This window comes from Gimesia sp. (assembly GCF_048260065.1).
Lineage (GTDB): Bacteria > Planctomycetota > Planctomycetia > Planctomycetales > Planctomycetaceae > Gimesia.
Genome location: NZ_JBLXHC010000004.1, coordinates 57,672 through 173,014, shown reverse-complemented (window position 1 = coordinate 173,014; position 115,343 = coordinate 57,672). Strand labels below are relative to the sequence as shown.

The following is a 115,343-nucleotide window of genomic DNA, read 5'->3' as shown; positions in this document are numbered from 1 at the left end:
AGTTCCTGAATTTTGAGATCATCACTGGGACTGCGACCGGCTGTATCGATCAGCACCAGATCCAGCCCGACCATCTCATCAAGTGCCTGCTGCATTTCTTTAGGCGTGCTGACGACCTTCATAGGCAGATCGATAATTTCCGCATAGGTCCGCAACTGCTCGACGGCGGCAATCCGATATGTGTCGACGGTCACCAGGCCCATTTTAATATTATCACGCAGGCGAAAATTGGCAGCCAGCTTGGCAATGGTTGTTGTTTTGCCCACTCCGGTCGGCCCTACCAGTGCAACCACTTTCCTTTGTCCGGGAACAGGACGAATTGGCGGGGAACAGTCTAATTGAGATTCAATCAATGCGGCGAGGAGGGACTTACTGGCAGCGGAATCTTTCAGCTGTTCGGGACTCGCATGCTCTTTCAGCCGGGCAATCAGATCGTGGGCAATGCTTTCGTCCACTTCCGCATCGATCAGATCAGTATAGATATGAAACAGTTCTGAAGGCACTTCAGTCGATCGATGAGAACGGGTCCGTCGATCCAGAGACTCCAGCATCTCCTGAATCGCATTCAGTTTCTCGGCAAACTCTTCTGTCGGATCAAACTGTTTCTGGGTTGTTTTTACTTCACGAGGTGCCGCTTCTTCGAAACGTTGACGGAACCGCGGTTGCTCCGGCGGTTGGGAATACGTTGATTCGCGACGGGGTACTGTTTCACGTCGAACGGGGGTTCTTTCCTGCTGTCCTGCCATTGATTGCGAGGCTGGTTGTCGGTGACGATTGTCTGGCTGCAGATTGGAAGCCCGGTGTCTTAAAACGGAGCTGGCACTGGAAGCACGATTCGTTTTCTGTAATGCGGCCGGCGTTTGTGTTTCGATTCCCAGTCCCGCTGTGATCTCATAGGCTTCCTGAGTTCTCGACCAGGGCAACAGGCTTTTACGCCCCGGAATCTGTCGCGTCTGCAGGATGACGGCTTCACTACCCATCTCCTCCCGCACCAGCGTCAGGGCTTCCTGCATCGAGGCTGCTTTAAATGTTCGAACATCTGACATGATTGATGTTTCCTCTATTGTATTCCGTTGAGATCGTTTTGATTTGTGTTTATTGAATGTTTACCAGGAAAACCGTTTATGCTGCTCCCGCCGCAACTTCTTTTTTCAAACGACCGGCTGAGATCTGTCCGATCGCTTCGACATCGGTATCACGGGTGATTTCATTGAGACTCAGTACAATTAACCGGGGAATCATCGGAGACGTAATCTGCTTCAAGCCGGCTCTGATCTGAGGATTACATAATACGATGGGATGCCCGCCTGCTTCGACCAGAGGTTCGATCTGATCTGCAATCGCCTGTGTGATGATTTCTCCCGTCTGGGGAGCCAGCTTGATAACCAGACCATGTTCGTTGTAATCAATGCCTGACATCAGTACGTCTTCCAGTTCCGGGTCAAGTGTGACCACTCTTAAGAGTCGTTTGCTGTCCCGATACTGTTGGCAGATGGCACGTGCCAGACCGTTACGAACATATTCCGTCAGAAGCATGGGTTCCTTGGTTCGGTCTGCATAATCGCCCAGAGACTGCAGAATGGTTTCCAGATCGCGAATCGGCACCCGTTCGCGAAGCAGATTCGAAAGGACATGCTGTACCTGTGAGATCTTCAATACATCAGGGATCAGGTCTTCAACGACTTTGGGAGAAGACTCTTTCAGATTTTCAATCAGGGCATGCACCTGTTCCCGTGTCAGCAGTTCGCTACTGTGCTCGCGAACCACTTCGGTCAGGTGTGTGATCACGACAGCCGAAGGTTCGACCACGTTAAAGCCCATCAGTTCCGCACGTTCTTTCTGTCCCAGTTCAATCCACTTGGCGGGACGACCGAATGCGGGTTCTACAGTATCAATGCCCGGGATATCGCCATTGGTTGCTCCCGTGTCGATGGCCAGCAATCCATCAGGATAGATCGCGCCCCAGGCGACGGCCACATCGCGGATTTTAATCTGGTAATCGCGTTGACCGAGCCGGATGTTATCGCGAATACGTACCTTGGGAAGAATAATTCCCAGTTCCTGAGCAATCTTGTGTCTGATGCGAGTCACCCGGTCGAGCAGATCACCGCCTGTCGCGGGATCAGCCAGTCTCAACAGGCCGACTCCCAGTTCCAGTTCCAGAGGATCGACAAACAGGTGGTCTTCCGGTTTGGGCTCAGGCTGGCTTTGTGTCTGCTGTTGTGTTTCCGCTTTTTGTTTCTTGACCTCGGCAGCCTGCATTCCTTTTCGTCGCATCATACCAGTGGTGGCACAACCAACGGCTAACGCCAGCATCGGACCAGCAGGCAGACCTGTGAATGCCAGAGCGAATAAAAAGGTGGATGCCAGAAACAGTGCTTCAGGATGACCGGAGAACTGCTTGACCACGTCGCCAGGCAGGTTACTGTCGACTGAAGTTCGCGTGACAATCAGACCGGCTGCCAGTGAAATCAGGAAGCCGGGAACCTGTGTGACCAGACCATCGCCGATCGTTAGTGTGGTAAATACGGTCGCAGCCTTGGAGAGCTCCATGCCGTGATCGACCATTCCGACATACAGTCCCCCGACGACATTGATCAGGGTGATAATGATACTGGCAATCGAGTCGCCGCGGACAAACTTACTGGCACCGTCCATGGAACCATAGAAGTCGGCCTGCTCTGTAATTTCACTGCGACGTGCTTTGGCTTCATCGGAACTGATTAAACCGGCATTCAGATCGGCGTCGATCGCCATCTGCTTACCGGGCATACTGTCTAATGCAAAACGGGCGGCGACTTCACTGATACGAGTCGCACCTTTTGTGATTACCATAAACTGAATTGTGACCAGGATCACAAAGATGATCAGTCCCACGACCAGCTGACCGCCGGCAACGAACTGACCGAAAGCTTCAATCACGCCCCCGGCAGCAGCCGTCCCATCGGCGGCACCACGCGTTAAAATCAAACGGGTGGAGGCCACGTTCAGCACCAGTCGTGCCAGGGTTGTACCGAGCAGAATCGCGGGAAATACGCTGAATTCCAGCGGACGTTTGACATAAATCGTTGTCATCAAAATCACTACGGAAACAGTGATATTGCAGGACAACAGAAAGTCCATCACGAACGGAGGCAATGGCGCAATGATTACCAGGACTGAACTCACTATGACTAGTGGGAAAATCAGCCCGGTGTTGCGCAAAATCGATCCGGATAGACCGGTATTGGACTCCGGTGGCATCCATGCCTCCGTGATTACAGGGTAAATGGGAATTAAGACTTAGAAGTGACAGAAAGGTAGTGAAGAGATATGTTAAGATTTAGAGATGTGTGAGAGAGAGGCGAGTGATAATGGAATCTGCAAAATCTGTCCAGAGGATTTCTTAATATTTCGCTCAAGTTTTTTTCAGCTTGAGCCGAACCCCTGATTTCAGGCCAGCATTTTCTTCACCAGATGCGCTTCTTCGACCCCCGTTAAGCGGAAATCGAGACCCTGGTAAAAATAGGAAAGTTCATGATGATCGATCCCCAGCAGATGCAGGACTGTCGCATGAAAATCACGGACATGAATAGTATCGTTTACTGAGTAATATCCCAGCTCGTCAGTTTCTCCTATTGTGACACCGGGTTTGGAGCCACCGCCGGCGACCCACATGGTGAATGCATCAATATGATGATCGCGTCCGATGAGATCCCGAGGTTCTCCCTGAGGGGTCCGACCAAATTCGCCTCCCCAGATCACCAGAGTATCCTCTAACAGACCACGCTGTTTCAGATCTTTCACCAGAGCCGCCGAGGCACGATCTGTCTCCAGGCAGCGGGCATCTAAAGATTCTTCCAGGTCTGTCCCTTTATTCCCATGATGATCCCAGTCCGTATGATAGAGTTGGACAAAACGGCACCCTTTTTCAATTAATCTGCGTGCCAGTAAGCAGTTACGCGCGTAAGAAGGAGTTGCCGGGTCGACGCCGTATAAATCCAGGGTTTCCTTTGTTTCACCGGAAAGATCCATTAACTCTGGTGCACTCGACTGCATCCGATAGGCCATTTCGTACGCGGAGATGCGTGTTGAAATTTCGGGATCCCGCGTTTTCTCTAACCGCAGTGAGTTCAACTGATTGACCGTCTCAATAAACTCCGACTGCCGTTTCGCATCAATTCCCGACGGATTAGACAGATTGAGAATCGGATCAGCACCGTTTAAAAATGGGACCCCCTGGTATGTCGTTGGCAGAAAGCCACTGCCCCACAAGGGAGCACCACCGCGCGGACCACGGGGACCGGACTGCAGTACCACAAAGCCAGGCAGGTTCTGCGATTCACTGCCAATCCCATAGGTCACCCAGGCTCCCATACTGGGGCGTCCAAACTGCTGGGTTCCGGTATTCATAAACAGTTTGGCGGGACCATGATTGAATACATCCGTTTTCATACTCTTCAGAATCGTGATGTCATCCACGATACTCGCCAGATGCGGCACCACATCGGACAACTCCGTTCCCGATTCGCCATGTTTTCTGAATTTGCGTCGTGTGCCCAGCAGCTTCGCATCTTTTTTCAGAAAGGCAAACTGTTTGCCTTCGACATACGATTCCGGAATCACCTGTCCTTCCAGTTCCTGCAGTTTCGGCTTAAAGTCGAACATTTCCAGCTGACTGGGTCCCCCCGCCATGAACATGTAAATGACATTTTTGGCTTTGGGAGGATGGTGAGTTTTACCGAGAGCAGAAGTCGCTGCCTGGGCCTGCTGTTCTGACTGCATCAGAGTTGCCAGACCAATGGCCCCTGCTCCCACGGCGCAGTTTTCAAAAAAATGGCGTCGTGTCAGATCCTGTAATCCCAAATCGTTGAAATTCATTTCTCTCTCCCCGAATGTCACTTTCAATATAGAGACGCAACATTCATCGCGAAGAAGTTATTATTCCCGCGTGATAAATTCATCCAGATTCATCAACACACGTGCGACAGCAGTCCAACTGGCAGCTTCCGCGACTTCGATTTCTTTCGGCACATCACTGGATGCAACCTGCTTTGCCTGGTGAGGTGATTTTTTAAACCACGTTCTCTGTTCATTCAGGTAACGGGTCAATACTTCCAGTTCGTGATCGGAAGGGGTCCGGGACAGACAGATTTGAAATGCCTGTCGCAATCGCCCCTCGTCATAATCAGGGCCTTCCTGCAGAATCCGTAGTGCGAATCCCTGAATGAGCTCAAATAGAGACTCGTCGTTCGCGAGCGTTAATGCCTGTAACGGTGTATTGGAACGAACACGGCGGGTACACGTTGTATTACTGTTGGGTGCATCGAAGGTCGGCAGCATCGGATAAGGGCTCGAACGCCAGAAATAGGTATACATGCCTCGGCGAAAGCGATCAGCGCCTTTTTCTTCTGGCCAGCTTTTCTTGTTCTGGGTCAGAACATAAATCCCCTCCGGTTGAGGAGGATACACACTCGGGCCACCGATCTTTCGTGTCAGTAAACCGCTGCTGGCCAGGAACAGATCTCGAATGGACTCCGCTTCCATGCGAAAACGGTTCTGCCTAGAAAGCAGCAGATTGCGGGGATCCTGCTCCTGGTAATCCGGCCTGAAGTCAGAAGCCTGTCGATAGGTCGCAGAAGTCACAATCAGCTTGTGCAACTGTTTAACATCCCAGTCGAGACGCATGAACTCGGATGACAGCCAGTCTAGCAGTTGGGGATGAGTCGGCAGGGTCCCTTGAGTCCCGAAATCATTTTCCGTCTCTACAATACCTCTGCCGAAAAATCGTTGCCAGTAGCGGTTAACCGTTACGCGCGCGGTCAAAGGCTGTTCCGGGCTGGTGAGCCAGCGGGCGAAATCCAGGCGGGTTGGCGCTTTCACTTCATCTGGAAAGGGAGGTAACACAGCGGGTACATCCGGGCTGACCCGCGCACCTGGTGCCAGAAAATTCCCTCGCAGCAGGATAAAGGTCTCACGCGGCTTAGGCAGCTCTTTCATAACCATCGTTGTGACAATGGCTTTTGTCAGACTGGTCTGCTCTGATTTCAACTTCGTCAGTCGTTGATTGAATTCAGACCATTGAGTATCTGACTTATGAAACGCCTGAGTGATCGTTGTCTTCTGTTTTTCATCCCATTTTTCTTCTGGCAGCTTCAAAATGGCAAGCACGGCAGGATCGAGATTGAACAATCCAGGATCGACGACTGTCGCAGACAGTCGAAAACGCCCGACATTGTATTTCGCATTGCGTGTCTGTGATAATGTCACCCGCAATTTCATCGGTTCGGAATGCTGCAAAGGTGTTTTCAATGAAAACAGAACCCTGCGATTCACGTTCATATTCCCCTTAGAGACATTGATGGCCCATCCGGTTTTCAGATCTCCGTCGATCAGGTATTGCGCCGGAAATTTATTCTGCGAATGGTCTGCGGTGGCCTGAACCAGTTTCACAGGTTCATAATCCGTCCATTTATCTCCCACTTTTTTTGCTGCTTCGACGATCACTTCGTCCAGCACAAAGTTACCGTTGCCTGCCCAGCCAGGTCCCTTTTTGGGCAGACTGTCATGGGTGAGAACTTCCAGCCTCAGCCCCTTCGTCCCCGGTGGAATATTTTCTGCTTCCACATGATAGACATCATTGTCGGGAATCTCTCCGCCGACCAGTAAAGACTGATCGTCCAGGATGGTAATCGTCGCTCCATTTTCCGAAGAAACGTTTTGTGCCTTGAGAACAGTCCACTGTTTTTCGGCATCTTTCATGTTCTGCTGCAGGGAAGTTTTCCACGTTTGTAACGCGGGAGCGAGCATCTTTTCCTGCTCAGTCAATTGCTTCGTAACAGCTGCAATCTGCTGTTTGAGTTCGTCCTGCCTGGTTTTCTGTTTGTCCGTGGGCAACGCAAGCGTGGGTGGCGCGCTGTTAATATCGGCCGTACTGTTGAAGATGGCATACAGCTGATAAAAATCGCGCTGTGTCAGTGGATCGTACTTATGCTTGTGACACTGTGCACAACCAACGGTCAGCCCCAGAAAAGCAGCTCCCGTTGTATTCACCCGGTCGACTACTGCTTCCACGCGGAACTGCTCGGGGTTCGTTCCCCCTTCCTGGTTAATCAGCGTGTTACGATGAAAGCCGGTCGCGATTAACTGCTCGGTCGTTGGCTGCGCCAGCAGATCTCCGGCTAACTGTTCCGTAACAAACTGATCGAAGGGCATGTTATCGTTGATCGCTTTGATGACCCAGTCCCGGTATTTCCAGATGGAACGCGGACCATCAATTGTAAATCCATTCGAATCTGCATAACGGGCAACATCAAGCCAGTGTCGGGCCCAGCGTTCTCCATAGTGTGGAGAGGCCAGCAGGCGATCGACGAGTCGTTCATAAGCGTCTGGCTCAGTATCTGCCAGAAATTCTTCAACCTGCTCCACCGTGGGAGGCAGACCTGTTAAATCCAGACTTAACCTGCGGATCAGTGTCTGCCGATCTGCTTCTGCTGCAGGAGTCAGCTTGCTCTGAGTCAATCGTTTGAGAATGAAGGCATCAATCGGATTTCGAATCCAGGCCTGATTGGAGACATCAGGAACGACGGGACGCTGGATGGGTTGAAAGGCCCAGTGCTCCGATGAGACTGCGGTCTGCTTCAAGACAGATTCGGATTCAGGGATGTGGCCCCCCTGCTCGATCCATGCTCCAATCAGTTTGATCTCTTCAGGTTTCAATGGTGGCAGATCATGAGGCATCCGGGGGATTTTGGCTTGTCCCAACAGACTCTGATACAGCGGGCTCTCGTCTTTTTTACCGGGGACAACAGCAGCGCCCCGGTCACCCCCTTTGAGAATGCTCGCCCCATAGTCGAGACGCAACCCCGATTCTTCGGCATCTACTGAATGACAGTCATAACAATGCTGTTTCAAGAGAGGTCGAATCTGCCGTTCGAAATCAATCTCGACGTTCTTGTCCGCTGCAAATCCGATCTGCACCATGGCCGAGGTGCACAATACAGCGGCTGTCACTTGTCTTAACAAATTCCGCATGGAAAAACCCGAAGAATGAAGGTAAACCGCGTTGCTGTGATACGGGATCAAATTCGTTCCCACTCAGGAATACGAAACAGAATGCGGGATCGCTGGAGAAGCAGGCAGGTCGTTCATATAATGAGCCTGTTGAAGAGTAGCATTGCAACTTCTTCGTAACGAACTTTCGATTCAGTTCGTTCGGAAGACTTGGCACTGAACCCGTTTTCAGACTCTCATTCAGATTAACAGCAGCAGGAGCGGATTGCAAGTTTTTGTTGAATGTATAGCTGTTTACACTCAGCGAATTTCCCATTTCCGCAGAATCCGCTACAGATTCACTCACCTTCGATTCGCAGCGATGTCAGTTTGACATGCTGCCGATTGGTCAGAAAGCAGAGAAAACATTCTTTTCCCGACTGCAAAGCAGGTTGGGCACACGTGAGCACACGTCGCCTGCCAATACTGAGTACAAAACGGTTCCCGGTTCCCACCAGCCGTACAGGCACAGCCTCCGGTTCTGGACGGGATAAATCTAATTTGATCCGCTTCAGTTCCTGGCTCGTATTCTTTGCTGTTTCCGTAACACTGACAGCATCGTTCTGGAAATGAATCACACTGGAAACGAGAACCTGATCGGGATGATCAGGATGCCTGGTCAGCAGTTGTAGTTCGAAGTCAGGAAATTTCTTCTCGACCTGCACCCGAAAACTGACACTGATTTTCTGGTAAGGCCTGATAAAAGTCGCTACCGAAAGCTGATCTGCCGCCGACTCCATGCCGTCCTCTGTGAACTGCCAGCCCCGACTTTTCCAGAACAGTTTATAAAAAGGATTTTGCCAGCTGGTTGATTCCAGCTCTCCCTCTTTTACGGTATCCAGATCGGGCAATAAAGGTTTTCGACTGGCAGTTTGCGTCAGAACGAGATCCGAAGAGGATGCAGACGTAACATGATCGGTCTGTAAATCGATGTCATCTGGCTCAACCACGGAAGGGGACGAATTATTTACGACAGCGGGTAGTGCATGCACGTGAGCAGCACTAGAAACTGACGGCTCCTGCTGATGGCTTTGAATCCAATAAACCAGAAATGCCGAGACCAGGATAATACAGACAAACAGCATCGCACCGGACTGAATGCGTATTCGTTTTGGTTTAATTTCTGATTCCTCAGATATCATCGAATCTATCCATCATTTCCTGTCATTGCATACCCTGGCATCTGGCATAACTTTTTAAATTGTTCCCCCAATGCCTGTTCCAGGTAAAATGTATTGATGCCATACTGATCCTTTAATGAACGAAACTGGTGTACCAGTTCACGCAGTTCCCTCCCGGGGAGTTGACGCTGTCGTTTCACCGCTCGAATCAGCAGGTTCTTTGGAGTATGTTCCGTCTCAATAAACTCGATCACTTGAGTGCGATAACCACAAATCTCCAGTACCAGCGCCCGCAGAGCATCTGTCACCAGAGACGCAATTTTCTCTTTCAGAATTCCATGTTTCAGTAATCCTGCCTGGGACAGGCTGCTGATCTGCTGGAAGAGTTCATGCTGGCAACAGGGAACAGCCATAATGACATCCGTATCAGAAGAGACAGCTGCCGCGATCGCCGCATCGGTGGCAGTATCACAGGCATGCAGTGAAATGGAAAGATCATATTTATTCGCACCAGACTGAAAGCGGGAGATGTCTCCTGTTTCGAACGTCAGGCCCTGGCATTGCAGATCTTTGGCAATCTGCTGGCAGTGGGCTACAACAGACTGTTTTAAGTCGAGTCCTGTGATGTTCACTCTGCGCTTCAGAATTTTGGTAAATAAGTAATGAGTCGCGAAAGTCAGGTAACTCTTACCGCAACCAAAATCGACGATATTAAGTTCTCCACTCCCTGGAAGTGATGGCACAATATCGTTAATGAATTCCATGTACCGATTGATCTGTCGAAATTTATGGTATTGCGCTGCCTTCACCTTCCCCGCACCTGACATCACACCGATGGCTTCCAGAAAAGCGCAGGGAACCCCTTCTGGAATCAGATATTGTTTCGAACGGTTGTGTGTTTCCGCTTCCTTTTGCTGTGCTTTCGTCGGGGCATGTTTTTTCATGGATACATGGCCCTGTTTGGTTTTGCGAAAATGATAGTCTGCCTGCTGCGTAAAAAGATAGCCCTCACGAAAATGTTCCGTCCAGAGTTCTTTGATACGCGGTATGCTTTCTTCCCACAGCAGATTCTCGTGTACTTCCTGCCTGCCTCGCAGGAGAGCAAACTGATAATGTGATTTCCCTTTGATAATAAGCGGTCTCAAGGTCACTTTTTTGAAAGCGGAAACCTGCTTATCACTCGGTTTACATAACAGCAGTTGAATGCATTCTCCACTTTGAAGCGACTGTAAAACGATATCAGGCAATGTGAGTTCAGAATGTGATGGATCTGGATTCATCAATTGAAATCTGGTCCTGTGTTTTAGTTTGCATTATCCGTTTCAGATAGATCGACTGCGACACACCAGTCAGTACAGGGATTGCAATGATCTGGAAGCCTGTTACCAGCAGATAACTCAGGTAACTCATGTGATAGGGTAGAATAGTCAGATACTTACCAAACAATAACTGCAACGTAAGTATCGCTACAATAAATGCTGAAGCAGGCAATCGCAATAGAAACTGTCTGTTTCCACCAGATGACAGATTAAGACAAAACAGTCCGCATGCCGCCAGAAAGCCAAGTGTCACGGTCTGCTGCCAGCCCAGGTAGACCCCAGCCAGAATCAACAGCCACGAAGTTCGTTGCGGAAACAGACTGGCCGACTGTTGCCTGAAAAAGCCTGGCCAGCAGAAGAGCACGCCCGTAATGGCTCCATATAACAGCCCCCAGACAAGCGTTTTAAGCGTCTCTACTGTAATCCCGACATGCAGTGTCCCGTAATAATAAAGTTCGTTAAGAAGTGCTTCCGTATTGGAAACTTCAGCTCGAGTCGAAATCAAAGCCGGGACCGGATGTAATTCGGGGATCAATACACCTGCCGTGATTCCGATGGCAAAGCACCAGATTAACAGCCTTCGGGGAATCAGCTGACCATCAAACTGGATATAGGCGGATGCCAGCAGGACGATAAACAGATAACTGTAATAAACGTCCAAAGCGATCAGATCCCAGGTCCGACCTTCCAGAATCTGATAACTGCCCCAAAAACGGTTCGGAGTCCGGTAGGGTAGAAACTGTCCTCCGGAATGAACCAGCAGAATATATAAGAAGAGAAAGAATAAACCAGTCAGAGCCTCAACGATTGGATACCGAACCGAAATGGGGGCTTGACAGGTTCGACATTTTCCTCGCAGCAGCAGCCAGCCCAGAATCGGAAGATTGTCTCGCGTCTGGATCGGTGTTTGACAGACAGGGCAACGGGACTTGGGCTTCGAAATGTTTAACCCCAGTGGCATCCGATAAATGACCACATTCAAAAAACTGCCGATCACAGAGCCCATCACAAAACACCACAGGGCAGTAAAAACCTCCAGAACCCACAATTGCGAACTTGAGGAAATCTCTAACATCAGTTGCATGGTTCAGGGTCTATCAAAAGTGCCATTTGTTGCATAACTAAGTCTTACCGCCAGCTGTACGTATCACACCGTTTTTTATCAATAGATTCAAGTTCTGAAATCGATCGATGCGGACAGTATCGACTTTACTCAAAAAGAATTCTATTCGGGATTTTGCAGAATTCCCTTACTTCAATCCGTGCGAAGTCTCCGGAATCGGAGAATAAGCATTTCAACTCAAAACATCATAATTGGATCCGAAATAAAAATACATACACCAGTTTACGTAACTGGTACTTGAAATTTAACAAAGTCGGTGGAGATTACTCTTTCTCCAAAACCCCGGTCAACAGATTGAATTACAACTACCGATAATCCATGTATCTCCAGATACAAATATAAACGAACCATGACTCCTTCGGATACGAACTAACTCTCTCAAATTGAATCTATTGTCCGAAATCCGAATGAGCTCGCCGACAACAAATCCTGAGTCATTTACCGACCTCAGGTTTAAAACGGCAGTTGAAAGTGACAAGTTTCAGCAACGCTGTTAACAGAAGTTGTCCCCTTACATCAAACCAAGATATTACCCAGAAGTTGCAGGATATTTCCCAGGCTCACGGAAGTTACCTGCCCTGTTTCGAATACAAATTGTAGATTTGGAAAGCACACAGCAATGAATTCAAGGATGACACCCCACCTTTGGATTAAATGTTCGACTTTAATTGTATTCACCACGATAATTCAGATTGCCTGTAATCTTCAGGGTGCCTCGGGACCTAAGTTGCTGGTCCCCGATTTGAAATCTCAATCTACAGGAATCAGACAGGTCACGACGACTCCTGAAGACATGGAAGCTCCGCTGGTTGCCCGTAAGCCTGATTTCAGTATTGAGGCCAAAAAACCGGAAATTCTGGCCGATGATTCCACCAAAAGCAAAGCGGACGCTGTCCCGGAACCCAAACCGTTTCCTGGTATTGCCAGTAAGTCTTCCCCAGAGATGAAAAAACCAGCAGTCCCCAAAGCGCCACCGGTTCCTGAAATTGTGGACCCGCTGGACAAACTGGTTGATGAAGCAATTGAAGTCTCGCACCGCAGAATGCTTTCCACCAACGTACACACTCCCTGGCAGATTGCCCATGGAATTCTCGCGTTACGCTGGGAATATACGCTTTACCAGAACAATAAACGCATTCGTGCCATTGACTGGGTTTCGACCGGTCCCAGTTTCCGTGGACGCCCCTGGTTCATTACCACCCCTCATGGCGGTAAAGGACATCCATTTACAGAGCCTTATGCCTTTGAAGGTCATCCGAATCAGTTCCTGGCGTTCTACGCCATGGCGGGAATTCCAATCGACCATGAATTCAAAGCAGGGGAAAAAACGATTACGATCGCCGACATGATCAGCAATGCCAAGGCGGAAGTAAATACAAACGAAGAGATCACCTGGACGCTCTGGGCATTTTCCCGCTATCTCCCCTGGGATACGGAATGGGTGAGTGATCGTCAGGAAGAGTGGAGTATGGAAAAGCTGGTGCGGGTGCAGATGCAGTCTGAACCGACCAAATCGGCCTGCGGGGGAACCCATGGCCTGTTCGCAACCGCCAGTGCCGTTAACTGCTACCTCAAAGATCAGAAACAACTCAGGGGAACCTGGCTGGAAGCCAGTATGCGGGTTCGCCAGTACGCCGAATACGCCCGTTCGATGCAGAACCGTGATGGTTCGTTTTCATCAAAATACTTTGAAGGTCCAGAGTACGCCAGTGACGTCAACAAACGCGTCTCAACAACCGGACACACTCTGGAATTCATTATGGAGGCATTGCCTCAGAACCGGCTGGATGAGCAGTGGGTCCGCAGTGCTGTGTACCGTATCGCAACGGACCTGATTGAATATAAAAGTCAGCCTCTGGAACCAGGTGGAATGTACCACGCCATTGACTCACTGGTCATTTATCGTGAACGGACTCGACCTGAGTACGCTAAATACCTGGAAGAACTGGCTAAGTACAAAGACTTTGAAAAACCAGAGCCTTCTGACCAGATCATTGGATACTCTAAGCAATTTCTGCAGCAGCAAAACGCGGCTCAGTACAATCAACAGCCACAATACCGACAGAACACCAGTTCAAATGATGATCCATCACGTCAGGCTCGTCGTCGCGGTCTGTTCTCCCGATACCGATAAGCTCTGCTCACGCGGCGAGTTTATTCAGCACGCTCAGACTGGGGACCCTCTGGAATCTCTTTGATGTTCCGAATCGAGGGGACCCAGGTTCGCTGATCATCGGCCGCTTCCCGGATCGATTCGAGAGTTGGTGGCTGATTGGTACCGTATTCGGTACGGCTCGATTTTTTTCGAGGACGCGGTTTGTACTCGTAAGGATCTGCTTCTTCCTTCTTCCACCAGTGCCACAACCGGAGTTTCTCCTGCTGTGACTCCGGGGGCTTTTCGCGCAACAGCCAGAGCGTTAACAGCAATACGGTGATGATACCGATGGCGACCATCATAGGTCTTCCCGGTGGTTCGCCGCTGGTTACCACCACGAAGATACAGGCAAATAATCCGCCGGTCAGCGTGAATACCGTTGCCAGCCAGGCCGCTGCCTGATCTCCTGAACCATGAGGGGATCGACCTGCAGTCATAAATTAAATCTCCGCTGTGCTCCCAAAATGCGACAGGATCTTCCACGTCTGACGTCTCGTGTACGTCAGCAGTTACTTTCATTTTAACAGATCGTAAGAAAGATCCCAATCATTTTTTGAAGCCGCTCCGAAATTGAGATTAAGATAATGCCCGCAGGAAGATGTCCAGATACAGAACAAAGATCATCAGCCCCAGCACGAAGATCATCCCGACATAAGTCGCAGCCGTCAGAACTTTTTCATTAGGTCGCTTGCGGGTGATGCCTTCCCAGCAGAGGAACACCATGTGACCACCGTCCAGAACAGGAATGGGCAGGAAGTTCAACACAGCCAGGTTCACACTCAGAAAGCCCAGAAACAGCAGCAGTTGTGCATATCCATCATGGGCCACTTCATAAGCGACTTTGGCAATAGTCACTGGTCCACTCAACTCCATAGGAGAGACACGACCGGTAATCAGACTTCGCAGAGTCAGATAGATGTCTTTGGCAGAGTTTGTTGTGTACTGCACTCCCATTCCCAGTGCCTGCCCCATGCTGTCAGCCTTCTGGATTTCACGCAGTGACTGTAAGCGGATACCACGAACAGGCAACGACCATTGCTCACCTGGTTTCTGCTTGGGGTTTACCCAGGGATTGATCTTCTTCTCGACGATTTTACCATCCTGACTGAAAGTCAATTCGACGGGCCAGCCCGGACGAACCTGCATCTCCCAGAATGCATTCGCCCAGTTCTTGTTTTTATCATCGAATTCATAAGTGACTTCCGGGATGGGTCCCCAATCGGCCGCGGTTTGATTTTCCGGATAGAGAATTTTGATTTTCTTAATCAAAGCATTCGGTTTAATCCCTGCTTGCGCTGCCGGACTCTCTTCTTCCACTTTGAGGACCGTAGGAATCAGATGAAAGGCAATCCCCAGTGACTCTACTGCCAGTGGTGTATTGGAAAAGACAGGGTGTTCCAGCCAGGCAGGATTGTCGAGAGGAACGACATTCAGGCTGACCTCTGTCGGCTGTGCACCATCCTGCTTGCGATTCACGACGATGGGAATGGTCTCGCCGGCGCGACCCGAGAAATAATTGGGAAGTCGCAGCGGATTCAATGCCTTACCCACATCCTGGCCGTCGATATGCGTAATCTTATCGCCGACTTTCAATCCTGCTCGATCGGCAGGAGAACCTTTCTGAATCGATTCGATCGGACCAATTTCCATCCACAATCCCAGGGTTCGAAACGGATTGTTCTTCACCTCGATTTCGACAATCTCGGTGTCGGGGGTCCCTTCACGGACGACGCCGGTCTTTACTGTCTCACTGCTTTTTGCTGCGTAAGTCCGCTGTAGTTCTGCATAATTTTCAATCTTTTGTCCGTCGATGGTTTTAATCGTATCACCGGGTAAAAAGCGGGGCTCTGCGTCGGCGGCCGCGGTCCCTTTACTGGTGATACGCTCATTCGGATCCTGGTAGACGGGAATCTGCAGACTCTGTGCCGGCAGCAGTCCAATTTGTGGCCGGGTCCCTGTCTGATCGGGCGTCACTTTGACTTCGAACTTTTCGCCATTCAGATGCGTTCCTTCCATCATGATATCGCCATCACTGAAAGCGGAACTGCGAATAATATCCATAAAGGAGGTAGTCTCGTTGCCATTGATCTTATGAATGACATCGCCTGGTTGAATACCCGATTCCCACGCCGGCATTCCCGGAACGGCAGTACCAACGATACAGGGCGTCGATGCCACTCCCAGCCGAAATGCAAATGCGAAAAACAGCATGCCGGTAATGATATTCATGATCACACCTGCAGAGATAATTCCCATTCGCTGATAAACGGGTTTAGCCGAATAAGAACGGGGATCGAGGGCAATCTCTTCGCTGCTCAACTGGCTCGGATCAACATCGTCCTGCCCCAGCATTTTTACGTAACCGCCGAACGGAATGATCGACAGCGCATATTCAGTTTCACCATATTTGAAACTGTAGATGATCGGACCGAAGCCGATACTGAAACGCTCGACTTTGACATCACACCACTTGGCGACCGCGAAGTGCCCCAACTCATGGAAAAAAATCACCAGCCCCAGCCCGAGAGCGACCATGGCAATATTGGCGATTTTTCCTGTCAGTGTTCCTAACAATAAACTGGTCAGCACTACTTCCACTGTTTAATCTCCTTGCGAGCCCAGTCATCCAGCAGAAACAGTTCTTCCAGACTTGGATTGGGATCGAATTGATGTGATTCTAATATTTGTTGACAGGAGGTCGCGATATCGCAGAAACGCAATTCACCCGACAAAAATCGTTCTACAGCAGCTTCATTGGCTGCGTTTAATACCGCACCGCACGTCCCCCCCTGCTCTGCGACTTCGTATCCAAGACGCAATGCGGGGAACGCTTCCAGATCAGGTGGTTCAAAGGTTAGCTCAAATGACCGACTCCAGTCCATCGGAGTATTCTGGCCTGTTTTCCTATCAGGATACGTAAGTGCGTACTGAATGGGAAGCCTCATATCAGGTGGTGAAAGCTGGGCGATCACTGAACCGTCCACAAATTCCACCATGGAATGTACGATGGACTGGGGATGTACGACAACAGAGATCTGATCGGAAGTCAGGTTGAACAACCATTTTGCTTCAATAATCTCTAACGCCTTATTCATCATCGTCGCGGAATCGATTGTGATTTTCGGCCCCATCTCCCAGGTTGGGTGCGCCAACGCTTTTTCAGGCGTCACGTCTTTCAGTTCAGCCGGGCTGCAACCACGAAAAGGTCCGCCGCTGGCTGTCAGAATCACCCGTTTAACATCCTGAGCTCTGCCCGCCTGCAACGCTTGAAAGATTGCATTATGTTCACTGTCCACCGGAAGCAGAGTCGCCTGGTTTCGTTCAGCCAGGTCCATTATTAATGGTCCGGCGACGACTAAGGTCTCTTTATTGGCGATTCCCACTGTCTTTCCAGCTTCAACCGCCGCCCAGGCCCCTTTCAGGCCCGCTGCACCGACAATCCCACAGATGACGACATCGACTTCTTCCGAGGACGCCACCCGTTCGATCTGATCTTCACCAAACAAAACTTCTGTGTCCGCAGCAAAATCACCTGTGGAAACGGAAGATGCCTGTTGCGTGTTGCTCAATACAGCCCAGCGGGGGTGAAACTGCTGTGACTGTTCCGCCAGCTGCTTCCAGCTGTTATGTGCGGTAATCGCAGTCAATTCCATTTCCTGTGGATGGGCGGCGATTACATCGAGAGTACTGGTACCAATCGAACCCGTAGACCCGAGAACGGCTATTCGCTTCATTCGACCCTGTTTTTTCATCCTCAGTCGGTATAATTGACTGTTTTATTGTTTCTTGAGGAGAGCGGAAAAAAGACATTCCCTGGTACTGTTTTTTTGTCCTAACCACCAACGAATCCGCATTTTAGGCGTAATAATTAAACATGGCAAGGGGCATTCACGTCGTAAAAGACCCTTTTCAACGGAGTTTCAACTAAGATCCCGCATTTCTCCGAAAACGTTTGATTGACCCCTCTGCTGAAACGACATACATTACCTTAAAGACAAGATGCATTCTGTGTTAAGATCCCTTCTTCTCTGAAATGATCTCTCACTGAGGGCTTAACCAACTGACCTTATGTTCCGTGCGATTCAATGACCGGAATTCTGCCATTCGCACGCTTGTGAAAAGATAAAGCTCCATGTCAAACCCGGATCCGAACCGAAAAGACCGTCCCGCCCCACCTGAGCGCACACCGAAAGGGGATGGCAAACGTCCCGAACCCAAAGGCCCCAAAAGTAATGCCCTCTGGTATCTCGTCGTCGGCGGATTGATTCTGGTCATCACACTCTCCATCGTTTCGAACAATAAGCGGGGAGAGAAGCTCAAGTTTGGTGATTTCGTCAAAGGTCTGGATGATGGTAAATACAATAAAACCAACGTCCACGAGTTGAAGTTTGGAACGGATTACATCGTCTTCCAGGATCAGCCCAAACAGGAAGGGTCTGAAAAAGGAACGCTGGCTGACACCACTAAAAATTACTACATCCCGGTCTGGGGTATTGCTTCCGAGAAACGCGCGCAACTGCAGTCCAAACTGGAAAGCAAAGATATCGTCGTCGATTCCGAAAGCCGCCCTTCCGAATGGGAATCACTGATTGCCGTTCTGTTCTTTCCCATCGTGCTGTTAATTTTTGTGATCTACCTCTTCCGTCGGATGGGAGGGGCCGGTTCGCCGATGTCATTCGGACGCAGCCGCGGACGCATGTATGCACAGGATGACATCGAAGTCACGTTCAATGATGTCGCCGGCATCGATGAAGCCGTCGAAGAACTCCGCGAAGTGGTTGAGTTCCTGAGAACGCCGGCAAAGTATCAGGCCCTCGGTGGTCGTATTCCTAAGGGTGTCCTCCTGGTAGGTCCTCCTGGTACCGGGAAAACGATGCTCGCCAAAGCGGTCGCCGGCGAAGCGGGAGTTCCCTTTTACGGACTTTCCGGTTCTGATTTTGTTGAAATGTTTGTCGGCGTCGGGGCGGCTCGCGTGCGGGACATGTTCCAGCAGGCAGCACAACGCTCACCGGCAATCATTTTTATCGATGAGCTTGATGCTCTCGGCAAAACTCGAGGCAGCGGCATGCCCGGCGGTCACGATGAACGGGAACAGACCCTCAACGCCCTGCTGGTTGAAATGGATGGATTTGGCTCCGATCAGAGTGTGATCGTCATGGGTGCCACCAACCGCCCGGAAACACTCGATCCTGCCCTGATGCGTCCTGGTCGATTCGACAGACACGTACTCGTTGACCGTCCGGATGTACGCGGACGGGAAGCGATTCTCAAAGTCCACAGTGCCAAGATCAAGATGGATGATTCCGTCAATCTGCAGCACATCGCGAAAATCACTCCCGGTTTCGTCGGTGCCGACCTGGCCAATCTGATTAACGAAGCCGCTTTGCTCGCTGCACGAAACAATAAAGATGCAGTCACGATGCGCGAATGTGAAGAAGGTGTCGAACGCGTCGTCGCCGGACTGGAAAAATCGACGCGTCTGATCCATGAAGACGAAAAGAATCGCGTCGCCTATCACGAATGTGGTCATGCTCTGGTAGCCTGCTCACTCCCCAACGTCGACCCGGTTCATAAAATTTCGATTGTTCCCCGCGGACTGGGAGCACTCGGCTATACATTGCAGCGCCCCGAAGAAGAGAAACAGCTGGTCACTCAAAGCGAGCTGGAAAACCGCATCTGTGTCCTGCTGGGGGGCATTGCTGCAGAAGAAATCATTTATCAGGAAACTTCAACCGGCGCCCAGAATGACCTGCAGCGTGCGACCGATCTGGCCCGTCGCATGGTCACTGAGTTCGGCATGAGCCCCAAACTGGGCCGCGTGCATTACAGCGAAACCAGACGGTCTCCGTTCCTTGGCGATTCTCAAGCTGGTGTCGAAAGTATCCACAGTGAAAATACGTTACGGGAAATCGACCTGGAGATTCGGCGTATCATTGATCAATGTTCGAAAATTGCCTACGAAGTGCTCGATGAGCGGCGTGAGTTGCTGGAGCACATGACACGGGATCTTCTGGAAGTTGAAGTCATGGATATGGATCAACTCCAGGCCATCCTGAAAGAACATCAGCGCGGCCCGCAGATCAAACCGGGAACTTTTAAAGGAAGTACTTCGGAAGGGAAAACCGGAGAGCAGGTTCAGGAAGATAATTCTTCCGAGAACGATCAGGCAGCCGACGGTACCGGAGCATGAGCACACTCAAAAGCATCTGCGTCTTTTGTGGTTCTAAATCGGGAAATGATGCGCAGTATCAGCAATCCGCTATTGAACTCGGACGGCTGATGGCTGAGCGGAAGATCTCTCTGGTTTATGGTGGCGGTAGTGTGGGACTGATGGGAATTATCGCCGACGCCGTACTGGATGCCGGCGGTGAAGTCATCGGTGTCATACCGCAACAACTGGCTGTAAAAGAGCTGATCCACCCCCGCGTTGAGCAGATGCATATCGTGGATAATATGCATACGCGCAAGGCTATGATGTCGGAATTGTGTGATGCATTTATTGCCATGCCTGGTGGCTTTGGAACTCTGGAAGAACTTTTTGAAGTCGTCTCATGGGTTCAACTTGGCATCTACCGCAAACCGGTTGGGTTGCTCAATACGTCCGGTTTTTATGATCCACTGCTGAATTTAATCGATCACTGTATCGAAACCGAATTTGTCAAACCCAAATACCGCGATCTGATCATTGCCGATGAAACACCGGCCACCCTGGTCGACCATTTGACTCATCACCAGTTGCCCGTCATCGAAAAGATTCTGGACCTCAAAGAGACGTGATACACAGAGATCAGCCGACGGCAAATCACTTTGCCTGACCTAAGGCAATCGCAGTCGCCGTGGCAAATTCGCGACTGTGAGAGATCGTAATCAGAATCTCACTGATGCCCATCTCCCCTGCGTGCCGCTCGACTCCTCCCGAAATGACGATCGTCGGTTTGCCGCTCTGCAGATTGACAACTTCGATCTCTTTCCAGCCAATTCCTTTTATAAAGCCGGTCCCCAGTGTCTTCATGACGGCTTCTTTAGCTGCCCAGCGCCCCGCATAATGCTGTTCTTTATTCTTTTTCGAGCCACAATAGGCGTTTTCGTTTTCCGTGAAGACCCGATTCAGGAATGTATCTCCATGACGTTCGATCATCTGACCAATCCGCGAGATTTCAACAATGTCTGTTCCCAATCCTACGATCACTGATATTTACCTTGCTTCTGGTCACTTGTATAATAATTAAAAATCAGATCTTTTCCTGAATTCTGAAACAGATTCACCTCAGTCAGGGTAACTACCTATCGAGTTGGCCAATGAAACTGGATCGAAACAGACACTCAACGGGTCTGTGAAGATTGGACGAAATAACGCCAATTCACGCTACCATCAATGCCCGTCAGGGGTTAGATGCTAACCACAGTTTTCGAAACTCAAGTTGCGCCCATCATTAAATATGAGTTGAGAGGGGAGTTCAAGGTCGAATGCGATGCTTCTATTATCTAATCACAGGAATGCTGGCCGGCTGTCTGTTCACAGCCACAGCATCAGCCGAAACCAAAGATTCCCTGCTCGGCAAAGAGGTTAAGAACTTCACGCTGCAGGATTTTCGTGGAAAACCGGTTCAACTGGACGATCAACGGGAACAGAAACTGGTAGTCATCGCGTTCCTGGGAACCGAATGTCCTCTGGCGAAGCTCTACGGCGGGCGACTGCAGAAACTGGCGGACGAATTTAACAGCCAGGGAGTCGCCTTTTATGCCATCATGTCCAATCAGCAGGATTCTCTGACTGAAATCGCCGCTTATGCCCGGAAACATGAAATCAATTTTCCCGTGCTGAAAGATGCGGGCAACCATGTCGCTGACCAGATCGGTGCCCAGCGCACTCCGGAAATTTTCATCCTCGATCAGAACCGCAAGATCTGCTATCACGGACGCGTCGATGATCAGTATGGCGTAGGCTATCTTCGTGATGAACCCCAGAGAGAAGATCTGAAAGTGGCTCTCACGGAATTACTCGCCAGTAAACCAGTCAGTCAGCCCTCAACAAAACCGGTGGGTTGTTTTATCGGTCGCATCCGGGAACCCAATACCGACAGTAAGGTCACCTACTCCAACCAGATCGCCCGTCTGTTTCAGAAACATTGTGTGGAATGCCATCGCGAAGGAGAAATCGCTCCCTTTGCACTCAACGAATATGAAGAAGTAGCCGGCTGGGCAGAAACCATCGCAGAGGTCGTCCGCGATCAGCGGATGCCTCCCTGGCATGCGGATCCCAAACATGGAAAATTCGCCAATGATCGCAGCCTGACGAAAGAGGAAAAAGAGCTGATCTTTACCTGGGTCGAAAACGGAGCCCCCCAGGGCAACCCCAAGGATCTTCCGAAACCACAGACATACGTCACCGGCTGGAAGTTACCCCAGAAACCGGATGCCGTCTTCTACATGGATGACAAACCTTTTACTGTCCCCGCGCAAGCCGGGAAACGTGGCGTCAAATATCAGTACTTCACAGTGGACCCCGGTTTCACGGAAGATAAATGGCTGAAAGGGGCTGAAGCACTGCCGGGCAACCGTGCTGTCGTTCATCATATTCTGGTCTTTGCACGTCCACCGCAGGGAAAACGAGTCCGTGTGTTCGGCGAAGGAGATCAATTCCTGGTCGGTTATGTTCCAGGCTCACGCGAAGTCATGCTCCCCGAAGGCATGGCAAAAAAAGTTCCCGCCGGTTCCAAGCTGGTATTCCAGATGCATTACACTCCCATCGGCACCGAACAGCAGGATCGCAGCAAAGTCGGTCTGGTATTTACAGATGAATCCAAGGTAACCCATCAGGTCGTCACAGCTCAGGTTATCAATCAAGACTTTGTTCGCCGTCGCTTCTCGATTGCCGCCAATGATGATAATTTCAAAATTGAAGCCACCTCTCCTCCCAGCGATCGCGATGCTTTAATCCTGAGCTTTATGCCTCACATGCATCTGCGGGGAAAAGCATTTCGCTATGAACTGCGGAAAACCCCCGATCAACCGGGAGAAGTTCTGATTGATATTCCCGCGTTCGATTTCAACTGGCAGACCGCTTATGGTGTGGAAAAACCGATCCCCATTCAGACTGGCGAATACATTCACTGTGTCGCACATTACAACAATTCCGACAGCAATTTATCGAATCCGGATCCAACGAAAGACGTTTCCTGGGGCGATCAGACCTGGAATGAAATGATGATTGGCTATTTCAATGTGGCCATTCCCAAGGAGACCGCTGAGGCCGAAAACCAGTTCAAAACAATCGCGTTTAAACTGGTACGACGACGCGATAAAAACTCGAATGGCAAGCTGGAACGCGATGAAGTCCCACTGCACGAACTCCCTCTGTTCTTCAAAGCGGATCAGGACAAAGATTCGATTGTCACTGTTGATGAACTCGCTGCCATGATCGAGAAAACGCGGGGAAAGAAAACGGAATAACCCGTATTTTATGAGTCACAAAGTTGATAAAAGGGATGTTGTCCTATTTCGGAATCGAACTGGACAACATCCCTATTTTTTCGTCGACTGCTTTTTCTTTTTCCCCTGCCCCTGCTTTTTCTTGTTCTGATTTCCACTCCGCTTCGGATCATGGGGGGCGTCGAGTGCATTTTTACTGGGGAACGACTTTGCCAGTCGCTGCTTGACTTCCGCATACTGAGGATCGTCAGCCAGGTTTTTCCATTCCATGGGGTCCGTTTTGTGATCATAGAGTTCTTCACTGCCATCCTGATAACGAATCAGTCGATACTGATTATCTCGTAACGCGTGATTCAGGCGACCATGGGTCGTCAATGCCGGTCGCTCCCAGATGATCTCTGGATCCTTCAACAGGGGAACCATGCTGACTCCATCCAGGTATCCGCCAATCGGTAAATTACACAAGTCGCAGAGCGTCGGATAGATATTCATAAAGTCGACTGCCTGATCACAGCGTAATTCAGGCTGCGTCACCCCGGGAACGACCATCATTAAAGGAGCCCGTGTTGCCTCTTCCCAGAGCGAGAACTTTCGCCAGTGATGTTTCTCCCCCAGATGCCAGCCATGATCTCCCCATAACACCACAATCGTATTCTTCGCATACGGACTGGCATCAAGGGCATCCAGCACTCGACCGACCTGGACATCCGCGAAAGCGATGCTGGCTAGATACGCCTGCACGGAATATCGCCAGTTATCCGTTTTCAGAATTTTAGCGTGATCACCGGTTGGTTTTGCCATCCGAATTCCCGTAGCGGGGATGTCATCCAGATCGTCATCCGGTACTTTGGGGAGCTGGATTTTATCCAGGGGATACATGTCATAATATTTGCGAGGCACCTGCCAGGGCATATGCGGACGATAAATGCCGCAGGCCAGGAAGAACGGTTTGTCATGTTTTTTTCCCAGATAATCGATGGCATAATTCGCCATCTTGTAATCGCTCATCTCCCGGTCATCGACATCCAGCACACCCCAGATAATTGTTCCGGCGCGGCTGTGCGGATCATTCAAGACTGCGGGAACCGGTTTGGGATCTCCGGTCTGCTTGAGATAATCGTCCCACGAACCGAGATCGTTATAACCGCCATGAAAGATTTTGCCAGAACCGATCGCTTCATAGCCGTTGTTGCGAAAATGCTGAGGCAACGTAACGACATCGGGCATCACGGGACGCCAGGGTTGAGAGTTGAGATACACGCCTGAACTCGAAGGTCGAATTCCCGTCATCAATGCAGCCCGTGAAGGATTGCAGGCAGGAGCCGCACAGTGGGCATTGGTAAACAGCACGCCACGCGAAGCCAGTCGATCAATGTTCGGCGTCTTACAGTCCGGATGACCGCCCAGACAACTGATCCAGTCATTCAGGTCATCTACGGCAATAAACAATACGTTGGGCTGTGTTGCCTCAGCAGCAGCAACGTCATATCCCGGGGAAAACGCCAGACAGATCAGAAACAGTATTGCCAAAATCGAGCGACTCATGCCATTCCCCTGAAAACTTGTTGGTCTTTAATTTATTAAAACAGACGATTATAGCCGTTTAAAGCAGCCACACGATAAGCCTCTGCCATGGTTGGATAGTTGAAGGTCGTATTAATGAAATACAGCAGTGTATTCGCTTCCCCTGGCTGCGACATGATCGCCTGACCAATGTGAATGATTTCCGATGCGTTGGGACCGAAACAATGAATCCCCAGAATTTCCAGCGTCTCCCGGTGGAACAGAAGTTTCAGCATCCCGATCGGACGGTTCATGATCTGGGCGCGTGCCAGATGTTTAAACATCGAATGCCCGACTTCGTAAGGGATTTTTGCTTCGGTCAGTTCCCGCTCGGTTTTTCCCAGCGAACTGATTTCCGGGCTGGTATAAATCCCTGTCGGAATATCACGAATCAATGCCCGCTCGCATTCGCCATTATCCAGATGGCTGGCAGCATAACGTCCCTGCACATAGGCGGCACTGGCCAGTGATGGATATCCGATGATATCACCCACTGCATAGATATGCGGTTGTGAGGTCTGAAAATCATCATTGACTTCGATCTGTCCGCGTGAATCGGGGGTAATCTCCACCGTTTCCAGTCCCAGATTTTCCGAATTCCCTGCCCGACCGGCTGCGAACAGGAATATATCCGTTTTCAGCTTCTTTCCTGACTGCAGTGAGAGAATCACACCATCATCCGTCCCCTGGATCGATTCGTAATGCTCGCAGTGCCTTAACAGAACACCACTCTCCCGCATGTGATAACTGAGCGCATCACTGATCTCATCATCCAGAAAGTCCAACAGAGAACTGCGGGTATTGACCAGATTAACTTTCATCCCCATCGTGCGCAGCATGGAGGCATATTCACAGCCAATCACACCGGCACCATAAACGCTGATCGAACGCGGCGTAAAGTTCAGATCGAGAATCGTATCACTGCAGAAGATGCGCGGATGGTTGAAATCGACATCGGCTGGTCGATACGGCCGGGAGCCTGTCGCGATAATCGCATAATCAAACGTGATCTCTTCGGTCAGACCGTTGGGAGTATCAATGTGAATCCGATGAGGGTCCAGAAAACGTGCCTGCCCTTCGACCAGATCGACACCGTTCCGTTCATAAAACGTACGTCGCATGCCCACCTGCTTCTGGATCACCGAAGCCGCCGTCTTCCGCAGATCGGGAAATTCCAGATCCAGCACCATTCCCAGACGGCCCATCTGCCGCATGTAGTTATTGATCTCTGACATCTGCAGAATCGAATATCGCAGGGCCTTACTGGGAATCGTTCCCTTGTGTGTGCAATTACCGCCGATCTCGTAAAATTTCTCAATCGAAATGACCGACTTACCCTGCTTGATGGCCTGCATCGCAGCCCCTTCTCCACCGGGTCCGGTACCGATTATTGCCACATCGTAGTGTGCATCTGGCATCCCTGAATATTCCTTGCATCTTTACGCATTAATACTACTGAGACGAGCGACCTGACTGCAGTAGCGTATATTGGTCTACGAATCACATTGTGAGACCGATTATGTTTACCTTACCACCAATCCGGTTCTGCGAACAAGTCTTTCACAGGCATCACAAAACCCGGCAGCACATTTTTACCAGTCAGCTTGCCCTGCACATCGATCACCTCACTCTCTTTTCCCGGTTGATATTCCAGGACTTCCCGGGAATCGGGGTCAATCACCCAGATCAGATCAATTCCCCAGCTGACATAATCCTTGATGTGCCCTGGCATGGACTTTCGTCGAGGATTCGTAGAAGCAATCTCGATCACGGCATCAGGTTTCCGTTCGGAAACGGTTTTGTCAGTCTCTTCAAATCGATTGCCACTGTTAAACAGACTGACCGCAGGAAATCGAACCGTATCCGGGTCCCGCTTGACCAGCAGACCTAAATCGAAGCAGGCGTAACCCTGATTGACTTTATGCAGATAGACTGAAAGCACCTTGGAAATATTAAGAACGATCGTTCCGTGCCCAATATCGGGCGGGTCCAGATTAATAATTTTTCCCTGGTTTAATTCCGTCCAGCGGCCGGCGTCGGGTAATTCCAGCCTGATATCCAGAAACTCGTCTGCCGTATAGGTTGCTGAATCATCCATACCCTGTTCCCATCAATTGATAGCAATATTAAGAGTAAAAACTCTAAGAAAGGATTCCCTCAGGCTCCTTTAATTTTTGACAGCAACATCATAGCATACATCAGTCGCTCCCGTCACTCTTTTCAGAAGTTACATTTCGTAATCCTGTTTGAATCACCGCCATGAAAATACGTGCTTATCAACCTGCAGACCTGGAAACCCTGAAATCCATCACGGTAGAAGCCTTTCAGGGTGTTTCGATTGATGAAGGAATTGAGCGCGAATACGGCCCGATCAATGGTCACGACTGGAAGTGGCGGAAAGCAGGACACGTCGAAGCCGATGCCCGTCGAGAGCCCGAAGGCATTTTCATCGCGGAAGTGGACGGCGTGATAGCGGGATATATTTCAACCTGGCACGACCTGGAAGCGGGCATAGGTTATATTCCCAATATGGCATTTGCCCCTGAGTATCGAGGACAGGGTATGGGGCGAAAACTGCTGGAACATGCACTTCAGCATTTTCGGGATCTCAAACTGACTCTGGCAAAAATCGAAACGCTCGAGCAGAATGACGTCGGTAACCATCTTTATACTTCGCTCGGGTTCAGAGAGATCGTCAAACAGGTTCACTTCGTTGCTCCACTGACGTCAACCATAGATAAGACATAGGAGATGAGCAGACTGCACCGGCGGTTTGAAGTTTCATTTTCGTTAGCAAATACAAAAGGTATTTTTTATGCGACGTATTTCGGTAATTGGTTCTCGCGGCCAACTGGGACACGACCTGATGGAATCTCTGACTTCTGCCGGGCATCACGTCACTGGTCTGACGCATCAACAGATTTCTATTGAAGACCCCGATAGCATTGCAGGTGCATTGGAACAATCTACACCTGACCTGATCATCAATACCGCCGCCTATAATAAAGTCGATCTGGCAGAACAGGAACCTGATGTCGCTTACGCGGTCAATGCATTAGGGCCACGGCTTCTTGCCCGCTACTGTTCTGAAAAAAACATCTGTTTGATGCATATCAGTTCTGACTTCGTTTATGGTCTCGATACCACGCGAACAATTCCTTTTCAGGAGCATGAAGCGCCAGGTCCAGTCAGTGCGTACGGTCTCAGCAAACTGGCGGGAGAATATTTCGTCCGCGCCCTTTGCCCACAGCATTATGTGATTCGCACCTGTGGTCTGTATGGAGTCGCCGGGAAAACGGGAAATGGAAACTTTGTGGAAACCATGCTCCGCCTGGGAAAAGACCGGGACGAGCTGTCCATCATCAATGATCAGAACTGCACTCCTACCGCCACGAAGGATCTGGCTGCGGCGTTAACACGATTGATCGAAACCGAACAGTTCGGCCTGTATCACGCAACATGCGCAGGCCAGACGACCTGGTACGAATTCGCCTGTACGATCTTCGAACTGGCGGGGATCTCTGTAAAGACGCACCCTATTACAACCGAGCAATATAACGCTCCAGCAGACCGCCCCCGCTTCAGTGTCCTTGACTGTTCCCGCCTGACGGCTGCTATCGGTACTGCGATCCCCGACTGGAAATCGTCGCTCAGGCAGTACCTTGAAACCCAGGGGGAAATCTGACCTAAGTAACATGTAATAAATAGCTTATACGTTTCTTCACCCGTTAGTTAATGGGTGTCGAATCTAGCGATTTTCACTGTGATCACAGCTTAAGATTAGCTGGTTTTCCGCTTTCAGACTTCAAAATGACGAAACTATTGCAGCTGGGTTTTTGGTTTGATACACTCCCTGTCCGCTGTATTGTCAATTTACCGAAGTCTCTGCATATTCAAGGCTTCAATCGTTGACATCCAGCATGAAAAACAGCATAAAGAGTGCTGTCTGTCACCATTGCGTGGCGGTCAAAGCATTCAGGAGAGATGGCAGAGTGGCCGAATGCGCCGGTTTGCTAAACCGGTGAGCCGTGTAAACGGTTCCACGGGTTCGAATCCCGTTCTCTCCGTTTAAAAAATTGAGCCGCTGGAAACTCTTATACTTACTGTTTCCAGCGGCTTTTTTGATGCTGTATCGCTTCCTGGAGAGCCAGAGCCCTGCCTGCAGTCTCTAAATTCATGCCAGCAACTCTCCCTGTACGGTCCTATTCCGGCTTCTTTTCTTGAGACCTTCCTCGCATGGAATTCCCGATACAGGGAAAAACCTGTAGTCCTTTTCTTGCCCACTCGCACAGCTGATACAAGTCTCCTGCTCCGATTAATTGAAACAATCACTATTCGTTAACGGCCAGCGGATTTTCTGATTGTTCGTTGTTCCAGTTGACGAAATTCCCAATACAGGTATTTGCCTGAATTTGATCATTCCATTTGTATGCACAGCAACACGCCCTCAATTATTCGATCTTAGTGTCGTTTCAAAAGCTGAATGGATTAGAACTCTCCGAAACTCACTCAAGATAGATTTCGCCGTTCAATGCACACCGTTTCCAGGATTAGTCAGATTCTCTCATCTCGATCTATACGGGCTGCCATTTTCAGCATCTTTCTGCTGATGCTGGGAGCAGGCCTCTGCAGCTATGTCATATCGAATTATAAAAGGCTTGAAACTTCGCGATTCGAACAGATTCACTCAGTCGGGTCACAGCAGGTCGTTCTGAACCGAATCACTCAAAATGTCATCCAGTTGGCGAAAGACCCTGAGAATGAGTCAAGCTATACTCAACTCGACTCGGATTTGACGCGATTCTCTCATCAGCATGAAGAACTTCTGCATGCCAAGCCTTCAGAGCAGGCTTCCAGGGAGATCCTGACCAGTCAGATTTCCCCTCTAGTCCTACAGTTGACCAGGAACGTTGCCCGGGTGCTTTCAGGTTCCCAGCACGCCAACACCGTGCTCAGATCAATCTTGATCGAAGAAAAACACCTGATTTCATTTTTGGCACAATATCAGTCTGCATTGATTTCAGAACATCAGTTACTCATTCAGCGTGACCAGAATCAGCAGGCTGTCATCATCAGTCTGATTTGGATCTGTACTGGATCTCTAATCTTTTTCACCTGGCGTTATGCCGGAAACAGGAATTATCCACTGTATTCACTTTTTTCCGGATCCGAAGCTGGTGCTTTCCCGGTGGAACCTGAATCCAGCACTGAAAGTGAATTACTGCTTTCTAAAGTTGGAGAAGTGGGAAAAATCGGGGGCTGGCATCTGAATCTGAAAACTCAGGAACTTTTCTGGACTGCAGAGACGTGCGCGATTCATGAAGTCGAACCTGATTTCAAACCGACGCTCGAAAATGCCATTGAATTTTACACTCTCGATTCACGCCCACAAATTCAGAATGCCGTCAAACAAGCCATCAAAACCGGTCAACCCTGGGATCTGAAATTGCCATTCATCACAGCCAAAGGTCGACATATCTGGGTTCGCGCGCAGGGAGAACTGGAATATCAGAATAACGAACCAGTCCGACTGGTAGGCGCCTTTCAGGACATTACGAAAGAGAAGCAGCTTGAGGCAGAATTTTTGCTGCTGCAAGACCATGAATATGCATCGCGGGCCCGACTCGAAGGCATCATTCGTTCTGCCACGGAAGTTTCCATAATTACAACCGACCCTGAGGGTATCATTACATTATTCAGCCCCGGTGCTGAACGGTTACTGGGCTACTCTGCCAAAGAAATGATCGGCTTGAAAACACCTTCTGTCATCCATCTGACCGAGGAACTCCAACAGCGAAGTCACGAATTATCAGCCACTCTGGGTAGAAAAATTGAAAATTTCGAAGTCTTCGTCACCCTGGCAAAGGAAGGTGGCTTTGACAAACGCGAATGGACTTACGTCTGTAAAGATGGTTCTCACCGCGCAGTCGAACTGACTGTGACCGCAATTCACGATCAGCAGAACCAGATTGAAGGTTACCTGGGAGTAGCCATCGATATTACGGAAAAAAAACGTCAACAGGATCGACTTCAGGAAACAAACGAACGTATCCGTCATCTGATTGATGCACTGCCCGCTGCCGCCTACACGTGCGATAATTCAGGTTTAATCACCTACTACAATCAGGCAGCTGTGGATTTCTGGGGGCGAAAACCAGAACTCAACAGTCCGACTGACCGATTTTGTGGTTCATTTAAACTCTTTAGCATTGAAGGTGTTTCAATCCCGCATGATGAATGCTGGATGGCGGTAGCTCTACGGGACAGTAGAATTATCCATGGCAAGGAAGTCGTTGTTGAGTGTGAAGACGGTAGCCGAAAAACAGCACTCGCACACGCCAGTCCACTCCTCAATACGGAAGGCGAAATCACCGGTGCTGTCAACGTACTGGTCGACATTTCAGAGCGAATTACCCTGGAGAAATCTTTAAGAGAAACGACCGCGCGACTTGAATTGTGCCTCAAAGTACTGGATCAGCATGCGATTGTTGCAGAAACAGAACTTAATGGTGTGATCCGTCATGTCAATGACATGTTCTGTAAGGTGAGTGGTTTTGAACGGGAAGAAACCATCGGCCAGACGCACCGGATTGTCAATTCCGGATTACATCCAAAAGAATTCTGGCAGAACGTTTTCAAAACCATTTCAACTGACGGTATGTGGCAGGGAGAGATCTGCAATCGTCGGAAAAATGGAGAGCTCTACTGGCTGGATACCACAATTGCAGCCATGCAGGATGGTGATGGCAAGGCCACCGGGTACCTCGCAATACGAAATGATATTACAGAACTTAGACTGGCTCAGGAAGCCGCTCTGGCCGCTTCGCATAGTAAAAGTGAATTCCTTGCTAACATGAGTCATGAAATCAGGACGCCTCTGACGGCGATTCTCGGATATGCAGATCTCCTCAGGAATGATCTCGAGTTTGCCAGATCAAAAGACAAAAGAGAGCAGGCAGTCAAAACGATTCAGGAAGCGGGCAACCATCTCCTGACGGTGATCAATGACATTCTGGATCTTTCTAAAATTGAAGCTGGGAAATTCGAAATAGAAGAGACTCCAACACAACTCTTCAACATTCTCGATCATATAGAAAGCCTGCTCAGACCGCCGGCAATCGACAAAGGCGTCGAACTGATCACCCGGATCGAAACGCCGCTTCCGGACCTCATCGAAACAGATTCGACTCGAGTCAGGCAGATCCTGATGAATCTGGTTGGTAATGCCGTAAAATTTACCGACAAGGGTCGTATCCAGATTAATGTCACTTTCCTGGACGAAGATAATTACCGGTTTCTGAAAATCGAAATAGTGGACTCCGGGCCGGGAATGTCTGACAGGCAGGCCGCTAAAATGTTTATGGCATTCTCACAAGCAGATACTTCCGTCACCCGACAACATGGCGGAACCGGGTTGGGACTGGTCATCTCACGCAAACTGGCGCGGCTCATGGGCGGCGATGTTTCACTCGCCTGGACTGAACCTGGAAAAGGAACCTGCTTCCGCCTGATGCTCCCCGTACGCACTCTGCCGGAAACTCGATATACGACAAGTCGCATCCAGGATGGACACGAACAGACCGATAAAAAATCGCCCAAGTCCTCATTTAAACTTCCCGCTGGCACTCGTGTGCTACTTGCCGAAGATGGGCCAGACAATCAACGTCTCATTTCATTCCTGCTGAAAAAAATGGGAGCCGACGTGGATGTTGCCGACAATGGAGTCATCGCCTGTCGAAAATTCCTGGAAGCAGAGACAGCAGACGAACCCTACGATCTCTTACTGACCGACATGCAGATGCCGGAAATGGATGGTTATACTCTGGCGCGAAAATTCCGGGAATCGGGTGCAACGCTCCCCATCATCGCTTTAACAGCACACGCCATGTCCGATGACCGGCAGAAATGTCTGGATGCAGGCTGTGATGATTATCTGAGCAAACCGCTCAACAGCAGAATTCTGGGACAGACCATACTGCACTGGCTGATTCTCAAGACAGAAAAGAAGCTCGAACCCCCTTCGACTTCTTAAGACAGTCTGTTCAAATCTGCTTCAGATCAGGCTGGATGTGCTCCCGGTTGACCGGCTTCAACAACAAATGCAGCACGCCGGCTGACGTTACCACCAGGTCGTGTTACATCATCCACAACCATGTAATCGGTTGTCCATTTCTGCGGAGTCAAAGTACAACGTACATATCCACGTTCGGAATTCTGAAACTGGATACAGGGGTTATTTGACAGGATCTCAGCATGTCCTTTGCGTTTTTCAACACCATTTCCACCACTGGTGATGGATGTCCCTACAAATTCGGTAGCGATCACCGGAGTTTCTGTCTGACGATCATCGACTCGTAAATTATTCACCCAGTTGGAATGAATATCTCCCGTCAATACGACCGGGTTGGAAATCTGACGATCCCCCAGGAACTGAACCAGCCCCATCCGTTCATAAGTACAACCAGGCCATTGATCCATCGAATAGGCGAGTGGGCCTTCTTTCTGCGGAAATCCGACCATGCCCATCATCACCTGCTGTGCCAGCACATTCCAGACCCCATCGGATGAAATCAGTCTCGACTGCAGCCAGTGTCGCTGGCGACTTCCCAGCAATGTATTTTTACGAGCCAGCGCCGCATCATTGATTGGCGACTTTTTGTCTCCATTAGGCTGATCGGTACGGTACTGACGAGTATCGAGTACAAAGAAATCCGCCAGACGACCGAACGAGGCCTGACGATAGAGTTGCATATGAGGTCCCTGGGGAAGAGACTGTGGCCTGAGCGGCATCATTTCATAATACGCCTGATAGGCATTGGCGCGACGCAACAGAAAATCGACAGGATCGACCTGTGATTCTTCAGAAATATCGTTGGCACAGTTGTTATCAAATTCATGATCGTCCCAGGTCACCATCCACGGACATTTTGCATGCATACCATGCAGGAGCGGATCAGAACGATACTGAGAGTGTCTGGTGCGATAGTGCTCCAGCGTTTCGATTTCAGGCCCGAAATGAGCACGGATCGCTTTTTTATTGCGGTTCTCTCTTTCGTAAATGTAGTCTCCCAGGTGAAACACCAGATCCAGATCATCCTGAGCCATCTGCTCATAAGCGGTATACAAACCCGACTCATAATGCTGGCATGAAGCGAACGCGAACTTCAATTGTTCCGGCATTTCTGACTCGAGAGGCATCGTCCGTGTTCGCCCGACAGGGCTTTTTGCATCCCCGGCCTGAAAACGATACCAGTACCAGCGATCGGGTTGCAGTCCTTTCACTTCCACATGCACGGTATGTCCCAGTTGAGGCGTAGCCTGAGCAGTTCCTGATGCAACCAGTTTCGTGAACCCTTCGTCATCGGCAACCTCCCATGTGACAGCAACCGCCTGAGGTCCCATACCTGCATGAGGAGCCAGTGGTTCGGGAGCCAGCCGCGTCCATAAAATGATGCTACTGGAATCAGGATCGCCGGAAGCCACCCCCAGGCTGAACGGATCTTTCTGAAATACGGGAGAAGGATCTGCCCAGCTGGCACGCCCGATGAAAGGCAGAGTAGAAAGTGCCGCCCCGTAAGAGAGAAATAAACGTCGGCTGACGCCATTTTCTGATCTGACTGCTTCCTGGAGACGTTTGTAATCGAACATATTTGAATCTACCTGTGCTGAGCAAAAAGTGCGAGGAAGGATAAGTGAGGATTGAAATCACGAACAGTAGGTGAACGATCTGAAATGGCGGGATGATACTTCACTGATCAATTTATTCTAAAAGCGACCCAGATCGCAGACAACTGTTATGTCTGTCAAAAATAAGAGCTTCGCAAGCTATTAACGTGAACTTAACGTTCTCGTCGAATCAGCTTAAGATCTCCCGAATCACATGCCCGTGCACGTCAGTCAATCGGTGATCCCTGCCGCCATGACGGAAGGTGAGAGTCTCATGATCGATTCCCATTTGATGTAGAATCGTGGCATGAATGTCGTGAATCGTCAGCGGATGTTCCACAACACTGTTCCCGAATTCATCAGTCTCACCAAAAGCGATCCCCCCTTTGAAACCCCCTCCCGCCATAAACAGGCTGTAACCATTCACATGATGATCGCGTCCGCAGGTCGCAGTAACTCTGGGTGTATGAGGTGTGCGACCCATTTCTCCCGCCCAGACCACGAGTGTCTCATCCAGCAGACCGCGCCGTTTTAAATCTGTAATTAACGCCGCAACCGATTGCTCTGTGATCCGCGCATTTTTCTCATGATTCTGTTTCAGTAATCCATGCTGGTCCCAGGGCGAATTATTACTGTCAAAACTGGGACAGGTAATCTCGACAAATCGAACCCCCGCTTCGACCAGTCGCCGTGCCCTGATCGCCTGGGTCGCATAATAATGCTGATGCTCATCCTGCGAATCAACGCCATACTCTTTTTGGATATATTCAGGTTCTCGGGAAATATCTGCGACTTCCGGAACCAGGGTCTGCATTCGAAATGCCGTCTCATAATTTGCAATAGCACTCTCTATGGGTGAAGACTCTGAAGCCTGTGTGGCAAAGGCGAAATCCTGTTCTGCCAGTAACGCCAGTTTACGCTTCTGCAGAGCAAGTGGATCTCCCGGCTGAATATTATCGACAGGACTCCCCTTGGCCCGCACCTGTGTGGCCTGATGGGTGGCGGGTAGAAAGGAACTGCCAAAATTTTCCAGCCCCCCATTGGGAACCCAGTCATTGTTTAAGACGACATAAGCAGGCAGATTATTATTTTCTGTCCCCAGACCATAGGAAACCCAGGCCCCCATGCTCGGAGCCTGCCCGATGATACGCCCCGTGTGCAATAACAGATTCTGCTGGCCATGCAGCGGAAGTTCTCCCACCATCGAACGCACAACACATAACTCATCTGCAATCGATGCCAGATGGGGAAACAGATCACTGACCCACAGACCGCTCTCACACCGCTTGCGAAATTCCCAGGGACTTCCCAGCCAGACTCGACTGGCGTTCGACTGAGAGCGTTTTGAAACCGCCTCTTTGCCGATTGCCTTCCCTTCATGAGCCTTCAGTGCCGGCTTGGGATCAAAGGTATCAACATGACTCGGCCCGCCATCCATAAAACAGAAGATTACGTTTTTCACAGGCGCAACGAACTGGGGGATCTGGTTCTCTGACGCCGCAAGGGACGGTTTTCCCATTAATCCAGTACATGCCAGCCAGCCGAAACCCGCGCTGCTGGTTTGCAGAAAACCACGTCGGTTCATCGCAGCCAGGGAACCAGGACAGCCACAGGAATTGTTTTGTCGTCGCATGGTTTTACCTGTAATAAATAAATTCTTTTGTATTAAACAGGGTATGTGCCATCTGCTGCCAGACACGCGAGTCTGTCAGCAGATACGGTTCGTCCTGGCTGCCCCCCAGTTCGAATACGAGATCAGACCAGCGATTGAGTTCCTCTTGAACCGGTTCCCGTCCATAAGCCTTTCGGAACATCTGACGGATGCGATCTTGAATGGAGTCAGCAGGTTGTTTGAGCAATTGTGTTGCCCACTCATCGGCCTGGGCTTTCACGAAGGGATCGTTCATCAGGATCAATGCCTGATTAGGTACATTCGTCACATCCCGTTTCCCGGTCGGCAGTTTCAGGTCGGGTAAATTGAAGCCCACCAGAAACCGGGGCGGATCCATAATCGACATTCTTAAATAAATGGAACGTCGCCCTTCTCCATCCAGCGGACCACTGAAGAGTCGTTTGGAGGCATCTTCTTTGGAACGGGGCGCATCGATCGGACGACCATACAGCCGGCGGTCCAGTCGTCCTGATACAGCCAGCAGCGTATCACGAATTGCTTCCGCTTCCAGCCGCCGGGTCGGATAATGCTGCCATAGAACATTATCCGGGTCCTTTTGCCGCGCTGCCTCAGTCACGTAACCCGACTGATGAAAAGCCTGCGTCATCACCAGTCTGCGAATCAGACGTTTGGTTGACCAGCCATCATCGATAAATTCTCGCGCCAGATAATCCAGCAGTTCCGGATGGCTGGGCCGGGCTCCCAGATGCCCGAAATCATTCGGCGTTCGTACCAGACCGGCTCCAAAGATCCACTGCCAGACCCGGTTCACATAAACCCGCGCTGTCAACGGTTGATCCGGGCTAACCAGAAATTCGGCCAGTTCCTGTCTGCCACTTCCCTGGCTCCGTCGGACTGCGTGCCGCCCTGCAAATACTTCCAGAAAATCGGGCTCGATCAGCGCCCCCAGTTCGTCGACATTCCCGCGAACATTCAATGGGTATTTCGCAGAAGTCATTCCACGTTCATCCATGCTGTTGGCCGTACGGGCAAATGTGATCTGTGCTTCTACTCTTCGATATTCCGTGAGTAACTCTGTCAGCCGCGAATCTGCTTCAGGTGTATTATTTAACAGCTTCCGTTCCAGCAACCAGTTGATGAGTTCCACGTCAGCCGTCGTCGCCTGATCAACGCTCCAGCGCTGCACGGCGGAAGACAACCAGTCACCGATTCGATCACAGGCTTCCCCCCGGTCTCCGGGAACCGTCATGAGATACAACGGAGCAAAACAATCCAGCTCATCCGCTGGTGTTCCCATGGAGTCATGCGAGACAATGCCCGTCACGCTGAACCAGCTCCGTTTCTCAAACCCAAAATCGTCAGCGGGCAGCAGCTTGCCACCCGCTCGGGTCTTTCCCGTTCGTGGCGGAAAATCGGGATTCAGGTCGCTGGTGGCAATTTCAAGTGTCAGCCGCTGAATTCCGTTGACCAGCGGTCGGTCGGCAAAAGTCTGCCACTGAGTCTGTTCCCGATCAAGGAAAATGACGTTCTCAGTCTGAAAGGCATTATCGGGAACGCGTAGAAAGCCGCTCCATTCCCCCCCTGCCAGATTCAGACTAATGATTTTACCCGGAATATCCCGTTCTGCAGGGGGCCTGATCGCCCCCGGTAACTTCGAAGACAAAGCATGTGTATGATAACCACGAGTCAACAGACGCTGTACGACTCGCTCCCCCTCCAGAGAAATCAGAGGAACGCCATCACTGACGTAACCATGGCGTATTCCTTCTCCTTCCGTCTGCCAGCCGTCAGGAAAACCTGGTTTTTCAAAACGTGTAACAAACTCAAACCGCTGCTGATTGTCCCGCCGATGTGTCTCGCTAGCGACCTGCCACTCTTCCGATAATTCGCGCCACGATTTCTGCAGATCGACTGGTTGTGAAAGACTTAACAGACGCTGTGCCGGGTAGGCAATTTCGCCTGACTTCAATTCAGCTTGTTTTTTCGAAGGATCTGCATCCAGTTGGAGAACTTCTCGCCAGAGCCGGGCACGCGGGCTGTCCGCATTCTCACTGACTGCCTGACGAAGTTCCGTTTTAAACTGATTTGCCTGCGTCTTCCAGACTGGTTTCAGTTCCTGATATATCTGATGTCGCAGTTGTTTGAGTTCCTCAATCACTGCATCCTGCCTGCCGGGTGCATCAATCACGCGGGTCGTCCAGCGGGGCGTCATAAAGACCGCCGCCAGTGCATAGTAATCCCGCTGCGAAATCGCATCCAGTTTATGGTCATGACATCGTGCACAAGCCACTGTGCTGGCGAGGAACGCTTTGGAAAACGCATCAATTTTATTATTGATCATCTCCTGATGAATGCCGTTGAAATCTACACTGTCTCCGTGCCGATGCTCTCCCATATGATAAAACATCGGTCCGATCAGGCTTTCCTGGAATCCACTGATTTCATCAATGCGAGGTTGCTGCAGCAGGTCGCCGGCAATCTGCTCACGAATCAGCTGATCGAAACCCACATCCTGGTTGAAGGCCCGAATCAGATAATCGCGATACTCCCACGATCCCTTCGCTGGATTATCCCATTCATAGCCGTAGGTATCGGTGTAACGCACCACGTCCATCCAGTGCCGGGCAAATCGCTCCCCATAATGCGGTGAAGCCAGCAGATGATCGACGAGTCTCTCATAGGCAGCCTCGGGATTCTGTTTCGCATCTGCTGCAAACTGTTTGACCAGTTGCGGCGCAGGCGGAAGTCCGGTCAACACAAAAGACAGACGGCGAGCCAGTACTTCTGACTCTGCAACAGGCGCAGGATGTAACTCTGCTTCACGCAGCTTTTCGAGCAGAAACCGATCAACGGGTTGAGTCGACCAGTTGTTTTCTTTTAGAACAGGAGGCTTCGCAGACTGCAGTGGTTGTAGACTCCACCACTTGCGTCGTTTTTCGAAAATCGTTTTCCATGAGAGGGAGGCAGCCTCTTCCCCTGTCGGTGCCCGATCCCGCGAATCCGGCGCTCCCAGTTCCACCCACTTGACGAAATCAGCGATGACCTCATCAGACAGTTTCTTGCCGGGAGGCATCTCGAATGATTCGTGCTTCAACGCCTCCAGCAGCAGGCTCTCATCCACTTTGTGAGGCACGACGGCTGCACCCGTTTCTCCGCCGGAACGAATCGCATCACGGCTATCAACCCGCAATCCCCCTTTGACAATCGAGGTTGCTGCAGAATGACATTCGTAACAGTGCTCAATCAGCACCGGGCGAATTTTTGTCTCAAAGAGTTCCAGACCCGGCGTCGATTTCTCTGCAGCGGTAACCTCACTGGTGAAGAACAACTGCAGCGAAATGCAGGCAACAACGATTCCCAGCAGATTACAGCGACAGGCCGGAAGCATCTGATCTCTCCGGAAAGAAAATGGACTGGCTGTTCCTCTGAGAGAAAACCAGCAGCCTCACATCAAAGATCTCTTATCAATTATCATCTTATGAAACTACTGATGGAAACTCAACAAGAGAAACGACTTTCGTATGAACAACCGTTATTTCTTATCCTCGGTCTTCAGACCTGCATCCAGTTCCAGCACCTTGCCGATAATTCGTTCTTCGACATCCGGCTTATAAGGGCGGCTCGCTTCATAGCCCCCTTCCAGCAGAACCCGTTTGCTGGGAATGTAGCCCGAATACACGTTCGAATAACCGGCAACCCAGATGGCAGGTCCCTCGGGTTCAAACAGTTCCTGCTTGATCCGCAGTGAATAATCCACGACCACTTCAGTCCCCAATGCCACCAGCGTCAGGTCGTTTCCAAACTGAATCACCTGAACCGGATAGTTCCAGGGGTCACGTTTCTTCTCAGGCAGATACTCCAGTTCTACCGTTCCGTAAGCGGTTTTCAATGGGCCATGTAACACGCGCTGATGCAGTGGAGTTCGCTGATTCACTTCCAACGCCGCTTCAATTGAAGTTGCCAGTGATCGACCATGCCTGTGGGCATAGTGCAGTTCACTGCGGGGATATGGATTCTGATCGCCACCGCAGCCCATCATAAACAGCGCCGTCACTCCCGGGTGATCCTTCTCGAAATACTCCTGTGCAAATCCGGCATAGTCCCCCAGCCACTTGCGAAATCCCATGGTCGTATTGTGACAGGCATAACCAAACATCACGGCTTTCAATTCTCCGTTGCCATCATCCACTCTTAATACGGGAACCTGATGATCCACGAGTCCATTCGGATTAGGATGATTCCGATAACCGGTCGCTGTCGGCGTGCGACGGTTCATCGCGACAGAGCACCGTGCTGCCGACCAGCTCAAACGGGCTGGTTGCATTTTTTCCAGTGCCGTGCCAATGGTTTTTACGAGTGTAGGAACAAGAACATCATAATATTCTTTCGCATCGTCCCGACTGTAGGCAGGACCACAGTGTGTATGTGAGGCATTCATCAGCAGTGATTGTGGGGGCAGTTGAAATTGCTCCTGAACCTGACTGGTCACATCCGCTCGTAACTGCTCGGTCACGCCAATCAGATCTAAGGTCAGAAAAACGACCCGGTTCCCTGCAGCATCTTCGACTGCCAATGCCTTCGCAAACAGATCCTGTTCGGTTCCCTCTGCTGGTTCTTTACGCCCGGCATAGCCTGCCATGTGCAAGGGTTGTATGGGAGTAATTCTGGCAGACGCGGCTCCCGCCTTCCATTCGGGCGATTCCGATTTAGCAGGCTCCGCTGCCAGTAAAGTCAGACCATGGCTGAACACAAAAGCAAGACTGAGCAAAATGCGATGCATGAGGAGGGCTTTCCGGATTTCAGGTGAGCAGGACTGCGAATTCAGATGGCTCTGATCGCGGTAAGAAGCAGTACCATCATCCTAACCCGCCAGCAATCGGGGATCAAGAAAATTAGCCATTACGGTCTGAAATACCCGATTCGGTTCTCAGTAAGTAACTTTATTCTCGCAGCGCATTCTGCCCCTTGCGTGAATAATCGATCGATTCCGCCAGAATTCGTGCAGCTTCCTGTCCCGCATGAAATCCCGAGGAATTTTCTGCTTCCACGTAGTCCACATAGAATGTAGCTTTACGCTGCCACTGTTGGGCGGCTTTGATTTTTTCTTCACTCACCCCCTGTTTTTCAGCGGCTTTGATGTCATCAATCAATTCGACTACCGCATCCAAAGCGATTTTCACGAGTTTCTGATGACGTGCCTGAATCGTTTCAGTACGTGCAATTAACTCCTGGTCTCCGGTTTTATGACAGGTCCCACAGGATGCATTTACATTCAGCAAAGGACTGCGAATATGATGATCGCTGATCTTCATCGCCCCCACTCGTTTGTAAGCCATATGACAGTCAGCGCAAGCCACACCAGCGCGGGAATGGATTCCCTGTGACCAGAGTTCAAACTCCGGATGCTGGGCCTTCAGCATGGGTGCCCCCGTCTCCGCATGAGTCCAGTCCTTAAATCCCGTATCCTCGTAATGAGCATATGCTGCATCCACTGTCAGTCCCTGCGTCCATGGATACGTCAGGCGTTTTTTATCACCTTTAAAATAGTACTCAACATGACATTGACCACAGACATACGACCGCATCTCCTGACGCGTCGCATCGCGATTGACGTCATAATCTTCAACGCCTTGAGATTTCTTGTAAGCCGCTATGCCTTCCATAAAGGCAGGTCGCGTAATCCGCAGTGCCATCGTTTCCGGTTCGTGGCAGTCGATGCAGGCTACCGGATGTTTCACATGTTCTTTAGCCTCCATGTAGGGCATGGAATTCAGTTTTTCAAAACCGGCCAGGATATCTCCCTTACCTAGCTCCTTCATTACAACATATGTCGATGCATGACAGTGAATACAGGTTCCTGGCTGACCGACCTTCTGACGCTCTGTATAAATCTGATCGGCTAGCATATAGGCATGCCCCCGTTTTTCCCGATAGTCTTTGGAAAAAGCGTAACCTGCCCAGAGGCGTTTTAATTGTGGAATACTTTCCAGTTTACTCCGGGAAACCAGGTCTCGTGGATCTTCATCGGTGGGAGTCCGGGGAATTGCTTCACTCCCTCCATACGTTGTCTGAATCATGTCCGCGGTCTTCAGATAGTCATCATACTGCAGCGGAAAATTTTGCCCCCACACCGCAGGATCGGATGTGTTATCGTCCACATCAACGACTTTCAAAACAGTGGTTCTGGCTTCCTGCTGACGTTCAAAAATATTTGTCAGCAGCAGTACCATGCCGAAGCAGATGATAGCCGAAAGTAGCGCGACGAGCAGGAGCGTCGAAAACGAAATCGAAGATTTTTTCTGATTCATATTTTAATCCAGTCAGTTTGATTCGCTTCTGACCTGTTGTGCTTCAGGTATCATGCCCTACTGTTGAGTGACAACGGATACAGGCATTCGACTCCAGATTCTCCGCCTGCGATTGTTTAAATTCACCAACCGCTCGAATATCGATCTGATGCACCAGATCCGCGTGGCAGTTCCGACAAGCCTGTTCGGTAACCCGCCGGTTATAATCAGTGATGCGCAGGTTCTCTTCAAAATTACCGGTTGTAAAAGCCAGAGAGTGGAAGAAGCCGTTGCGGGCTTTGCAGTAGTAAGCAGAAGCGGCACTGTCATGGGGAGAATGACAGTCATTGCAGGCAGCAAATTTTCCGTGGGACGACTTGACCCACGCATCGAAGTGCCCCTGCATGACGTGACAGTTTGCACAGGATTGCGAATCTGCTTTGAGATACGAGGCGCCTTTAGCATAACCAAAGGTAAATGTTCCCACACCGACAATCGCACCGATAAAAATCGCAATGACCAGATAGAGAACTGTTTCCCGTTTCAGTTTATGCATTATCTGTTTCAGTCACAGAAAGAAGACATACTTGAAATGACATGCCCAATCAGAAAGGATCTTAAAATCAAGTCTGGCGATTTCTCGAAAAAATGCAAGAACGTTTTTTCAGCATCTTGAAATTAACTCGATCTTCTCCCGAAATTCCGATTTCTGACTGCTTTAATCATTCTTTACTGCAGGTTATCATTTCGTAGAGTAGATTCGTTTTCAATTCAAATAATCGTCAGACCCAGCTGTTCGGAGTCCACCATGATGAAATATCTTTACCTTACTGTATTCGCTCTGTTCTCGCTCGCAGCGGCGCCCATCGAAACTCCTGAACCAACCGAAAGCGTCGCTATCTGGCCGGACCGACCGCTGCTGGATAAAAGTGATGACGAAATCAAATACAGCAACATCATTCGAATTACCAAAGTCAATCGGCCGGCAATTGAATTCTATAAAGCCGCCGATGCCAAACCGAATGCGCCGGCCGTCGTGATCTTCCCTGGTGGCGGATACAATATTCTTGCGTATGACCTGGAAGGAACTGAGATTGCCGAGTGGCTCAATTCGCTCGGCATTCATGCAGTCGTTGTCAAATATACGGTGCCCGGCAATCAACGTGAGGCGGCTCTCAAAGATGCACAACGTGCCATGGGTATTGTCCGCAGCAAAGCCAAAGAGTGGGGCATCAACCCGAATGAAGTCGGCGTACTCGGTTTTTCCGCTGGTGGTCATCTGGCAGCCAATCTTTCTACCAACTATGAGAAACGCAATTACGCAGCGATTGACGAAGCCGACCAGCTCAGCTGTCGTCCGGATTTCACGGTCCTCATCTACCCTGCTTACATTTACAAAGACGACGATAAGAAACAGTCCGCCCCCGAGATCAAAGTCGATGCGAAAACACCTCCCGCGTTTATCGTTCAAACCCTCGATGACCGTCGTCTGGTCGACAGCGCCTTCAACTACACCCGCGATCTGAAAGACGCGAAAGTTGATGCCGAACTGCACCTCTATGCCAAAGGGGGGCACGGCTACGGAATGCGTCCTTCCGAAAACCCTGTTTCAGGCTGGCCAAAACTCTGTGGCGAATGGCTCAAACGTACCACACAGCAGGATTGAAGTAAGCCAGATTTCCCTCAGGGCCCGCCTACCACTTTGAAGCGGCCCTCGGGGGATACACTGGCTTTCTGAAATTCGACGCGCAATCCCAATTCGCCACGCAGGCTGTGATCTACTTCAAACGTCAACTGATTACGACCGGTCGGCAGAACCAGTTGCGTCGACTCCTCGACTGGAAGTGGTGATCCGTTCTGCCAGACCTTGAGCCCTTTCACAGAATTCAGTTTCAACTGCACGTTGCCTGCCTGAGTCACATCCACAAAAGCGATTGCCTGCGTCAGCGGCTTTTCTAAATTCAGATCAGCAGTCGGCAGCGTTCCGTCGACCATACTGTAGGCGGCGACGCCTGTATCAGCCAGTGTTTTGAATTCCTGCATCTGCTCTGCAGTCAAAGCCTGATCCGCTCCCCGAACGCGCCAGCGCCGCACCACCTGTGCCACACTCGTCGCATAGGGACCGGGACGTCCCAGCTCTGTCACGAATTTTACCAGGTCCAGAAATTCCTGGCGATTTTTCAACTTGCCCGCCAGTCCCTGAGGCATCAATGACGGCAACTTCTTCGTGAGTTCGATCTGTTCTGCGGGAATCGTCACCAGTTCTCCCTGATGGGCCGCATCCTTGAGCACGACTTTTGTGTCATCATGTACCACCATAATTCCGGTATACACGCGACCTTCGTCGGTCACGACCATGATGCTCTCGTAAAACTCCTTGATGACCTTGGACGGACGGAGAAATGAATCGACAATATAGTCCGGCGGCGAACTGGATCCGATGGCCGCCAGATCGGGGCCCAGTACCGGACCGGCATTGGAAATACTGTGACATTTCATGCACGCCAGCTCGCTGCGTCGGAAAATTAATTCACCCCGCGCGGCATCACCTTCTTCGCGAGCTGCGGTCGCCAGTTCGAGTACGTTCTCTTTCAGGAGCTGTGCTTCCAGCGAATCCTGCATCACCGCTCCCCCGAATACATCGATCAACGCCTGGCTGGTTTCTCCTGTTTCAATCAGAGCCTGCCTGATCTGTGAATTAACCCGTGGGTGAATCGATGCCCCTTTCAATGCATCCGCCAGAATCTCAGCCCCCCCTTTGCGCAGTGTAAACGCCTGCAGGAACCAGGCAGGATCTTCCTCTTTGGGGTCATCCTTCAGAATGTTGGACAACAATCCTGCCGCCTGTTTCTGATCATGGGCCGCCAGACCATAAACGCCCAGCAGTCGCTGATTCATCGATTTCTTCGACTCTGCCAGTGATTTCAGAAACTTCAGAGAAGCCGCATCTCCCAGCATGCCCAGCGATTCTGCAGCCAGTTGTTTCACCTCAAAATCTGAATCTGCGGCATTAATCTCTCGCTGCAGACGTTTCCCTTCGCGCGTCAGTTTCCAGGATCCAATCAACCGGGCCACTGATTTTTGAACCGGTAAGCCTGGTACCACAGCAGAGCGACTCAACATCGAACCAATATTTCCATGGGGAATCACTCCCCGTTCCCGGGCGGCTCGATCCAGGGCATCCAATAAAATACTCAACGCTTCCGGTGAAATTCCCTTCCCCCCCTGCGTTTTGTATTCTCGTGTCACTTCCACCAGACTCAACACCAGTGGTTCCAGCTGATTCGCATTCGCTCGTTCGGCGACTGTCTGAGCCGGCCCCTGCAACAGATTGGCATCAATACTGCCCGCGTTCAACAGATCGATAATCACATCGATCGATTCATTCGACAGCAGATTCGCCAACGCATAATTCTTATGAGCCGGTTTTTCGAATGTCACTTTTCCCTGTCGCTGAGGTTCCAGCCATTGTGACTGCAGCCCGTCGATGGTCAACTTCAACGCGTGTTCCAGATAACGATCCATGGGCGCGTCGATCGCTTTGACGGCAATCGTGACCGAACGTGGATCGGGAATATAGCCAGCTGTCAGAACAGCTTCCAGTCGCACACGCGGATGCGGATCGTGGATCGCGGCCTCCACCAGTTCCAGCGGATTCTTAATCTCCGCCTGCCAGTACCGCAGCACCCGCATGGCGGCAGCGCGGGCCCGGGCATCCTTTGCCTGCAGAAGATCACGCAGCAATTCTTCATGCACCACACCAATGGTCTGATAACACCAGAGTGCCTCGAGCCGATGGTGATCGTAATTCGGTTCCTGGGGAACCAGCGTCAGCAGCCATTCATCCAGAGCCTGCTTCGCCTGCTGCTGGTCGGCATCGTACAAAACCCGTTTCACCTGCTGACGGGTAAAGCTTTCCGGATCGCGTAAATGAGAAACGACTTTCGTGAGTGGCACTCCCGTCAGTTGCGGACGTTCAACCAGCGGGCGTGATTTGTGAGTGACTCTCCAGACGCGGCCGTGTGTGGTATCGCGGCGTTCATCCCGGAAACTGTGCTGCATATGGCCGATCAGTGGATTATACCAGTCCAGAATATACGCTGCGCCATCCGGGCCCATCTTCAGATCAACAGGTCGAAAGTAAGAACTGCTGGATTGAATCAACGGGTCCAGCCCCTTAATCGTATAGCCGGCACCATCATCCGAGACTTCATAGCGGGCCACCACATGTGACTTGTATTGATTGGTCCAGATTTCTCCCTGCACTTCCGGCGGAAAATGACTGCTCGCCACGAACTCGCCGCCACACTGTTTGGTTCCTTCACCGCTGGCGTCATAAGCCAGCTTGGCACGACTGTTGGCGGTCAGCGGCGCGCTGAAATAAAGTCGTGGGTTATCAATCACAAAGGACTGACCCCAGTCATCAAACATATGGCCCCACGGATTCGAAGCACGATAATCCGCAAACACTTTTAACTTGAGCGTACGTGGTTGAAACTGAAATACACCCCCGTTTTCCAGACGGACGGTTCCATAGGGAGTCTCCACCTGTGTATGCATGAAAGTCCCTTCCTGGAAATACAGCCAGCCTCCCGGCCCCCAGCGCCAGGCACTGATAGAGTGGTGGTTATCCTCCGTGGCAAATCCGGTCAGGATGACTTCGCGATGGTCGGCTTTCCCGTCACCGTTTGTATCTTTCAGGAACAACAGATCCGGAGCATTGGCAACATAAACGCCTCCGTCTCCCAGTTCCAGTCCCGTAGGAACGTAGAGGCCATCTGCAAAAACAGTGGACTTGTCTGCGCGTCCGTCTCCATCGGTGTCTTCCAGAATCACGATCTGATCGTTGGGTTTCTCACCCGGTGAGACCTGCGGATAGGAGGTCGAACAGATCACCCACAGACGACCCTGTGGATCCCAGGTCATATGGATCGGATTGACCAGCATCGGCTCGGCTGCGAACAGATTCACCTCGTACCCCGGCAACATTTGAAACGTTTTCCGCTCGGCTTCGGGAGAATGATCCTGTGTCAGTTCAAACGGTCGCTTCAGATTGGGGGCCGAGTTCGCAACGGCCATTCGCTCGGGAGTCGTCCCCACCGGTTTCTCCAGACACCAGTGGACCGCGTTAATCAACAGCCGATTAAAGGCATCCAGACCAAACGATCGTTCGACGCCCAGCGTGGTCGTAAACACCCGGCTGCCCCATTCGTTTTTCCACGTCCAGGCCACGGGAAAGCTCATCTCGCCGGTCAGCTCATAGGTACCAAACTGATTCTTGAAGATCCCCTTTCGTTTGGAATTACCGGTCCCCATCAGTAACGGAGTCGCATCCGCGGGTGGGTTCGCCTGATACAAAGTCCCCGGATCAAGAAATTTCGCCGCCACACCGTTCAGAACTTCGTGATCGCGATGCTTCTGAATATGTTCGACCACAGTCTCACCTGTCAGATCAAACAGAAACTCAGAACCCAGTACCCGTTTCCCAAACCCCTGGTTCCATTCTTCGAGCGGAAGCCCTTTCTGATAGTCAAAGGCATGTGTACTCGTTCGCAGTCCGATCACCGGTTTTCCGGACTCAATATAATTGTGCAGATGGGCAAACTCACCCGGCGCCATACGCTGAAATCGCAGGTAAAACACCGCGACATCCGCGTCTTTCAAAACTTTGAGCCCGGTGACTTCTTCGCGTTGGTTCTCTTTCTCCCCCGTTTTCTCAGGAAGCAGAACCGTCGTTTTGAAGCCATGCTGTTCGAGTCGTCTGGCGAACGCGGGAATGGTATTGCGCGGCAAATTATGTGTGGTTCCCACCACAAACACGACGTGAGGTTGATCCTGCCCGGCAGCGATGCAGTCAGTTTCGTTCCACAGCAGCAGACTCACGATAGATATAACAAAGGCAACACTTGCCAGGATTGATCGTTGATACATGATTCACTCTGATATCTGAGAAGATTGAATAATCAAATAAAAATATTGTCGTGCTCTGTAAGAAATGCGTTAATCGACACGAAACAGTCCCCACTTCGTTTCCTCTAATGGTCGAGCCTCTGCTTTAATGGTCGCTTCACGGGCTTCGATCAGTCTACCGAACGTTTCCATTTCCGGGGGAAAAGAAACCGCCCCGAATGGCTTGGTGCGACGCCCGAACACATACTCCGCGTTGTGTGCCCGATACACATAGAAAAACAGTTCATTCTTCCGATCGATATCAGACCGCAGATCGCGGACCCGTTCCTGGGACGGCAGATTCAATAACAGCAGACCCCGCGCCCAGTCAGAATGCCGGGCTTCTGTTACCTGAGTCCCATCCACCAGCAGTCGATACTTCCCCGCCGGCAGGTTTTTAACCGTCAGTCGAGGTTGTTTCTCCAGTAGTTCACTGGCGGGGATCGAAACTTTGGGCGGTAGAGGCAGCGGCAGCGATTCCGCCTGAAGCGTAAATTCGATCTGATCCGGTTGAAATTTCGAACCACTGATTTTCGCATGAGTGGCCTCGATCTGTTTCTGCGAAACGTCGATTACAACAGAGGGACTTTCCAGATTCCGTCCCAGTAGCTGTTCCGCTACAAAATGACTGATTGCCCAGTACCCATATTCATTCAAGTGAATTCCGTTTCGCGTCAGTTTCTGAGAGATGTTTTCCTGCATCATTTTTTTCGACCTGGAATACAGGTCCACGAACGGAATCTGGTGTCGCTCCGCAACCGACTGCATTGCCTGTGTGTATTTCGCCAGACTCTGATTATGTTCGACAGGATCTGGTAACGGGGGGCCCATATTTTCATGTGCGATCGGAGAAATCATGACCACCCGCGGTGCCGATTTGCCATTGTATTTCTGTGATGCCAGATGCTGCAGAAACTGTTCCCACGCCTCGGTATAGTCGGCCAGACCTGCTTCGCCGTCGAACGACTCATTCATTCCGAAACAGGCGATAATCACATCAGCCCGCTGTGCTTTCAGGTGATCGTCCAGCGAACCAAAATTCAAAGGCCGCGGCCTCAGCTTCAACGTATCCCCCGACCACGCCAAATTCCGGAATGTCAAACCAGGCACCGCCGCCTGCGAGGTCAGCAGGGTCTCCAGATAATTATTCAGCCTTAACTGATCGGCGAAAGTATTCCCGATAAAAACAATTCGATCCCCTGCTTTCAACTCAAATGCAGCAGACGATTTTTGACGCGGTGTATCTGCGACGGAAACTTTCGCTGGCAGGAGAACAATCGAACTGATCAGTATCAGCAGTAACGGACAAAGGCGTAAAAACATAAAATTAAATCCCGGTTTCTGGTCTGTGAATTCCACAACGGTCCAGGCGCTGTCCCTTTATTATGCGACTCCGCCGGGGCAAAGGAAAGTCCAGCTCTAAAACACTTTCTGCTGATGAAATCGATTTCATACTGGATTCACATTGAATTGATTTGCCAGCCTCCTCACAATACAGACTGGACCGCTCGATTTTTTGACGAGAAAAGGAACCGCCATGCACAAGTCTTCCCCACAACCCCGACGACGTTTTCTGCAAACACTGCTGCAGGGCTGCACGGCAGGGGCGCTGCTCCCCCAGCTCAATACTCTGCTGGCCGAAGAAACCAGTCAATCTTCCCGGTCCATTCCCCCGGTTCCCGGAAAGTTCGCTGTGACGCTCCGTAAACGTGGCAAAGAAAACGGTGCACCCGCTACGACCGAGAAGACCGAGTGGAACGCTTCTGAAACTGCCATCATCATTTGCGACATGTGGGCCGATCATCCCTGCAAACTGGCAGCACAGCGAGTGGACCGCATGGCGCCTCGGATGAACGAGGTCATCTCGAAAGCCCGCGATCAGGGTGTCGCCATCATTCATGCTCCCAGCGGTGGGATTCAACTTTATGAGGACACCCCGTACCGCCAGCGCATCAAGGAAGCCAAACCATCCAAACCACCAGTTCCCATTCAAAGCTGGTGTTACCTCAATCCTGAGAAAGAACCACCGCTCCCGGTTGACGACACGGTGCAACGCTCTACTGAATCCAGTATTCGTGGCTGCGATGATCCGATCGCCGACTACAAAAAGAATACCGACCGCCACGAACACCCGGCGATCAAAATTATCGGCTACGATGTCATCAGTGCCAACGGGCAGGAGATTTTTAATTTCCTCGAACAGGAACAGCGGAAGAACATCGTGATCATGGGCGTGCACACCAACATGTGTGTTCTTGGCAGGCCGTTCGGTATTCGCCAGATGAGATACCTTGATAAAAACGTCGTGCTCTGCAGAGACCTGACCGACGCCCTCTACGATCCCCGCGACCGCCCTTATGTCAGCCACGCGCGTGGTACGGAAATGATCATCGAACACATCGAACGTCACTGGTGCCCATCCATCCTTGGCAAAGATCTCACGAAAGTCATCTCCGGCTCCAACAACCCGGACAGTTAAAAAACATTTCCACTTCGATAGACAGTCTACCAGCATTACTCAGATACCCCCTGAATCTATCGCAGTGGTCCTGTTGTGTACCGGTCTGAATTTCCTCTGGTCAGATTCCACTTGACCGGTTCGCGCCGCTGGAGAATCTTTGATTTCTGCGTCGCGCGCGCGAGAAAAAAAATCAGCATGGTGATCACGCTCGAACCACTATCATGTCATCACTATAAAACCCTCTCGTTTCGTTAACTTTTGCGAATCACACTGAACATCAAATCCCCGGTTATCGACAGACTTCGCCCCACGATGACACAGCTTTCGTCATTCGATCACCATGCCATCGCAGCCTGTCACACCTTTATCGCCAGTCAATTTTCTGAGATCCTGCTTGACTCCGCCACGCCTTTGAAGATGATTCCATTGTCTCAACGAAAACACAAAAATCACTGGATCAAAAACTCTCATTCCGCACTCCTGGATCAATCCCGGGTTTTCTCAGTGTTCAAATCAAACAAACACACACGCTGCATCCATTTTACAGAAAGCACTTCCAGTCACTCAGATGAATCTCCGACACCTGTTACAAAGCGTCCCCTGTTTTCGTGTCAGCGAAAAATCAAATTTTAAACGAACCTGTTCCGCTCTATTTCCTCTTACTGACGACTGATATTAAAATCGGTTTGATACCAGTCCCGGCCAGCCAGTCATTTTGAGCAGAAGCCAGCCCCATGACATTCGATCTGCAACCCACACTCCAAGGCGAACTGCTTCAGCTGCGTCCCCTTGAGCCTGCTGACTTTGCCGCTCTGTATGCTGTCGCCTCAGACCCACTCCTCTGGGAACAGCACCCTGCCCGCACGCGTTATCAGGAACCCGTATTTCAAAAACTGTTTCAGCAATCCCTGGCATCAGGAGGTGCATTAGTCGCGATTGATAACAGCACGGGAACAGTCATAGGTTCCTCGCGGTTTAACGGTTACAACCCCGCCGCCTCTGAAATCGAGATCGGCTGGAGCTTCCTGGCTCGTTCTCACTGGGGCGGTCGCTATAACGGCGAAATGAAACGGCTCATGCTGCAGCACGCCTTCCGCTTTGTCGATTCCGTCATCTTCCTCATCGGCCCCGACAATCTCCGCTCCCAGCGCGCCGTCGAAAAAATCGGTGCCTTCCGCGACGGAAGTCGTACCGACGGCACGGGATGCGAAAGCTGGTTGTATCGCATCCGGGCCCTAAAACAGCCTGGGTAAGCAATTTATGTATGTTTCTCATCAAAGTATGAATCAGTGTATGAATTTCCAAATATTCACAAATAAAAACATACTAATCGTTGTCTATGCAATAGGACTTCCTAAACTTAATAAAAATCAAAACCCTCACACATCAGAATTCTGAATCAAACTAAGATAGCGAAATACGCTTCAGTCTGTTCATTTTCATTCGAAATCAAAAACAGACCCAAGACTTATAAATCCTGCAGGCACATCCAATTCATTCACTTTAATGAAGGTGTATCATGCTTTCGCGTGTCATCGTCCTGCTGAATTCGTTGCTTTACGGGCCCGTAACGCTCTGCGTTGGACTGTTTGTTTTCCTGATCTCGGTTATGTATTTGACAAGCCAGGAAATACAGGTCGACGTCGATGGTATGCCCCTGAGTTCCAGAATAACCAACGTCCAGCCTATGTCTGACAACATGCGGGAGTTACTTGAACTCTCTAGTAAAACCGGCTGGAAGAAAGACCCCAAAGTCAGAGCCAGAGTCATGGAATTAAGTAAAGTGATCGAGGAAAAAAAGACTCTCCCAAAAACTCCAGAAAAGAAACCAAAAGCGGTTCTGGTTGCTCCCAAAGATTAATTTTCTCAGGAGTCTCGTGAGCAAATCTCCCCTCTCCGATCAATCAATTCCCGGCAGGTTTTCTCGATCGAGGGTCTGCATTTGAAATTCCACTTTTTCTGCCATCACAAACCCGTCGAGCCCACAACTGCCTCTCACTCGGTACATTTTGAGTCCCCGTTCGCTCAGCTGCTGCTCCAGCTCTGAAACTGTTTTCCAGGAGGAGAGAGGCCACCCATAATTTTTCTGTTTGAGAAACAGCCATTCCCACTCGTTCAGAAGTGTCGGGATGGTCTGGCATTCCACATCAAATAGAATACTCGGAACCATGACGTGATTAAAATGATGCGTCAGTACTCCGGAAAAGCGTAAGACTGTCAGTTCTTCACATTGATTCATTTGCTGATAACGCGTCTTCAGAATGAGTGTCCCCCGCTCCAGATCGATTGACAAAGCTGTGACCAGGTTATCGTGCACCGGAGGAATCTGCATTCCCTGGCTGGCATCAATTTCACATTCCTGCCACTCGATCGTCTCACCCATATTTTCTGCGTGTCCTCACATTCCATCCAAACGGTAAACGTTTTTTAGTTTGATTCTTTCCCCAGCAGTTCTCCCGCCAGTCGACCGCTGGTGATCGCCCAGGCGATGTGCAGTCCATGCCCCCACAGCACCTGGCCTCCCATACCGTTACTGCCGATGGCATACAGACCGGGAATGGGCTCGCCGCTTTCATCCAGCGCCTGCAGTTCTGTATTGATCGCCACGCTCCCTTCTGTCGTTGTGAAAAACGCTTTTGCCGGCCCCAGCAGTACCCAGCGATTCCCCGCCAGCGGACTTTCATCATCGGTTCGACCAAAGTGATCTGACTGGGCACCACTGACGTACTCATTGAACTGCTCGACAGTCTCTTTCAACTTTACCACATCGAACCCGCGCTGCACGGCGACTGCTTCCAGTGAATTCGCTGCCACACTCACATCCGGGCGAAGCCTGAGATAATCATCCACGTACGCATACGCAATTTTTGGTGCCGTCGAGATAAAGCAGGGCCACTGGCTGTAGCGCGCGGCGATGCGTTCGTCTAACAGAATGTAAGCAGCTTTACCCGGCTGCTCGGAAATCACGATCTCCCTCTCCGGTGATATTGTTTCATTACAAAAACGCTGTCCTGCTGCGTTGACCAGAATCGCCCCATCTTTAAACAGCGAATTCTCCGGATGCTGCCAGGTTAATAACAGACGTTTAATCCGCCAGTTGACGACGGCCTGTGGCAGCAATGGGACCAGGCGACCCAGCAGCTTCGCGAAGAAGCCGCCGGTCGGCAGTAACTGTTCGAACGGATCTCCCGGGGGTGGCACAAACCGCAGTTCCGGTCCATAGGTGATGTCCATATTCAGCAGTCGCGCTCCCGCTCGTTCCGCCAGCAGATGCCCATCACCACAAGCCTTGGGGTTCACACCCTCAATTGTTTGAAACCGGTCCCCTTTGAATCGCGCAATCATCTCGGGGGCACTGGAATAATCGCCGGCCGCCAGCACCACCCCGCGTTTAGCAGTGATCGTGGTTCGCGTCCCCTCGATCTCTGCGACCACGCCCGTAATCCGCGTTCCATCAGACACCAGTTCTACAACCGGTGCGCTGCAGAGAATGGTTCCCTTCAGACGAATGATCCTCGCCTGAAAGGCAGCGATATAGGCTTTCGCGTTCGGCACGATATTATGCATGCGAGGCACCCGGTTGGGAGGTTCCGGATTGGGGCCATGAAAATACAGGCCCATGCCCCGCAACCATTCCAGCGTCTTTGCAGTCTCCCCCAGAAAAAACCGACGCAGTTCACTGTTGTTCTGCGCTTCGACTTCAGCAGCCGCGAACTGCCCCGCGTCTGTCTCATGGTCGTCTGCGTTATCATTTACCCCCGCGTCACGCTGCAGACTCGTTCCATTCGCAGTAAACGAACCGATGGCCATTCCCGTGGTGCCCCCCAGTTGGGACTGCTTCTCCAGCACAAGCACACTTGCCCCCTGCTCCAGTCCCCGTACGGCCGCTGCCAGACCACTGCCACCTCCGCCAACAATAATCACATCATAGGTTGATAACACGCTGTTCACTCACTGTCAGTATGCACTTTGATTTCGAAACAGATCACAATCGTAGCAGAACAGCACATCACATCAATCAGGTAAGCCTTAGCGATTAACGTTTTATCAGGCCCGCTCACAAAAGTCTGGCGATTGGCTCTGCTGCACGCCGAAAGATATTTAAGATTGTTGACTTAAACGCATCAACCAAGTATGATCTATCCTTGTTCACTATATCTTGCCTGAACGCGTACGACTACTCCTGCCTGCATAGAATTCGTCGGCCATGCGTAAGCTCACCACCCTGATTTCTGCTGCCTGCTGCTTTCTTGCGATCTCGTTCTATCCGCTTGATCCTGCTTTCGCTGCCAGCAAGCCCTCGAAAAAACCGGTGCACGCGAAGATGAATCCCGCGCAACGGTCTTTTTTCGAAAATAAAATCCGCCCCGTACTCGTCGAGAAATGTTACTCGTGTCATTCCGCCAAATCAGAAGAACTGGGTGGCAAACTGCGTATGGATACCCGCGATGGCATGCGTGAGGGGGGCGAATCCGGACCGGCGTTTGTCGAAGGACGTCCCGATGAAAGCCTGTTGATCCAGGCACTCCGTTATGACGGGCTGGAGATGCCTCCCAATGAACCACTGCCTGAAGCAGTGATCACCGACTTCGTCAAATGGGTGGAGATGGGTGTCCCCGATCCCCGCAGCGATGTCCCCCTTATCGCGAAAAAACCGAATACGGTTTCCGCCTCTGCCGACCCCGCACTCTGGTCGTTCCAACCGGTTGCGAATCCCAAACTTCCTGCCGTACAGAATCAGCACTGGGGCGTCGACCCGCTCGATCAGTTTGTGTTGGCCCGCATTGAAGCTGCCGGCCTGAAGCCCACTTATGATGCTGCCCCCAGGCAACTGGTAAGACGATTGTATTATGACCTGATCGGTCTCCCCCCCACGCTGCAACAGGTCGAAACTTTTCTGGACGACTATCAGCGTCGACAACAGGTCGCTGTGAAAACACTGGTTGATGAGCTGCTGGCCTCGCCTCATTTCGGCGAACGCTGGGGGCGGCACTGGCTTGACGTCGCCCGCTATGGTGAATCGAACGGGAACGATGGCCTCAGTCGCAATCCGACCTTCCCCCATGCCTGGCGGTATCGTGACTATGTCATTCAGGCCTTCAACAATGATCTCCCCTACGATCGTTTCCTCGCCGAGCAGATCGCCGGCGACCTGATTCCCGCCGAGACACCTGCAGAGCGCGACCGCCTGCTGATCGCCACCGGTTTCCTGGCTCTGGGCTCTAAACCCGCGAAAGCGATGAACGTCAACTTCGACATGGACGTGGTCAACGATCAGATTGATGTCGTCAGCACCGGCGTCATGGGACTCAGCGTCGCCTGTGCCCGCTGTCACGATCACAAACACGACCCCATTCCCACCAGCGACTACTACGCGATGGCGGGAATCTTCCTCAGTACCGAAACCATGTGGGGCGCCGCGGCGCACCAGCCTTTGACCGCACCGGAAACACCGCTGCATGTTCTGAAAGGGAAACAGCATTACGTCGCCCCTCCCGACAGCGGGGCCAAACCGGTCTTGAACAAACGCGTTCAATCCAGAAAAAAGAAACCGCAATATGTTTATCCCGCCGGTACAGCACTGGCAATGGGGGTCCGGGAAAAGAAAAAACCGGCAGACTGTAAAATCAATATCAAAGGGGAATCCAAAAAGCTCGGTCCCAGTGTGCCTCGTGGTTTCCTGACCGCCTGCAACATGGCATCAGCACCCAAAATCGATGCTGCACAAAGTGGTCGCCTGCAACTGGCGGAATGGCTCACTGCTGACGATCATCCCCAGACCTCACGCGTGATGGTGAACCGTATCTGGCTGCATCTGTTCGGCCAGGCCCTGGTCCGTACTCCCGATGATTTCGGCGTCTACGGCGAACGCCCCACGCATCCCGAACTGCTCGATCACCTGGCAACCCGCTTCCGCAGTGAAGGCTGGTCGATCAAACAGCTGATTCGCAGCATCGTCCTCAGCCGTACCTATCAGCAGAGCAGCTTCTGTGAAGCCGACGTGCTTGATGCCGATCCGGACAACAAACTTCTCTGTCGTCACAATCGTCGTCGCCTGGATGCCGAATCGCTGCGAGACAGTATTCTCTCAGCCAGTGGTCAGCTCAATCCGAATCCTGGTCTGGGCTCTTCCATTGCCAATGTCGACGAACTCGTCAACACGGCGGGCAACCTGCATCTGCCTTCCAACCATCGCAGTATTTATCTCTGTATGTTACGTCATTCCGAACCGGCACAGCTGGCCGCCTTCGATCTTCCCGATTCCACCAAACCGGTCGGTCAACGCAACGAAACCACACTGCCTACCCAGAGTCTGTTTCTGCTCAACAGTAATTTTCTGATCGAACAGTCGCAGGCCTTTGCCCGGGTTGTGCTGAGCGATTCGAAACTGAAAGAAACAGATCGTATCAATCTGGCCTATCAGCGGGCCTTCAACCGGGTACCCGAATCCTTTGAACTGCAACGCACACTGACACTGCTGCAGGATCTCGATCAAAGTCTGCAATCAGAAATATCACAAACGGAACAGCGACAGCTCATTGTCTGGTCTACACTCTGCCAGGCATTACTGACCACCAGCGAATTTCGCTACGTCGATTAAGAACTGAAATCACTAAGTAAATACGAAAACAACCAGAGGAATGACCTCATGCTCGATTTATCACGCCGCGAAATGTTACGCTCGGCTTCCTGCGGTTTCGGTTACCTCGCACTCTCTGCTCTGTGTGGTCAGAAAGCGAAGGCCAGCGATTCAGCAGTGCCAGTCAGCCTGACGGCCCGCACGCCTCAACTTCCCGCGCGAGCCAAACGGGTGATCTTCCTCTGCATGAGTGGCGGCCCGGCACAACTGGATACATTCGACTACAAACCGCAGACCGGCAAGAAAAAGCATCCGGGGTCGGTCTTCAATTTCTCACAGCACGGCGAAAGCGGACTCTGGATTTCTGAACTGCTTCCCGAAACCGCAAAACACGCCGACAAACTCTGCGTTCTGAACGGGATGTACGCCGACATCACCAACCACGCGCAATCGTTTTTGCAGCTGCACACGGGAGATCGACTCCGTCCCCGCCCCAGTCTGGGCTCCTGGGTTCTATATGGTCTCGGAACCGAAAACCAGAATGTGCCCGGCTTCATCAGTCTGTATCCTAAAAAGCCCTCCGTCTACTCCAGTGCGTTTCTGCCTCCCGTTTTTGCGGGAACACCGATTGGTCTCAATACCACGGACATGTCTACTGCCACCATTGGCAATATTCAAAGCGATCATCTGCCAGCCTCCGTGAAACGACGCCAGCTCGACTTCGTACAGGCGATGAATCGGGAACACGCCACTCTGCGTCCCGAAGATGCCCGTCTCGACGCCGTGATCCAGTCGATGGAACTCGGCTTCCGCATGCAGATGGCGGCACCCGAACTGCTCGATTTGAGTCAGGAAACAAAATCGACACTCGAACGTTATCGCGTCGGACAGGGGAAAACACTCGGTACCTGTAAAGACTCCGACTTCGGTCGCCAGTGTCTGCTCGCGCGTCGCTTTGCCGAAGCGGGGGTCCGTTTTATCGAAGTCAATCATGGCAGCTGGGATCAGCACAAAAACCATCGTGCCGACCTGACCGCAAACTGCGAATCGACGGATGCCCCGATCGCCGCCCTGCTGGAAGACCTCGAACAACGGGGCTTGCTCGAAGAAACGCTGGTGGTCTGGGGGGGTGAATTTGGTCGTCCCGGTCTTGTCCCCGAAACCAAAAAAGATGAAACCGGCCACAACGCTCGTGGCTTCACTTTCTGGATGGCCGGCGGTGGCATCAAACGCGGTCTGGCTTACGGCAAAACCGATCCGACCGGTGCCCGTGCCGTGGAAGGCAAAGTCCATTTCCGCGATCTGCACGCCACGATTCTGCATCAGCTCGGCCTGCAGCATGACCGACTGACGTTCCACCAGGGAAATCGTGAATTCCGACTCACGGGGACCGAAGGGGGCAACGTCGTACACGACATCATTGCCTGACAGTCGCTTTTCATGCACAATAGTGAGTGACCCGACTATCACCGTCTGATTGATTCAACTCACTCTGGCAGGAATCCGATGTTACATACTCCCCGTCGCTCAATCTTGATGCTGCTATTATCTCTGTTCGCAATCTGCTCTCACCTGCAGGCTGCGGAACGTCCAAATGTTCTGATCATTTTCACGGATGACCAGGGGATCAATGATGTCGGCTGTTACGGCAGTGAAATCCCGACCCCCAATATCGATCAACTGGCGAAAGAAGGCTTACTGTTTCGCCAGTACTATTCCGCTTCAGCCATCTGCACCCCCTCCCGCTTTGGCATCCTCACGGGCCGCAACCCGACGCGCTCGCAGGATCAACTGCTGGGAGCATTGATGTTCATGAGCGATATCGATCAGAATCGCGGCATTCAACCCAGCGAAACGACGATCGCTGAGGTCCTGCAACACAACGGCTACCAGACCGCCCTGATCGGCAAATGGCATCTGGGGCATGGTACGGAATCGTTCCTGCCTACCGCGCACGGCTTCGATCTGTTTCGTGGACACACCGGCGGCTGCATCGATTATTTCACGATGACCTATGGCAACATCCCCGACTGGTATCATAACCAGCGACATGTCTCCGAGAATGGTTACGCCACTGATCTCATCACCGAAGAAGCAGAGCACTTTCTGAAAAACCAGCAGACCGCTGACAAACCTTTCTTTCTGTTCCTGGCTTATAACGCTCCTCATTTCGGGAAAGGCTGGTCTCCCGGCGATCAAAGCCCGGTCAACATCATGCAGGCGCGAGGCACTGATCTGAAACGGGTGGGAACGATCAAAGACAAAGTCCGCCGCGAATTCGCCGCCATGACGGTAGCCCTCGACGATGGTATCGGGCGCGTCATGTCCTCGCTGAAAAATAACGGGCTGGATCAGAATACGCTGGTCATCTTCATGACCGATCATGGAGGCGACTATGTGTATGGCGGTAACAATCAACCCTTTCGAGGCGGAAAGGCAACTCTGTTCGAAGGGGGCATCCGCGTCCCCTGCATCATCCGCTGGCCCGGTAAAATCAAAGCAGGTATCGAAACAGACGAAGTCACCTGGGCCCTGGACCTGTTCCCCACGATCTGTCATTTCGCCAATGCAAAAACGGACGGACTGACTCTGGACGGCAAAGACATCTCCGGTCTCTTAACCAGCCAGACGCCGGTGGGAACCAGGGAGCTCTACTGGCAACTCGGTCCTCACGCCGAACTGAAACGGGGTCGCTGGTCTGCATTAAGGCAAGGCAACTGGAAATATATCGAGGATGCGAACGGCGAAGAGTTTCTGTTCGATCTCAAAACCGATCCACACGAGAAACAGAACCTGATGCAATCTCAACCAGAGAAACTCACGGAACTCCAGACGCGTCGCGATGCTCTGGTAAAAACACTGACGCCAGAGGCACAGGCCATCAATCCCTAAACACTTCATTATTTTTTGCAGCAAAGATGTTCGTTCATGTCACAGCACGTTAAAAAAAGTTTCGGCTTTCTGAAAACCACCGCGATCGGGGGGCTGATTTTTCTGCTACCATTAATCGTGATCGGCGCACTCGTCGGGCAGATCGTGCCCATCGTGCTCTCCATCGCCACATTCCTCTCGGATTATATTCCCGTCAAAACCCCAGCGGGCATCGCCATGCTGATTGGCCTCTCATTGGGGATCGTATTGTTGATGTGTTTTGCCGCTGGCCTGGTAGCCCGCTGGTCGATCGGCAGAAGCCTGTCCCGATTTGTCGAGCGGAATCTGATCCTGCTCTTCCCCCGTTATGCCATCTACCGCGAACAGCTGAAAGGCAGCATCGGCGGCGATCACAATAAACCGGAAATGCTGCCCATCCTCGTCCGCCTGGATGACATGACCCGGATCGCCTTCGAAGCCGAACGCACCGACGACAAACTCGTCTCCGTCTATCTGCCCGGCTCCCCCGATCCCTGGTCCGGCTGGGTCGTCTTCATGTCCCCCGATCGCGTTGAGAGACTGGATATCCCATTCTCAGAAGCACTGGGAATCTGCGAACGCATGGGACGGGAATCATTACACCTGCTGGACTCCTTACCCACACTCACCCAAAAATAATTCAAGTTTTGGTTTCGTATCGTCCACGCGTCGTTTACGATAAGAATGACACATTACTGAAATCATCCTGCACAACACACTCCCATTAAGAGAGCCCTGCCATGCCCGTACATCTCCCCGCACAAAATCGACGTCAGTTCCTCTTCACGTTAGGCGCGGGTTTCGTCACCTGCTCAACTGGGCTGCTGGCGAAGGAACAAAGCTCTCAGCAAATGGACATCGTCTATCTGCTGAACGATACGCACATCGGCGAAAAACATCCCCCCAAATCTCCCGTCCCCACCCATCTGCGGGAGGTCGTCACAGAGCTGGTAGAACTGCCTCAAAAACCAGCGTGTGTGCTGATTAACGGTGATCTGGCATTACGCGACGGTCAGCCCGGCGACTACCGACATTTCGCCCGACTGATTCAGCCATTGCAGGACGCAAAAATCGATATGCATCTGACACTCGGGAACCACGATAATCGCGATGTCTTCTATGAAGTCATGCAGGAACAGAAACCGTCTGCTCCGCCTGTAAAATCACGTCATATCTCCGTAGTGCAGACAAAGTACGCTAACTTCTTCCTGCTCGATTCCCTGCAGAAAACCATGGTCACCCAGGGCACCCTGGGGAAAGAGCAGCGTACCTGGCTGGCCAATGCACTTGACGCCCACACTGACAAACCGGCCATCATCTTCACGCATCACAACCCGCGGCTCGGCGGCGACCCGGCACATTTCCCCGGCGGACTGACCGATTCGGAAGAACTCTGGGAACTGCTCGCTGCACGATCACAGGTGAAGGCCTATATCCACGGACACATTCACCATCGCAGCAATGCCGAGCATAAAGGCATTCACATTATCAACACGCCGGCCACATCCTATGTGGGCAACCCCGATCAGTCCACGACAGGCTGGACCGTAGCGCAGCTCACGCCGACCGGCGTCACACTGACAACGCGTACCAACATCAAAGATCACGCCTGGAACCACCAGACCAAAACACTCACCTGGCGCTGAACAGCCAGGCGAGTTGAATTGGGGAGTTAGAGCGCATCACATTTAACCATAGCGTCTTTCAATCTAATATACTAGTTCCAAAAGGACCTGGAGACGCTACAGTAAAACTAGACACAGTCTAGTCCTGGCGGGGTAGAAACAGGCCTAATCGTTTCCCGTCGCGTAGAACCGTGACCGGAACCGATTCGCCTGGTTTCAATTCATTCACACCATACGCCAGCAGGTCGGTCTCTCGCTTCAGATCTTTTCTGCCGTTGTAGGAAAGGATCAGATCCCCTTTTCGGAAACCCGCCTTCTTCGCTGCAGCATGGGCGCCGTACTGCCCCAGATGCTTGATCCGCAGCGTCATATCGGGGGCCGCCATCGTCAGCCCGATCTGTTTGCGTTCCTCGCGAGTCGCTTCTTCCAGGACGGCTCCTCCCAGTACCATCCGTCGTAAAGGCCAGCTGCTCACGCGCCAGGAAAGATCATCCTTGCGCCTCCAGTCTTTAGGAAGTGAAACCGTCAGATCAAGTTCCTGACCACCGCGGTTCACGCGAGCCGCCAGTTGATCGGTCTCTTTCGCATGCTGTAGCACCCACTGCACGTCGGCAATCGAAAGCAGAGGCTGACCTTCCAGTGAGATAATCTGATCCCCCGGTTTAAACCCGGCCCGCGCAGCGATGGAGTCGTCAGTGACTTCCTGCACGGTGGCTTTCTCCTGCGGATCAAGAATCAGTCCCAGGATTTTAGGATGCGGATACGAAAACAGAATCTGATCGGGCAATGGCCTGTGATCGCGGAGGTAATAATCGCGCTGCGCATCACCAATCTGGTGACAGTGGATGCAGCTTTTCACAATATTCTGCTTCTCGTTAATACGCGAATTATATTTGCCCGCCAGCAGGGGAAACTTTTCCGGCGATGTGACCAGTGGTTTCGTTCCCTGTTTCCCCTTAAGCGAAGCCTTCGTCGTCGCGTAGTTCTGGTGGAGCTCCAACGCTCCTGCAATCGCTTTGCGCAGACCGGTAATCGAAACGTCTTCGGTCCACATCGTACGGTGAGAACGGGTTCCAAACCGCCCGTAGATCGTCCGGTCAGGATTCAGCATGAAGACAGCAAACGACTGATCGTAGTCATACTGAAACAGGGATAGATCCAGTCCGTTGGTGGAAATCAGCCGCACACGCACGAACTGATCCATTAATGGCTTCAAGTTCTGATCCTGTTCCATCAGCTGTTCATCCAGCTTCACACACTCCTCACAGGGAATGCAGCGCAGCACAACCAGTAGCGGTTTATTCGACTCTTTTGCTGCCTGAAAGCCCTGCTCCAGATCGTTGTAGATCCAGTACCCTGTCGATTCGACATGGGCACGATCCTGTTTAACTTTTTCTTCACGCGTCTGAGCATGAGACTCGGTCGTGAATTGAACCAATAGCGCAGCTGTTACCAGAAAGCATTTCCACATCGCTCCGTCTCCTGACACCGGCGGGTTAATAAGAGAAGTCAAACAAGTAGAATCAAATTACTGCAGCAGGTTGTCGCCACCATTTTCTTTCTGGTGAATCGTCACAGGCCAGCCGGGGAACTGATTGGATTCTTTCCCGTCCGTTGCATCCACCAGGAAGCGGTAGCTGTTGATTGTGTAGGTCTTCTTTTCCGGATCGATCAAAACCAGACCAAATCCGCTCCCCTTCTGATGCGCCAGATCGTAGCGGTTCTTTTCAGAAGCTGGTTCCGGATTACCGACGGCATACACATACACTTTATTACCGAAGCCATCGATAAATTCGCCTGTATCTGCCAGTCCATGTTTGGGACGGTTTTTGTGAGGCATTTCCAGTTCATCAGGTCGCCACCAGCGAGGGTAACCAGCTGAGATCGCCGGCGTACAGAACGCCCAGCAGCTGTCCCGCTGTTCGTCGGCTCCGTACTGGGATAGGGTGGTCAGATGCTGATCGCCGTTCACATGTAACGGCATCCCCTTGCGAATGATTTTGACCGTTCGATTCCGCGCAGTCTGAGGCCAGCTGCCACAATCCAGGTCGGCTTTGAGGTAACCGTCATAACCGCCATGATGAGTGGCAACGCCGGCAAACACGGTCTGGCTGAACAGCACCTTGATGTTGTGTGCCCGCCAGTCTTCGCACCAGCGTTCCAGGAATTTTTCCTGACGCTCGCCCAGCAGCTGCAGTCCAGGTTTATCGAGTTTCGCTGTATCGAAGTTGGCATCTGTCACATGGTCGGCCCGGCCGCTGCCCGTGTCAACATGCTCGGGACCGCTCTTGAACTGACGGTCGGCAATGATGGCAAACCCTACGCCGCCATAGACCATATCACCGTAGTAGACGCTGATATTCTGCTTGCAGGGAGTCGGGTCGGCGTAATCGGGATGATGGGCGGTACACGTTTTGTGAACGACATTCACCATCCGCGCCGGTTCCCGATAACCGCCATTGGAAGACGTGGTGCCTTCCTTCATTTTCATCCCGCCTTCCCCCCAGATATTTCCCTGGAAGACGTCATGATCGTCGGGCAGACAGATGACAGGACGGTCCCGCATCGCTTCCCCAAACGCCCAGCCATGCATATAGAATTTACGCAGATAATTCAGAATCGCCGGCTCCGCAGGTTCACGGATCAGACCAAAGCCGCCGTGATCTTCATACAGCTGATCGCCTGAAAAATAGAGCAGATCCGGATCGACCTTCAGCAGATTGTTTGCCACCGGCTCATACGGGAACCCGTAATCTTTCTGGCAGGTCAGTGCGCCCAGTTTGAGCGGACGTCCGACAGGATTGGCGCGAATGATACCCGTTCGATCTGCATTGATCTCGGTGCCATCCTTCAGTTGTTCCTGATAGACCAGTTTGAAAGGCGTATCCTCTTTTTCGTTCCAGTTGGGAACCCGAAAGGTGGCTGTCCAGGCATCCGTATCCAGTTGAGCCGATCCCGCCGGTTTCCATTCGTTCCCCTTCTTGATGAACAGTTTCACTTCTTTGTTATCCTGCTCACCCAGGGGACCTGTCAGAGCAGTCATCTTCATCACGAAACCATCGTCACTGCGCGAATCACTGAGTGAATACTGCGACCATAAGATGGGACCAAATTTGTGATCGACGGAAACCGAAAACGCATCACCTGTCACGGTCCAGTCGCTGAACCGATAGCGGGCACCGATCTTTCGGTTGAATCGGGGATCAAAATTGCTGACCACCGCCACGTTGCCCAGCACAGCTTGCAGCGGGAACGTATGCGAAATCGTATCGAGTGGCTTGTCCGATTCAGAACCGCTGACCATCAGCGTTAATGAATACTTTTCCCCCTCGGGTTTACCAGCAACGGTCAAGACACAGTCTTTCAGATTGACCGGCTGTTTGAGCTTCTGTTCCTTATTCCCCAGGATCAGTTTCCCATTCAGGATACCGGCTTTGATTCCGCTCTTCGCAAAACAGTTGCTGCGGTATTCGTTTATATCACTCTTCACACCAATGCGAAAACCGACGCCGCCATCCTGCTGTTTGACTTCAACCTGGCTGGCATGAACCGACATCGTGAAAGCTGCCTGGGGATTGGTCAGCTGATGCATCAATAATTGAATATTGCGGCTACCGCCGGTCGACATGCACTCTGCGGCTCCGTCAACGATCCGCCAGTCTTCCATCGGATTGGCCCAGAACTCTTCTCCCAGCCAGACCCGGTCATGTGTATTTTTCCAGCGGCCGATCACGGCAGCATCGTTGCCTGCCTCCGCTGCTGTCAGTGTCTTCGATTTCTTCAGACCGAAAAAAGTCGTCCCCAGGGCAAACAGTTTCAGCGCCATCCGTCGGGTTAATGATTGCATTTAATGTCTCCTGTCGAGCACAAACCGCCGCGCATGCGGGCGGGGATGATATGACGTAAATAAAGTCCAGAACTGTCATTATTAAGGGCGCAGCAGGCTTTGTCCAGCGTGGTTCATCGAAGAACGAACTGTTTAAACTTGTTTAGAAATGCCTGTTCAGTTCAGGGCTTACTCGTTGCCAGCCCCGCTTTGACGTCAGCCGGGTGGGAGACCTTCACCCGTTCTTTTCCAGTCAGTGTGATCAGGTTCGGCAGATCGTAGACCTTGAGCGATCCATGCACCGTATTGATCAATTGATTCTGGGTTTCGGGAGTCTTGACGACTTCCCCCCAGGATGAAATCATCCGGCTCAGCTTGATCTCTGAAAACAGCTCGGGTTCCAGGGCAGCTGCATGCAGAGCCGGGATCGCGGTTTCTCCAATCGCGACCAGCTCTACCTGTTGAGGTTTCTCCTGAGACTGATATTCCGACAGGAACCGGGTGGCGACCAGAACGTCTTCGGCCCGCAGTTTGACCATCGATTCCCCTAACAGAAAAGCCACCGCCCATTCGTGATAGTTGGGTCCCAGGAGCCCATGCGACCAGCCGATTTTACGGTTGTTCTTTCGGGAAGTCTCTCCGATCGCGCGAATATCCACCGCCAGTACCGTCTCGCCCTGTTTGACCCGCTCTTCTATCGGCCCCCCAGGTACTGCATCCACCTGCTTGCCTTCCCCATGCAGATAGAGAGTCCGTTTTCCAGAGGGCGCCTCCGGTTCAAACAGTAGTGCCGGCAGAGGCACGCCGTGGTCTGGCTTCAGGATCAGCTTAGTGATCTTGTACCCTGGTCGCTCAATGGAGCTGACTGTTTTGGATTCCGGACGGGGAATGTTTGCCAGTCGCTTAATTCCGCTCACTTCACGCACCTGATCTCGCAGGGTGCCGAGGTCACCACTGCTCCAGAGTTCAGCTCGTTCCTGCGCCAGTTGCTGATTCAGACCATCGTTGATTTCAAACAGCGAACGTTCGCCCGCGTCGAGCAGGATCTGCCCTGATTGTGAACACTGCAGCTCTTCATCCGTAAAGACCGGTTGATCCTCGTCCTCAAAGATCGCGTTTTCCTTGTGCATCAGCCAGCGGTTCATCCAGCGTGCCGAACCTTCCCGCAGCTTGATAGTGAATCCGTGCGGGGCGTCTGCTTCGATGATATCTACCCGTTCCGCATAGCCCATGCGTGTGTAGAACCGTTTGGCTTCGCGGAACAGTTCCCAGGTACCATCAATTTTAAAAGTGGAGTCATGTGTGCCGGCGCAGATCAGCGTCGGTTTGGGAGCCCGCATCAACGTGTAGTCGGCGATGTCCATGCCGTACGCCAGTTGACCGAAGATGTTCTGTTCGCCGTCCTGCGGACCGTTAAAGTCGATCAGGTAACGATACATGGTTGAGTAACAGACAGGAGCAGCAACCTGTACCCGATCGTCCAGTGCCATGATGTAACTCGTCAGTGTTCCGCCACCCGAGTTCCCCGTACAGCCGATGCGGCTGGCATCGATTTCCGGGCGACTGATCAGGTAGTCAATGCTTCGCATGCCGTCCCAGATCCGGTAGCGGGCTGAGTTACTGCCCAGCGGAATCGCACTCACCGTCATCAGCGTATGCTCTGCCGTGCAGTAGTACTGCACCTGCGGATGAGGGGGACGATAGCGGCTCCCTCCTTTAAAGAATTCGTTAGGTTGCTCAGACAGTACCTGGTACCGCTCACCCTGCCCGATCGGATCGTAACACAGCGCTGCCATCCCGTTCTTTGCCAGCAGAATACAGGCCCGCTGGTAAGCCGCAGAGGCTTTTCCGTTATGGCTGTGTCCGCAGGGAACCAGCACACCCGGATAAGGGGGCGGCGTAGCAGGCAGATACAGGTTGGCGGTCACATGATGTCCGGGCCAGCTTTCATAAATTACATTCTCGACCCGAAACCCATCCCCCTTCAATTTTCCGATCACACGGGGATTCAGCGGGGTCCGTTCAGGAAACCCGCCGATCTGAGTCTGAAAAAATTCTTTCATCCGCTTCTGGTAAGCTTCACAGTCTTCAGGCGTTTTGATGTTTTCGTAGACTTCTTTCCGCTTGGCGAAGGCTGCATGCGCCCGTTTTTGCAGAGCCTGATAAACCAGGCCGGACTCGGCCGCTTCACCACTCAAGGAAGGCAGAACGGTCAGATCTTCAACGGCATACACAAGCAGTGTGGTATGCAGCGTGGCAGTAAAAGCGAACAGTGAAAGCAGCAGGCATTTCATCATGGAAGACCTCGACAGCAGGAGTGCGGGCAGGATTCAAATGTCGCTGCAGAAACGGCGACCGGCGGATAATTAAACAATATTAATTATGATACCTGTGGTGGGGACCAGACTCAATCGAATCCTGAGGGGCCAGGCGGGATTTAAGATTATTTCGCTGCAGCCGCAATCTCATGGCTCAGACAATGCAGCGTTCCCAGTCCCCAGACCAGATCGACTGCGTGAATGCCGATGACACGGCGATCACTAAACAGCTCACTCAGAATGCCCCATGCGATCGCGTCGTTCGGATCGTTGAACGTCGGCACCAGTACACAGCCATTCGTCACCAGAAAATTGACGTAGCTGGCAGGTAAACGTAAATCTTCGAAGTCAAGTCGTGCCGGCATCGGCATTTCTACTACTTTGAGTTTGCTGCCGTCTTCGAGACGTGCGTTTTTCAAACGCTCCCGATTCTGTGCCAGGCGACGATGATTGACATCTCTGGTGTTCGCCTCCACACAGGCGACGACAGTCGTCGGATTCACGAACCGGCAGATGTCATCCACGTGTCCGTGCGTGTCATCCCCTTCAATGCCGTCCCCCAGCCAGATCACATTCGTGACGCCCAGGTATTCATGAAAAATTGCCGCGTAATCTTCTTTCGTGAAACCGGGATTACGAACCTGGGTTTTCTGGTCAAGCAGACATTCTTCAGTCGTAATCAGGGTGCCTCGTCCATTGACTTCGATGGCGCCCCCTTCCAGAACCACCGGGCGTCCCTGGTAGCAGACCTCCGTCACAGGAACCTTGAGCGATTTCGCTACTGCGGAGGGGACCTGCCAGTCGAGGCGATGGTTGGGATACTTGGCCCAACCGTTGAAGCGGAACTGCAACGCTTCCCGTTTGCCGTCACTTCGCTGCACGACGATCGGCCCCGAATCGCGCATCCAGCTGCGGTTCGTATTTTGCAGGATATATTTGACCTGCTTCGTATTGGCGTGCGCCTGCTGCAGCATGGCATCGACCTTCTGCTGCAGTTCCTCATCTTTCACAACGAGCAGAACGCGCTCATACTCCGCCACCCTGCGAATGATTTCCACAAACGCCCACTTGATGACCTCGTACTTGCCCGGCCAGTCATTGCCGTTATGCGGAAAACAGAGGAGTGTTGCCTGGTGCGTTTCCCACTCTGCAGGCAGCCTACGTGTGATTTCGCTCATGGCGTGGAATCGTCATGATAGAGTTTCAGGATGTTGCCATACGCGTCAATCCGGCGGTCGCGGAGGAAGGGCCAGTTCTGCCGGACTTCGGCCATCGCATCCAGGTTGACCTCGGCGATCAGAATCTCTTCCTGGTCGTGTGAAGCCTGGGCAATGATTTCTCCCTGTGGACCACAAATAAACGAAGCGCCCCAGAATTCCAGTCCCGGCTGTTCGGGTTCAGGCTGTTCAAATCCAACCCGGTTGACGGCTGCGACAAAGGTGCCGTTGGCAATAGCATGGCTCCGCTGAATCGTCATCCAGGAGTCGTGCTGCTTGACGCCATACTCTTCTTTTTCGTGGGGGTGCCAGCCGATGGCGGTCGGGTAGATCAATACATTCGCGCCGCTTAACGCGGTGATCCGGGCACCTTCGGGGAACCACTGGTCCCAGCAGATCAGGGTGCCGATTTTCCCGAAGCGGGTCTGAATGGCTTTGAAACCCAGATCCCCGGGCGTGAAATAAAACTTCTCGTAGAAACAAGGGTCATCGGGAATATGCATCTTGCGATACAGGCCTGCTTCACTGCCGTCTGCGTCAATCACGTAAGCGCTGTTATGATACAGGCCTTCGGTCCGTTTCTCGAAAAACGGGACAATAATGACTACGCCGAGTTCTTCCGCCAGCTTACTGAACGCGATGAACGACTTGTCATACAGCGGCTCAGCGAACTCAAAATACTTTGTCGTCTCTTTCTGACAGAAATAAAACGAGCTGTAGAGCTCGGGCAGACAGATCACCTGCCCCCCTTCACCGGCGGCAGTGCGGACCCAGTCGAGGCACTTGATGAGATTCTCATCGGGGGTGCCGTTCAGCGAGACCTGCACCAGAGCGATATTAAAATGACGAGACATAAACGGAGTTTTCCAGATACATGAATAAACGGTGAAGACCTGTTTCTGCAACCTGCGTGCAGATCAATCACACGGTGCTGATATGTACGAAATCTGAAAGTGAGTTGCAAGTCGTGCATCACCAACTTCCGATGTTTCCCGGCAAATCATCAGACAGACTTCACAGCTCAAACTCCAGCTTACAGGAATCCGTCCAGTTTCTTAAGAGTAACATCGACAGACTCACCACTTTTCTACTATTCTATGCCTGATACAGGAAGCCCCTGTTGGATCAGGCTGCCGTATCACTTCCTCACCCACGACTCTTCACATCGGGACAGTATTTGACATGAACACAGGACGTACGACAGAAGAATTTTCGATCGAGAAGCGCGGCACCCTGCTGGTGGAAGACCCCCTGTTGAATAAAGGGACCGCTTTTACGACTGAGGAACGAATCAGGCACGGACTGCTCGGGCTCCTGCCTCCGCATGTCGATACACTGGAAGAACAGGTCGAACGCGCTTACGAAGCCTTTTGCGACTTCAACGAACCGATAAACAAACACATTTATCTCAGACAGCTCCAGGACGAAAACGAAACGCTGTTTTATCGCCTGATGCTGGGACACATCACCGAGATGATGCCCATCGTCTATACGCCGATTGTCGGTCTGGCATGTGAACGATTCAGCCATATTTATCGTCGCCCCCGTGGTATCTTCATTTCCTACCCCGAACGCGATTCCATGGACGCGATTCTGGAAAACATCGAGCGGGACATTGATGTGATTGTCGTCACAGACGGCGAGCGAATTCTGGGTCTGGGCGACCAGGGGGTCGGCGGCATGGGCATTCCCATCGGCAAACTCTCTCTGTACACACTGTGTGGCGGAGTGGCCCCCGAGAAAACGCTCCCCATCGTCCTGGATCTGGGAACCAATAATCAGGAACGCCTCGACGATCCCCGCTACATCGGCTGGCGTGAGAATCGTATCAAAGGGGAAGAGTACGACAAATTCATCGACCTGTTCGTCACCGCAGTCAAAAAACGTTTCCCGAATGTACTGCTGCAGTGGGAAGATTTCGCCTCGGTCGACGCCGAGCGGATTCTCGATCGATACCGGGACGACCTGTGCACCTTCAATGACGACATACAAGGGACCGCCGCCGTCACCACGGGAACGATTCTCGCTGCCATCGCTGCCGGGGGCGGAGAATTAAAAGACCAGAATATTGTGATGCTGGGTGCCGGCTCGGCCGGGGTCGGCATCTGCCTGCAGTTGAAACAGACCATGATGTCAGGCGGCATGAGCGAACCCGAGGCCCGCTCCCATTTTTATGTGATTGACAAGGACGGACTGCTGCACGCCGGACGCACCGATCTGGACGAACTGCATCAGCAGCTGGCACAGCCTTCAGAAAATCTGAAGAGCTGGGACTGTGATACAACGGGAGCCGTCTCGTTTGCGGATGTGGTTCGCAATGCAAAACCAGGCGTACTGATCGGCGCGACTGGACAGGCGGGTGCCTTCACAGAATCCATCATTCGCGAAATGGCATCGCACGTCGAACACCCGGTCATCTTTCCACTTTCTAACCCGACTTCCCGGGCAGAAGCCACGCCTGCAGATCTGCTGGAATGGACGAAGGGTAAAGCTGTGATTGCCACCGGCAGCCCGTTCGATCCCGTTGATCATAACGGCGTGACACACGTCATCGCACAATGCAATAACAGCTATATCTTCCCGGCAATGGGTCTGGGCATCCTCGCTTCGCGGGCACGACGCGTTACCGATTCCATGTTTATCGCTGCTGCGGAAGCCTTGAAAGAAACATCTCCCGCGCTCAAAGACCGGACCGCTTCCCTGCTCCCCTCGTTGAAAATCATTCGTGATGTCAGTCGTAAAATTGGTCATGCGGTTGCGCTGGCTGCCATCGCAGACGGAGTCGCCGACTCAATGACGGACGCCGAAATCGACCAGCGAATTGAAGAAACCATGTGGCATCCTGAATATTAAATTTCCGGCTCAGCACACATCAGGATGAATTGCACTTAATCTATAGAAGGAACTTTGATGTCTGATAACAGCACTACCGTCGGTTCGTATCTGGCTTCCCGTCTGGAAGAAATTGGTCTGAAACACTATTTCGCAGTCCCGGGAGATTACAACCTGGTACTGCTCGACAAGCTGCTGGAAAACAAAAACCTGCAGATGATTTCCTGCTGTAATGAATTGAACGCCGGTTATGCTGCCGACGGATACTGTCGCGCCACCGGCGGCGCCAGCGCGGTCTTCGTGACTTACAGTGTCGGCGGTTTGAGCCTGCTCAATGCGGTTGCGGGCGCGTATGCAGAAGACCTGCCGATGATTGCCGTTTCGGGTGGTCCGAATACCAACTCGGAAGCCGAGTTCGAAATGCTGCACCACACGCTGGGTCTGCTGGATTATGATTATCAGCGCGACATCTTTTCCAAGGTGACCGCGGAAGCAGTGACGATCCACGATCCCCGCGAAGCACCGACGCAGATTGATCATGCCATACAGACGGCGCTCCGTTTTCGCAAACCCGTCTATCTTGAAATTGCCTGTAATATCGCCGATGCAGTAACCTCCACTCCGAACGTCCGTTCGTTCGGCGGTCCGACCGCCAGTGATCCGCTGTCGCTGAACGCCGCCGTCGATCGCGCTGTCGAGCTGCTGAATGCAGCAACAAAACCGGTTCTGGTCGCAGGTGTGAAACTCCGCTCGTTTGGTGCGGAGGCTAATTTTCGGAAACTGGCCGATGCCAGTGGTTACGCCATCGCCAGTATGCCCAATGCAAAAGGCTTCTTCTGTGAACAACATCCACACTACATGGGGATCTACTGGGGCCCGGTGGGAACGCCCGGCTGTGGTGAGATTGTAGATTCGTCTGATCTCTGCCTGTTCGCAGGTGGTACGTTTACCGACTACACCACCACAGGACATGCGGCTCTCATCAATCCGGCCAAAGTCATTCAGGCCCGCCCGAACAGCGTCGTTTTTCCCAATCAGACTTTCAGCAATGTGAAACTCACCGAATTCCTGGAACTGCTGGCAACAAAATTGAAACCGAACGACGGTTCCATGATCGCCTATAATCGAATCAAAGAAGAAGCCACTCCTCTGAGGCCAGGTGCTCCCGAAACAGAACTTTCCACCCGCCAGCTGTTCTCACGCATTCAACAGATGCTGGGCCCCGATTCCGCAGTCATCGCCGAAACGGGTGACTCCTGGTTCAATGGCATGCAGCTGGATCTGCCGGAAGGAGCACGCTTCGAAGTGCAGATGCAGTACGGTTCGATCGGCTGGTCGGTAGGTGCCACTCTGGGCTACAGTGTCGGAGCGCCGGATCGACGGCCGATTGCTTTGATCGGCGACGGCTCGTTCCAGTTGACGGCTCAGGAAGTCTCCACCATCATTCGCTACGGTCTCAAACCAATCATCTTCCTGATCAATAACGGCGGCTACACCATTGAAGTCGAAATTCATGACGGCCCCTATAATACGATTAAGAACTGGAACTACGCGGAGCTGGTGCATGTCTTCAATGCAGAAGACGGCAATGGCTTCAGTTGCAAGGCCCGTACGGAAGGCGAACTGGATGAAGCCATCCGACAGGCGACGGCACACGACGGACCGGCTCTGATCGAAGTACTCATCCACCGGGATGACTGCAGTAAAAATCTGCTGGTCTGGGGAGGCCACGTGGCGAAAAATAATGGACGACCACCACACGTTCATTAACAGTCACCCGCCGAAGTACTGATGTGTTCGAGGAACATAATAATACGCTGTGATACAGGATCGTTGCACTATGGAAGAAATCTGTGAGCTGCCGGACGGCAAACTGATTTTAAGAACGCTGGCGATGCCGGCAGACACGAATGCCAACGGGGACATTTTCGGCGGCTGGATCATGTCGCAGATGGATATCGCCGGCGGCATTCTTTCCAAAGAGGTTTCCGGCACCCGCACGGTGACGATCGCTGTGGAGTCGATGAAATTCATTCGACCGGTCAAAGTCGGAGATGTTGTCTGCTGCTATGGAACCGTGGAACGGATCGGCACGACTTCGGTCACACTGCAACTCGAGGTCTGGGTCGAACCCGTCTTACGGCATGAAGAATCAAACTGTCCCTGCTTCAAAGTCACCGAAGCTGCCTTCACCTACGTCGCTATCGATAATCAGGGAAAAAAGACACCTATCGTCAAGTAGAAACACGGAACGACATCGCCGCTTTTCCAGCAAACCCGGGGAACAATGCCTGCTGCCTGTTACTCGTGTTCTCCGCCGGGTACAATTGATGCACTTCCTGAAGCCGTTTTGAATTACTTCGAAACAGCGGGAATCTCCGTTGGCTGTGCAATCATTCCGGTACCCCGAGTTGACTGTGAAAGGACCAGAGGCCCATGAAGAAAGTGGCGATTATTGGAGGTGGTTTCAGTGGAACGATGGCGGCGGTCAATCTGGCCCGCTTAAGCAGCAGCCCGCTCTGCATTCAACTGATTAACGATAAGTATCCACTCGGTCGTGGCGTCGCTTATGGAACACGCCGCGAAGAGCATCTGCTGAATGTCGCCGCACGAAACATGTCCGCCGTCCCCGATCATGCCAATCACTTTCTGGACTGGCTCCGCACGCGGGTTGACTACAGCGATCTGCCCGATCCCCAGCTCCGCGAAACCTATGTTCCGCGCCGCATTTATGGAGATTATCTGCGCAGCATCCTTGCCACTTACATGCAGCCAATTGACCGACATCATCCCGCAGAAATCCAGGTGATCGAACAGGAAGCCGTCGACATCGAATTCAATTTTGAGGGCACAGCAGAAATTACACTCAAAGATGGTTCGATGATTGATGCCGACCGCGTTCTGCTGGCGACGGGTAATCAGCCCCCCTGTCCACTGGCGGAAGATGCATTCTCTCATCCGGGTTATTGTGCCGAGCCCTGGGGCAACTGGATGGAACACATTCCCGATCCCTCTGAAAACATCATTGTCATGGGAACGGGACTCTCCATGATTGACGTCTTCCTGACTCTCAGCGAACAGAACTGGCAGGGTAATCTGATTGCCATTTCTCATAACGGCATGATCCCCCAGGCCCATTTTCGTGGCATTGAGTATCCTGACTTTCTCCCGGAAGAACCCGAAAATCTGGGATTGGAAAATCTGGTCCAGCTGCTCGAAAAACATTGTCGCCAGCTGCAGCGGATTGGTGAAAACCCGGGCATCGTCGTGGATCGACTGCGACCGCATACCCAGAAGATCTGGCAGAAGTTTGAGCTCGCGGAAAAGCAGGAGTTCCTCAAAAAGTATGCGGCACGCTGGAACGTTATCCGACACCGGATCGCCCAGCCCATTCACCAGCGCGTGACAGAAGCAATTACGGAAGGTCGACTGAGCGTCGTTCGCGGCCGCATCACCGGACTGGAAGCAGACGGAGATCGCGTTTGCGTGAACGTCCTGAATCGGGCGGGTGAATTTCAACAGGTGAAAGGCGGACTGGTGATTAACTGCACGGGGCCTAACTCCGGCTTTTCAGATACCACTGTCCCCCTGTTTCAGAATCTGCTGCAGCGCGGTCTGATCCGACCGGATGAACTGGATATGGGCATCGATGTCGGAGCGGACTTCGCTACGATCGACGAGGAAGGCAGCCCCTCCGAATTTCTGTTCGCCATTGGACCGCTGATGAAAGGCACGCTCTGGGAAACAACGGCGGTCCCCGAACTGCGCGGGCAGGCGATGCGCGTGGCGCAGCTGCTGCTGGATGATGCGGCTCTCGTCTCACCCGGACACGATTACCGCATCTCGGTCGAAGAAGAACATGTGATTGAATACTATATTTAATCCCCCAAACGACTCTTGCAGAAAATAAATCGAAATGCTTTAACCTGTATCATCACAGGATGATACGGTGTTGCTGATCATTTCATCTGTCGATGCTACCGTGTTTGCAATAGCGAATATGTCGCAAGTTCAGTTCGTTTAACGAACCCCTGTCTGAACACCGGGACCTTTCACTAAAGTTCCCTTGAGAAACCAGTCTGATCGAAAGGGGTAACGAACATGGCACGCTGTATCCTGCTGGCGATTTTTGCGATTGCGATCATGAAAAGTTCCTGTCTGCAGGCAGGTGAGACACGGACCTGGGAAGGGAAATGGAATAATCGCAAGTATAATACCACCGGTCCATTGAAGTGTGTGGCGACATCAGATGACAGTGGAAAATGGAAAGCCACCTTTACCGGTCTGTTTAAAGGAGATCCTTTTCAATATGAGGCAACGTTTCAATCGAAGCCGATGGGCAATCAGCTCAACCTGACAGGCGACGCCGTCATTCGCGGTCATCAGTATCAGTGGATCGGCTCGATGAAAGGCAACATGCTCAACGGAAAATACAAATCGAACATCGGCTATTACGGCGAATTCGTTTTGAAAGAGAAAAAATAGTCTGTGGTACACTGAAGAGAACGTTTTCAACCACCCTCATTTTCTGCAGTGATGTGCTCTTTAATTCGCTCCAGGTGTGTAGATCCGGTTGGCTTGCCGATCAGCATGATGAACTTGACCAGCAGCCAGCCCCAGAAAGGAATGGACCGTTCAAAGATCACCCGCTCGATCACTTTCGTATATCTGCCTTGAGGCACAATCTCGTAGACGACCGTCAGATGCTCTGTCTGATCCTTCTCGGAGTTTGTCTGTACGACAATGTTACAGGTCACTTTCAGGGGATCATTGTCTTCGGGAACCATGCCGGCAAAATCGATGGTCTTCCCTTTAAAAACCAGCTCCCCAATACATTTATCGCCTTCAACGGTAATCGACCGAATCTTATCATTGATCTTCGGCCAGTTTTCCAGATCGCTTAACCAGTCGTGAATCTGATCAGGGGGCGCTTCCAGTTTTGTTTTTTCGGTCAGTTCCAGTTGCATCGCATCAACTTCTTTGAGATCAGAGGGAAAAAGGTCTCTGCGAAGTATGCGGGCTTTGGAAATCTGCTGCAAGACTGATTTGGCCTGACGTGAATCAACAGGAATATCAGGGCATTATATTCAGATTTACATTGTTCTCTCCCTCTGCTTTCACCTCTGCAGTCAAAGTCGTCGTTCCACGCTGAGTAAATTTGACCGGTATCTGGGGTGTCTTCTGGGGAACCGCGGTGCCATCGGGACTGCCATGCGAAACCTGGATAACCACTTTATGCTTCCCCACAACGGCACCATCCCCTGATTCATAGGTGGAAAGATGAAATGCGCCGTCAGTTCCAATCATGCCCACAGCATGTTTGCCTCCTGAATCAGGGAAAAACATAATGTTTCCCGCAGTGAGAGGCTGTCCGTCTAAGGCAATGGTTCCCGAGACCCTGGCAGTGGGTTGTCGGTCATCGGGTTGACCACAGCCTGAACAGAGAAATAGAACCAGCAACAGCAACAGTCCAGACCGAATATTCATGTCGTATTCTTTCTCAAAGTAAAATGAAATACGCGCTTCTGTTACTTGTTGAATCCGCCCGTGGGTAATCCATCGCTGGCATGCCCCAGTTGCTGATAAAGAGTAAGGTCCATGTTTTCACTCAGAAAATGAACACTGCCATCCGCCAGCAGGAAATGGGCACCGCCTGTATGAAAGCTTTGCGATGCGGTCGTCTGCGGCCAGCCGATCGTCGGGTACTGACAGGGGCTGGGCCCGCATAACAACGACGAACTGTTGATTGCCGCTGAAGTATGTACGGGACTGTCACTGGGAACCCAGGCACTGAAGGGATTATAGCTGGGTGACATTTCACCAATGGCTAATACATTTGAAGCGCCATCTGTCAGATCGCGAAATCGCATCACAAATGTCTGACGACGACGGAACATCCCCCCGGGACCACTGTCCGGATGCAGTCCACAGACTTCTCCATATGTCGTGACAGCAGCCGTCGTATCGTAGGTACTCCCGGAAATGTCACACACATTCGTAGAAGTCAACGCACCACTGGCTCCCGTCGCGTTGCCCGGAAAACACCAGTTAACGTGCAAGTCTCTTTTCACCGCGGGAGTCGGATCACTGGGACACAGAAAAACAGGAATGATATTTTGACACAGTTTCAGATGTGCCGGATCGGTAATCCGTAAACTGGAATTGAACTGATTGAATAAAGGCCCCTGATCGATATAAGGCAGCACTTTCATCCGCCAGCTGAAGCCGTTCGGCAGGTTGGGATCAGCGCCATTGGAATTCGGCGGGAACACATTGAATGCATCATGATAATTATGCAATGCCAGTCCGATCTGCTTCAGATTATTCTTACAGGTAGAACGACGGGCCGCTTCCCGTGCCTGTTGAACCGCTGGTAAGAGCAGCGCGATCAGAATCGCGATGATGGCGATGACCACCAGCAATTCTATGAGAGTAAACGCACGACGTAGTCTTTTCGAATTCAGCATGATGGACCTCAATATGATTCTGGAATTGATAAAGCGGAGCCTGATCGAATGATTCGGCTGAGAACGCTGCTTAGAAAGCCTATGTCACATTGCCACCAAAATATATTATATTGCCGGCAATGGCAAATATAATTTACATTGGTGACAATATATTTTGACAGTTTTTTACCGATTCCCGATGCGGCAGCGGCTGAGTAATCCCTGCACCGTAGACTTTGCGTGTGCGTAATCGCATACTTATTAAAGAGTTATGCGATCTCCACGACGCGACACATCAACAGACATTGTTGTATTTCAAACTCTACAGTTTTATAATCGCAGACCTTATGAATTGACTTTCCGGATGAACCAGACGAGGAGTACACCGATGACAGGATCAATCACTCGAAGACAGGCACTGATGGCGGCAGGGAGTCTGTGCTGTACTCTGCTGCTGCTGGGGCATTCGCAGGCTGCCGAAACTCCACATAAAAAGGTGCTCAAAGCAGGTGCCGCCACCAGCAATATCACGCCGCCTCTGGGCGAAGCAATTGTGGGTGGCTTCGCTCCCTTCCCCGCGGAAAATGTGCACGATGAACTGCACGCCCGCTGCCTGGTCCTCGATAATGGCGAAACAAAAATCGCATTTGTGATTTGTGACAACCTGGGAATCACCGAAGACGTTTACGACGCAGCCCGAGCGTTTATCAAAGCGGAAACGGATCTGCCTCCCGAAAACGTTCTGATGGCGGCAACGCACACTCATTCGGCAACACGCGCCAGTAGCCCCAAATACCGCGACTTCCTTTCCCGCCGTATCGCGGATTGTGTCCGACGCGCGCTGGAAAAAGTGGAACCGGCCCAGATTGGCTGGGGAGGCGTTGATGAACCCTCCGAAGTCTTCAACCGCCGCTGGTACACCACCAATCCGGACTTCTGCAAGAACCCGTTTGGTGGCGTCGATCAGGTTCGTATGAATCCACCCCGTGGCAATGCAGCCCTGGTCAAACCGGCTGGTCCCATCGATCCCGAAATTTCATTCATCAGCGTACAGTCGCTTGATGGCCGACCGCTGGCACTGCTGGCTAACTACTCGCTGCATTATGTCGGCGGTGTGAAGAAGGGAGAGATCTCGGCAGACTACTTCGGCATCTTTTCAGAAAAAATTGGCACGCTCATCGGTGCCAGCCCGGAAGAAGGTTCTTTTGTAGGTATGCTCTCGAATGGGACCAGCGGCGACATCAATAATATCAATTTCAGTCAACCTGGAAAACGATCGGCGGCTTATGAGAAAATGACACAAGTCGCAGACCTCGTCGCAAAGCGCGTTGCGGAAGCATATAAAAATATCAAATATCAGACCTGGGTTCCCCTGGGCTCTGCCAATGCAGAACTGACGTTGCAGGTTCGCAAACCAGATGCCGCCATGCAGGCGTACTTCAAAAAAGTTCTGGCACAACCGGAAGACGCACCACAACACCATCGCTATGAACGAAACTATGCAGCACGCGTGCAAAGCCTGCTCGAAGGTCCGGATGAAGTGACAGTGAAATTACAGGCTCTCAAAATCGGTGATTTGACTGTCGCTGCCATTCCCTTTGAAACCTTCTGTGAAATCGGCCTGGAAATCAAGGACAAATCCCCCTTTAAAGATGCCTTCACAATTGAGCTTGCAAACGGCTATTACGGATATCTGCCCACACCGGCCCAGCATAAACTGGGGGGATACGAAACCTGGATGGGAACCAATCGCGTTCAACTGGATGCTTCAGACAAAATCCTGGCTGTACTCTTTGAGCTCATGGGAGAGCTGAATTCAGGGAAGTAGTGGAACCTGTTATATCCCTGTTTGACTGAGCAGTTCCGTAATCATTCCGGTTCCCTGGAAATGATTGCGAAATTGGCCTGTTCCATCTCAAAACGAATCCACTACAATGCAGAGACAGTCGGGCACATTTTGTAACGGGAATCAGTTATGGGTAAACGACCCAAAAAAATGATGTATGCGGGAGGAGGAATTCTGGCTCTGGGTATCATCCTGGGACAGTATTTTGGTCTGACTCCCGGTATTAACTCCGGCCCGGGAGAGGCTGAGAAGTCAGCAGCCCCGGCGGAGGATGACTCAAGGGCGATTATGGCTTCCAGCGAGTCCGAAGTCATCCCGGTACTGATCCAGCCCGAACCGAAACAGGAAAAATCGCTCGCCGAACTGCCTCTGAAAGTCCTGGACATCCTGATTGTCGATCGCAGTTACCTGGTCAAAGCCGCCTCACAGCCCAAAGACAAATATCGTCCGGCAGAACTGGAGGAAATTCTCACCCTCGCGAAACAGGCATCAGGCGATGAAGACGGGATTCATGTGCGCGTTTACCGAAAGCGTTCTGCGCGGGTTGTCCCTGAAGACAAATTGAAAGAGGAACTCGGCAAATCCGGTCTGCAGCCGCAAATGATCGACTGGAAAGTTCATCTGATCGATTGAACGTCAATTTTCTTCAATCGACCTTCCCGCTCCACCAGCAGGCTGAAGGGAAGTTTCTGAGCACTGACCAGTTTGCGGAACTCATCACTGCTCTCGAAGGATTTGCCGGAAACCTCATATATCCGGTCATTGATTTTGAGATCTGCGAGATCAGCGGGCGATGACTCGACGATATCGGAAACGACAATGACCTTCGGATCGGCTTCGTCGGTCTCCCACTGGATCCCCAGTTTCACCGGTTTTCCGGAAAGTGTTACCGGTAACTCCAGCAGTTCGTCCTCCCCCTTGCGACGGACCTGCAGAACAATCTGATTGGACGAATTCTGTATCAAGGCTCCAAAACCCTGGTCTGAAATGGGAGACTTACCATCAATTTTTACAATCTCATCGCCGATTTCCAAACCGGCTTTTTTCGCCGGGGTATTGGCCATCACCTGCGTCAGGATCAGTTTTCCCTGTGAATAAATATCGGCATTCCAGGCCACTCCCAGCCGCGGAGGATCGCTGTTATCAATGCGAGCCTGCTGATCGACACCAGCCAGAATATCCTGATTGGCATTTCGGAATTCGGGCTTTTCCGACTGTAATGCGAAGTCGAGTGCCAGTTGTGTTAACAACTGGGCACTTTTACGCGCTCCCTGATAATCAATTTTATAAGCGTCGTCTTCCGGACGATGATAGTCTGCATGCTTGCCTGTGTGAAACATCAGGAAGGGAATCCCTTTCTGATAGAAGGGCCAGTGGTCACTGTCAGGGCGGATGGCAGAATCAAAATCAATTTTGAGATCCGTTTCGCGCTCATTGGATCGTACGGTACTGGACCTCAGACCATAAGCAGAACGGGAGCCAAACAGAGTGAGAGGCTTGTCTTTTAATCGCCCCACCATATCGAGATTCAGATAAAGAGCGACCTTATCCAGAGGAACGGTGGGATAATTCATCCAGTGTCGTGATCCCAGCAGCCCCATTTCTTCTGCATCCCAGAATACAAACAGTATCGAACGACGGGGAAGTTCTTTGTGCAGAGACAGCGCTTCAATTACTTCCAGTAATGCTGCAGTTCCACTCGCATTATCATCGGCACCATTATGGATCTGTCCTACGCCCCCCCGGCTGTTGGAGGGTTTACCGTATCCCACATGATCGTAGTGCGCACCGATGACGATATATTCTTTTTTCAACTCGGGATCATTTCCGGGAATCACTGCGATGATATTCCGGAAGCCGCCATCAAATTCCTGGAAGTAGCCTTCGTCAGCCATTCCCGGTTGAATCCCATGTTTCTGGAGAAAGGCCCGGATATAGGTTCCCGCTGCCTGACCTCCCTGTGAACCTGCTTCGCGACCTTCCAGTGAATCGCTGGCCAGAAATTCAATATGCGATTTCAGCTCATCAACAGTAATCGAATTCGCTGCCGCTTTATAAACCGCTGTCGAATTTGTCTCAGCCTGCAGCCTTGCACCGGAACCGGCTATGAATACTACCAGACTTGCCAGCATGATCCGAAGTGAAAGTGGCGCAATCTGACACCCTCGACTGGTGATCGGATTCTCAATGGAATGGAAATTCGAAGCAGTTTTCACTCTGAGATATTTCTATGGCAAAGGGCTGAAGCAGATCAGGAGAACAACCTATTTTTACTCCACTACGCATTTTTGTCTAGTGAAGTGTACATTAGCTATCGAACAAATACGATCTCAACGGTGATACAACGACTGGTATTGCATATATTTACGTATTTTCGATAAAACACGGACTAACCCGCCCTGCGCATCAACCGGCATTTTTTGCTGCTAAGGGACGTTTGGGAAATGACTTAGAGTAAGCTACTTTAAGTCGAGATGCAATTCTGATTTCTTAATAACGACAGGCAAGGAAGCCATGATACGTTCGTTCGCCCAAAATCTACTCCATTTTTCCCACTTTTTTGTACAACAGAGATTGGGAATCACATTTCTGCTGGGATCGATTAGCGGCCTGTATGTTCTTTCCTGTGTCCAGCGTTTTCAAAATCTGGTCAGCGACAGCCCCGATGTCATGACGGGAATCGGACTGTCCACTGTGATGGGCATCTGGCTCGGCTTACCAAAGCAGGCCACCTTCTACCGTGAAGACACTACGAGCAACACAACATCTGAAGCGAAACGCATCCGCATTACGCTCATCATATTTTCATTCTGGTCGATCTGCTATCCATTTTTACTGTCTCAGCTCAATCAGGTTCTGCACTGGATTACACTCTCACAGCTGACGAACGCCATCTTTCTGACCGGTCTGATGACGCTCTCCGCGATGGCACTGATTCTGCCGACCGTGTTCTGGTCAACCCGTCTGTTCTGGTTTACAACATTGCCAGCCAGTGATGCAAACAATTCGCATTCGACACTCCATTCAAATCTGGCCCGATTCCTGACTGGTGCCAGTATTTCATTGTTACTGTCAGCTTACTGGCTCGTTCCCGCATTCGGCTGGAATGCTGCTTTACTGATCCCGCTCAGCGCAACTCTGATTTTCTGCAGCATTCCCTGGATTGCTTCACTCTGCAGGAGCTATCTTCCTGAATATGCGCACTGGTTCAAACCTGTTTCATTTCAGACCGATCAACCATCCCTTACCGGTCTCAACACTGTAAAGCAAGCCGGCCTCCCTGCCCGCATTCCAGTTGCAATCCAGGTCGGCTCGTATCTGATGAGTCTGGCAACCGGCATCCTGCTGGTCGCCGTCAGTCGGATTCTGTTTCAGCTTTACCCGGATTCAGTCTATCTGAAAGTCACCATCTGGGCCGGTTTTCTAATGGGAACTTCAGTAGCTTTTGCATTCATTCAGGCGCGAAAACCAGGCAAACTCGTACAGAAGACTTCCAGCCTGTCCCTGTTCATGGCGCTGACAGGCGTCGGCTGCCTGGCACTCTTCCCGCTACTGGTTTCCTGGATGCTGTATGCCAATGCCTATATCGAATACGCACTGCTGCTGTCAGTCATCCGTGGTGGTTTAACGGCAACGGTCTTTGGCCTGTTGGGAATCTGCTGGGGTGGGTGGCTCAAACTCTCCAGTAGAGTACGTTACTCCGCAGCAGAAAAAATGACCTCCATCACTCTGCCTGTCTGGCAGCCATCCTGTCTGCTGGCTGGTATGCTTGGCTGTGTCTGGCTCATCGGTTCGGCAGGGATTGAACTCAAAACAATCATCGTGCTCACCAGCCTGACCCTGCTTTGCCTGGCGGCTCTGGTTCGACTGATACACTACCGTATGCCGATGACACGCTGGCGGGCCGCTGGAACGGTCTGCAACCTGGCTCTGCTTGTGGCCGGTCTGTTTTATCAAAATAACTATGATGTTCGTCATTCTGCCAAACTGTTGTTCTCGACGAATACCTTTACCGGATTGCGTTATGGTTTGAAACCAGAACTGCTGCCTCACCTGGATGAAGGGCGCTGCCTGTCACAGGTGGAAGGTCAGTATGGTACATTTACCATCTGGTCTTATCGGGAAAACCAGCTCCAGATTCGTAGAAGCGGTCTCCCGTTCGCTGTCACCAGTGTCGATGCCGGCTTATGCCCGCATACCACCGGCGAACTGATGCCCTTTGTGATTCCCGTAGTATTGCATGAACGTCCTGCAGATGTCCTGTTTCTCGGACTGGGTGCCGGCGTAGGCGTGAATTCCAGTCTCGATTTTCCGGTACAGCATGTAACCTGCCTGGAACCGGATCGCAGCCTCGTCAAATTATATCATGAAGAAATTGTACCACGGAATGCGATCTCCGCCTTCGAATCAGATCGCGTCGAACTGATTCAGACCCCCATCGCTCTGGCAATGGCAGCCAGTGCGGATGCAGAGAACCGCTACGACCTGATTATCAGCAATCCGACCCAGTCGGTGGTCACACAATCCCAGGCAGAATTCACTACGGAATTTTATCGCAACGTTTCGCGACATCTGAATGAGGATGGTATTTTCTGCCAGCGATTTCAGCATATCGATTTTGGTGCACAGCCACTGCGTGTGATGGCACAGACTTTTCGAACGGCATTCCAGCAGGTTCTGGCGATTGAAATTGCCAACGGCGAAACACTGTTTATGGGCACCAATTCTGAAAAAGGTTTTGTCAGAGGTCACCTCATCGAGCGCGTCCAGGCGCCTCAGGTCAGACGCACGCTGGCACAGGTCGGCTGGGACTGGTCGGTGCTGTTGAACCTGGCTGCTTACTCAGATGAAGCGCTGGCAGATATGGCCGCCGATGTCAAAACCAGTGTGAACAACACATCATCCGGAAACTTCGCTTTCACTCTCCCTTACGAAATGATGCGCTGGGGAATGAAACAGGAAGAAATCCGGAAAATGGTTGCTACGGAAATCCACAGCGATCACCCCGTTAAAGAGTACCGTAGCAGCCGTCTGTTAAACTGGATGGATGGTGAGAAAAACGATCCCATCGTGCTCAGACGACTTTCAGAAGTGACGGCTCAAAACAAACTGATGGCCCGCTATCCCGATCAATACTGGAAGTACCGTAAACCGGCCAAAGATCAGATAACGGAAAATCCCCGTTCCCTCATCAGGCAGGTTGCTGCAGAAAATCTGCACAAAGAAGATTACATCCACGACGAAGACAAACGCCGCATGTATTATTTCAAAGCACTATCGGACGCGATGGAGAAAGCCAATCCCTCCGTCGACCAGATTGGTCGCGTCACGACGTTCACTTCCACATACGATCCGATGATCAGCTACTTCATGCATGACGAAGTCGCGGAACTCTACAAGAAATCAGAAGAGGCGCCGGACATCCTCGAATTTTCACATCGTCTGCATGCCATCAATTATGGCGCTTCCAACGATCGTTCGATTGTCTCAGTCGTACGGGCACTGGAAATGGCTGCTTCCGATGCCAGTCTGTTTCAGGAACCGGGGCAGCAATGGGATCACCTGAATGGCTTACTGCAGGCTTTGAAATATCGCTGGGACAACCGCTCTCAAGCACGACCTGTGACATCCAAGCAGGCTTTACATGACATCGAACTCAGTATTTCCGGAATCGAAGTCGCATTCGAAACCATGGACAAGCTTCAGGCACAAACGAATGTCAGCGAAGATGACTGGCGGCTTCGAAAACGGGTCCTGGAACGTACCCTGGTTCGACCATTGGAAACCTATCACGAACGGGTCCTGCCTCATCACTACAAGAAGTCCCGTGAAGAACGAAAAAAGCTGCTGGACGGTCTTAACCTGCCCGCAATTCCATCGCTGTAAATGATTCAATCGCTTGAGGTTGTCGCTTACATGCTTGCCCGTCTGACCAAAAACCGGAAACACTGAATCTTTTTGTTTTCGAATTGGGTATACTGAGTGGCTGGTAATCGTTTGTATTTCATTCGAAATGATTCCCAGCCACCCTGATCGGGAAATAAGTACACAAAATCACAGGCTGATGATGTCTATTTTCCGGTCGGGTCCTGCGTTTTCAACAGCGTGAGAAAACGCCTCCGTTTCAATACGAATCTCAACTCTACGGAAAAGGCATCGTATGCGATCCTCCTGCACTTCGGACTCACAGGGCATGTTCACAAAAACTCTGTTCCTTTTCGGACGTCATTTGACTTTTCTCGTCCTGATCTGTATCTGCAGCAGCACGCTTTATGCACAGGAGCCTGAGACTGAAAAACCCGAGGCGGAAAAGAAAGAGGAACAGCGGGAGAAGAAGGCTGCCGGGGTGGAATCCATCCTCCCCAAACCACTGATCGTGATTAACTTCGCCAGCGTGGAACGGATCCTCTCGGATATCGATTTTATTTTCGAACTGGCGGGACGTCCGGAAATTGCTGAGATCGCGTCAGCATCCCTGTCAAACGTCAACGATCTGGAAGGCATCGATCGCAATAAAAATCTGGGTGTGGAGTTGTATCTGAAAACCGGGTTACTGCCTCAGCCAGTTCCTACCTTATATCTGCCGATCAAAAAAGTTCGTACATTTCTTGATACGCTGGAAATCCTGATTCCAGGCGATGAAGAGACCATTAAAAAGTCACAGGACCGGGATGACCTGTATATTCTCGACGGTCGACGAGGGACATCGGTCATCCGCTTCCAGGAAGATTATGTGCACATGCTCTTTCAGGGTGTTGAGAATGAAACCAGCCTGGACATGATTGCCTCTCGCGACTTTGGAGATCCGTCTCAAAAACTGCAGGATCTGACTTCTGCCTACGATCTCGCTTTCAAAATCGATCTGAATGCGATCCCCGAACTGATGCGCACGACTTTCCTGGGATTCTTCCGGACTGCCATTGAAACACAACTGCAGCAGCGGGATGGCGAATCCAAAGCCGCCTACGAACTCCGGCGCATGTCCGGAAAACAGAATCTGGAAAACATCGAATACTTTTTGACAGAAGGCCAGGAGATGGTGTTTGGTGGCCGCCTCGAAAAGGAAGAAAAACGGGGAATCGTGGACATGCTGATCAAAGCCAGACCCAACAGCGATCTGGCGCGTGCCGTTAAAAATATTCCCGGCAAAGCGAGTTACTTCAGTGTGATCACCTCCCGCGAAAACCTGCCCCTTGCTGTGTCGGCATCCATGAACATCGCCCGCCGGGATCGTCTTATCTATCAGAAATATTTAAACTACTTCGAAAAACAACTGAGTGGTAAACTCCTGACCGAAGAGGAACGCCTGCAGAATACCAGTTCGATTCAACAGTTCTTCAGCCCGGTAAAAACCATGGTTGATAAAGGGCACATCGATGTGTTTACCCAGCTGGTCTCAACACCAACGAAAAAATTTGCCTTGATCGGGGGGATTAAACTCGCCCCTTCCTCGAATCTGCCTGCCTCCCTGCTGGATATCATCAATCGCGTTGATCAACTGCCTGACAACAAATTAAACATCTACACGAATGCTGAAACGGTTCAGGGCATCGCATTACATCAGTTACAGCCCGAATCGAAATCTGCCGATGATAAACAGCAGCGTTTTCTGGGAGGTGTCCCTTCTCTGTATATTGGAGCCGACAACGAAGTCATCTGGTTTGCCATGGGAACTGAAATTGCCGTCGCCGCTTTAAATGAAGCCATCGAGACAATCAACACCGCAACCCCTGAAGCCAGAAAAGAACAACGGACCGCTCCCGTACAAATGGAATTTCATATCCGTCCGTGGCTCAACCTGTTCTCGGAAGCGGAGATCCAGGAAAGCGGGATCATGGCAATTCTTGATACCACCTTCCAGCCAGGAAATGATCTGATTCTGGTGACCACACAACCTACGGAAACGGGAGTCCGTACCCGAATTCGATTTGACGAAGGTTACCTGAAACTGCTCGGAATTTCGATCGCGAAACGCTTCGATAGAAATCAGGAACGGAAACTGGATCAGCAGCATAAGAGGGCAAGAGAGATCGAAAAGAACCTGGGAATCGATGATAAATAACTCTGGTCCATCCAATCGATCGTGTTCTGCCTCTTACTTCTTCTTCAGTTCCACGTAATGCTTTACAAACTGTTCCTGAGACATGGTCACGGTCAGGTCGATGTTTGCCTGTTCAAACATCCGCCGCATGGAACGGCTCTTTTTCCATTCTTCGGGTGATACGGAACCATCTTTATCCCGGTCGACCAGTTTAAAGAAATAACCTGCCTGAGCAACCAGTGGATCGGTACTGGGTGCAGAGACTTGAACCGACTCCGGCTGGGATGGCTTCTCAGGTGTGGACTGCTTCGGTGCCTCAGTTGATCCGGGAGCAGATGGATTGCCGCTCGCAGCCAGGGGGTTTGTAGCAGGCTGTCCCGTATTCAAAGCAAACATGAATGAGGCTGCACTCCGTTGTGTTTTCCCCTCTTTAGCGAGCTTGATTTCTTTTGGCGTCAGAAAACCATCTCCATTCAGATCCATTGCAAAAAAATCACCGAGTTTGGTCGGATTATTTTTGCGCCATTCGTAGAGACCAATCTGACCATCCTGATCCATATCGTGCTGCACGAATTCCTGATTCAGATCCACTGTTGTCCGCTGAGGTTTGGTCGGTTCATTCTTTGAGGAACTGCTACTGGAACGATCACTTGAAGAACTACCTGGAGCGCCCCGGTCCGACTCAAACGAACCATAGCGGCTGCGCATGGCATCACGATCAAAACCTCCCCTGTCAAATCCACCACTTCGGTCGTCATCGTCGTCACGATCACCGCCTGGCCGGGAAAAGCCGCCTGGAGGACCACCAAATCCCCCCGGTGGACCACCGAAACCTCGTGAAGAACCGAAGCGACTGCGATCATCCCCTCCACGACTGCCGCGATCCCCTCGACTAAACGAGCTGCGCATCCGCTCCATCACCTGAGGCATGATTCGTTCAAATTCCTGCTGGCTCATGTCGCGTGAGGTATTCACGCCGGCTGCTTCCAGGGATTCCCTGAAACGGTCAGGCATTTGAGCAAATTCTGAGGCCTCAATCACCCCGTTTCGGTTGCGATCCAGAAACGAGATAAAGCCGCGTGATCGACTATCACCACCTGGCTGTGCATATGCCAGATCAGCGCAAAACCCTACTAACAGTACAGAAGGAATCAGGAGAGTGGTAAAACGGAACATTTTCTTACTCCGCAACATTTAGAGCGGTCTTCGACGGGTATTACCGTGTTTAATAAACAGATACCGTGATTTTGCGCATCTGTCTCCCAGTCTTGCAAGCAGAATTTCGGCACCTGACATTAGAAACACCGGTCGAAAGGGAACCGATCGATGAATTCTCAAAGAAACCCAAGATCTTTGAAACGAGCCGTAAACTGTTGAAGTATAACATGATAGTACACCATTCGCAGAATGTTTTTGTCTTTGTTTTTGAGGTAACTCAGGCCGTAATCAGTAGATTCAGCGAATCCATAACCACGTTCAAAATAACTGGTTGGTGGAAATCAATCTTGTAACCTGCTGTGACACACCTCAAAATAGTGATCACTCGAACATTTTCATAATAAATATTTTTTCCGCCTGATATCAGAATCGCCATGCAAATGATGAGAAGTATCAAATTCCAATTCTTTTTTATGATTGCCCTGATGGGTCTGATTCCCTGCTCTGACATGCTCACAAGAACAGTACAGGCACAGGAATCTGAAGACCGAGGTGATCGGGGTAGCAGACGTGGTTTTGGTGGTGATCGCGGAGGCTTTGGCGGAGACCGGGGCGGCTTTGGTGGTCGCGGCAGTTTTGGGGGCGGCTTCGGCGGAGGAGGATTCGGCAGCCGGGGAGGCTTTGGTGGTCCTCGTGGCGGCATCGGTTCGCTGGTCAATCGTGAGGAAGTCCAGAAAGAACTCCAGCTCACCGAAGACCAGATCAAACAGCTTGAAGAAGCCGCAGCTGCCATGCGCCCCACTCGCGAAAGCATGGAACCCTTCATGACACGCATGCGGGATGCTCAGACGGATGAAGAACGTACCAAAGTCCGTGAAGAAATGAGTGCCTCCTTCGAAAAAACGCGAACTGAAGGCGAAGCCAAACTGATGAGTCTGCTGAACGAAAAACAGGTCGCCCGACTCAAACAGCTCCAGCTTCAGGAAGGCGGCTATCGACAGCTGACCAATGAAGACACAGCAAAACAGCTCAAGCTGACTGAAGATCAACTGAAACAGATCACCGAACTGGAAGAACAGCGATCAAATGCCCGTCGTGAACTGGGCCGTCGTGCCACTTCAGAAGAACGCGATAAAGTCCAGCAGGAATTCGATCAGAAAATCGAAGCCGTGCTGACCAAAGACCAGCAGGCTCAGTGGAAGCAGATGCTGGGGCCTGCTCTGGTGACAGAAACAAAGCCGGCTGAACCGGGTGCCCCCGCTGTCAGCAGTAATGCCAGCCCGACTCCACGACCACGTCCACAGATTCCCATGGAACCGGAAGGTTTGAAACCGGAAGACCGTCGCATTTCGTTCGGCGGTAATGCTGTTGTCATGAATGATGCAACCAGTAAACCTGCCGATCCCGATCAACCTCAGACAGCAAAGAAACCGGGACCCGTCAATAAAATGTCCTTCAACTTCCGGTTTGCCCCCTGGGGCGATGTGCTGAAGCTGTTTGCAGAATCAGCCGGCTACACACTCGATTTGAATGATGTTCCTCCGGGAACCTTCAATTACTTCGACCAGGGAACCTACACTCCGACGGAAGCACTCGACATCATCAATGGCTATCTCCTGCAGAAAGGGTATGTCATTGTCCGCCGCGATCAGTTTCTGGTGGTTCTGAACATCGATAACGGAATTCCTCCTAACCTCGTACCAATTGTCGATTCCGAAAAAATTACCGAGCACGGCAAGAACGAGCTGATGAGCGTGACCTTCCAGCTGGAAGGGGTCGACGTCAATCAGGTCGCCAAAGAAGTTCAAGCCATCCTGGGCCCACAGGGCAAGTCAGTAGCATTGAATACTGCCAACTCCATCATCGTTACCGATATCGGCAGCAATCTGTCACGAGTCAAAAAACTGCTGGAAGGGGCCATGGCAAACGCAGGCCCGTCTGACCTGATCTTTCGCTCTTTTGAATTGAAATTCATCGATGCAACAGAAGCGGAAAAAATTGTCCGTAACCAGTTCGGTCTGCCTGCTGCCACACAGAATGTCAGTGCCAGTGCAACCTCGTCCTCATCACGTTACTACGACTACCGTTCCCGCAGCAGCAGGGATCGAGGCAGCAGCCCGCCACAGCCGCAACCCACTAAAGAATCAAATACTCAGGTGACCGCTGATCCTCGTACGAATCGTCTGCTGGTCACTGCAACTCCGGACCAGATTAAAATTGCGGATGAAATCATCAAGTCCATTGATGTGGATGAAGGGAACCTGCTGGGCCCCGGGGGGAACAAACCCTTCCTGCGTGTTTATACCGTCAGCTCTGCTGATTCCCGAGAAGTCACCAAAACTCTGGATGCCATGATGCCGGGCGTGGTTGTCAATGAAGATGCCCGCAACGATAAAATTCATATTCTGGCCACCCACAAAGAGCACGAAAAAATTGAAGAAATGATTCGACAGCTCGACGGCGAAGGAGGCAGCCAGTCTGTTTCTGTGATCAACCTCAGCTCCATGGATCCCATTTCAGCCACCACCACACTGCGGTCCCTCTTCTTACGTGATGGCGATGATGCCCCCACCATCGAAGCCGACCTGCTGGGTCGTCGCCTTCTGGTACGTGGAACTCCCGATCAGGTGATTCAGGTCAAAGCACTCCTGGCGCAACTGGGGGAAGACGGAACAGGTCGTCCCAATGAAAATCGTGCTCAGGGTCCTGTCCGAACGATTCCACTGGGCGGACGGGATTCTCGTGAAATCATAGATCTGATCAATAAACTCTGGTCCGCCTCTTCAGGCGACGAGAACCCGATTCGTATTGTTGTTCCTTCGGAAAATACTCTGATTCGTGAACGTGTTATCGGAGGTGAAGACGAAGCCCCGAGCCGAAACCGGGGGTTTCGTAATCCATCACAAAACACCAGTGCTCCCTTGAATCGTCCCATTCAAAGGCAGCAACCAGCTCGCGAGACAGAACAACAGCGATTTTTCTTCACAGCCAGTGATGAGAAGTCAGAACCGGCTGTCGAACAGACTGACGATTCCGATCGGGCTCCAGAAAATAAAAAACAACCAGAACCCGACAAACCGTCTGCCGGCGAACCTCAGGGTGAAAAAAAGAAGCCAGTTGCCGTCTCCACAAATGGAGATAATCTGATTATCTCTTCAACGGATATCGAAGCCCTCAATCGCCTGGAAAAAATGATTGATGCACTGACACAGGCGATTCCTCCGAAAAATCAGTGGACTGTCTTTTACCTGCGTTCTGCCGATGCCACCGCGACTGCCAAAATGCTGGAAAGTCTGTTTCCCAGCAGTTCAGTCTCCGAGATGGACTCAGGTTCCGGCATGTTCAGTGGGATCTCCAATATTGGCGGCAGCCTGATGGATGCCACCGGACTCTCCACACTGGGCATGGGACCGCAGACACTGCGTATCATTCCGGAAGTCCGTTCTAATGCACTTTATGTAACCGGCCCTGCCGACAAGGTTCAATCTGTAGAACAGATGCTGAAAGTTCTGGATGCATCAGAGCTGCCTGCATCTCTGCGAGATCGTTCTCCGGGAATCATTCCTGTGGAATTCGCTTCTGCCACAGAAGTAGGCAACATCGTCAAAGAACTCTACAAAGATTATCTGCAGCCCCCGCAACAGCAGAACAATTCTCGCAGAGGCGGCAATCCTTTCGCTGCCATGATGGGGGGAGGCTCACAAGGAGGCTCCACTGCACAACCGGCAGAAGCCCGTCTTGCTGTCAGCGTGGATGAGAACGCCAACCAGCTGCTCGTCTCCGCCAGTGATTCCCTGTTCCAGGAAATTGAATCGCTGGTACGTGAACTGGATTATTCCGCGAAGATGTCACGAAAGTCAGTTCAAGTCGTCACGTTGAATAATGGAAACTCAGCTTTGATTCAGAACGCCCTGACTTCACTGCTTCCGAATGTCACTGTAAGTACGACCGGTGATGCACGCAAAAAAACAACCACCCCGACACCAGACTCACCCTCTCAGTCCACTTCTCCATCCAACTCGGGTGACCGTGGCGAAGAAATCCGAAACTTCTTCGAACAGCGGATGCGCGAACGTATGGGATCCGGTGGTCCACCGGGAGGCGATTCCAGCCGCGGCAGCTCCCCCTTCAGCGGTCGCAGCTCACGTGGTTTCCGTTTCCCGGGCAGCGATGGTGGCAGCTCGCGCGGCGGCAGCAGTCGCTCCAGTCGTGGTCGCGGTCGCTGATACAACAAAATAATTTCCATCCCAACCTTTTCATAATATCCCATTGAGTCAACTCCATGGAAATCGGTGAAATTCTTCAAAGACGTGGCATCCTTGACGAACGCCAGCTGCTCATGGCACAGCAGTCGGCGAACGGAGATCGTCTGGACCGTGTCGTCATGGAGATGGGCCTGGCTTCAGAAGAAGACCTGCTCAAAGCCTTTGCCGACGAACTGGGCATGAAATACTTTGAGCTCAAAGACTACCAGGTCGATAAAGCTCTGCTGGCCCAGTTCCCTGCGACTCCCATCTTTCGAAATGCTCTGCTCCCTCTGCAGCGTGACAATGGTCGCGTCCTGGTCGCTTCTGCAGATCCTTTTGACTTTGAAGCCATCGACGAACTCAGTTCATTAAGCGGCCTGAACCTCGAACCGGTGCTGGCACTCCATGACGATGTTGTAGAACTCATCAAGGAAAACCTGGGGGTCGGCGGCGATACGATTAACGAACTCGTATCACAACGGGCGGCAGAAGACGGTGTCGAACTGCTCGAGGAAGTCTCGGAAGAACATGGCGAACTGGCCGACATGGCGCAGACCGCTTCCGTCATTCGCCTGGTCAATGAACTGCTGATTGAAGCACTGCAGCAGCAGGCCAGTGACGTCCACATTGAACCACACGAAACCGGGCTCGTCATTCGTTACCGGGTTGACGGTTTGCTGCGAGTCCAGTCAGTGCCCCCGGAAATCAATCATTTTTATTCGGCTATCGTGACGCGTCTCAAAATCATGTCGCATCTGAATATCGCAGAAAAGCGACTGCCTCAAGACGGGCGCATCAAGCTCCGCATCACCGGACGGGAAATCGACGTCCGTGTTTCGATCATCCCCATGATCTACGGCGAAGGCATCGTGATGCGTCTGCTCGATAAAGAACGCATGGTCTTTCGCCTGGATAATGTCGGGCTGAACCCCACGATGCTGAAAACGTTTCGTGAAATGATCGAACTACCACACGGCATCATTCTGGTTACCGGCCCGACAGGTAGTGGTAAAACTTCGACTCTCTACAGTGCGCTTAACGAAATCAAAAACCCGGAAACCAAAATTATCACCGTGGAAGACCCGGTTGAATACCACAGTGAAGGCATCAGCCAGATTCAGGTGAATTCGAAAATCGGCCTGACCTTCGCCGCCGGACTCCGCAGTATTTTACGTCACGACCCCGATGTCGTACTGATCGGGGAAATCCGGGACGGCGAGACTGCCAACAGCGCGATCCAGGCATCGCTGACCGGCCACCTGGTATTCAGCACGCTGCACACCAACGACTCCCCCGGCGCCTTCACGCGACTGATCGACATGGGGGTTGAATCCTACCTGGTCGCCAGCACGGTGGAAGCCGTTCTGGCACAACGTCTGGTCCGCGTGCTCTGCAAACATTGTAAACGACCTTACGAACCGCATCCGGATAAGATTCCCCCCGACTTTCCCGTGCAGGATATCAAGGAACTCTGGGAACCGGTCGGCTGTCGACACTGTCGCGAAATGGGATACTCCGGGCGAATCGGGATTCTCGAACTGCTGGTCAATGATGCCGTCATTCGAAGATTATGTACCGAACATGCCAGTTCCGGTCAGATCCGTGACTACGCTCGCAAAAATGGCTGGCAGACGCTGCGTGACGCAGGTTGGCAGAAAGTTCTGGAGGGAGTCACATCCATTGACGAAATCCTCCGCGTCACTAAAGGTGATATCTGATCGAAATTAAATCAACCCAGGAATCAAGTTTTAAACCGTAAACGCTACCAGAGTCAGAACCATGCCGGATTTTCAATACATCGCACGCGAAGCAACGGGCCGCCAGGTCACGGGAATTCTGTCGGCGTCCAACCAGCAGGATGCCTTGAATTCGCTGGCAGCGCGCAGTCTGTTTCCGGTGAAAGTCGATCTGGCAGACCAGGCAAAAGCACAGTTGAAACACTCCGGACGCCGTGTTCGCGCCCGTTATCTGTCTATCTTTTATACCCAGCTGGCGGATCTGCTCAAATCGGGTGTCCCCCTGCTCCGTTCGCTGGAACTGTTAAATAAACAGTCCACCAACCCTTCACTCAAACAGGTGCTGGAAGAAGTCCGGGCAGAAGTTGCCGACGGAACCCGGTTAGCTGTGGCGATGGGACAGCATCCGAAGGTCTTTTCCGAACTCGCGGTCAGCATGGTCCGCGCAGGAGAAGAGGGAAGTTTTCTGGAAGACGTACTCAAACGCATTGCCAGTTTCACCGATCACCAGGAAGAACTGAAGAACCGCGTGGTGGGTGCGATGATCTACCCGGCCTTTCTCACCACATTCGGCACGGTCATCGTCAGTTTTCTCCTGGTTTACTTCGTACCGAAATTCGAACCGATTTTTGCGAGAATGTCCGAGCGGGGCGAACTCCCCTGGGCCACGACAACCCTGCTGGGTTTCAGCGCATTTATGCAATCTTACTGGTTTATTATATTTTTCACGATCGGAATGGTGTTCGTCGCGGTTTATAAATATATCGAAACCACAGAAGGTCGCTACAAATTCGATCAGTTCCGCCTGAATGCCTATGGACTCGGTGATGTTGTTCGCAGTCTGGCAATTGCCCGTTTCTGCCGCATTCTGGGAACACTGCTTGCTAATGGTGTCCCCATCCTGCAGTCACTCCGAATCGCCAAAGATGCCGCCGGCAATAAAGTCATCAGTAATGCCATCGGAGAAGCCGCAGAAAGTATCTCGGCTGGAAAATCGATCGCACACCCTTTTGCATCGAGTGGTCAGTTCCCCGAAGAAGTCGTCGAGATGATTGCCGTCGGGGAAGAAGCCAATAACCTCGAACAGGTGTTAATCGATATTGCCGACAATATGGAACGGCAGACCAACCGCAAGCTCGACATGTTCGTTCGCATGCTGGAGCCGTTAATGCTCCTGCTGATGGCTGCAGTTGTGGTTTTTGTGATGTTAGCGTTGCTTTTACCGGTCTTTCAAAGCTCCGGTTTACTATAATAAAGAGAGTCACAACGAATTGGTTTTATCTTCACACGGGTAGAACCCAGAATCATTCCTTCTGGAAATGTATAAAGCGAAAAGGATGGAGACATGTATCGAATCAAATCACAAACCAAACAACAACGTCGCGGCTTTACCCTGCTGGAAATGCTGATCGTACTGGGAATCATTCTCGTGATCGCAGCCATGGTGGTCCCCAACCTGCTGGGCAGCCAGAAAAAAGCCAATATCAAGGCCACCCGGGCCAGTATTCATAACCTGGAACAGGCCTTCAAACTATATGCCGCCGAGAACAACGGCGAATACCCGCAAGGGGGCGCTGAACAGTTGGAACTGTTGATGCAGCCTGTCAGCACTGATGGCCAGACAGCCGAACCGTTCATCGAATCGATTCCCCTCGATGCCTGGGGACAGGTCTTTCACTATGAATACCCCAACAACAAAGCCAAGTCCACCAAGCCGGCCATCTGGTCCTCCGGTCCGAATCAACAGGATGAAAACGGTTCAGGCGATGACGTCAACAACTGGGATCTGAACGAATAATCTGTCTTTGCCAAAGGACTGCAGCAGATGAGTTCAGAGGATGTAGCGCATGACAAAACAGCCACACCCATTCAGAAACGCGCATCAGCGTCGAGCGGCCTTTACGCTGTTCGAAATGCTGCTGGTACTGGCATTGCTGCTGGTGCTCGTTTCCGTGGTCTGGCCGGCTGTCTTGCGAATCAGTTCCAGTAACCGCCTGCGTCAAAGTATGCAGGACGTCAATTCCGCTTTCGCAGCCGCCCGTATCCGCGCGATTGAGCACGGCGTGAATTATCACGTTTATCTGGAACTGGGCGGAAATCAGTATCTGGTCGTTCCGGTTGACCAGGGATTGCTGGGCATCAATACCGAAGACAGCAGTCCAGCTACCACTGGTACCAGCGATGCATTTCTTGTCCGCGAACTGCCTGAAGAATTTCAATTCAGCAAAACGGTCTCTGCTACCGTTACCGAACCGATCATCCCGCTGGAATGGCTGTCCGGCCTTCCCAATGCAAAAGATTTACGCTGGGTGGAAAGCTCATTCCCCATCACCTTCTATCCCGATGGCACCGCGGCTCTCAGTCTGCAACATGACATTCTGAAAAAAGAGCAAAAAGTAGCGAGCATCGAAGTTCGCGGACTGACTGGTAACACGACGATTTCTTACAAGCAGGAGAAATCGCAATGATTGTTCACCGGCAGATCAATGAGAAACGCATCTCATCCCGTGCAGGTTTGACCCTGCTGGAAGTTCTGATTTCGCTCTCCATCTTTCTGGGGGCGCTTACTGCTCTCAGCCAGTTGATTGGGATCGGCTCCCGGGCCGCCGTACAGACACAGCTAAAAACACAGGCGATTTTCCGATGTCAGTCCATCCTGGCAGAGGTTCTCGCGGGTGCCCGGCCGATGGAATCGGTGGCGATGGCTGCGTTCGACGACGACAATGAATACTGGAAATGGAGTCTGAATGTCGAACCGGGTGACTACGACAACATGCTGAGACTGACCGTCCTCGTACAATATATCGGCGACTCGGAAACGGTCTCCACCAGTTATCAGCTGATTCGCCAGGTACGCGATCCCGCCATGCTGCTTGATGCCGCCAACACCGTAGAGACTACGACCGATACCACACTGGAGGAACAGTTATGAGAATCAATACTGTCCGCCAGAACAGAAAATTCACTCGTGCTTCCGGCTTTACGATGCTGGAAGTCATACTGGCCATCGGCCTGACAAGTCTGCTGCTGGCTGCCATCTATTCTGCTCTCGACCTCTACTGGAAATATACCACAATTGGTCAGCAGCAGGTCGAGCGGGCACAGATCGCCCGCGCTGTTTTCCAGAAGATTTCACAGGACTTACATTCTGTTACCTACATGCAGAATACAGCGGAAGAAGAGGATTCCACCTCGGACTCTACCGATACAGAGACTGAAGAAACTGTCATCGAGGTGACGAATCCGGATGATGCTTACACCGCAAGCAACATCGGTGTATTCGGTGATGCACAATCGCTGGTTTTGCACACCAGTCGTCCCGGCAGACAGCCACTGCTCGTCTCCAGTTCAGGCAGCTCCTCCGCAATGCAGAGCGATCTGCTCTCGATCTCTTATTTTCTGGCGGTCGCTGGTGGTGAAGGCTTGCAGGGGGCCGTCGGAGATCAATACCGCAGCACTGCCACCACCGGACAGAGCACGCAGGGTCTTGCCCGACTTGAAGGTGATCGACTGGCGATGAGCATGGCCGATAATTCTGCTGACGTCCAGGTACTGGCACAACAGACACAACTGCTGGCAGCGGAAATTACCAGCCTGCAGTTTCAATATTTTGATGGTGCAGACTGGCTGGAAGTCTGGGACAGCATCGAATACGGAACCGTTCCCCAGGCAATCAGAGTGACGATCGGCTTTCAAAATGAAAATATTGAAGGTCTCGAAAAAATCGCCAACGATAAAATCAATGGTTACGAGAATAAATTCAGTATGGTGATTGCCCTCCCGCTGGCTTTACCATCAACGTTGCAGGCCACAACCCAGGACACCACGACCACGACTTTTTAATTTATTGACGACTGTATGAAATCGTATCCCTCACAACACGTTCAGAACGCTGGTTTTTCAGTACAGAAAAACGGGCGGAACTTACGGACCGGCAGTACGCTGCTCGTGGTGCTGGTCGTGGTCGTCATGCTCACGCTGGGTGCTTACACATTTTCAGAATTAATGATCGTCGAAGTGGAAGCGACAAATATTTATGGTCGATCCATCCAGTCACGAGAGCTGGCACTCTCCGGAATTGAACTTGCCGCCGCTTACGTAGGAGACCGCTCAGACATTGATGGCTGGAACTCCTATCATAATCCGGACCAGTTTCAGAACATCAATTTACTCCCTTCTGATGCGCCGCGTGCCAGCGGTTATTTCAGTATTGTCGCGCCCGTCACAAAAGATGCTGCTTCGAAAACAATTCGCTTCGGCTTGACCAACGAATCAGGTAAGCTGAATCTGAATATCCTCGCCAGTGAAGAAGAGGAAGAAGAAGGGGATGCCGTCAATCGCCTGATGTATATTCCCAATATGACCGAAGACATCGCAGCAGCGATACTCGACTGGATCGACGATGATGACGAAACCCGCTCCTATGGTGCAGAAACCGATTACTACGAAACATTAGAGACTCCCTATTTCACAAAAAATGGACCTCTCGAATCGCTGGATGAACTGCTGCTGGTACGAGGCGTTACTCCGGAACTGCTTTACGGGGAAGATACCAACCGCAACGGGATCCTGGATTTCAACGAGAATGACGGCGATGCGACTTTACCCAATGATAATGCCGATGGTGTTCTCAATGCAGGCTGGTGCGAGTACTTTACCGTTCACAGTCGCGAAATTAATATCCGACCCGATGGTTCTCAAAAGATCAACGTCAATCAGACCATGCTCACTGAGCTTTATGATGCGCTTGAAACAGAACTCGGCCCCGATGAAGCCCGGTTCATCGTTGCTTACCGGTTAAGTGGTCCCGTTGTTACAGAAGGTGATCTGTCTACTGGTTTGTCAGGCACAACCGTAGGTGGCAGCATGAGTGAGAAACAGGCCCTGAATGAGCTGGCCAACGGTATTGCCAAAGCGATGTTTGCCGAAGATGGCGCCTCTGTCACACGGGGCGGCATGGATCTCACCCCCGGTGGCGCCTTTACCATTAATTCACTCTTCGATCTGATTGGTTCTGAAGTCGAAACCGAAATCGATGGCACGAAAACCACGCTTTCCAGTCCCTGGCTGGCTGACCCCGCAGCCATGACTACGGATTTACCCGTCCTGCATGACCTGCTGACGACATCAAAAAACCAGTACATTGAAGGGCGTATCCAGATTGATGAAGCACGCCTGGAAACATTGCTGGGCATTCCCGGTATGGAAGAAGACCTGGCAAATGCGATCGTTAATTCCCAGATGACTGCTACAAACGGAGCCCCTTCTACAGAAATCAGTCAGGCACGCCAGACAACAGGATGGCTTGTGATTGAAGGGCTTACGACAATAGAACAGATACGGTTACTGGCTCCTTATATCTGTAGTGGCGGAGACGTCTTTCGCGTGCAGTCCCTGGGCTATTTCGGTCAGGGAGGCCCGCTGACACGTATGGAAGCCGTGATTGATGGCACGTTTATCCCGCCACGCATCACGGCGATTCGTGATCTCAGCAACCTGGGTAGCGGCTACCCCGTTTCTACCCTGCAGGGATTGTCGCAGGAAGAATAACTTCGGCACTAACCCGAATCAGAACCTATAATTGATATATCCATCACTGACGTTTTTTGAGAAACAGATCATGGCAGATTATCTGGCAATCAACTGGGAAAAAACAGGGCTCACCGGCGTGGAAGGTCACCTCGGTGTTTCCGGAGTCTCCGTGAAACGTACGTTTCAGATCAACTGGCCCGAACAGTTGCATCCGGAGAAAGATCCGGTCTCTGCAGGCAGCTGGTTGAAAAATGAATTCAACCGCCTGAAACTGACAGCAAAACAGATTCTGATCTCATTCCCCCGCCACGATACAACGATACGCTTGCTGGAAATCCCCGAAGTTCCGCTCGAAGAAGTTCCGGAAATTGTTCAACTGCAGACTGCCACCCGTTCTTCCGTTCCGTTGAATCAACTGTTGCTGGACTATCTGCTGTTACCACCCCGCGAAGGAAAAGCAACGCGTGAAGTTCTGGTGGCCAGTATCGCAAAACAGACGCACGACCAGGTACTCAAAACATTTCAATCGATGGGTCTGGAAACCGCAGCCACGGGAATCAGTTCGATCAACACCGCGGTCTGGATCACCCACATCAGACCTGCTGTTATCGAAGCGCCGACACTGATTGTCAATCAGGTTGATACCAACCTGGAAATCACTCTGATCCATCAGCGACAAATATTATTTACCAGCTCAACGGCAATGGGTTCCTCAGACCCCGCAGTGGTTGATCAGACCATCCAGACAGAAATCAACCGGTTTCTCCTCTCGCGCAGTTCACAACTCGGCGGTGAAAAGATCAGTCAGATCTTACTGATTGGCGGTCGACCGCAATGTGCTGCAGTATTACAGGAACGACAGCAGTGTGACGTCGAAATCATCGACCCACTGCAACAGGAACAGTTCTCACATGAGCCCTCAGAAGAACTGACCTCCCCCGGTGTGCTGGCCGGCCCACTGGGTATCCTGTATTCACTTCAGCAGAAGCGTCTGGAAACCGTCGATTTTCTACATCCCCACAAAGCCGATCAAAAGCCGGATCGTCGCAAACTGCAGATTGGACTGGGGGTCGCTGGAGCAGTACTGATTCTATTAACGGCGCTGTACATGACCCATCAGAGTGTATCGGATCTTGATGAACAAATTGCCGAGCGGCAAAAGATACAACGTGACCTTGATGAACTGCTCAAACGGGGACAGCCGACATTAGAATCTGTCGCCTTGATTCAGAAGTGGGAAAACTCAAATTCCAAATCATTGAAAGTGCTGCAGGAACTGGAAACCATACTACCAGGTACCGATCGCATCTATCTGAACGAACTCGATGTTAACCGCTCAGCGAGCCAGACTTCGATCAGTCGCCTGCGGGCAATTGGCAATGCGAAAGATGATCTGGATGCCCGGGATCTCAATCAGCAGTTGTCCAAAAATAATTTTCGAGTACAACCAAAACGCAGTACAAACAAAACTTATGATTCTGAATATCCGGTTCCTTTTGAAATTGATGCAGAAAAACTTCCTCCGCGAGCTGAAGCAGCACAGCCCGCAGTACCAGTGAAGCAGAACGGGAATTGATCAGGTCTGGAACAAACCTGTTTCATCCACTTTTTTGAGTTGAATGTTGAGACAATGCAAAAACGTGAAAAAATATTAGCCGCAGCCTTTGGTGCCGTCATTTTGATCTGGCTGGGAATGCCTCTGATCAACAGTACGTTCATTGAACCTGTGGAATCGCGTCAGAATCAGTTAAAGGCTTTGAATCAGCAGATCGATCAGCGCGAACAGAAAGAACTGCAACTGCTTCGCTCCGCCAAACAACTGGGTGCCTGGGTGGATAACAGTCTGCCCCCCGACGAACACGATGCACAAAGGCTTTACCTGGAATGGCTCAATGATCTGGCGGAACTCTCCGGTTTTACCAACCTCAAACTTTCTCCCGGCCGACGAATCCGGGAAGGAAAAACGTATATCGCAATTCAGGCATCACTGGAAGGATCTGCCACTTACGCCCAGTTATGTCAGTTTCTGCTCCATTTCTACCAGACCGATCTGCAGCAGAATATCATCAGCCTGGAACTGGACAGCACCGGCACGCGTCAGTCTGACCCTCTCGAAGTCAAACTGACAGCAGAAGGGCTCGCTCTGACCAAAGCCCGACCGCGCGAACTGCTGTTCCCCCGCGGAAAACTGGCAGCAACATTGAATTTTGATGCCACGAAAATGAAAGTTCAGGACGGACTCGATTTCCCGGGTCAGACTCCGTTTCGAATCCGCCTGGATCAGGAATACCTCACCGTCGAAAAAATCGAAGGGGACACCTGGACGGTCAGCCGCGGCGCGAACATGACCGTTCCCGCGCGTTATGAACCGGGGACGCCCCTCGAACTGGCACCGTTAAATCAATTCAGTGAAGGCAGCTCACGCCTGCAGCAACCTCTGACACAGGACGCCGAACTGCTCAAGGTGCTCAGTACAACTCAATTTCCCGTTGATCAGACGTTTCTGATTCAAATCGACAACGAACTGCTGAACGTCACTAAAAGTGGTCCCACCGAATGGAGGGTCCAGCGGGGCGTGCTGGATACGAAGCCGGCAGCACATGCGAAAGGCGCCACTGTCAACCAGGCACCCCAGTATCTACAGGCCTTATACGATTACCGCTTGATTGCTCAGTCCAACCCGTTTGCAAAACCGGTTCCTGATAAAGTCTATCAACTGGATTTAAAAGAAATTGGAAAACAGACCGTTGTTCGGGGTAATGTACTGAACCTGACGATTCCGCTGGAAGGCGTCAATCCGGCTCTGGCGAATCCTCAAATCAACGTCAAATCGGATCTTCCCGGCCTGGTCGCAGAAGCTGACAAAATAAAGTGGTCACCTGAGAAAGAACAAAAACCGGGGATTTTCCCGATCACCGTCACGGTCGTTCAGGAAGGACAAAAAGTCGAGCGCAGCTTTCAACTCGAATTTATGGAACAGAATACTCCGCCAAAGATTGAAGCGGTTGCTTCCGCTGTTGCATATCAGACACAGCCACTCTCTCTCTTCGTCAAAGCATCCGACACAGACCTTCCGGCACAGAGACTGCGATTTGGTCTCGCAGCTGGCGCTCCCGAAGGAGTTCGAATTCATCCTGAGACAGGAGAATTGACCTGGACTCCCTCTGCATCAACAGATTTAAAAGAGTATCCAATTACGGTAACCGTATCCGACTCTGGAATTCCCCCCGTCACCGCTTCGAAGCAGATTAATGTGCAAGTCTCACTGGATGATGCATTTTTTACATTTTTAACAGGCAGCATCGAAATCGACGGTAAAAAGATTGCCTGGATCAGAAATCGGGCGACCAACCAGAAACGGGAAGTTCAAGAAGGAGACACACTCGATGTCGCCGACATTCATGGTGTCGTAAAGTCGATTACAGACCAGCATCTGATCCTGGAAATTGATGGTAAACCCTGGATGCTCTCATTGGGAGAAAATTTCAGATCTCTGCGAAACCTGACCTCTCTTCCCGTGTTAAATTAGTACCTCTCATTCCCTTTTCAAACAGGTGAAGTCTCAACACTTCTAAATCACCTGTCCCCCAATCCATTTACCCAACCCAGTCTCACGCGACCTGCCTATATCCACATTTAGTTCGACTCACTCAAGAGTACGAGCAAGCTTCAATATGCGCATCTCACTTTATTTTAAGCACTTACAACAAACTGAGATTGTCAGAAAAGTCCATATTTCTTTTGTTTTCTGCAACCTTTGTTCAACAACAATGTCAAACTTTACCGATATTAACGATTGTAGGGATTCTGTCGGAGTCGATCTCACCAGAGATGCGTCCACACTTCTTGACTCTCAATCCTGAAATCAAATCCTGATAAACACGGGGTGAAACGGTGTTGTCTTACAAACGATTTACCAGAAAATTTTCCAGGCATCTACGATGTCTCCTGGCGGCGCTCGTCTTGAGTGGTCCGTCCATGTCTGCACATGCCGAAGGCAAATTTGGTTTCTGGAACCGTCTTCGCAAACCGGCCGAAACACAAACCAGAGAGGCAGGCACAGCCGTCGTTGGTTCAAAGCAACAGGTCGAAGCGATTGAAAAACAGGCTCGTAAATCAAGCGACGTTGCTGATATCTCCCTGAACCATGTCCAGGCAACCTGGGCACAAGTATTAAAACGACTCGCAGAACAGAGTGAATTGACCCTGGTCATGGATGTCGTTCCGAAAGGATTCTTCTCTCGAATCGATAAACGACCTCATACCTTGAGTGAAGCATTTCAGATATTAAACCGGGAACTTGAACCCAAGGGATTTCGGTTACTGCAAAAAGACAGTTTTCTGATTGTCCTTGATCTGCGGGAAGCAAAAGCCAAATACATTCGTCCCACAATTCAGTCGGCAGATCTGACCCCCGAAGGAAAACAGCCTGAAGAAAATGGCATTCGCCAGGTCGAGCATCTGGAGCAGACAGAACACATTCAACCACCTGTCGCACAGCAGGATGTTCCCGCCAGATTCGAAAAGAGTGCACGCAAAATTCAGCAGAAAGAAGTAACGCCTCAGGTCGTAACGTTTACGGTCCGTCCTCGGACCTTGAACAGTACGGAAATTCTCCGACAGTTCTACCATGCCTTTGAGTCGCGGGCTGAATTACAGGGTGAAGGTCCCAATGGATTTCCCGGACTGGTCGTCTTTAAAAGCCAGGAAGCCAGCCTGATCGATGAACAGACTCAGGAACCATTGCAAATCATCAATACTCAAATCGATTTTCGCGTCGGTATTGATAAAGAGAATAACGAGTTGATATTTGAAGCGGCACCGGCCAAAGCACAGGCATTGAAAACGACTGCCTTCAGACTGGATCAGGCTGCCAAAGGTTTTTCACAATCGATTCAACTGGTCACCGGATCTCCGCAGATTGGTCAGGTCGCACAGAAATTACACCAGCAGACGAATGCCGCGACAGCTGCTTCAGCAGCACCACAACGCTTGCCCGTCAAAACGTATTCAGACAATTTTGTTTCACCGCGTGATCAGCAGATCAATCAGCTGAGACAGCGCGTAGATCAGATTGCATTTCAGCAAGAACAACCGGAGGCTGCACAAAATCCACAGCAGCCGCAACCAGCTGATAAACCAGCTGAAGGTGGGAATCAGCGTTCTCTGCCGGAACTGCTGCAGGATCTGAGTGGAAACGTCAATATCGAATCCGTCCCGGATCTGGGTGTGCTGATCCTGCGGGGTAAAGATGAAGACGTGAATGCCTTGATGAAAATCATCAAAGAGCTGGAAAAACTCAGCGAAGGCACGCGTCCCGATATTCATTTGTTAAATTTGCGACATGTGAATTCGACCGCACTCGCTGAGTTACTGAACGGCGTTTATGAAGACCTGGTCAAGTTGCGGGCTATTCAGGGACAGATCCAGAAAATTAAAATCATTCCCCTGGTGAAACCGAATGCACTGCTGATTCTGGCGCCGGATACAGATATGCCATCAATTCTCAAACTGGCAGAAGAGCTGGACCAACCGGTCAATCCTTCGACTGAGTTTGGGGTCTTCCAGCTCAAGAGCGCCAGTGCCAGCCAGGTCGCAACAACCATTCGCGAGTTCTATAACGAACGGGGCGGACTGGGGACTCGTATCCTTGTGTCTCCCAATATTCGCACCAACTCAATTATCGTACAGGCCCAGCCCCGCGATATGCAGGAAGTTGCTGCCCTGATCCAAAAAATTGATCTGGATCAGTCCCAGGCTGTCAGTCGTGTGAAAATTTTTCCTTTAAAAAATGCCATCGCTGCTGATCTGGCAGAAACGCTGAACGCCACGCTGCAAAGCGTTCTGAACCCTGCTGCCGCTCAGACAGCCGGCCTGGGAACCAACATCGGCGGTGCCGGTGGTGAAGCCGCACAGCAGTTACAGGAAGCCCGTTCTGTCGTCCTGGAATATCTGTCCCAGGAAGGTGCTCAAAGTCGCGTTCTCCGCTCAGGTTTACTGGCAGACATTCGCGTGATTCCTGATCCTCGTGCAAACACATTGGTGGTCACTGCACCTAAAGACAGCCTGGAGATGATTGGCGCGTTGATCAATCAGTTTGATGCTCGCGTTGCATCTGTGGCTGAACTTAAAGTATTCACACTGAAAAATGCAGATGCCGAATCAATGGTCACTCTGCTGCAGGCGACCTTTTCCTCAGAAAATCAGCAGACCGATCTGGGAATTCAGATTGCCGGCGTGAATGACGCAAACAGTAATCTGATTCCATTAAAGTTTTCGGTTGATCGTCGCACGAACTCTGTGGTGGCACAGGGGGGCGCTGATGCCCTGCAGATCGTCGAAGCAATTCTCTTGAAGCTGGATGGAGCCGACAGCCGCAAACGAGAAACAACCGTAATTCAATTGAAAAACACACCGGTTGCCGATGTTTCGGTGGCCATCAATGAATTCCTCGATACGCAGCGTGCACTCATCGCACAGGACCCGGATCTGATCAGCAGTTTCGAACTCCTGGAACGTGAAGTCATCGTGGTTCCTGAAGCGATCAACAACAACCTGATCATCAGTGCCACCCCCCGTTATTTCGAACAGATCTCCAACCTCGTGAAACAGCTGGATAAGGAAGCACCTCAGGTGATTATCCAGGCATTGATTGTGGAAGTGGAGCTGGATAACGACGATGAATTCGGAGTGGAACTCGGACTGCAGGATTCCCTGCTCTTCAACCGCAGTATTATCGATAATGTATTGACCATTCAACAGACGGTTACCGGATCAAGTAATGTGACACAGACGAACCAGACCATCGTTTCTCAGGAAGCGACGCCAGGCTTCCTGTTTAACAGCATCAATCCTCTGGGAACAAACAATTCACAAAACACCGGTAACACTGCGGGGCAGGCTCTCAGTAACTTTTCACTGCAAAGAGGAAACAGCGATCTGGGATTTGGCGGTCTGGTTTTGTCCGCCAGTTCCGAATCAGTCAGTATTCTGATCCGTGCCCTGGCTGCCAAGCGAAATGTGCACGTCTTAAGTCGTCCGCAGATTCGTACGGTGGACAATGTCACCGCCCAGATCCAGGTCGGGCAGATCGTCCCGGTTGTCAATGGAGTTTCGGTGACGGCCGTCGGTTCGGCCAACCCGGTAATCCAACAGTCGGAAGCAGGGATTATTTTGACCGTGACTCCCCGCATCAGTCCTGATGGAAACATTGTGATGGAGACTCAGGCTGAGAAGAGTGACTTTAACGGCTCAAGCGTTCCCATCTTCACCGATGCGACTACAGGGAACGTCGTGGAATCACCAATCAAAAATATTACACAGGTACAGACAACCGTCAGCGTTCCCAACGGACAGACAGTTGTTCTGGGTGGTATGATTACCGAATCAGATACGACGATCGAACGTAAAGTCCCCTGGCTGGGCGACATCCCCCTGCTGGGAATTCCGTTCCGCTATGACTATACCTCAACACGTCGTAAAGAACTGCTCGTGTTCCTGACGCCTCGTATCATTCGCAACGATGCTGACTCCGAATTTATCAAACAGGTTGAATCGGAACGCATTCACCTGCAGGTTGAAAAAGCAGAACAGATGCATGGCCCGATCTTCGCAGTACCTCCGGGAGAACCAGAATTCATTCCTGAAGGAGAAGGTCTGCTGGAACCGATTCCAACAACCGTGATGCCCCAGGAAAATCTGAATCCTGAGGTGATCAATAACCAACAGCCAGGTGGCATGATTCAACAGATGAGCCATCAGGAACCAGCGAAAAAGACAAAGAAGAAACCATTGATACAACCGAAATTTCCCTATTGGGGGCGAGACTGAGAGATGAATCACCGGATTGTGCCTGTCAGAATTTTCGTGCTGTTGATGTTATGTGCCTCGACTTCCCTCACAGGATGTACGACACTCGCACTTTCACACTGGAACTGGAAATCGGACCATAAATATGCAACGGCCAAAAAACCTGCCATTGAAATCGTAGCGCTCTGGGAAGCGTCCGAAGGCAAAGGCGTGGATGGTAAACCGACTCGTGGTTTTGCAGGCCAGCTGTTGTTCTTCCAGCACAACAACACGTCCCCGGTTTATGTGAAGGGAGAAGTCTATGTTGACCTCTATGATGAACAGGGAAATCTGGTTGCTCCGAATAAACCGATTCATCAATATAAGTTTGATTCAGGAGCCTGGCAGGTCCATGCGGTGGAATCAACATTGGGGCCAGCTTATCAGGTCTTTATTCCTTACGTCCGAAAAGGCAGAGACCAGGTAGAATGTGCCCTGCGAGTGAAACTGGTTCAGAAGGATGCCCCTGAAATTTACTCACGCATGATATCGGTAAAACTGGATGGAAATACTCCAGAATCAAAAGAGGAATCCGTTGTACAAAACGCACAAAAGACCGCCGGCGAACAAACTGACTCGGAAATTGAAGTCGATACCCTGGCACGTCGCGAAAGTGGTAAACGACTCGAAATTTCTCCGCAGAACAAACTCAGACAACTGAAACGGGCACTGGAAGAAAACAGCGAAATTCAGCAGGTTAAGGCAGAGGCCCCGGCTCCAGTGGAAGATGAACGCGATGAGCGCATCCGCCGTCTGGAACAACAGTTGGGTGAATTACTCAACCAGCAGAATCGGGCCACACAGGCAAGTTACCAGACGACCAGCCAGCAGTCTTCTTCCGTGCAGCCTGTCCGATATCAACAGTTTCGATTGAACGGTGCCGAACAATAACCGGAAATCAGATTATTTTCTTTGCGGGTAAGTGGACGATGTTATAATTGAGGGGAAGAAGATTGCCCCAAAGTCATCTCATACCGGATAAACTTATGATACGTCTGACCTTCAAAAGTACCTGCTCGGCCATGCTTTATGCATGCATGGTTTTTGTGTTCCCCATTATCGGTCAGGCACAGGTACAAACTCTGTCCAACAGCAACTCTCAGGGAGGCGGAAGTACAGGGACCACCATCGGCAATCTGAACTCCGGAAACCAGGCAGGTGGCGCTGGCAATGCTCAGTCCGGCCTCTCGACCATGGGGAATTTTCAGAACCTCAACCCGCAGAGTGGGTTTATCGGGCGATCTGATGATACACAGAATAATTTTATCGGCCGCACAAACACGCAAGGTGCCACAGGCGTAAATAACGGACAGAGCCGGAACTTCAACAGAGCCACAACCGGTGGTTCAGGAAGCAGGCAGAATCTGACGAACACGGGACAGACAGGCCCCAAGGTTCCCGAATTCCGACCTCAATTACGCGTCGCGTTTTCCGCTGCCCCTCTCCCACTGAGTAACGTACAGACATCAATGGGAGATTCCTTCACGCGGATCAAAGAACGACACGAACAGTTACGGAATGTCGAATTCCAGCTGAATCCCGATCACAGTGTCACTTTACGAGGCGAAGTTGAATCAGCGGGAGCAAAAAAACTGGTCGAATTTATGGCGATGCTGGAACCTGGAGTGAGAACCGTCAAGAACGAGCTCACCATCGCTGCTCAACCAGTGATCCCGGCACCTGGAACTCAAACCAATCAGCCCAAATAGACGCTTCAAGCCAGTGAAGGTTCAGCCGGTGTTTTGACGGACTTCATCAGCAGTGCATACTGGTAATCATGCGCTGTCAGTTGATCAGCCCGGTCTCCCAGTTGATTTTCGGCGTAGGGAATTTTCACAACGTGACCACTTCCCGGAGCGACGTCGATCGAATCAGATTTCTGACTCAGCAACGCATTGAGATTGAAGACTGTGTTCCCGGTCGGTGTCATCAGTTCCAGTTCGTCGTTAAGACCGAACTTGTTTTTGACATCCACGATGATGCCATCTTCATCGCGGTCGATGATATCGCCGACAAACTGCTGTTTATTCGCCACCGAACGGCCATGCTCATAGTTCTGCATGCTTTCAGAAGCATGCCGCTGGAAGAAGCCTTCGGTATAACCACGATTGGAGAGGCTGTCGAGCATTTCCAGCAGACTCTCATTGAACTCGACTCCCGCAGCAGCGTCATCAATGGCCTTACGATAAACCTGGGCCGTCCGGGCGGCATAAAAGAAGGACTTGGTCCGACCTTCGATCTTCAATGAGCTGATTCCCATATCGGTGAATGTTTTCACATGCTGGACGGCACGGAGGTCCTTCGAGTTCATAATGTAAGTGCCATGCTCGTCCTCATACGCGGGCATGTATTCGCCGGGTCGCTGCGGTTCTTCCAGCAGAAAGACCTGGTCGATAATCGGCAGTTGTGGTATTTGTGGCGGAGGAGGATTCTTCAACACGATATCCCCTTCCATGGTCTGCACGGCTTCATTCACTTTGTAATCCCAGCGGCAGGCGTTGGTGCAGTTCCCCTGATTGGAATCGCGGTGATTCATATACCCCGATAACAGACACCGACCGGAATAGGCAATACAGAGTGCACCGTGTACGAAGACTTCCAGTTCCATATCCGGACACTCTTCCTGGATCTCAGCCACTTCTTTGATCGACAGTTCGCGCGAAAGAATAATGCGGGTCAGACCAAACTTCTGCCAGAACTTGACAGTTGCATAATTGACGGCATTCGCCTGGACCGACAGGTGGATGGGAACATCAGGCCAGCGCTCCCGTACCATCATAATCAGACCCGGATCGGACATGATCAGCGCATCGGGCTTCATATCAATCACCGGTTCCATATTCTTCAGGTAGCTTCGTACCTTCAGATTATGGGGAGCGATGTTGCTGGCGATATAGAATTTTTTGCCGAGTCGATGTGCTTCTTCGACTGCTTCAGCCATCACTTCCAGTTTGTTGAATTCGTTTTCCCGGACACGCAGACTGTAACGGGGCTGACCTGCATAAACGGCGTCTGCTCCAAATGCATACGCGTATTGCATGGCTTTTCGGGTTCCCGCGGGTGAAAGAAGTTCCGGTTTCATTCTGATACCTGTATCACTTTTCGTATTCAAAAACGTCAATTAGAAAGCACAACGCTCAAGGCAGGATAGTATTAGTTCCGGGGAACTTTCCATAGGGTCTGGGCAAAATTCCTGCCTAAATCCAGATAACCTTCTGAATTATAGTGCCAACGATCAGAATAACCATACTCATCCGTACTCGTTACGAGCGCTGCACGCTTGTCTTTTTCAACAAATGCGGCCTGCCCGGCACGCACAATCTCACCATATTTCCAGACCTTTCCCTCCGGATTATTCCCCGAATCCGAAATGCGTCCGATCACCACAGGCAGGTCGTCGGTATAGAGTGTTGCTCGAATTAAGTCCATAAGACGCTTGAGGTTCGCTTCATACTGCTTTGCAATTTCTTCAGTATAGGCGGCGTCACTTTCTCCCTGCATCCAGACAATTCCAGCAGGAACCAGGGTATCCGCTTCTCCATCATGGTCGATGTCGGTCGTTTGCAGCGCCCGTTTCATGCCTGCCAGAAAATGATCGTACTGATTGATCCCCTGCCCTTTCCCGGTCCCTTTTTCAAAATCGGGATCCCAGCATCCGAAGTTGCCGGCGGCATCCACGGCGATCGACGTTCCGCCCCGCGAGATTTTGATCAATGCGATGTTGGCATCCGGCGCCAGTTCCTGCAGCGTTTTTGCAAAAGACAGCTCGACACCAAAACGATTCGAATACGTGTTCTCTTTCCCATCCGACTTGAAACCAACTCCGTGCCCCGGTTTTAACCCGGACCAGAGACCTCGCCCGTCGACGGGAACCGCATCCGGAGCAGGATTCGCATGAAAGATCATTACGCCTGGAACCGATTCCTTCATATCATCGGGCAGGTCTTTGGCATAGCCATAGCCATCCATATTGGATTGACCGCCCAGAAAATAAACCTGATAGGTTTTGGCATCTGCAAAATCAGGTTTCACCAGCAACGAAAATACAACCAGTGAGCAGACCATACACAGAGAGCGAATCATCGGGAACCCTTTCACTTTAACAGTCAGTGATACAACAGCGGCGAATCAATTTCGCAGCTCTGCATTATACCGACGTAGAGGGTCCCGTAAAATCGTAGCGGGGTAGATCAGGCGATGATCTCATCAATCGGATGACCAAAGTCCATTTCAATGCGTTTATGGCCGGGGACTTCCATGCGATGGGAATTCAGCCCCAGTTGTTTCAACAGGGTCGCGTGCACGTCCGTCACATAATGGGGATTCTCCTCCGCATGGAATCCCAGTTCATCTGTTGTCCCATGCGCCACGCCCCCCTTGATACCACCACCGGCCATCCAGATCGAAAAGCCGTAGGGATGATGATCGCGGCCATTACTTCCCTGGGAACCGGGAGTTCGGCCGAATTCCGTTGCGAATACCACGATGGTATCTTTCAACAAACCGCGACGTTTCAAATCTTTCAGCAGACCTGCGGCTGGCTGGTCGACCTGTTTCGCCAGTTTGGAATGACTGGACTTGAGATTGGAATGGGAATCCCAGGCACCCGCGGCGCCGTCGCCGTGCATGATCTGAATGAAGCGTACGCCTTTCTCCACAAAACGTCGCGCCGCCAGTAACTGCATGCCGAACGCCTTGGTTTCCGGCTGATTCAGACCATACAACTCCTGAGTCTCTTTGGTTTCCTGGTCGAAGCGAATCACTTCTGGTACGGCAGTCTGCATCCGGAATGCCAGCTCGTAAGATTTGATGCGGGCCTGCAGTGTGCTGTCATTGGGAAACTTTTCCGCACTGAGTTGATTGAGTTGATTGATTAATGAAAACTCAATCTTCTGTTCGGCACTCGAGAGATCCAGTTCAGGTTTCGCATAAGGCAGCGGATTTTTGGGATCGACTTTGAGGGGAACAGAATCATAGGCCGGCCCCAGATAATGGCCGTCTCGCACATCAAAGTACCGCGGTCCCATGTTGATAAACTGAGGCAGATTCTGATTGAGTGATCCGAGCCCGTAGTTCACCCAGGCACCGATCGTTGGCACGCGACCATCCAGCATATGCCTGCCGGAATGGAACTGGACCTGTGCGCCATGATTGTCATCCGTCGTCCACATGGAACGCACGATCGACAGATCATCCACGCAACCTCCCAGGTGAGGGAACCAGTCACTGACTTCAATCCCACTCTCCCCGTATTTTTTATAACCAACCTGTAGCGGATAGACTTTATTCCGCTGCTGCCCATTGGCATCGTTGACGACAACCACGCGAACGCGCTTCAGCTTTTCTGATTCCTGGACCGATTTCCACGGAGTTTCGCTGATCGACTTCCCGGCGTACTTATTCAGCATTGGCTTGGGATCGAAACTTTCCATGTGGCTCACGCCGCCCCGCATAAACAGCCAGATCACACTTTTGGCTTTAGGAGAGAAATGCGGTTTTCCGTCAGGAGCCTGATGCGTACCGGCAGCGCGGGCTTCATCCTGCAGGAGAGAAGCGAGAGAAATCCCCGCCAGCCCGGAACTGAGGTTCGTCAGAAAGTTGCGGCGGGGTAATCCAGTTTGTTGAATATGATTTGACATGACGCACCTTCAGCGGATCGTGATGAAATCGTTGTGGTTGAGTAAAGCGTGCACCAGATTTTCACGTGAGCGCCAGATCGGACTCTGATGGTTTGCTGCTTTTAAAGTCGTCTGTGTTTGTGATAATGCCTGGCTACAGATCTCAAATTCGCGAGGAGTCGGTTCTTCACACAGAATTTGGATATAGGCGAGCCTGATAAATTCCTGATCAGACAGCGAGGGTTGCTGCGCACGAATATTTTCTACGATTTTTCGTGCCATCTGCAGTGATACCTTACTGTTCGCCAGTGTGAGTGCCTGCTGAGGAACCACGCTTTCGTTGCGACGATAACAGCCAAAGATATCAGCGGCATCAAACATGCCGATAAACTTATCCTGCGAATCACGAGAGTACGTGAAATACAGGCTGCGGCGTCTGCTCTCCTTATTTTTGTCAGGATCAATTGTGGGCCCCCCCAGAGTCAGGTCCAGTTCTCCCGCCAGATGCAGCAGACTGTCACGAATTACCTCTGATTCCATTCTCACGGTATTCCGTTTCCAGTAGTACTGGTTCGTTTCGTCTTTGGTCAGATTCTGTGGGTCGGCCTTTAATGTGGAACTGCTGAGCTGGTATGCCTGCGAAGTCACCATCAGCGTATGCAGATGCTTCATACTCCAGTTGTGTTCCATAAACTCCACGGCCAGCCAGTCGAGCAGTTCCTGATGGATGGGACGTTTCGCCCGCAAACCAAAATCGGTCACATCTTCGACCAGTGGTTCGCCAAAATGACGGAGCCAGATATGATTGACGGCCACCCGTGCT

At 51.4% G+C, this 115,343-nt stretch carries 77 protein-coding genes and 1 tRNA gene (2 of these 78 cut by a window edge); 39 read left to right on the top strand and 39 right to left on the bottom strand.

Translation table 11 applies throughout. The features are described 5' to 3' along the window. The 7 genes from flhF to ACN0YN_RS08980 form a co-directional block, all read right to left on the bottom strand. Positions 1–1,046: the 5' portion of a flagellar biosynthesis protein FlhF gene (gene flhF, locus ACN0YN_RS09010; RefSeq protein ID WP_417384672.1), read on the bottom strand. Its footprint begins 295 nt before the window's first position; only the first 1,046 of its 1,341 coding nucleotides appear in the window; its start codon is at positions 1,044–1,046; its stop codon lies off the left edge, out of view. Positions 1,047–1,122: 76 nt separating this feature from the next. Then, positions 1,123–3,243 carry a flagellar biosynthesis protein FlhA gene (flhA, locus tag ACN0YN_RS09005; protein WP_417384671.1) on the bottom strand — a complete coding sequence of 707 codons (2,121 nt, stop codon included), beginning with the start codon at positions 3,241–3,243 and terminating at the stop codon, positions 1,123–1,125. Between the two features lie 189 nt (positions 3,244–3,432). Next, positions 3,433–4,860 carry a DUF1501 domain-containing protein gene (locus ACN0YN_RS09000; protein WP_417384670.1) on the bottom strand — a complete coding sequence of 476 codons (1,428 nt, stop codon included), beginning with the start codon at positions 4,858–4,860 and terminating at the stop codon, positions 3,433–3,435. Between the two features lie 60 nt (positions 4,861–4,920). Then, positions 4,921–8,013 (bottom strand): PSD1 and planctomycete cytochrome C domain-containing protein, encoded by a 3,093-nt coding sequence (locus tag ACN0YN_RS08995; protein ID WP_417384669.1) that lies wholly within the window; start codon positions 8,011–8,013, stop codon positions 4,921–4,923. A gap of 317 nt (positions 8,014–8,330) precedes the next feature. Further along, positions 8,331–9,173 (bottom strand): hypothetical protein, encoded by an 843-nt coding sequence (locus ACN0YN_RS08990; protein WP_417384668.1) that lies wholly within the window; start codon positions 9,171–9,173, stop codon positions 8,331–8,333. A gap of 5 nt (positions 9,174–9,178) precedes the next feature. Continuing rightward, complete coding sequence (locus tag ACN0YN_RS08985; RefSeq protein ID WP_417384667.1) at positions 9,179–10,432, bottom strand: class I SAM-dependent methyltransferase; 1,254 nt, start codon at positions 10,430–10,432, stop codon at positions 9,179–9,181. Next, complete coding sequence (locus ACN0YN_RS08980) at positions 10,407–11,477, bottom strand: prepilin peptidase (protein ID WP_417384666.1); 1,071 nt, start codon at positions 11,475–11,477, stop codon at positions 10,407–10,409. The genes ACN0YN_RS08985 and ACN0YN_RS08980 overlap by 26 nt, the downstream gene beginning before the upstream one ends. Positions 11,478–12,225: 748 nt before the next feature. Here ACN0YN_RS08980 and ACN0YN_RS08975 point away from each other — a divergent pair. Beyond that, positions 12,226–13,728 carry a hypothetical protein gene (locus ACN0YN_RS08975; protein WP_417384665.1) on the top strand — a complete coding sequence of 501 codons (1,503 nt, stop codon included), beginning with the start codon at positions 12,226–12,228 and terminating at the stop codon, positions 13,726–13,728. A gap of 20 nt (positions 13,729–13,748) precedes the next feature. Here the strand turns inward: ACN0YN_RS08975 and ACN0YN_RS08970 are convergent, their stop codons facing one another. From ACN0YN_RS08970 to ACN0YN_RS08960, 3 genes are all read right to left on the bottom strand, one after another. After that, positions 13,749–14,186, bottom strand: a complete 438-nt coding sequence (locus ACN0YN_RS08970) for a hypothetical protein (protein ID WP_417384664.1) — start codon at positions 14,184–14,186, stop codon at positions 13,749–13,751. Positions 14,187–14,325: 139 nt separating this feature from the next. Further along, the gene (locus ACN0YN_RS08965; protein WP_417384663.1) at positions 14,326–16,347 is read right to left on the bottom strand and encodes a site-2 protease family protein; all 2,022 of its coding nucleotides are present in this window, start codon (positions 16,345–16,347) and stop codon (positions 14,326–14,328) included. Beyond that, entirely contained in the window at positions 16,338–17,483 is a 1,146-nt protein-coding gene (locus tag ACN0YN_RS08960; RefSeq protein WP_417384662.1) for a 1-deoxy-D-xylulose-5-phosphate reductoisomerase, read from the bottom strand. The genes ACN0YN_RS08965 and ACN0YN_RS08960 overlap by 10 nt, the downstream gene beginning before the upstream one ends. Before the next feature lie 398 nt (positions 17,484–17,881). On the opposite strand from ACN0YN_RS08960, the gene ftsH reads away from it, so the two are divergent. Both ftsH and ACN0YN_RS08950 read left to right on the top strand, forming a co-directional pair. Continuing rightward, a complete protein-coding gene (ftsH, locus tag ACN0YN_RS08955) occupies positions 17,882–19,939 on the top strand; it encodes an ATP-dependent zinc metalloprotease FtsH (RefSeq protein ID WP_417384661.1) in 2,058 nt (685 codons plus the stop codon). Then, positions 19,936–20,526 carry a TIGR00730 family Rossman fold protein gene (locus ACN0YN_RS08950; RefSeq protein WP_417384660.1) on the top strand — a complete coding sequence of 197 codons (591 nt, stop codon included), beginning with the start codon at positions 19,936–19,938 and terminating at the stop codon, positions 20,524–20,526. Before ftsH ends, ACN0YN_RS08950 begins: the two co-directional genes overlap by 4 nt. A 25-nt stretch (positions 20,527–20,551) precedes the next feature. Here ACN0YN_RS08950 and acpS read toward each other — a convergent pair whose 3' ends face one another. After that, positions 20,552–20,938, bottom strand: a complete 387-nt coding sequence (gene acpS, locus ACN0YN_RS08945; protein ID WP_417384659.1) for a holo-ACP synthase — start codon at positions 20,936–20,938, stop codon at positions 20,552–20,554. Positions 20,939–21,216: 278 nt separating this feature from the next. Between acpS and ACN0YN_RS08940 the strand changes: the two genes are divergently transcribed. Beyond that, positions 21,217–23,202 carry a redoxin domain-containing protein gene (locus ACN0YN_RS08940; RefSeq protein WP_417384658.1) on the top strand — a complete coding sequence of 662 codons (1,986 nt, stop codon included), beginning with the start codon at positions 21,217–21,219 and terminating at the stop codon, positions 23,200–23,202. A 72-nt stretch (positions 23,203–23,274) separates the two neighbouring features. Here ACN0YN_RS08940 and ACN0YN_RS08935 read toward each other — a convergent pair whose 3' ends face one another. The 3 genes from ACN0YN_RS08935 to ACN0YN_RS08925 form a co-directional block, all read right to left on the bottom strand. Beyond that, the gene (locus tag ACN0YN_RS08935; protein WP_417384657.1) at positions 23,275–24,726 is read right to left on the bottom strand and encodes a sulfatase; all 1,452 of its coding nucleotides are present in this window, start codon (positions 24,724–24,726) and stop codon (positions 23,275–23,277) included. A 35-nt stretch (positions 24,727–24,761) separates the two neighbouring features. Then, complete coding sequence (gene sthA, locus ACN0YN_RS08930; protein ID WP_417384656.1) at positions 24,762–26,162, bottom strand: Si-specific NAD(P)(+) transhydrogenase; 1,401 nt, start codon at positions 26,160–26,162, stop codon at positions 24,762–24,764. 110 nt (positions 26,163–26,272) lie between these two features. Beyond that, the gene (locus ACN0YN_RS08925) at positions 26,273–26,842 is read right to left on the bottom strand and encodes a Uma2 family endonuclease (RefSeq protein ID WP_417384655.1); all 570 of its coding nucleotides are present in this window, start codon (positions 26,840–26,842) and stop codon (positions 26,273–26,275) included. A 161-nt stretch (positions 26,843–27,003) separates the two neighbouring features. Here ACN0YN_RS08925 and ACN0YN_RS08920 point away from each other — a divergent pair, with 161 nt between their 5' ends. The 4 genes from ACN0YN_RS08920 to ACN0YN_RS08905 all read left to right on the top strand — a co-directional run bounded on the left by ACN0YN_RS08920 (position 27,004) and on the right by ACN0YN_RS08905 (position 32,776). Continuing rightward, positions 27,004–27,492, top strand: coding sequence for a GNAT family N-acetyltransferase (locus ACN0YN_RS08920; RefSeq protein WP_417384654.1), 489 nt, complete (start codon positions 27,004–27,006; stop codon positions 27,490–27,492). A gap of 67 nt (positions 27,493–27,559) precedes the next feature. Continuing rightward, positions 27,560–28,429 carry a dTDP-4-dehydrorhamnose reductase gene (gene rfbD, locus ACN0YN_RS08915; RefSeq protein WP_417384653.1) on the top strand — a complete coding sequence of 290 codons (870 nt, stop codon included), beginning with the start codon at positions 27,560–27,562 and terminating at the stop codon, positions 28,427–28,429. Between the two features lie 293 nt (positions 28,430–28,722). Continuing rightward, positions 28,723–28,811: transfer RNA gene (locus tag ACN0YN_RS08910), tRNA-Ser, on the top strand. 851 nt (positions 28,812–29,662) lie between these two features. After that, positions 29,663–32,776, top strand: a complete 3,114-nt coding sequence (locus ACN0YN_RS08905; RefSeq protein WP_417384652.1) for a PAS domain S-box protein — start codon at positions 29,663–29,665, stop codon at positions 32,774–32,776. Between the two features lie 26 nt (positions 32,777–32,802). On the opposite strand, the gene ACN0YN_RS08900 is transcribed toward ACN0YN_RS08905, so the two are convergent. From ACN0YN_RS08900 to nrfH, 6 genes are all read right to left on the bottom strand, one after another. Then, positions 32,803–34,392 (bottom strand): alkaline phosphatase D family protein, encoded by a 1,590-nt coding sequence (locus tag ACN0YN_RS08900; protein WP_417384651.1) that lies wholly within the window; start codon positions 34,390–34,392, stop codon positions 32,803–32,805. A 208-nt stretch (positions 34,393–34,600) separates the two neighbouring features. Next, positions 34,601–36,043 carry a DUF1501 domain-containing protein gene (locus ACN0YN_RS08895; RefSeq protein WP_417384650.1) on the bottom strand — a complete coding sequence of 481 codons (1,443 nt, stop codon included), beginning with the start codon at positions 36,041–36,043 and terminating at the stop codon, positions 34,601–34,603. A 4-nt stretch (positions 36,044–36,047) separates the two neighbouring features. Next, complete coding sequence (locus ACN0YN_RS08890) at positions 36,048–39,431, bottom strand: PSD1 and planctomycete cytochrome C domain-containing protein (RefSeq protein WP_417384649.1); 3,384 nt, start codon at positions 39,429–39,431, stop codon at positions 36,048–36,050. Between the two features lie 144 nt (positions 39,432–39,575). Continuing rightward, complete coding sequence (locus ACN0YN_RS08885; protein WP_417384648.1) at positions 39,576–40,823, bottom strand: neutral/alkaline non-lysosomal ceramidase N-terminal domain-containing protein; 1,248 nt, start codon at positions 40,821–40,823, stop codon at positions 39,576–39,578. Positions 40,824–40,983: 160 nt separating this feature from the next. Next, on the bottom strand, positions 40,984–42,351 hold the full coding sequence (locus ACN0YN_RS08880) for an ammonia-forming cytochrome c nitrite reductase subunit c552 (protein WP_417384647.1): 1,368 nt from the start codon (positions 42,349–42,351) through the stop codon (positions 40,984–40,986). A 43-nt stretch (positions 42,352–42,394) separates the two neighbouring features. Beyond that, the gene (gene nrfH, locus ACN0YN_RS08875; RefSeq protein ID WP_417384646.1) at positions 42,395–42,886 is read right to left on the bottom strand and encodes a cytochrome c nitrite reductase small subunit; all 492 of its coding nucleotides are present in this window, start codon (positions 42,884–42,886) and stop codon (positions 42,395–42,397) included. A gap of 252 nt (positions 42,887–43,138) precedes the next feature. On the opposite strand from nrfH, the gene ACN0YN_RS08870 reads away from it, so the two are divergent. Next, the gene (locus ACN0YN_RS08870) at positions 43,139–43,996 is read left to right on the top strand and encodes an alpha/beta hydrolase (protein ID WP_417384645.1); all 858 of its coding nucleotides are present in this window, start codon (positions 43,139–43,141) and stop codon (positions 43,994–43,996) included. A gap of 17 nt (positions 43,997–44,013) precedes the next feature. On the opposite strand, the gene ACN0YN_RS08865 is transcribed toward ACN0YN_RS08870, so the two are convergent. Both ACN0YN_RS08865 and ACN0YN_RS08860 read right to left on the bottom strand, forming a co-directional pair. Further along, a complete protein-coding gene (locus tag ACN0YN_RS08865) occupies positions 44,014–48,261 on the bottom strand; it encodes a PVC-type heme-binding CxxCH protein (RefSeq protein WP_417384644.1) in 4,248 nt (1,415 codons plus the stop codon). 69 nt (positions 48,262–48,330) lie between these two features. Then, on the bottom strand, positions 48,331–49,602 hold the full coding sequence (locus tag ACN0YN_RS08860) for an SGNH/GDSL hydrolase family protein (RefSeq protein WP_417384643.1): 1,272 nt from the start codon (positions 49,600–49,602) through the stop codon (positions 48,331–48,333). A gap of 214 nt (positions 49,603–49,816) precedes the next feature. Here ACN0YN_RS08860 and ACN0YN_RS08855 point away from each other — a divergent pair, with 214 nt between their 5' ends. Then, positions 49,817–50,758, top strand: coding sequence for a protein-signal peptide and transmembrane prediction (locus tag ACN0YN_RS08855; RefSeq protein WP_417384642.1), 942 nt, complete (start codon positions 49,817–49,819; stop codon positions 50,756–50,758). Positions 50,759–51,067: 309 nt separating this feature from the next. Here the strand turns inward: ACN0YN_RS08855 and ACN0YN_RS08850 are convergent, their stop codons facing one another. Then, positions 51,068–51,211, bottom strand: coding sequence for a hypothetical protein (locus ACN0YN_RS08850; protein WP_417384641.1), 144 nt, complete (start codon positions 51,209–51,211; stop codon positions 51,068–51,070). A 263-nt stretch (positions 51,212–51,474) separates the two neighbouring features. On the opposite strand from ACN0YN_RS08850, the gene ACN0YN_RS08845 reads away from it, so the two are divergent. Next, entirely contained in the window at positions 51,475–51,993 is a 519-nt protein-coding gene (locus ACN0YN_RS08845; protein ID WP_417384640.1) for a GNAT family N-acetyltransferase, read from the top strand. A 266-nt stretch (positions 51,994–52,259) separates the two neighbouring features. Then, positions 52,260–52,601 carry a hypothetical protein gene (locus ACN0YN_RS08840; RefSeq protein ID WP_417384639.1) on the top strand — a complete coding sequence of 114 codons (342 nt, stop codon included), beginning with the start codon at positions 52,260–52,262 and terminating at the stop codon, positions 52,599–52,601. A 39-nt stretch (positions 52,602–52,640) separates the two neighbouring features. Here ACN0YN_RS08840 and ACN0YN_RS08835 read toward each other — a convergent pair whose 3' ends face one another. Together ACN0YN_RS08835 and ACN0YN_RS08830 are read right to left on the bottom strand one after the other, a co-directional pair. Continuing rightward, a complete protein-coding gene (locus tag ACN0YN_RS08835) occupies positions 52,641–53,123 on the bottom strand; it encodes a hypothetical protein (RefSeq protein ID WP_417384638.1) in 483 nt (160 codons plus the stop codon). Between the two features lie 44 nt (positions 53,124–53,167). Next, a complete protein-coding gene (locus ACN0YN_RS08830) occupies positions 53,168–54,682 on the bottom strand; it encodes an FAD-dependent oxidoreductase (RefSeq protein WP_417384637.1) in 1,515 nt (504 codons plus the stop codon). 265 nt (positions 54,683–54,947) lie between these two features. On the opposite strand from ACN0YN_RS08830, the gene ACN0YN_RS08825 reads away from it, so the two are divergent. The 5 genes from ACN0YN_RS08825 to ACN0YN_RS08805 all read left to right on the top strand — a co-directional run bounded on the left by ACN0YN_RS08825 (position 54,948) and on the right by ACN0YN_RS08805 (position 61,876). Beyond that, positions 54,948–57,341, top strand: coding sequence for a PSD1 and planctomycete cytochrome C domain-containing protein (locus ACN0YN_RS08825; RefSeq protein WP_417384636.1), 2,394 nt, complete (start codon positions 54,948–54,950; stop codon positions 57,339–57,341). A gap of 48 nt (positions 57,342–57,389) precedes the next feature. Continuing rightward, positions 57,390–58,748 carry a DUF1501 domain-containing protein gene (locus ACN0YN_RS08820; protein WP_417384635.1) on the top strand — a complete coding sequence of 453 codons (1,359 nt, stop codon included), beginning with the start codon at positions 57,390–57,392 and terminating at the stop codon, positions 58,746–58,748. Between the two features lie 78 nt (positions 58,749–58,826). Next, on the top strand, positions 58,827–60,212 hold the full coding sequence (locus ACN0YN_RS08815) for a sulfatase-like hydrolase/transferase (protein ID WP_417384634.1): 1,386 nt from the start codon (positions 58,827–58,829) through the stop codon (positions 60,210–60,212). Positions 60,213–60,248: 36 nt separating this feature from the next. Then, on the top strand, positions 60,249–60,869 hold the full coding sequence (locus tag ACN0YN_RS08810; RefSeq protein ID WP_417384633.1) for a DUF502 domain-containing protein: 621 nt from the start codon (positions 60,249–60,251) through the stop codon (positions 60,867–60,869). Positions 60,870–60,970: 101 nt separating this feature from the next. Continuing rightward, positions 60,971–61,876: a metallophosphoesterase family protein gene (locus ACN0YN_RS08805; protein WP_417384632.1), complete on the top strand. Its 906-nt coding sequence runs from the start codon at positions 60,971–60,973 to the stop codon at positions 61,874–61,876. Between the two features lie 118 nt (positions 61,877–61,994). On the opposite strand, the gene ACN0YN_RS08800 is transcribed toward ACN0YN_RS08805, so the two are convergent. The 5 genes from ACN0YN_RS08800 to ACN0YN_RS08780 form a co-directional block, all read right to left on the bottom strand. Continuing rightward, positions 61,995–63,326, bottom strand: coding sequence for a Trx7/PDZ domain-containing (seleno)protein (locus ACN0YN_RS08800; protein WP_417384631.1), 1,332 nt, complete (start codon positions 63,324–63,326; stop codon positions 61,995–61,997). 57 nt (positions 63,327–63,383) lie between these two features. Continuing rightward, entirely contained in the window at positions 63,384–65,702 is a 2,319-nt protein-coding gene (locus ACN0YN_RS08795; protein ID WP_417384630.1) for an alkaline phosphatase D family protein, read from the bottom strand. A gap of 161 nt (positions 65,703–65,863) precedes the next feature. Next, positions 65,864–67,978 (bottom strand): alpha/beta hydrolase, encoded by a 2,115-nt coding sequence (locus tag ACN0YN_RS08790; protein WP_417384629.1) that lies wholly within the window; start codon positions 67,976–67,978, stop codon positions 65,864–65,866. Positions 67,979–68,124: 146 nt separating this feature from the next. After that, the gene (locus ACN0YN_RS08785; RefSeq protein WP_417384628.1) at positions 68,125–69,177 is read right to left on the bottom strand and encodes an agmatine deiminase family protein; all 1,053 of its coding nucleotides are present in this window, start codon (positions 69,175–69,177) and stop codon (positions 68,125–68,127) included. Further along, positions 69,174–70,070 (bottom strand): carbon-nitrogen hydrolase, encoded by an 897-nt coding sequence (locus ACN0YN_RS08780; RefSeq protein ID WP_417384627.1) that lies wholly within the window; start codon positions 70,068–70,070, stop codon positions 69,174–69,176. Before ACN0YN_RS08780 ends, ACN0YN_RS08785 begins: the two co-directional genes overlap by 4 nt. A 328-nt stretch (positions 70,071–70,398) precedes the next feature. Here ACN0YN_RS08780 and ACN0YN_RS08775 point away from each other — a divergent pair, with 328 nt between their 5' ends. The 5 genes from ACN0YN_RS08775 (at position 70,399) to ACN0YN_RS08755 (ending at position 76,533) form a co-directional block, all read left to right on the top strand. Next, positions 70,399–72,069: an NAD-dependent malic enzyme gene (locus ACN0YN_RS08775; RefSeq protein WP_417384626.1), complete on the top strand. Its 1,671-nt coding sequence runs from the start codon at positions 70,399–70,401 to the stop codon at positions 72,067–72,069. 57 nt (positions 72,070–72,126) lie between these two features. Continuing rightward, on the top strand, positions 72,127–73,818 hold the full coding sequence (locus ACN0YN_RS08770) for a thiamine pyrophosphate-binding protein (RefSeq protein ID WP_417384625.1): 1,692 nt from the start codon (positions 72,127–72,129) through the stop codon (positions 73,816–73,818). A gap of 70 nt (positions 73,819–73,888) precedes the next feature. Then, positions 73,889–74,290: an acyl-CoA thioester hydrolase YciA gene (yciA, locus tag ACN0YN_RS08765; protein ID WP_417384624.1), complete on the top strand. Its 402-nt coding sequence runs from the start codon at positions 73,889–73,891 to the stop codon at positions 74,288–74,290. A 194-nt stretch (positions 74,291–74,484) separates the two neighbouring features. Further along, the gene (locus tag ACN0YN_RS08760; protein ID WP_417384623.1) at positions 74,485–75,930 is read left to right on the top strand and encodes an FAD/NAD(P)-binding protein; all 1,446 of its coding nucleotides are present in this window, start codon (positions 74,485–74,487) and stop codon (positions 75,928–75,930) included. A 219-nt stretch (positions 75,931–76,149) separates the two neighbouring features. Continuing rightward, positions 76,150–76,533 carry a hypothetical protein gene (locus ACN0YN_RS08755; RefSeq protein WP_417384622.1) on the top strand — a complete coding sequence of 128 codons (384 nt, stop codon included), beginning with the start codon at positions 76,150–76,152 and terminating at the stop codon, positions 76,531–76,533. A 26-nt stretch (positions 76,534–76,559) separates the two neighbouring features. On the opposite strand, the gene ACN0YN_RS08750 is transcribed toward ACN0YN_RS08755, so the two are convergent. The 3 genes from ACN0YN_RS08750 to ACN0YN_RS08740 form a co-directional block, all read right to left on the bottom strand. Continuing rightward, positions 76,560–77,015: an SRPBCC family protein gene (locus tag ACN0YN_RS08750; RefSeq protein WP_417384621.1), complete on the bottom strand. Its 456-nt coding sequence runs from the start codon at positions 77,013–77,015 to the stop codon at positions 76,560–76,562. 106 nt (positions 77,016–77,121) lie between these two features. Continuing rightward, the gene (locus tag ACN0YN_RS08745) at positions 77,122–77,535 is read right to left on the bottom strand and encodes a hypothetical protein (RefSeq protein WP_417384620.1); all 414 of its coding nucleotides are present in this window, start codon (positions 77,533–77,535) and stop codon (positions 77,122–77,124) included. A 41-nt stretch (positions 77,536–77,576) separates the two neighbouring features. Beyond that, positions 77,577–78,515: a DUF1559 domain-containing protein gene (locus ACN0YN_RS08740; protein ID WP_417384619.1), complete on the bottom strand. Its 939-nt coding sequence runs from the start codon at positions 78,513–78,515 to the stop codon at positions 77,577–77,579. 367 nt (positions 78,516–78,882) lie between these two features. Between ACN0YN_RS08740 and ACN0YN_RS08735 the strand changes: the two genes are divergently transcribed. Next, positions 78,883–80,322 (top strand): hypothetical protein, encoded by a 1,440-nt coding sequence (locus ACN0YN_RS08735; protein ID WP_417384618.1) that lies wholly within the window; start codon positions 78,883–78,885, stop codon positions 80,320–80,322. 147 nt (positions 80,323–80,469) lie between these two features. Then, on the top strand, positions 80,470–80,973 hold the full coding sequence (locus ACN0YN_RS08730) for a hypothetical protein (protein ID WP_417384617.1): 504 nt from the start codon (positions 80,470–80,472) through the stop codon (positions 80,971–80,973). Here ACN0YN_RS08730 and ACN0YN_RS08725 read toward each other — a convergent pair. Continuing rightward, complete coding sequence (locus ACN0YN_RS08725) at positions 80,958–82,556, bottom strand: M20/M25/M40 family metallo-hydrolase (RefSeq protein ID WP_417384616.1); 1,599 nt, start codon at positions 82,554–82,556, stop codon at positions 80,958–80,960. The two genes, ACN0YN_RS08730 and ACN0YN_RS08725, sit on opposite strands and share 16 nt — an antisense overlap. A 298-nt stretch (positions 82,557–82,854) precedes the next feature. Between ACN0YN_RS08725 and ACN0YN_RS08720 the strand changes: the two genes are divergently transcribed. Further along, positions 82,855–86,226 carry a hypothetical protein gene (locus ACN0YN_RS08720; protein ID WP_417384615.1) on the top strand — a complete coding sequence of 1,124 codons (3,372 nt, stop codon included), beginning with the start codon at positions 82,855–82,857 and terminating at the stop codon, positions 86,224–86,226. A gap of 274 nt (positions 86,227–86,500) precedes the next feature. Continuing rightward, complete coding sequence (locus ACN0YN_RS08715) at positions 86,501–88,402, top strand: hypothetical protein (RefSeq protein WP_417384614.1); 1,902 nt, start codon at positions 86,501–86,503, stop codon at positions 88,400–88,402. A gap of 33 nt (positions 88,403–88,435) precedes the next feature. On the opposite strand, the gene ACN0YN_RS08710 is transcribed toward ACN0YN_RS08715, so the two are convergent. After that, positions 88,436–89,395, bottom strand: coding sequence for a hypothetical protein (locus ACN0YN_RS08710; RefSeq protein WP_417384613.1), 960 nt, complete (start codon positions 89,393–89,395; stop codon positions 88,436–88,438). A gap of 584 nt (positions 89,396–89,979) precedes the next feature. On the opposite strand from ACN0YN_RS08710, the gene ACN0YN_RS08705 reads away from it, so the two are divergent. The 13 genes from ACN0YN_RS08705 (at position 89,980) to ACN0YN_RS08645 (ending at position 110,611) form a co-directional block, all read left to right on the top strand. Then, complete coding sequence (locus ACN0YN_RS08705; protein ID WP_417384612.1) at positions 89,980–93,765, top strand: secretin N-terminal domain-containing protein; 3,786 nt, start codon at positions 89,980–89,982, stop codon at positions 93,763–93,765. A gap of 56 nt (positions 93,766–93,821) precedes the next feature. Then, complete coding sequence (locus tag ACN0YN_RS08700) at positions 93,822–95,504, top strand: GspE/PulE family protein (RefSeq protein WP_417384611.1); 1,683 nt, start codon at positions 93,822–93,824, stop codon at positions 95,502–95,504. Between the two features lie 61 nt (positions 95,505–95,565). After that, entirely contained in the window at positions 95,566–96,774 is a 1,209-nt protein-coding gene (locus ACN0YN_RS08695) for a type II secretion system F family protein (protein WP_417384610.1), read from the top strand. A gap of 93 nt (positions 96,775–96,867) precedes the next feature. Further along, positions 96,868–97,320: a type II secretion system protein GspG gene (locus ACN0YN_RS08690; protein ID WP_417384609.1), complete on the top strand. Its 453-nt coding sequence runs from the start codon at positions 96,868–96,870 to the stop codon at positions 97,318–97,320. A 49-nt stretch (positions 97,321–97,369) separates the two neighbouring features. After that, a complete protein-coding gene (locus tag ACN0YN_RS08685) occupies positions 97,370–97,990 on the top strand; it encodes a prepilin-type N-terminal cleavage/methylation domain-containing protein (RefSeq protein ID WP_417384608.1) in 621 nt (206 codons plus the stop codon). After that, positions 97,987–98,454 (top strand): type IV pilus modification PilV family protein, encoded by a 468-nt coding sequence (locus tag ACN0YN_RS08680; protein WP_417384607.1) that lies wholly within the window; start codon positions 97,987–97,989, stop codon positions 98,452–98,454. The genes ACN0YN_RS08685 and ACN0YN_RS08680 overlap by 4 nt, the downstream gene beginning before the upstream one ends. Then, the gene (locus ACN0YN_RS08675) at positions 98,451–99,365 is read left to right on the top strand and encodes a hypothetical protein (protein WP_417384606.1); all 915 of its coding nucleotides are present in this window, start codon (positions 98,451–98,453) and stop codon (positions 99,363–99,365) included. The genes ACN0YN_RS08680 and ACN0YN_RS08675 overlap by 4 nt, the downstream gene beginning before the upstream one ends. A 15-nt stretch (positions 99,366–99,380) precedes the next feature. Then, complete coding sequence (locus ACN0YN_RS08670; protein WP_417384605.1) at positions 99,381–101,072, top strand: general secretion pathway protein GspK; 1,692 nt, start codon at positions 99,381–99,383, stop codon at positions 101,070–101,072. 70 nt (positions 101,073–101,142) lie between these two features. Then, complete coding sequence (locus ACN0YN_RS08665) at positions 101,143–102,630, top strand: hypothetical protein (protein WP_417384604.1); 1,488 nt, start codon at positions 101,143–101,145, stop codon at positions 102,628–102,630. Positions 102,631–102,684: 54 nt separating this feature from the next. Further along, positions 102,685–104,583 carry a cadherin repeat domain-containing protein gene (locus tag ACN0YN_RS08660; protein WP_417384603.1) on the top strand — a complete coding sequence of 633 codons (1,899 nt, stop codon included), beginning with the start codon at positions 102,685–102,687 and terminating at the stop codon, positions 104,581–104,583. 449 nt (positions 104,584–105,032) lie between these two features. Further along, positions 105,033–108,884, top strand: coding sequence for a secretin N-terminal domain-containing protein (locus ACN0YN_RS08655; protein ID WP_417384602.1), 3,852 nt, complete (start codon positions 105,033–105,035; stop codon positions 108,882–108,884). 3 nt (positions 108,885–108,887) lie between these two features. Beyond that, positions 108,888–109,793 carry a hypothetical protein gene (locus tag ACN0YN_RS08650; protein ID WP_417384601.1) on the top strand — a complete coding sequence of 302 codons (906 nt, stop codon included), beginning with the start codon at positions 108,888–108,890 and terminating at the stop codon, positions 109,791–109,793. A gap of 95 nt (positions 109,794–109,888) precedes the next feature. Further along, positions 109,889–110,611 carry a hypothetical protein gene (locus ACN0YN_RS08645; protein ID WP_417384600.1) on the top strand — a complete coding sequence of 241 codons (723 nt, stop codon included), beginning with the start codon at positions 109,889–109,891 and terminating at the stop codon, positions 110,609–110,611. 5 nt (positions 110,612–110,616) lie between these two features. Here the strand turns inward: ACN0YN_RS08645 and yegQ are convergent, their stop codons facing one another. From yegQ to ACN0YN_RS08625, 4 genes are all read right to left on the bottom strand, one after another. Beyond that, a complete protein-coding gene (gene yegQ, locus ACN0YN_RS08640) occupies positions 110,617–111,984 on the bottom strand; it encodes a tRNA 5-hydroxyuridine modification protein YegQ (protein WP_417384599.1) in 1,368 nt (455 codons plus the stop codon). Positions 111,985–112,055: 71 nt separating this feature from the next. Further along, entirely contained in the window at positions 112,056–112,985 is a 930-nt protein-coding gene (locus ACN0YN_RS08635; RefSeq protein ID WP_417384598.1) for a sialate O-acetylesterase, read from the bottom strand. Positions 112,986–113,092: 107 nt separating this feature from the next. After that, positions 113,093–114,541 carry a DUF1501 domain-containing protein gene (locus tag ACN0YN_RS08630; protein WP_417384597.1) on the bottom strand — a complete coding sequence of 483 codons (1,449 nt, stop codon included), beginning with the start codon at positions 114,539–114,541 and terminating at the stop codon, positions 113,093–113,095. Between the two features lie 9 nt (positions 114,542–114,550). Beyond that, positions 114,551–115,343 carry the end of a DUF1553 domain-containing protein gene (locus tag ACN0YN_RS08625; protein ID WP_417384596.1) on the bottom strand. Its footprint extends 2,417 nt past the window's final position, so only the last 793 of its 3,210 coding nucleotides appear in the window; its start codon lies off the right edge, out of view; it ends in the stop codon at positions 114,551–114,553.

Coding starts and splice junctions, on each gene's coding strand:
- flhA (WP_417384671.1), bottom strand. CDS start 3,243: ATGCCACCGGAGTCCAATACCGGTCTATCCGGATCGATTTTGCGCAAC.
- ACN0YN_RS09000 (WP_417384670.1), bottom strand. CDS start 4,860: ATGAATTTCAACGATTTGGGATTACAGGATCTGACACGACGCCATTTT.
- ACN0YN_RS08995 (WP_417384669.1), bottom strand. CDS start 8,013: ATGCGGAATTTGTTAAGACAAGTGACAGCCGCTGTATTGTGCACCTCG.
- ACN0YN_RS08990 (WP_417384668.1), bottom strand. CDS start 9,173: ATGATATCTGAGGAATCAGAAATTAAACCAAAACGAATACGCATTCAG.
- ACN0YN_RS08985 (WP_417384667.1), bottom strand. CDS start 10,432: ATGAATCCAGATCCATCACATTCTGAACTCACATTGCCTGATATCGTT.
- ACN0YN_RS08980 (WP_417384666.1), bottom strand. CDS start 11,477: ATGGGCTCTGTGATCGGCAGTTTTTTGAATGTGGTCATTTATCGGATG.
- ACN0YN_RS08975 (WP_417384665.1), top strand. CDS start 12,226: ATGACACCCCACCTTTGGATTAAATGTTCGACTTTAATTGTATTCACC.
- ACN0YN_RS08970 (WP_417384664.1), bottom strand. CDS start 14,186: ATGACTGCAGGTCGATCCCCTCATGGTTCAGGAGATCAGGCAGCGGCC.
- ACN0YN_RS08960 (WP_417384662.1), bottom strand. CDS start 17,483: ATGAAGCGAATAGCCGTTCTCGGGTCTACGGGTTCGATTGGTACCAGT.
- ftsH (WP_417384661.1), top strand. CDS start 17,882: ATGTCAAACCCGGATCCGAACCGAAAAGACCGTCCCGCCCCACCTGAG.
- ACN0YN_RS08950 (WP_417384660.1), top strand. CDS start 19,936: ATGAGCACACTCAAAAGCATCTGCGTCTTTTGTGGTTCTAAATCGGGA.
- ACN0YN_RS08940 (WP_417384658.1), top strand. CDS start 21,217: ATGCGATGCTTCTATTATCTAATCACAGGAATGCTGGCCGGCTGTCTG.
- ACN0YN_RS08935 (WP_417384657.1), bottom strand. CDS start 24,726: ATGAGTCGCTCGATTTTGGCAATACTGTTTCTGATCTGTCTGGCGTTT.
- sthA (WP_417384656.1), bottom strand. CDS start 26,162: ATGCCAGATGCACACTACGATGTGGCAATAATCGGTACCGGACCCGGT.
- ACN0YN_RS08925 (WP_417384655.1), bottom strand. CDS start 26,842: ATGGATGATTCAGCAACCTATACGGCAGACGAGTTTCTGGATATCAGG.
- ACN0YN_RS08920 (WP_417384654.1), top strand. CDS start 27,004: ATGAAAATACGTGCTTATCAACCTGCAGACCTGGAAACCCTGAAATCC.
- rfbD (WP_417384653.1), top strand. CDS start 27,560: ATGCGACGTATTTCGGTAATTGGTTCTCGCGGCCAACTGGGACACGAC.
- ACN0YN_RS08900 (WP_417384651.1), bottom strand. CDS start 34,392: ATGTTCGATTACAAACGTCTCCAGGAAGCAGTCAGATCAGAAAATGGC.
- ACN0YN_RS08895 (WP_417384650.1), bottom strand. CDS start 36,043: ATGCGACGACAAAACAATTCCTGTGGCTGTCCTGGTTCCCTGGCTGCG.
- ACN0YN_RS08890 (WP_417384649.1), bottom strand. CDS start 39,431: ATGCTTCCGGCCTGTCGCTGTAATCTGCTGGGAATCGTTGTTGCCTGC.
- ACN0YN_RS08885 (WP_417384648.1), bottom strand. CDS start 40,823: ATGCATCGCATTTTGCTCAGTCTTGCTTTTGTGTTCAGCCATGGTCTG.
- ACN0YN_RS08880 (WP_417384647.1), bottom strand. CDS start 42,351: ATGAATCAGAAAAAATCTTCGATTTCGTTTTCGACGCTCCTGCTCGTC.
- nrfH (WP_417384646.1), bottom strand. CDS start 42,886: ATGCATAAACTGAAACGGGAAACAGTTCTCTATCTGGTCATTGCGATT.
- ACN0YN_RS08870 (WP_417384645.1), top strand. CDS start 43,139: ATGATGAAATATCTTTACCTTACTGTATTCGCTCTGTTCTCGCTCGCA.
- ACN0YN_RS08865 (WP_417384644.1), bottom strand. CDS start 48,261: ATGTATCAACGATCAATCCTGGCAAGTGTTGCCTTTGTTATATCTATC.
- ACN0YN_RS08860 (WP_417384643.1), bottom strand. CDS start 49,602: ATGTTTTTACGCCTTTGTCCGTTACTGCTGATACTGATCAGTTCGATT.
- ACN0YN_RS08855 (WP_417384642.1), top strand. CDS start 49,817: ATGCACAAGTCTTCCCCACAACCCCGACGACGTTTTCTGCAAACACTG.
- ACN0YN_RS08850 (WP_417384641.1), bottom strand. CDS start 51,211: ATGAGAGTTTTTGATCCAGTGATTTTTGTGTTTTCGTTGAGACAATGG.
- ACN0YN_RS08845 (WP_417384640.1), top strand. CDS start 51,475: ATGACATTCGATCTGCAACCCACACTCCAAGGCGAACTGCTTCAGCTG.
- ACN0YN_RS08840 (WP_417384639.1), top strand. CDS start 52,260: ATGCTTTCGCGTGTCATCGTCCTGCTGAATTCGTTGCTTTACGGGCCC.
- ACN0YN_RS08835 (WP_417384638.1), bottom strand. CDS start 53,123: ATGGGTGAGACGATCGAGTGGCAGGAATGTGAAATTGATGCCAGCCAG.
- ACN0YN_RS08825 (WP_417384636.1), top strand. CDS start 54,948: ATGCGTAAGCTCACCACCCTGATTTCTGCTGCCTGCTGCTTTCTTGCG.
- ACN0YN_RS08820 (WP_417384635.1), top strand. CDS start 57,390: ATGCTCGATTTATCACGCCGCGAAATGTTACGCTCGGCTTCCTGCGGT.
- ACN0YN_RS08815 (WP_417384634.1), top strand. CDS start 58,827: ATGTTACATACTCCCCGTCGCTCAATCTTGATGCTGCTATTATCTCTG.
- ACN0YN_RS08810 (WP_417384633.1), top strand. CDS start 60,249: ATGTCACAGCACGTTAAAAAAAGTTTCGGCTTTCTGAAAACCACCGCG.
- ACN0YN_RS08805 (WP_417384632.1), top strand. CDS start 60,971: ATGCCCGTACATCTCCCCGCACAAAATCGACGTCAGTTCCTCTTCACG.
- ACN0YN_RS08800 (WP_417384631.1), bottom strand. CDS start 63,326: ATGTGGAAATGCTTTCTGGTAACAGCTGCGCTATTGGTTCAATTCACG.
- ACN0YN_RS08795 (WP_417384630.1), bottom strand. CDS start 65,702: ATGCAATCATTAACCCGACGGATGGCGCTGAAACTGTTTGCCCTGGGG.
- ACN0YN_RS08790 (WP_417384629.1), bottom strand. CDS start 67,978: ATGATGAAATGCCTGCTGCTTTCACTGTTCGCTTTTACTGCCACGCTG.
- ACN0YN_RS08785 (WP_417384628.1), bottom strand. CDS start 69,177: ATGAGCGAAATCACACGTAGGCTGCCTGCAGAGTGGGAAACGCACCAG.
- ACN0YN_RS08780 (WP_417384627.1), bottom strand. CDS start 70,070: ATGTCTCGTCATTTTAATATCGCTCTGGTGCAGGTCTCGCTGAACGGC.
- ACN0YN_RS08775 (WP_417384626.1), top strand. CDS start 70,399: ATGAACACAGGACGTACGACAGAAGAATTTTCGATCGAGAAGCGCGGC.
- ACN0YN_RS08770 (WP_417384625.1), top strand. CDS start 72,127: ATGTCTGATAACAGCACTACCGTCGGTTCGTATCTGGCTTCCCGTCTG.
- yciA (WP_417384624.1), top strand. CDS start 73,889: ATGGAAGAAATCTGTGAGCTGCCGGACGGCAAACTGATTTTAAGAACG.
- ACN0YN_RS08760 (WP_417384623.1), top strand. CDS start 74,485: ATGAAGAAAGTGGCGATTATTGGAGGTGGTTTCAGTGGAACGATGGCG.
- ACN0YN_RS08755 (WP_417384622.1), top strand. CDS start 76,150: ATGGCACGCTGTATCCTGCTGGCGATTTTTGCGATTGCGATCATGAAA.
- ACN0YN_RS08750 (WP_417384621.1), bottom strand. CDS start 77,015: ATGCAACTGGAACTGACCGAAAAAACAAAACTGGAAGCGCCCCCTGAT.
- ACN0YN_RS08745 (WP_417384620.1), bottom strand. CDS start 77,535: ATGAATATTCGGTCTGGACTGTTGCTGTTGCTGGTTCTATTTCTCTGT.
- ACN0YN_RS08740 (WP_417384619.1), bottom strand. CDS start 78,515: ATGCTGAATTCGAAAAGACTACGTCGTGCGTTTACTCTCATAGAATTG.
- ACN0YN_RS08735 (WP_417384618.1), top strand. CDS start 78,883: ATGACAGGATCAATCACTCGAAGACAGGCACTGATGGCGGCAGGGAGT.
- ACN0YN_RS08730 (WP_417384617.1), top strand. CDS start 80,470: ATGGGTAAACGACCCAAAAAAATGATGTATGCGGGAGGAGGAATTCTG.
- ACN0YN_RS08720 (WP_417384615.1), top strand. CDS start 82,855: ATGATACGTTCGTTCGCCCAAAATCTACTCCATTTTTCCCACTTTTTT.
- ACN0YN_RS08715 (WP_417384614.1), top strand. CDS start 86,501: ATGCGATCCTCCTGCACTTCGGACTCACAGGGCATGTTCACAAAAACT.
- ACN0YN_RS08710 (WP_417384613.1), bottom strand. CDS start 89,395: ATGCCTGACCGTTTCAGGGAATCCCTGGAAGCAGCCGGCGTGAATACC.
- ACN0YN_RS08705 (WP_417384612.1), top strand. CDS start 89,980: ATGATGAGAAGTATCAAATTCCAATTCTTTTTTATGATTGCCCTGATG.
- ACN0YN_RS08700 (WP_417384611.1), top strand. CDS start 93,822: ATGGAAATCGGTGAAATTCTTCAAAGACGTGGCATCCTTGACGAACGC.
- ACN0YN_RS08695 (WP_417384610.1), top strand. CDS start 95,566: ATGCCGGATTTTCAATACATCGCACGCGAAGCAACGGGCCGCCAGGTC.
- ACN0YN_RS08690 (WP_417384609.1), top strand. CDS start 96,868: ATGTATCGAATCAAATCACAAACCAAACAACAACGTCGCGGCTTTACC.
- ACN0YN_RS08685 (WP_417384608.1), top strand. CDS start 97,370: ATGACAAAACAGCCACACCCATTCAGAAACGCGCATCAGCGTCGAGCG.
- ACN0YN_RS08680 (WP_417384607.1), top strand. CDS start 97,987: ATGATTGTTCACCGGCAGATCAATGAGAAACGCATCTCATCCCGTGCA.
- ACN0YN_RS08675 (WP_417384606.1), top strand. CDS start 98,451: ATGAGAATCAATACTGTCCGCCAGAACAGAAAATTCACTCGTGCTTCC.
- ACN0YN_RS08670 (WP_417384605.1), top strand. CDS start 99,381: ATGAAATCGTATCCCTCACAACACGTTCAGAACGCTGGTTTTTCAGTA.
- ACN0YN_RS08665 (WP_417384604.1), top strand. CDS start 101,143: ATGGCAGATTATCTGGCAATCAACTGGGAAAAAACAGGGCTCACCGGC.
- ACN0YN_RS08660 (WP_417384603.1), top strand. CDS start 102,685: ATGCAAAAACGTGAAAAAATATTAGCCGCAGCCTTTGGTGCCGTCATT.
- ACN0YN_RS08655 (WP_417384602.1), top strand. CDS start 105,033: ATGTCTGCACATGCCGAAGGCAAATTTGGTTTCTGGAACCGTCTTCGC.
- ACN0YN_RS08650 (WP_417384601.1), top strand. CDS start 108,888: ATGAATCACCGGATTGTGCCTGTCAGAATTTTCGTGCTGTTGATGTTA.
- ACN0YN_RS08645 (WP_417384600.1), top strand. CDS start 109,889: ATGATACGTCTGACCTTCAAAAGTACCTGCTCGGCCATGCTTTATGCA.
- yegQ (WP_417384599.1), bottom strand. CDS start 111,984: ATGAAACCGGAACTTCTTTCACCCGCGGGAACCCGAAAAGCCATGCAA.
- ACN0YN_RS08635 (WP_417384598.1), bottom strand. CDS start 112,985: ATGATTCGCTCTCTGTGTATGGTCTGCTCACTGGTTGTATTTTCGTTG.
- ACN0YN_RS08630 (WP_417384597.1), bottom strand. CDS start 114,541: ATGTCAAATCATATTCAACAAACTGGATTACCCCGCCGCAACTTTCTG.